The following is a 115,343-nucleotide window of genomic DNA, read 5'->3' as shown; positions in this document are numbered from 1 at the left end:
CGACCGCTACACACCGGAGCCGATACTCGCCGAGCTGGCCGGACGCGGCGCAGTCCCGGTAGAGAGGGTGCGGATGATGACGTTGGCGGGGTGGACACCGTGGCTGCTCGACAGCACCGACCCCGCCGACTGCGACTTCGACACCTACGTCCACCAATTCTCGATCCTGCTACCGGCCGACCTCGCGAGGGAGGATCGACGACGTCGCACACCCACGAGCGAGGCATGGTTGCCGTGGGCGAGCGCTCCGCGCAGTCGGGCATGCCCGGCATGTCTCGACAGCCTCGAATCCACTGCTGATATCAACATGACTCTGCTGCAGCAATATCCGGTGCTGAGCAGCTGCCTCGACCACCGTTGTCGACTCGAACCCTGCTCTGCTTTCCCTGGTCATGCAATCTTCTGGGATCAGGTCCGGTTCGGTTCGGACGAACGGGTCTCGCCCGTTCCGGTTCCCTCAGCGGTCACGGACCTCGATCGGCGCAGCACCGAGGCTCTGACGACGGGATGGGTGGAACTCGGCCCAGGCCGGGTACATGCCGCAGTCTGGTTTCGGCTTCTGCGCACCGTCGTCGACGAAGTGTCCTCGCCACTGGTTCGCACCGGACGGTGGGCGACGAGGCTCGTTGCGATCTGGAGGGCCGCCGGTCGTTCTCGCCCGTTGCGGACAGCGTGGGTTCCGTTCGAGGACCTGCACTGGGACGAGCAGGCGACAGTCCTCGAGGCCGCAGCGATCGGCATTGCGATGGTCGAGAGCGGTGAGATCGATGCCGGCGGTGCGCACGCATCTCTGCTGAGCCCACGACCGTATGAGCCGGTCGATCCTGGGACCGCTCCGACGCGCTCGTCTTATCCCGCACCCGAGCGCGATTTATGGGCTGACGCGCACGCTGCGGCCGAGGCCGCCATCGCGGCAGCGCGCGTCGATCCCGCATCCGCCAGTTCGTTGTACAACTTTCTGCGCTGGGGGTGCCGCACCGCGGCGGAGCTCGATGAGACGGTGCAACTGTTCCTCGACCACGGGATCCCGTTGCACCATCCGGCGACATAACTATCGCCCGATGGAGCGGGGTCGTCCGCGATGCACGCGCGGCGACAGCCGAGGAGCTCGTTTTCGCGCCGGGGTCATAGTCACCAACGGTATGTGTGCGGTGACCGACGAGAATTTTCCTTCCCGCACCGTCTCCGCGGAAACGCCTGCTCAGCGTGCTTTCGGCCTGAGAAGTCTGTCGGGAGGGCCCGCTACAGTCCAGCCATGACAGATCGCCAGCTCGTAGACGGCCCGACCACGATCCCGGCTGTCGTGCCGGGTGCCGCGGCGGTGTTTCCAGACCTACCGCCCGAGGTTGCTGCTCGGATCGAGCGTTCCATGGCCGCGTCCCGCTCGACCGGTACCCGCCGGGCCTACACCTCGGCGTGGCGACGCTTCGAGACCTGGTGCACCGTCGCCGGGCACCACGCGTTGCCGGCGCATCCCGCGACAGTGGCGGCCTACCTCGTCGCCGCGGCCGACACGCTCACCGTCGACGGGACGCGGGCGTACGCGGCCGCGACGTTCGGCAAGTGGATTGCGGCGATCGCCGACCGCCACCGCGCTACCGGACACGACAACCCGTGCGGGCACGAGATGGTGCGCGCCACCCTCGCCGGTATCCGGCGGGACTACGCGTCGGCGGGGGAGCGGCCCCGCAACCCGCGCGCACCGCTGCTGACCTCCGACATCACCACGATCGTCGACCACGCCCGACGCACTACAGCGGGGTGGGCGTCGGAGGTGCTCGAACGCCGCGACACCGCGCTGCTGCTGATGGGATACACCGGCGCATTTCGACGCAGCGAACTCGTAGCGCTGGAATGCCGCGATGTGCGCCGCGACCGTCTCGACGGTGCGCACGTACGGATCCGAAGATCGAAGACCGACCAGGACGGAACCGGCATCGGAACGGTGAAAGCGCTTCCGTTCACCGACTGCCACGAATCCTGCCCGGTCTGCGCGTGGGTGCGATGGCTGCAGATCGTCGCCGCGTTCGACACCGGGGGCAGAGCCGCCGTCATTCGACTGCTTTCTCGCGCAGCACAATTCGACTCCCATCTCTGCCGCGGCACCCTGCCGACCGCCGAGAAACGGTCGCCGCTGTTCCGGTCTGTCCGCAAGAACGGCAACCTCTCCGACACTGTGTTGTCCGGGGCAGCGGTCCATGCGGCGATCCGCCGCCGCGCAGCTCACGCCGGGTACGACCCCGAGACTGTCATGCAGCTCGGCGGCCATTCCCTGCGGGCAGGATTCGTCACCCAAGCCTTCCGTAACGGTGCCGATGCACATGCGATCATGCGCCAGACCGGGCACACCACACCCGCAATGGTCGAGACATATGCCCGCGAGCACGCCCCTCTGGTCGGCAACGCGGTCACCGAACTCGGTCTATGACCGGGCGTGTGACTTCACCCGTGAACGCCGATAGGGCGACCGGGGTAGATGCTGACCACGACGACTGCACCGGTTCGATTCGACCAGCGGATATCACGAACGTGGCGGTGCCGAAGCGGGATCGGCACACGTGGTCACTGTTCGAGGACTGGTGCACCGCCCATGACGAAACACCACTGGCGGCCTCCCCGGATTCACTTGCTCGGTTCCTCTCGGCGCACCCCGCGGCGTCCACGACCCAGCGCCGCCGGATCGCGGTGATCGACGCCGCCCATTCCCGGCACCTGTTACCCCAGCCGGGCCGTGCGGAGGTCGTCCGGGCTGCGCTGGACGTGGCGCGTACGGCGCGCCTGCACGAGCTGGCAGCCGTGATCGGCGGCGTCATCGCGCGCCTCCCCGAATCCGGTTGGCCGTCCGAACTGTTCGCGCGGCGAGACGCCCTCGTCCTGGTCTTTGCCTCGACCGGTCTGCCGTACACCCAGATCGCGGCCCTGCGGCCCTGCGACGTCACCGCCGATCCGAGGATCGATGCCCTTCGTATCGACACAGGCCGCGGCGTTCGCACCGTCACTCCTCTCGCACTGATGGAGACGGGTATCTCGCCGCGGACGGTGTTCCAGCGCTGGTTGGAGGTGCTGGGCCATCACACGCGGTACCCGAACACTCGAATGCTCGCCGACGCTCTCGATGCCGTGGGCGGTACCGGGCTCAGCGGATTCGACCGGTACGTCGATCCGGCCGGTCGACAGCCGCTGTCGACCGCAATCGACCGGTGGGGTCACACCCCGCTGACTGCGACTGCACTTACCGCCCATGCGGTCGCCGACATCGTTCGAGCGCACCTGGACGGACGAGCACCTGTGCACCGACACCATTCGGTGCAGGCACGGCAGCCGAGCACAGATCTCGTACCCAAGCCCGCCTCGGCTTCGCTACTCGACCCCGGCTACTACGAACACGGGACTCGGGCACGCCGAGACGCACACCAGCTACTCGGTGGCGTCGATTCGACGCTCGACGACGTCGAAGAGCGTGCGGATTCACTGTTGAAGCGGCTTCTCGAATTCGTCGAGGCAGAAGTGCCGCCGTGAGGTCGGCCGTTCGTGCCGCGAAGATGGTCCCTGCACCCGTTCAGGCCGCTTCTGTGGCGTGGAGACGCTCGACGAGACCGGGGTGAACCGATCGATCAGATCTCCGCTTGCGTGAACTCGACTGTGTCGCCCTCCGGTGCACCGACATTCCGGGAGCAATCGCCGGAGGGAACTTCGGTTCGGGTGAACCCCTCAGGCTCGGTGTGCGTACACCACAGTGAAGCCCACCGCTGGCGTGGGCACGAGGACAGGACACGTGATGAGCACTTCAAGGTTCCGTATGGCAACGTCGCTGCTCGCGTCGGCGGCGGTGATCGCCCTCGCCGGGTGCGGTTCCACCGAACCCACCGGTTCGGTGGCGGTGTCGAGCACTCCGGTGTCCACGTCGGCGGACGCGAAGGCTGCGACACCCGATGTGGCACCGTCCGAACCCGGACTGGTGGTGTACGCCAGTAACTACTCTGTGAGTGACACGGTCTCTCGGGTACAGCGCGCGCTGGAGACGGCGGGAGCTGTGGCAGCCACTGTGGATTTCGAGAAGTTGGCACAGGGAGCAGGTGAGACGATCCGCCCGACCACCGTGGTGATCGGGGGGAATCCGAAAGCGGCGTCGCCGTTGATCGCCGCGGACCAACGGGCCGCGATCGACCTTCCACAGAAGTACCTGGTCTGGCAGGCCGCCAACGGAACGGTGTTTCTGGCATACAACTCCGCCGAGTACATCGCGACGCTCGCAGGCATCCCGGTCTCGTCCGACGCCCTCGACGGACTCCGGGCCGGCTCGGCATCGACCGCGTCCGATGCGACGGGATCCTCGGCGGCCGCCGCAGAGGGCACCGATGTGTCCGCAGCGCCGGGATACCTGGTCGAGAAGACCAGTGATGCATCGGTTGCAGCGTCCATTGCCCGATACGAGGCAGCGTTCGCGGCCAAGAATCAGCCCACAGTCGCAACCGTCGATCTCGCGTCCGCCGCTGCCGAGACACCTCTGAGGCCCACCATGGTCACCTACGTCGGTAATCCTGCGGTCTCGACTGCGCTGGTCGGAGCGCAGCAGACCATGGGGATCGACCTCCCCGCCCGATACGTGGCGTGGCAGGATGCCGAAGGGATCGTTCACGTGGCTCACCCCGATATCCGTGTACTCGCCGCTCGGCATTCGATCTCGCCGACCAATCCTGTTCTCGACATGGTCGCCGCCGCCACGACCGGTTTCACCGATGCCGCTTCCGGCTCGGGCAGTTAGGTGGACGGTGTCGAATCCGGCTCACAGCACAACCACCAGCTCGTCGATGCGTCCGAAGTCGCCATGTCGGCGCTCTTCCGCGAGCACCAGCACGCAGTGACTCGATTCGTCAGCCGCTACACCCAGACCCGCGAGCAGTGTGAGGACATCGTCCAGGAGACGATGTTGCGCGCGTGGCGCGGGATCGACCGCATCGATGTGACGGCAGCATCGACGCGGTCCTATCTCATGACCATCGCGCGAAACGTACTCACCGATCAGTGGCGGGCGAGCACGAGCAGGCCGACTCTCGTCCACGATCAGATCGCACTCGCCGCCGAGTGCATCGACGACGAATTGGGCGGGGTCCTCGACGGGTGGCTCATAGACGAGTCGCTGCGTCGGTTGTCCGAGGAGCATCGAGCAGTCATCGTGCTCATCTACTACGAGGGTCGAACCGTCTCCGAAGTGGCCGCGCACCTCGATATCGCGGTCGGCACGGTCAAGTCCCGCTCCTATTACGCTGTGCGTGCCCTACGCCGGATCTTCGACGAGTTGGGATTGATTCCATGAGCTCAGCGCACGACGAGATCCGACCACTGCTCGGGGCGTACGTACTCGACGGACTCGAGCGCGACGACCGAGCAGCGGTACGACGACACCTCGACGACTGCCTTGCCTGCCGAACCGAAATCGACGTCCTGGCACCCGTCGCAGGAGTGCTTCGACGTCGCAGGCAGCCAGCAGATCTCTCACCGGTGCACTCGACGGCCGGTGCAGACCAGCGACTCGACCACCTGCTGAGCGCGATGAGGCATCAACGGACCTCCGAGAAGAGGCGGCGGCGAGTGTGGACTGCGGTGTCGGCGACCCTCGTTCTGGGAGTCGCTGCGGCGATCGTCCCGCTCAGTACCCTCGCCCGCTCCGACGATTCGACAACGGTGAACGATGCGGGTGCCCGCCCGCTCGTTCTGTCGAGCACCGTCGGGGCCACAGGTGACCTCGAGCTCACCACGAAAGCCTGGGGCACATCGATCGACGTCGACGTTCAACAACTCCCCGGCGCAGGCATCCTCACTCTGCAAGTGGTCGGCAACGACGGGACTCGACAACAAGCAGCTCAATGGTCGGTCACCGCGAGCCGAGCAGCAGCGGTGACCGGCGCAACGTCCCTTTCTGTCGAGGACATCCACTCGATCGTGATCGACGATCCGGCGGGCAACACGATCGCGCGGGCCTCTCGCTGAGACCGAGTCGTCACGGACACGGGCAGGTTTCGATGCGGTGCCTCGGACAGCGTGTCGGTCGCGTGGCCGCCCGAACGGCTGGACCGCGGTCGAGTGAGATCGGGACGCTGACGACGTACCCCGGATCGACATCCGAGTCCGAACGCGCTGGCTCTGCGTTCGCCGCACCGCATCGGTCCGTCGCTCGTTTTCCGGACTCATTCCAGAAAAGTCGTGCATACTTTCGGTCGGTTCGGTACCCACTGTGGCATATACCAAGGGGGGTATGTAAGTACCCTAGGGGGTATCCGACCTGATCTGGAATCGAAGTCGATGAGAAGACGGGTGCAATAGGCACCACACGGCCTGTCGTGGTTATCTCATAGGTGTGTTCAGGCAGCGGAGTCGTCAAACGCTCAGCAGTGGTCGTCGAGGCGAGCCACCGAGAGCTGGCGTCTACGGCTCACGGTGCGTTTCCCCATGGCCAGCAGTACGTGTGGCGTGGGTCAGCAGTGAGTGCGGCGTATGACAGATGATGACGTGTGGTCCGGAAAGCACGCCCGAGCGCACGATGCCCCGGTCCGCTCACTCAATGCGTCGGTGTTGCGATGGAGGATCGACACTGCACGGTCCATTCCACTGTTCGATCCCGACGACGGCGGCGACGCGGCTCGCTGTCTGGTGCTGTTGGAGTCTCCGGGGCCGAAAACGATACGTCCGGGCGGGACCAACATGTGTTCGTTCGACAATCCAGATCGAACGAACCCCGTGCTGAAATCGGTGTTCGCCGACGCGGGTATCGACCGGGTGCAGTGCGTCAAGTGGAATATTGTGCCGTGGGCAGTGCTCGATGACGCCGGTCATCCGGTATCGCCGACGGCATCCGTTCTCGGTGAGGCGGGCCCATATGTCGGCGAGCTTATGGCCTTGCTGCCGAAACTGGAGGTGGTTTTCGTTCTTGGTGCGAAGGCTCTCGATGGCTACATGCGCGTCATCACTGCATCTGCTCCCACCCGCCTCCTCCCGGTGATAGCGGCACCGCACCCCTCGGCTCGCAACGCACACGCACCGGCGGCTGCTCGCCAGCGGTTGATCAACGCAGCACTGTCGGTCGCAACGCACCTGGAGAAGGCACCTGAACCCCGCACTGTGCTGAGGTAGGGCGGATCGTGCTGCTGCTGCCTCCGACCGGTCAGTCCTGGTGGGGCTGGCGTTCGCCGGTGTCGGTGTCGATGTCGATCACCTCGTCCGGGCTGTCGGGGTGGTACTGGATGATGTGTGGTTCGGCGGCACCCCGGCGTGCACCGTCTCGATATGAGAACCAACATCCCGCGAACAGCACCACTGTCACGATCGCTGCGACGACGGTCCAGCCCTCGAACCCGCCGGCGAGGGCCGTGAGAAAGGCCCCCGCAGCAGCTGTTCCCGCCATCAGCAACAGCCAGGTCAGATAATTTTCGGTGACTCGTGCCCAGACGCGTCCGCGGCTGCCCCGTCTCGGGGTATCGGAAGTCGGTGTGTCTGCATTCGGTGTGTTCATCGTGATCGTGAGTCCTTTCCGGGGTCAGTGGTCGATTGGATCAACGCTGTTCGTTCGGTATCAGCGTTCCGAGTGGGTACTACCCGGCGGTCGGTTCAGCTGGGTTGAAAAAGTTTTCCTTGCACGCTGCCGCGGAGAGTGTGGGCGGCGACTGTGCCCCAGGCTGCGAGCAAGGCCGCATACAGTCCGATTGCAAGGGCCTCGACCGCGGCCGACCCCAGAGCGCCGCCGAGGGCAGTGGCACCGGTGACGCAGGTGCCGATGGGGAAGGTGAACGACCACCAGGTCAGTGAGAATGTCAGTCCCTTCTGGGCGGCATGGATGGTGAGGGCGGTTGCGAGGGTGAACATCAAGACGCCGAAGCCGCCCATCGTCAGTCCGTACAGAATGCCGAACACGTGCAGGCCGGTTGCGACGGAGGCGGTCTCGCCGGTGAACACCAAGGGTGCATCGTTGCCGAGCAGGTTCGCGGCGGTGATCGATTGACCGATCATGCCGAGGGTGATCCACACCGTCGGTGCTGCCTGGACCGGCGGGATTCCGCCGTGGACGAGCCGTCCGTAGATGAGCGTCATGGTCAGCATTCCGATGATCAGTGACAGCCCGAACATCGCGTAGCAACCGGACAGCATGGCCAGGCGCCATTGCCCATCCGCGATATGAGGGAGCAGCAGCGCACCGGTGGAGGCGGACACCATCGGCGGTACGACGGGCATCAACCACGCCGGGAGTGCGACGGCGGTCTGGTGATCGTGGGCGGTGATCATCAGGTAGGGCACGAGAATGCTGGTGATCAGCCCGAGGGCTGTGCCAGCGGTCCACAGGACGGCAAAAATCACGGTTGCGGGCGCCGCTCCGATGACGTCTTTGCCCAGCAGCATCGTCCCGGCACCGACGGTCAGCAGCGCCATGGGGGGTGCGCCGTAGAACTGCACCATCACCGGATGCGCGGCGTGCTCACGCGCATACTGCCGGTGTCGGATCCAGTGCACTGCGAAGGCACCGGAGAGTGTGATCAAGGCGACCGACGCTGCGATCCACACGATCGTTGCGAACACGTGCAGTCCGGGGATGTGGGCGGGCAGGGTGGCGGCGGCGTTGGCGACGATACCGGTGCCCATGACCGAGGCGAACCAGTTGGGGGTGATGTGTTCGAAGATCTGGCTCGGGTGGTCGAGGTCGGAGAGCACCGGCCACTTGCGCGGCCGCTCGGTATCGTCGCCGCGCCGAGACGTGATGGAGGAGCGGTGCAGAGCTGTCGTGGTCATGACTTCCAGCGTCCTCGCACACAGTCGTCACCGGTAGACACCGATTACCTGGCCGGTCCCAACCTCAGGTTATGACTGCGGGGATTTGAGGGCGACGACGAGCAGGTCGCTCGACGGTCCTCGCAGTTCACGGCCCGCGGGCCACACGGCACGCAGGAACCGGCGCAGGTCGAGCCCCTCTGTGTGAACGCGGGCCAGCGTTCCGGCGGCGATCTCGGCGGATACCGCGAGGGAGCTGAGTACGGCCGGTGCGAGGCCGCCGATGACGGCAGCTTTGATGGCAGTGGTGGAGGACACCTCGAGCAGTGGCGCGGCGAGTGGGCCCGCAGTCCGGAGCGCACGTTCGAGCGCGAGACGTGTGCCGGACCCGGGTTCGCGGGTGACCAGCGGTGTCGCGGCCAGTTCGCTCGCCGTGATCGTTCGTCGAGCCCATTGATGATCGGGGGCGACGACGACGACGAGTTCGTCGCGGGCAACGTCCTTCGAGTGGAGTCCGCTGGGCAGATCGGGGCTTTCGACGAATCCGATGTCGGCGCGGCCGTCGAGCACCGATGCGGCTACGTCGACAGAGTTTCCGGAGGTGAGAGTCGGTGTGATGGAAGTGTCGTGGGAGCGCAGTGTGATGAGCCATCGCGGTATGAGGTATTCGGCGATGGTGAGGCTTGCGGCGATACGAATGTGGCTGTGGCGGTCGGTGCGCAGCATTGCGATGCTCGTGGCGAGCTCGGCGGCTTCGGCGATGACGCGCTCGGCCCAGCCGGCGACCAGTTCGCCGGTTGCGGTGAGGGTGGCACCTCGCTGCCCGCGATGCAGGAGTGCTACCCCGATGCGGCTTTCGAGTGCTTTCAGGCGTGCGCTCGCCGCTGGCTGCGACATGTCATGCGCCTCCCCTGCGCGTCCGATGCTTCCCAGCTCGGCGACGGACAGCAATAATTCGTAGCTGATCAGGTCGGTCACATGGGTCGGCAGGGGCACGGTGCCAGCGTAGAGACTGCAGTCGTAGCGGGCGCGGAGCCCACAGGCGCGTTTGCCGGAAAAGTCCCCATTCGATGCTCAATGCTCGCGGGAAGTGGAACGGGGTCGCGGCACTGGATCCCGTGGTTCGTTCACCCTCACTGACGCCACCTGCTTTTATCCAGTTCTCGTCACCCAGGATTGCCTTGGTTCGTGCGAGTTGTTTCGAACTTCACCGGTGCTCTCGCAGCGTGAGCTGGGACAAGGCAGGGGATGAGTCGGACGTAGGCGACCATTCCGATCAGCTCCACCAGTGTCTGCGTCACCACGACCACGGCAGCAAGAGACAGTGCTGGTGGCAGCGCGAGCGCCAGCGGCAGAACGACCAACGAATTTCGGGTGGCACCGGAGAAGATCAAGGCCCGAGCGTCCGGGACGTCCAGGCGGGTCACTCTGGCCGTCGCCCATCCGACAACCGCCATGATGACCAGGAACGCGACGAAGATCGGCACCGCGGCAAACAGCTGGGAGCCTTCGGAGCGGACTGCGTCGATCTGCGACGCCACGACGACGGCAAGAGTGGCCATCATGACCGGCACCATCGCCGCGGCCATCACATCCATGATCTGGGTGCCGATACGCCGACGACGCGCAAGTGCTTGCGTCAGGGCCGCCAACACCAGAGGAACAACGATCAACAGCACGAACGCTTCGACGAACGGTGCAATGTCGATGATCTCCACCAGCTCGGACCCGACGAACAACCACAGGTAGAGCGGCAGGAACGCGATCTGCAACAACATCAACAGCGGCGCGCTCGCGAGGAGCCGTTCCGACGCTGCACCGGCCAACCCACTGAAGACGATGACGTAGTCGATGCAGGGAGCCAACAACACCAACAGCACACCGACGAGTACCGCCTGATCAGCAGCAACGAACCGGGTCAGAGCGAATACGACGATTGGAACGAGCACGAAATTCAGTACTACGACGCTGAGCAAGAATGTGCCGTCGCGCAGCGATGCGCCGATGGCGGAGAACGGAACCGCGAGGAACGTAGCGTAGAGCAACACGATCAGTACCGGATTGATAGCAATCTCGAACGCATGCGCCGACGACGGCGCACCCAAACCGACACCGCCACCGATGAGCAGGGCCAGCAGGTAGAGCGGGATCTGGAACTTCTCCAGCCACGCCACCACCGAGGTGGTGCTCGATATGTTCATGCGGTGCCCACCGCGGTGTTCGCTGAGATCAGCCAGGTGCAGTCCGGATTGCATGGCGTCGGCGCGTCGGGTGTGTCCCCGAGCCGGGCCAGCGCGTCGGTCAAACTCTCACGCAGAGCGGTCAATTGAGCGATCGATTCGTTGGCGTGCGCGATGTGGGACTCGATGGCGGGGCCGAGTTCGGCTTTGACTGCTGCGCAGGAGTCTTTCTCCCAGACACGAAGGAGAAGTTTGATCTCCGGCAGCGACAGGTTCAGGCTCTTGGCGGCGGTGATGAACGCCAAGCGTTGCCGAGCGCGGTCGTCGTAAACGCGGTAACCGTTCGCCGAACGGTCCGCCGGGAGCAGGCCCTCGCTTTCGTAGAACCGTAGCGTGGTCGCCGGGACGCCGGTCGCCGATGACAGCTGTGAAATGCGCAGAGCGGACATGCGCACGAGGATAAACCTTCGAGTCGGGTGGAAGGTCAAATCCTTGACCTTCCACGCAGGTGCTGGGGCTAACGTCGGGCCATGTTCCCAGCGAGACCGCGCCCGGACGTCCGGGCGCTCATCCGTCTAGACCTGACGCCTCTCAGCGAGATGAAGGCCCCGTCGGCGTGCACGCTCTCAACGGCTGACCAACCTGAGGGTATCGAGTTGTGGGCAACGATCCTCACCTGCGCTACCAGCCGCGGACGGTCGACGGCGGACTTGTATTCACCTTCCCGTCACGTAGTGCTCGGAGTCGGAGTGGGTCCGCGATCAGTCGGGTGAGGCTGCCTGAGGGGTCGGTCCGAGCCGGACATTGACCCAGTGTCGGACCGGAGGGATCGACCACATGGTCCACAGTGCGAGGAGCGCAGTGCTGGCGGCAAGAATGCTCGCGGCGACGTCGAGCGGGAAATGTACGCCGAGGTACAGCCGGGAGGCAGCGACGGCGAGCGCGAACAGCACTGATGTCGTGCGGGCCAACCGCCGGACAATTACGTGCGCCCGAGCGGTGAGCAGGACCACAAGCCCGATCATGGCCGCAGCCACCGCTGTATGTCCAGACGGGAACGACCACACGGTGTCGGGAGGAATCAGCCAGAACCGTTGCGGGGGACGGGGTTCGCGGATGCTGTATTTCGCGATTGTCGACACGACGAGGGTAGATGCCATCACTGCCAGGGCCCATGCCGCGTCGACCCGTCGGCCTCTCCACGTGAGCCATGCGGCGATACCGATCGCCACCACGATTCCGACGACCGGTTGTGCGCAGTCCGTGACAAATTCGGCGAGGGCAGTGGCCCAGCCGGCGCGATGAAGGGCGATACGGTCGTGGAACCGCAGACCCGCCTCTGTCACAGCAGTGGTGGAGGCGAGAGTGCCGGCGGCGAGCAGTGCGGCAAATGCGAGCAGAGCGGCGGCAAACGGCCGAATCCACGGACGAGCAGGAAACATAGGTGACTTTCCTTGGTTGGGTTGCGTGGGATGGACGGTGGGGTGCCAGGTGCGGCGACGACCGGTGGCGAGTAGGGCGGCCACTGCGATGACCTGGATTGCGGGAACGACGGTGAGCGACGCGGGAATCGAATGTCGTAGAGCAGATCGGTTTTCGGCTGGGGAACGGATGGCTTTGCCGCTCCGTTCGTCGATCACGAGAACGCAGACGCGCCAGTGCGCCGGCGATCCAGAGGAAGTGCACGGCGATGACGGGGTGGGCGTAACCGGAAACGTCGACGCCCAGAAGCGGCGGCTTGGTGTATGCCACCGGGCCGGAGACCGAGCGCACCATCAGCGCTGCGACCTCGTCGGATGCGGTGACCACACCCCGACGACGAAGGCGGTAGCCCCCCGCGAGGCGAGGGGGCCGGTGATCGAGCGGGCACCTTCGTAGACGAAGTCCGCGAGCATGCTGACCGTCCCGAACGCGACAACGAACCGACACGCCCCCCATCGATGGTCGTGGCGGTTCGGTGGATTTCTTTCTGGAAGCGCGCGGCGGGAACCCGGTGCGGCGGATGGGTCACCGGCGTGTTTGGGCTGCGTCACTATGCTGCCTATCGGTAGCGGGGACGAGGAGGACCGGGCGGTGGGCGTGGCGGGCGAGTGTCGCGGACACCGATTCGCCGACGGCCCTCTCCACCAGTGACATCATCCCGCCGCGGGTGGTACCGATGATGATCATCAGGGCGTCGTTGGCGTCGGCGATCGTGGTCAACAGTCGAGCCGGGTTGCCCCGCCTCGAGTAGAACGCCCAGTTCCCGGGGATGGCGGCCAGCATCGCGCATGCCTCGCGGCGCTCTTGTTCGACAGCGTCGGCGATGCGTTGTTCCCAGTCGTCGCTGTCCGGGTCGATCGGCAGGTCATCGGTGTCGACGATGTGCGCTACATGCAGGAACGCGTTCAGTCGACCGGCAAGGTCCATCGCGTAGGTCAAGGCAGCGTGGCTTGCTGGGTGCCGGTCGAACCCCACGACCAGGTGGCACACCGGTTCTACCGAGGCGGCGGGGCCGTCCACCTGTAGCGGAGCGCGCCAGTCCCCTAGGTCGTCGCAGGAGGCGTGGCTGGGATCGTCCTCGGTCATTGTTTTCTCCTCATATTGTTTTCTCCTCATACGGAAGCCAGGACGAGACCGGCACCGCCGGCGACGACAGTCACCAGCAGGGTGCCGACCGCGTTCAACACGCCAGCGATGTACTTCTGACGTTGGATCAGCCGCACCGTCTCGAAACTGGCGGTGCTGAAGGTGGTGTACCCGCCGCAGAAACCGATGCCCACGATCAGCTGAAGTTCCTGGGGTAGTCCGTGGAAAAGGATCAGTCCGGTGACGAATCCGAGGAGCAGTGATCCGGTCACGTTGATGATCGCTGTCGCCCAGGGAAAATCCGACGCCCGGCGGTGCCTGATGGCCCCGTCGAGCACAAAACGGACGATCGCCCCTGCACTGCCCGCGCAGGCGATCCAGAGTGTCGTCATTGTGTTGCCTCCGCGGGCCGTGTCCGCAGTCGCGCGGCGATCGCGATTCCGGCGGTGGTGGCGACCAGACCCACCAGTACGGTGCCGGCCGCGTAGCTGCCGGCGGCCCACCACTGATGGCTGCGCAGAAACAGATCGGTATCGACGGCCAGTGTGCTGTAGGTAGTGAACGAACCGAGCATCCCGGTGCCCACCAACAGCCGGACCCGCTGCCGCCACCCTGTGTCCGGGCCCAGGCGAGCCAATCCCTCCAGCAGCATTCCGAGCAGGAACGCCCCGACGATGTTGATAGCGAAGGTCGTCACCGGCCAGCCACTCGCGGCAGAGGAACACCACAGTCCGAGTTGGTATCGGAGCGGGGCCCCGACCAATCCACCGACACCGACGGCGGCGATCGCGGACGCTCGCGCATGCAGCGGGCTTGGGGGCGCACTGTCGGGATCGACCGGTAGGGTCGGATTCGGGTCGTGATGGCCGTTCATGGACAGACTCCTTCCACTCAGGGAAAGGAGCCATCAGCCCCAGGGTTGGGGCGGTTCAGACAACCCCCTACGGGGCGGTCTCGGCGGAGATCCATCGCCGGACACCACTATAGCCTGACCAGGGATCGACCCAAGCAGATCCGATGTACGTTCGAGATTCTCGGTCAGCAGGCCGAGGTGTCTATGTGCCAGCGCTGCAGCTCAACAACCGAACCCGGTTGTTGAGCTCGACTAACGGCCACGACGGCACCGGCCACGACGGCACCGGCCGTGCAACGGGTCGGATTGGACACCTGTGTTCGCGTATCAAGCCCGGTATTCCCGATCCGCCGACCACCGCGATCTTCTCAACACGGGTACGTGGCACACGGCGTCACCAAGACGCTGAACATTTCGCCGAACACAGCATTGTCGTCGAACTCAGAGCGGGCACCAGGCTCGGAACCGAGGTTCATTGCCACGCCGCATCGACACGCAGTCGACTAGACCACACTCGAACATGAACTGCGCCACCCAATTTAACCCCACTGCAGTAGGTCGAGAGTGAATCGGGATACTTCGAATCGAACGCATAGAACGTCTGGCGCACAAGCGCACTCAACATACCGGTGACGAGCTACGTCAAAGTCAAAGACTCCAAGGGAACACACACGACGTGTCGAGGGCAATCATGTTCACTGGTAGATCGAGGACTTTTCGATCACAGAAGCTGTTCTATATGGTGGTTGTACGCGTAGCTCGGCGGGATGAATGCTAATGACCGGCGCTCCCGTGTGGTGGGTAAGTGCAGTCGTCTTCTGAACTAGTGCAGTCGTCTTCTGAAACTGACAATCAGCCGATCCGTCGACCAGCCGTTGAGTAGTGCCAAAAACGTACGCGAAACCCGCGCATGTCAAAACATTGAAACCGATGAGTTGTGGCACAGTGAACCATCGTGGGCCACAAATACGGATACGCCAGGGTCTCAACCGCCGAACAGAACCTCGACCTACAGAGCGACGCCCTGAGCGCCTTCGGCTGCGAACGCATCTTCACCGACACCGCGAGCGGATCCACCACCACCCGGCCGGCACTGACCGAACTCCTCGACGTCCTTCTGCCCGGCGACGTGCTCGCCGTCTGGCGACTCGACCGACTCGGCCGCAACCTCCCACATCTCATCGAACTCATCGCAGACCTGAAAACCAGGGGAGTGGCGTTCGCGTCGGTCACCGAACAGATCGACACCACCACCGCCGGCGGAGAACTCACCTTCCACATCTTCGGGGCCCTCGCCAGCTTCGAGCGCCAACTACTCCGCGAACGCACCCACGCCGGCCTCGCAGCAGCCCGCGAACGAGGAAAGGTCGGCGGCCGCCCACCTGCACTCACGGTTACGAAGAAGCGGGAGGCAACGCGAATGCGGAACCAAGGCAACACAATCGGTGACATCGCCGACGCACTCGGGGTCAGCAAACGCACCCTCTATCGCCACTTCGAGAAAGCCGCACACCAAAGCCGGACTGGAGTTTCCAATGACGCCCACTGAGATTGCAGTGTGTTCCCTGATAGTTGCTGTCATCTCACTGGTGGCAACAGTCAGCTTTCAAGTGCACAACGTCCGCAAATCGCGGAGAGAAGTACGCGAAAGAATGCAGCGACACGTCGAAGCTGTGACCGTCTCACCGACGCACATCCAGAGCGCGGGCGAAGGCGTCGTGCGAGCCCAGAGCAGCGTCACAAACCACGGGGACAGACCTATCACGGCCGTAACCTTGTGGGTCGATAGTCAGTACGTCAAGCCTGGTCAAACGCCTTTCACTGGCGCACACACCGTCGAACCCGGAGCGACTCTGAACTACGACGAACTCCTTCTCGCGGAGCCCGATCCCTACCCGGTCGACGGTAACGACAAACTCAGAGCGAACGTCGGCTTCACCGACTCGGACGGCTACGCATGGCAGAAGTGGGCCGATGGGCACTTCCAAAGCCCACTCTGGGTTGGACCGTATCGAGGTCGACTACCCGAACGGCTTATGCGTGTTCCGCTCGTGGCGAAGGCCGAACTCAGGTGGCGGCGACGCCGGCACCGACCACCGACCCGGCAGCAGAGGCCTCCGCATCGGCCGACGGGAACGTGAGCGGTCGACGCTGACGTTACCGCCCACCAGAAAGAGGCTGCCCCTCCACTCGCTATCGAACGAATGCGCGAGAAGTGTTGTGTAGAGGCACATATGGAGTGCGTACTTGATGTGGGACGGTGCGTCTGAGAGGCGTTGCGTCCCCGGCATGCCGGGTACCCGTAGCGGTCAGTCCAGTCTTCCGAAATCCACCCCATTGTCGTCTTCCGACTTGGGCTTCTCGTCGAACGAGTACGCGGCTGGGCCGCGAGATCCCGAACGAAACGGCGAGATTTTGTGGGTATGAGACCCCGCTGTGACGATGATGGTCTTCGGGGTGCTCACCCATTCGATGACCGTCACCGGACCCATTCTCAGCACCGCGAGCTCCTCGCCGTCGACGGCATGCGCTTTCACCCCGACTGCGGGCGGCAAAGAAGTGATCAGAACCCACCAGGTAGGTCCAGGTGCGTCACCGGGCCACACCTGCTGTTTCAGCTCGAAGGGAAACGACTCCGGGTCGGTCGTCGAAAGGTCGGTCGTAGAGCCCCAATCCAGGTCACTGTCGACGGCAGCGGCCGGCACCACGCGCATCGTGTCGTCGTCACTGCGGTACTGCGCGACGAGTCCGGACGCAGGGAGGAGCAACGTGTAGTCGGCCATCTGAACCAGTTCTCCATCCGAAGGTCATGCACAGGTGTGGGATGCGACCACGATCTTGTCGCATCCCACACCTGATTGCTAGAACGAGTGGTCCCCACCGAGTGAGTCGCCGGACAAATGGTCCGCCGGCCGGAACCGGTAGATCGTCGCCTGGCCGGCGGGCGGGCCGTCCCGGTGCGCGACGGGGCTACGCACGTAGAAGTACCAGAAGCCCTGCTGGCCTTGGATGCTCACGCTGACTTCGGCGCGAGCATTGTGGTCGTAGTTGTCGTTGTCGCGCAGAACCGCGCGGCTGGCGCACGAGCAGGACCGCAATCCACCCGGGGCAACCGAACTCTGGTTGCTGTAGATCTTGAAGTCGAGCTCGCTGCCGGCGTCGACGACTCCCTCTGCGCCATTCCACAACGACACCAGGAAGAACGCCGACGTCGTCCTCACCGACGGCCTGATCTGGAACTTCGCCGACGCACACGCGATCATGCGTCAAACCGGACACGCCACCCCGGGCCTGGTCGAAATCTATGCCCGCGAGAACGCTCCGCTCGTCGGCAACGCCGTCACCGAACTCGGTCCGTGACGGCCGAGCGCAACTCCATCCGATGCAACTAACGGCATCGCTGACGCGTGGCATCGAGATCAGGACCAAGTGAGAAATGATGTGTATCGAGCCGAGCATCCTCTCCACACGTCCGAACCGATCGGTTCACGTTGCGCCAGTGTTACGTCGGTCGAGTCCGGGCGGGTTCAACCGGTTCGAGCAGAACAGTCTCGGGAGTGCGGACCCGTAGATTTTCGCCGGACGGGAAGAGGGCCTATCCCCACAGGGATCGTCGCTCGGTGTGGGTGAAGGTGAAGATGGTTGCCAGCAGGCTGATGGCTGCGGTAACCAGGAGTACTTGAGGTCCGGTGATCACGACACCGATCAGAGCCCCGGCTGCACCTCCGGCTGCGAAGGAGCCGAGAAGCATTGCGTAGCAAAGCCAGTCGAGGTAGGTACCGCCTCCCAGTAGGTGTCTCTCGATCCCTTGGCCCAGTTTGACGACGGTGCCGGTGACGTAGCTCAGGGGAATGTAGGTTTCTTCTCGTTTCGTGAATGCAGTGTTCAGCGCGCCGAGGGCGAACGCAACCAACAAAATGGGATAAAAATCTACGCCGTCGGACGACCAGCCGGAAACTCCGATGTCGATGAGTCCTGCCACGGCGAGCGCGATGGTCGTGACAACCGTTGCTCCGTGCGGGTGATTTGACCAGTATCGGCGGCGGCAGATCGACGCGATCACCACTCCCGCCAGAAAGGCACCCATCAACGCCAGTGCGGCCCACGGCGATGCGCCGGGTGCAACGGGCTTTCCTTCCGGACTGCCGAAATGGCCGATGACGGCGCGTTCGGTGTTGCCGGTCATGAACGTCACGAAATACCCCGCCGAATGCAGAAATGCGACAGCACCCACCATTCCGGCCAGCGCGGACAGTATCCACGACAGTCGAGCCTCCGCGCCGATGGCTGTTTCGCGGCTGAGCGCCACAAAAGATGTCATGTTTCGAGTCTCCGGGCTGTGGACGGTGCCGCAAGTCGATGAGGTGCAGCTCACTCGGTGGCTCTTCGGTCTTCGTATTCACTTCGGGAGCAATCGAACTGCCGCCTGGCCCTCGCCTGCCGACGACAGTGACAAGCCCACCCAGGGGTGTGATTTGCGTGCTCACGCAACACGAACTCGCCGCCCAACCGCGCGTGGTCAGTTCCATCCCTGGGCATGTTCGGCGGTTCAATATTGCGCCAGACCGGCGCAGCACCCCCGGGGATGGTCGGAATCTGCTCTGGCGGGAAACGAGTTTTGAGTGTTTCGACTCAGCGGTGTCGGTGCAGGTGGGTAGCGTCATTGACCGTGTCGCCCGAACGCAGCGCTACTCCGCCGAGCGGTTACCGCTACGAGTGGTCACTGTTTGCCGACTGGTGCGCCGCAACCGACGTCGAGCCACTCCCTGCCTCGGCTATGACGTTGGCGCAGTTCCTGACCGGTAATCCAGCCAGTGATCCTGTGCAGCTCCGCAGGGTCGCCGCGATCAACCGCCGACATCTCGATGCCGGTCACACCCCGCCCGGGCGTGCGGCAGCGCTGCGTATGGCGCTCGACTCCGGACGGACCGCACGCGTGGCACGTCGCGCCGAACACTACCGGGAACTGGCCACAGCGCTGCCCTTCCTGGGATCGACGCAGGCGCTGTTCGGCCGCAGGGACGCAGTTCTACTTCTGCTGTCCGGAGCTGGCCTGTCGCACAGAGCTATTGCGTCGCTCGATCGCTCGGACATCGCAGTCGACGGCGATGGTGTGTGGATCGATGGGCGGCACAGTATCTGGATCGCAGCCGATGAGTCGGAAGGCTTCAACCCCGCCGAGATCTGGGAACGCTGGCGTACTGTCCTGCGGTTCTCGGATCGCTACCCCTCGACGGCACTACTCACAGAGCACGTACAGGGGGACACTTTTCCCGATATGTCCAGGTGGCCGGTGCGTCCAGGCCCCGTCGCCGTTCCGATCGACCGGTGGGGTCACATGCCGTTCCCCGCCGACCCGATGACCCCGGCAGCGGTCGGGGCGGTCATCGCTGCTCACCGCTCCGGGCGACCGCCCCGGCACGACCCGCGCCCGCCCCTGTCGTGGCGACGCGGTCGTGGCGAGCGGGAAACGGACGTGACCGTCCCACCACCGCACCCGGTGTCAGCTGCACCAGGCTCGGACTACTACCGAATCGGTGTCGAAGCCCGCGGCCGTGCCCACGCCGCTCTGGCTGATGTGCCTGACCTCGTCGACGATCTCGAGTATCGAATCGAGGCTCTGATGCACCGCACCCTGGAACTACTAGACATCGAGCCGGACGCCGAAGCACCCATCGAGTGGGTTGGCGAACAGTGACCGACACGGACGATCCGCCAACGCCAACGCCAACGCCAACGCCGAAGTCCGTACGCCGACGTCACGGTTTGTCGGTGCCGGGTCGTCCCGCCGCGGGGCCTCGTTTCTTGATCGAGCGCGTGCGATCGACTGCTTCGATGTCCGCATTGATGGTTCGGCGAAGCTTCCTCAGGGTCAGTGCCGACAGCGGCAGGCTTGCTGCAAGTGCGCCAAGAAGAACCAACACGAAGGAAATGTCAAGGCTCGTCAGCGCGTCGACGGCCAAAAGTACTCCTGCGGCGACACACACGAAGAGCAGGCGTGCACCGTTGTACGCCAGTACATGAAGGGCAAGCTGCCCGCGAGCAGTTGAGGGTGCGCGGAACACCGGCATGGGCCGTCCTGTCGTGCGTAGGGACTTTCTTGGACCTTCCATCAAATACTATGGTGCATAGTATTTGACGGAGGAGCAATATGAACAGCAGCAGAAACCCCGCCCGAGGCCGACGGAGCTCGACTCGGCGATCACGCCCAGCCGGAGTGCCCGGGGGCGTACGCGCTCCCTGGACGGTGATCGGCGCGGGTGTCGTCATCGTCGTGCTCGTCGGTGCGATCGGATACAACCTGGCCCCCCGCGTCCTCGAACGCAATCAGGCCGAGCGGTTCGCGCCGACCGCCGACGACCCGGACCCCTCGCGCGGCATCGACGGCGTCGTCGAGGTCGAGTATCCGGCAGCGCGGCACGTCGAACCAGCTCAGAGAGTTGCCTACGATCGGAGTCCGCCGTTCGGCGGCCCTCACGACCAGACCTGGGCGACGTGTACCGGAGTGGTGTACCCCGTCCCGCTACGCAGCGAGAACGCGGTTCATTCGCTCGAACACGGGGCGGTGTGGGTGACGTACGACCCGAACCGGGTCTCCTCCGACGAGGTCGGTTCACTCGCCGGGCGGGTCGAGGGCGAGCCCTACACGATGATGTCGCCCTACCCGGGCCTGACGGCACCGATCACGCTGCAGTCGTGGGGTCATCGACTCGAGCTCGACAATGCCTCCGACCGGCGCATCACTCAGTTCGTCGCTGCTCTGCGACAGAACCCCTCGACCCACCCCGAGAGCGGAGCCAGTTGCTCGACCATTCCCGGCGCGTTCGATCCCGACAACCCGCCGCCGTTCGACGCCAGCGAGCCAGGACCGGACGCGGTGCCCCTCGAGGAAGACCCGGCCCTCGACAGTGCGCCAGCGCCGATGGGGGAGGGGAGTCGATGACCGTGCACGGCCGGACCGACGATGCCCAGATCGACGATGCACAGAATGACGCCGCGGAAACGGGACCCAGATCCAGGCCCAGGGCACTGCTCATCGGCTTGGCGGTGACAGCCCTCGTCCTGTCCGGCGTCCTCATCGGCGTACTGCTCACACCGGACGGCGCACGAGTGGCCGTACCCGCATCGGATTCGGTGGATGTGGGTTTCGCGCAGGACATGTCGCTCCATCACAACCAGGCGATCGAGATGTCGGCGATGGCGTTGGGACGCTCGACGGATCCGGTCATCCGGACCCTCGCCTTCGACGTGTTGACCTCGCAGCAGAGCCAAGTCGGCACTATGCAAGGCTGGTTGACACTGTGGGACAGGCCATATCTGCCAGACGGCCCGCCGATGACGTGGATGACCGAGGCCAGCTCGACAGAGGGTCACCCGATGGACATGAGCGCGTCCGCGAACGACAGCGGACAGGACGCGAGGTCGATGCCCGGCATGGCCAGTACCGCCGAGCTGACGGCACTTCGCCGGATGAACGCCGAAGAATTCGACGGCCGGTATCTGCAACTGCTCCGCCGCCACCATCGTGGGGGAATCCCGATGGCAGAGCAGGGAGCGGCGAACGCGACAGTTCCCGCTGTCGCCGCGCTCGCAGGCTCGATCGCCTCGACCCAAACCGCCGAGGTCGGTCAGATCGATGCCCTACTGAGCGCACACGGGGTCTCACCGTTGCCGGAGAGCTGACGCCCATATCGAAATACTATGTTGCATAGTAATAACGATTGGGATGACCCCCATGACCGGCACCGGCACGCATGGAACGGCGTCGAATCGTCGAGTTACTGTGCAATGCACTCACTTTCGACGCCGACGCGATAGGCGAAACAGCGATGAATTCAGTCGAGCGTGTGACAGAAGGGGCTTGTGGTGTCGATGGGACCACGCAACACTGACCCACGGCCGACACGGCATCCACTGCGGTCGCGACCGGCATTCAACGAGAAGGGTGACCACGTGAACAACGCGGGAAAGACGACGCCGAGCGGCGGTCGACGTCGCGCATGCCGAGGTGCGCGGACATACGTGATCGTCGGTGTCGCACTCGGTGCGGTGTTCCTGCACGCCCCGGTAGCCGGAGCGAATCCGGGTCAACCGGCCGCGAAGTCCGGGGACGAGGTCGAAGGTCAGCAGACCGCCGACGCCGTCAGCCGGTTGATCCGCCTGGCCGATCGGGCCGCGACAATCGGTACCGATCCGATCGCGGTGGCAGATCTCGCAGCTTTCGCATCCTCGTCGTGGGCCGCCGCCCAGGCCGGCGGTGTCATCGCGGACACCGCCGGCCCCGTGTCCGCGTCGGCAGGATGCATCGTCGACGCCATCGCCCGAGGAGTGTCGAATGCCCCGGCGCAGTCCCTGTCCTGCCTGGCCCCGTTGGCTACTCTCGACCCACTCCTGGCCCTTCGTATCGCCACATCGCTCCAGGTCGACGCCCTCGACCCCGCGGTCCCGCACGACGGCGACCGAGGGGGGGAACAGGATCCGGTGACGGGCAACACCGGCCGCGATTCGCCCGTGCCAGACACCACTGCGCCTGAGACGAGTGTGCCTGAGACGACTGCGCCCGAAGATTCTGTTCCTGATGCAGCACAGCAGCGAGGTTCCACGTCCGGTGGCTCGGCCACCTCCCGAGGTACTGCGTCTGCTGTCGCACCCAGCGGTGGACTGGTCACCTCGAACTTCGGCACCCGGAGCGGGACACAACACGGCGGTGTCGACATCGCCGACTCACTGGGCTCGCCGATCGTCGCCGCGGCCGACGGGACTGTCATCAGCGCCGGGCCCGCGCAGGGCTTCGGGCTGTGGGTTCGGATCAGACACGACGATGGATCGATCACCACCTACGGGCACAACAACGGAAATTCGGTCACGGTGGGTCAGCGCGTCCGTAAGGGCGATCGGATTGCAGAGGTCGGGAACCGCGGTAATTCGACGGGTCCGCACCTGCATTTCGAGACCACATCTCCCGCGGGGCAGAAGGTCGATCCGCAAGCCTGGCTCGGTGAGCGGGGAGCCAGAATCGGGGCGGGCACACGTGCGCGATGAATGCGCCCGATCGTGCCCTTGCCAGTAAGCGCGATCAGGCGATGAGGTCGCGGCAGTCCCCGAGCGCAGGACGGCCGCGACAGCTCAGGTGCGTTGACTGGTCTCGCTACCGATCTTTTTCAGGAAATCGTTGTAGGCGTTGAGTTCGCTGTACCCGTCCTCTTCGGCGTGCCGGTCCGCGGCAGCCGATTCCTCTTTTTCGTCCCGGTTCCACCGAATACAGAAGATGAGCACGACCAGCAATGCCACCGGCTCACCGTAGGACCACGCCAACGCTCCGGCGAGCTTCTGATCGGATACCGGATCTATGCCCCATTCCGGGGGTGGGAAGGCGAATGTGGCCAGCATGGGGGTGCTCGACATCATCAAGATGACACCGAAGAACACGTGCAGCGGCATCTCGACGAACAGGTCGAACAACCGGCCCAGATTGCTCTGCCGAACGGGGAGGGGGCCGACGGCGAGCACAGGGATGATGAACAGCAGCCCGCTGGCGAAGAAGAAGATCTCCATCGACACGTGGCCGATGACTGTGACCGCGAGAACATCGAAGATCGACGACAGATACAGGCCGTAGTAACTGAAGAGGAACAGCGGGATCGTCAGACCTGGATGTAGTGCGATGCGCCCGGCGCGGCTCCGCAAACCTGTCAAGGCGGCGATGAGTACCCATCGGCCGACGCCGTAGTGGGAGGTGGCCCGCAGCAGTAGCCGTCCAGGGGAGCCGACCACCAGCAAGGGTGGAACAAGCATCGACAACGTCAGATGCTGGAACATGAACACGCTGAACAGGCTGTAGCCGTAGCGTTCGATCTGCAGTCCGGTCACCAGGACCAGCGCCGCGCAGCCGATGAGGAAGCTGAAACTGCGCCCGCGCGACCATTCGATACCGCGGCGTTGGATCCGAATCAGTCCCCAGCAGTACAGCCCGGCCATCACGATGCCGGCGATCGGCAGGATCGGGAGCGGTGGAAGATCCCAGCTCAGTAGCGCTGCCAGCGTCGGGGGAGCCTGTGGGGGATCGACGGCAGCGATGTTCATCGGCACCCTGTCATTGTTTGTTCTTGCCTCGGATCACCAGGGTCAGGGCGATAGCGGCGAGCGCGATAACCGTGATGCCCACGATGGAGAGCAGCATCATGGTGTTCTGTTTCGGTGGCCGGTCTTCGCTGGCGGAGGGATTGTTGGGATCGTAGGGCTGCGTCGCCGTGGTAAAAGGAGTCGGCGAGGTCGAGGTCGCACCGCTCTGCGACTGCTGTGCAGCGGCGTCCTGAGGGGTGGCGGTCGCCGCAACGTCGACGGAGAAACCGTACGACCCGGTGATCGGGTGCCCGTCCGCGGAGGTGACACGGTAGCCGACGGTGTACTCCCCGTTGGGGAGTCCGTCCTGGAGCAGGACCGATACGTCGGGGCCCTCGACCGTGGCCGTTCCCTGTGCCCACTGAGTGTCGCCAGGACCCACGACGCTGATGGTCGCGAACGATTCGTTGATGTCCTGGTTGAACACCAGACCGACACCGATCGGCGCGAACTCGAGTGTGGCATCGGCGGGCGGGTCGGAGCTGACCAGCTCACTGTGCGCCGACGCCGGCGCTGCAGCGAACAATGCTGTCCCGCAGATCATCACAGCGATCAGCATCAGACGTTTCACGTGGGGTACTCCTCTGTATCGAGCCCGACCCAACAACTACGGGACATAGTAGTAGGGAGGGCGGTTTAGCGGTGGGTCACTTCTGCGGCGATGGTTATTTCACCGGGTCCGGCGGATCGGATCGTTCACGGCCGGCGATGGCTTCGGTGATCACTTCCGAGGGCGCGATCGAATCCGAGTGCGGGCCACCGACGTGCTGCTCGGCGCGGATGCGTTCGACCATGTGCGGATAGTGAAGCTCGAACGCCGGCCGCTCGGAGCGGATTCGGGGCATCTCGGTGAAGTTGTGCCGCGGTGGTGGGCAACTGGTCGCCCACTCGAGGGAGTTACCGAATCCCCAGGGGTCGTCGACGGTGACCACTTCGCCGTAGCGGTAGCTCTTGAAGACGTTCCAGATGAACGGCAGCGTCGAGGCTCCGAGAACGAACGATCCCACGGTCGAGACCTGGTTGAGGGTGGTGAACCCGTCGGACGGGAGATAGTCGGCGTAGCGGCGCGGCATTCCTTGCGCTCCGAGCCAGTGCTGGACGAGGAAGGTGGCGTGGAATCCGAGGAACGTCATCCAGAAGTGCCACTTGCCCAGTCGTTCGTCGAGCATGCGGCCGGTCATCTTCGGGAACCAGAAGTAGATGCCCGCATAGGTCGCGAACACGACCGTTCCGAACACGACGTAGTGGAAGTGCGCGACGACGAAATAGGTGTCGGTGACGTTGAAATCGATGGGCGGGCTCGCCAGGAGCACTCCGGACAACCCGCCGAAGACGAACGTGATCAGGAATCCGATGGAGAAGAGCATGGGGGATTCGAGGGTGACCTGGCCGCGCCACATGGTGCCGATCCAGTTGAAGATCTTCACCCCGGTCGGCACGGCGATGAGGAAGGTCATGAACGAGAAGAACGGCAGCAGCACGGCGCCGGTGGCATACATGTGGTGCGCCCACACCGCGATGGACAGAGCTGCGATGCCGACGGTGGCGTAGATCAGACCCTTGTACCCGAAGATGGGTTTGCGGGAGAAGACCGGGAAGATCTCCGAGACGATTCCGAAGAACGGTAGCGCGATGATGTAGACCTCGGGGTGACCGAAGAACCAGAACAGGTGCTGCCAGAGCAACGCCCCGCCGTTGGCGGGATCGAAGATGTGGGTGCCGAGTTTACGGTCGGCGAGCAGGCCCATCAGCGCTGCGGTCAGCAGTGGGAACGCCAGCAGGATCAGGATCGAGGTCACCAGGATGTTCCAGGTGAAGATCGGCATGCGGAACATCGTCATTCCCGGTGCGCGCAGGCACACCACGGTGGTGACCATGTTGACCCCGCCCAGGATGGTGCCCAGGCCTGCGATGAGCAGGCCCACGATCCACAGGTCGGATCCGATACCGGGGGAGTAGACGGCGCTGCTCAACGGGGTGTACGCGGTCCAGCCGAAGTCGGCGGCACCGCCGGGGCTGATGAACCCGGCGGTGGTGACCAGTGCGCCGAACAGGTAGAGCCAGTAGGAGAAGGCATTGAGCCGGGGGAAGGCGACATCGGGTGCGCCGATCTGCAGCGGCAGGATGTAGTTGCCGAAGCCGAAGACGATCGGGGTGGCGTAGAGCAGCAGCATGATCGTGCCGTGCATGGTGAAGAGCTGGTTGTACTGCTCGTTGGAGAGGAACTGCATTCCCGGGACGGCGAGTTCGGAGCGCATGATCAAGGCCATGAGGCCGCCGACGAGGAAGAATCCGAACGAGGTCACCAGATACATCAGTCCGATGACCTTCGGATCGGTGGTGGTGACCATCGTGTGCAGGAACGACCCCTTGCGTGCCCCGCGGGGTGGATAGGGGCGAACCGCCGGCGCAGCCGGAGGAGATGTCAGCGCCGTCATGGAACCACCTTCGAATCGCACGCGAATTACAGGACGCGTCCGACAGCCTAGCTCAAATACTATGCACCATAGTATTTAGGGGTGGTTCAAGTCAGCAGGACCGCGCACGCTGCGGCGGAGACCGCACTGAGGGTGAGGATTGCAATGGCGGCCGGCACCACGAGCGGCAGCACGGCGGCGGCAGCGTAAGCGCCTGCTCCGGTTCGGCTCGGTGTTTGCGCGCTCGTGTCGAGGTGATGCAACCGCGCGGCGGTCGAGTCCCCGATCAGGCCCAACGCCCACAGTGGCCGCGCTGAATGCGCCTGCGAGACCGTCGACAAGGCCGAACGCACAGTGTCGGCGCTGGTGACCGCGGCCGCGGTCCGGTCCGCGGCGACCTCGACCAGAACCCGCACCGCTGCAGGTGCTGCGGCGAACAGGGGAACGCGAGGAAGTGCTTTGGCCAGGATCTCGCAGATGTTGACGATGCGGTGGTGTCGCCCGCGCAGGTGGGCACGTTCGTGTGCGATCACAGCTCGCTGCTGATCGGGATCGAGATGGGCGAGCAGGCCTTCGGTGGCCACGACGTAGCCCGGGCGACCGTCGATGCTGTAGGCCAGCGGGAGCGGGTGGTCGAGCCACATGATCGGTTCGGGTCCGGGGTCCGTGCGCGCGACGACGGCGATGACATCGCGGTGATAGTCGCGGACTTTGGACCGGGCTCGAAGCTGACGGCGAGTCGAGCGCAGGACGCGCGCCGACGCCGACGCCGCGAGGACGACCGATGCCCCGGCTACAGCTTCCCCGATCCACGGCTGGGCCGCGTGTTGCAGCGATCCCAGACAGCGGACGGCAAGTTCGACCATGCCCTCGGCGGGCGCATGGCCGGGCCAGAGCAACACGGTCACCGCGGATCCCACGAGAAACAGCACCCCGGCGATGCTGCCGATCCATGCGGTCAAGGCGAGAGTGGGGCTCACGGTGCGGGTGAGAGAGGTCAACGGCTGCGGCAGGGCGACGGCCGCGATGATCGCCGCGAGGAGCAACACCAGCGCGACGATCACCGGTTCACGTCCGGCAGGTTCCCCCGCAGAGCGTCGAGCTCGTCGTCGGTGACGGTTTTCGCGAAATGCATCAGCACCGCGGCCGAATCGGTACTGGTGTCGAGGATTTCGCGCAGCGCCTGCGAGGTGGCCTCCGCGCGCGACTGCACCGGGGAGTACAGGTACGCGCGTGACTGCTTGGTCCGCTCGACCCACCCCTTCTCGTGGAGATGGGTCACGACGGTCAGGATCGTGGTGTAGGCGGGGTTTCTGTCGGCCATGAGTTCACGCAGGTCGTGGACCGACTGCGGTCCATCGCATTCCCAGAGCACGTTCATCACCTCCGCTTCGAGATCACCGAGCCTTTTCATCGCCAGTTCTTCTTTCCTCGTCGTGTCAGCTGATATCGACTCCGCGTGCCGACAGCCACGCCGTCGGGTCGGACTTGGCACCGTCGGGTTGCCACACTTCGTAATGCAGGTGGGGTCCGGTGGATTGGCCTCGGTTGCCTACCGTAGCAATGAGCTCGCCGGCTTTCACGCGTTGACCGGCGGTGACGAGCGCCTGGTCTATGTGCCCGTACACCCCGATCGTGCCGTCGTCCTGACGAATACGCACCCACAGGCCGAACCCTTGCGCCGGCCCTGATTCGATGACCTCACCGTCGGTCACCGATACGATCGGCGTCCCGATCGTATTGGCGATGTCGAGTCCGTAATGCGTTGTCCCCCAACGTGGCCCAGAACTGGAGGTCAATGTGCCCGACACCGGCACCACCGAGAGCGGGCGGCGCGCCTCGGCGTCGCGTGCTGCGCGCTCCGCCGCCCGAACTCCCCCCTCGGCGAGTTGCTCGGTCATGCGCTGCGCGAGTCGGCCGACGTCGAGATCGGGCAACTGCAACACCTGCGGGGGTGAGGCAACGACCGGGCTCGGCGGCAGGACGCCGGCGGGAGGTCGATCGATACTCGCAGCGCTCAGTGCCACACTGTCCTGCGACCCGGTGTTCGGAGACGTCGCTGCCGCGGAAAGGAAGGCACCGACCGCGACCGACGCAGCGATGGCGCGGCCACCCGGCTTCGGCACCCGGCGGCGATGAAGTCCGCGGCGAGCACTTCGCGACACGGGCTGGACTACATCGCGGTCACCCTCGTTGTGCGTCGTCTCGTCCGGACCGGCCACGTGCGCCGCCCACATCGACGCGGTAGCGCCCGCGCCCGCGGTGTCCCAGGCGTCGCTGACCGCGTGAACGGTTCCATCCGGTGCGGGCGTCTGCGCCGCGGGCGTGTGCTCGTCCTCCGACAGAGTGTCGGAGTACCCGGCATCGGCGGGCGACTCGGTCACGAAACGTGAGGGTGCGAAGTCGGCCCGTCGATGACGGGGGCGATCGGTGAGCGCCGTCGGCCTGTGGCCGACGGGCATCGAGATCACGCCGGCGCGCGCCGGCGCTGCGCAGTCGTCGTCGATCGGATCGGGTGTGCGGTGTCGGGCCAAGATCACAATCCTTGGTGGCTACGAGGCCGAGGCCTCGCTCGAGATAACGAAATGGTGACGGTCAGGCCACAGGTTACTACTATCGACCATAGTTTTTCCATCCCACTCGACCCGGATTCGCCCATACCGCTGGTCACGGTCCTCGGAGGACATCCCCCGCACTGCGGCGACTCTGACCGTGAACGGATTCTGCGGGTATCAGGGGTGATCCCGCCGAGAGGACAGGCCACCGAGCATGGTGTTGTACGCCTCGAGTTCGGTATCACCTTGATCGTCGATTCGGCGATCTCGTTGCCGTGCCGCGCTCTCGTCGGCCGCCGACCACCGGACCGCGGCGAGAACCGCGGCAGCGAGCAACGGCAACTCGCCGATGCCCCACGCAAGAGTGCCGCCGCGCCGCTGGTCGGCCAGCAGGTCTGCGTTCCAATCCAGACGCAGTCCGCTGTAGAAGCTCGCTCCGAGCGCGGTCTCGAGATCGATCGTCACGACGAGGAAGAATGCGAACCCGGCCAACGCGGTGATACTCGCGAGCAACTTCGTCAGTCCCGCGATCGGTCTCGGTACCGGGTCTTCGCCGACCGTGCCCCAGAACATCACCATCCCGACGGTCAGGAACCAGCCCTTCATCACCATGTGTGCCACATGCGAGTCGGCGACGGTGTCGAACACTCCGCCGGGGTAGAGCAGGTAGAAGCTGCTCAGGAACACCGTGGTGCTGACCCACGGGTGGATCGCGATCCGGGCTGCTCGGCTGTGCCATGCAGCCCGGAGCCATTCGCGCGAGCCCGGTGCGTCGGCTGCCGGCGCGGTCGGCAGGACCGAGGCGAACAAGGTGGCCGGTCGGCCGAGGACCAACAGCAACGGCACGGCGATGGCGACCGCGGTCAGTCCCGCCATGTGCACGCTGAACATCGCCGGGCTGTAGAGCCCGACCCCGGACGAGGTCGCCACGAGCAGCACCGCAGTGCCCGTCAACCAGCTCGCTGTCCACCGCCTCTGCCATGGCAGGCCTACCCGCCGGCGGCGCCGCACGGCCACCAGGTACAGGACGGCCGCGATCACCGCAGCGGAGCCGAACACCAGGTCGAAACGCCACTCGAACGCCAACCGCGCAGCGGTGGGCGGGCCGTCCAACACGTAGCCCAAGGCTTCTTCGTGCGCCTGAGGTAGCGAGGCGTCCTGCGGCGGGGGCGGGGGAGTGCGACCGAGTGCAACCGCCAGGCCCACTGTGGTGACGAGAACGAGGGTCTCGATCATCGACAACGTGATCAGGGATCTGCGGTTCTCGGGATCGTGGGCCAGAGCGCCGACCGTTCGTCGTCGCTGTATCCACCCGAGGGTCCCCACGATCGCCAGGGCTGCGATCTTCGCCAGTATCAGAGCGCCGTACGTCGAATCCCACAGCGACGTCACGGGTACTCGCACGGCAGCGTTGACCACTCCGGAGACCGCCATGATCACGAACGCAACCAGAGCGAGCGTCGAGTAGCGGCGGGTCGCGACGGCAAGGTGTCCACCCCCGCGCAGCGCATGAGCGAGAAGTGCGAGGAGTCCGCCAACCCACAGAGCGGCGGCGAGGATGTGCAGGATCAACGAGTTCGTCGCGATGTCGTGATTGCCGCCGGTCGAGGAGTGGCCGGTGACCGCGCGCGGGATCAACGCGAGCATCGACAGGGCGAACAAGGCGGGGGTCCACCGATGCCGCAACACTGCCGCGCATGCTGCGGCGGTGATCGCCGCGACCGCAGAGGTGATGGCCCATGCAGTGGAGGCCTCGACATCGCCGATCGCACCGAGGAACTGCACCGGTTGCGCCGCAACGGATCCGACAGGTTGACCCGACGCGTCCGAGAGTGTCAGCGGCACCAACGCCGCCGCGCACACCGCCCACACAGCGGAGGCCTTCGCCGCGGTGCGGACGGCGATGTACCCGTCGATGGCGAGCACACCCGACATTTGGGGAGGAACGAGGAACGCTGCGAGAAGCAACGACCCCACCGCCACGACCGCGGCTACCTCTCCGAGCGCGGTCAGCGCCGGAATACCGTAGGTCGTGATCGGTCCCGGATCGGGAAGCCCGAGCAGAATCAGCGCCTGCGACGTCGACAACGCCGCGAGCGCAGCGGCCACCACTGCCGCGATCGCGGCCCACAGCAGCATCACCTGCGAACCGGAGCGTCGATTCACCGGACCGCGGGTCGAGAGTGCGGCTTCGGTGGCCATGTCGTCGGTGGCCATGACGCGGCACCCCTTACGTGGATGATGTGTGGCGGGAAAACTGTCGGCCGGCAATATCGGCACGGCTGCGCGACCAAGTCGCGCAACCGAGATCGAACTACTACGAATCATAGTTCTGCGCCGACGCAGTGCGGCCGCGCGGGCAGCAGCTTCCAGCGAACACGACACTTGCATATATGCGCATATCGCAATATGTTGTGTTCCTGCTATCGAACCACGCCGAGAAGGGGTACCCACGATGGGACACGGACATGGCCACGGGATAGAGCCGGGATCGCCGGCGAGCGCATCCGGTAAGCACCTCGGGCGACTGTGGATCGCTGTCGGTCTCGGGGCGGTTACGTTGGTGACGCAGGTGGTAGTGGGTCTGTCCACCTCGTCGCTGGCGTTGTTGTCCGATTCCGCACACGTGTTCACCGACGTGTTCGGGGTCTTGATGGCGATCGTGGCGATCACACTCGCACAGCGGCAGTCTCGCAAGACCGGCCGCACGTTCGGACTGTATCGAGCCGAAGTGTTCGCGGCTCTGTTCAATGCAGTGCTGCTCTTCGGTGTCGCTGGGTGGATTCTCTACGAAGCCGCGCAACGCATCACGAACCCACCGGAGGTGCCCGGGATTCCGGTCATGTTGGTGGCACTGCTCGGTCTGGCCATGAACCTCATCGCGTTCCTCCTTCTGCGTAGTGGTGCGAAAGAGAGCCTCAATGTTCGGGGTGCGTATCTGGAGGTGATGGCGGACATGCTCGGCTCGATCGGAGTGCTCGTCAGCGGACTGGTCACCGTCGTGTTCGGGTGGCGGTACGCCGACCCGGTCATCGCGGTCGCCATCGGGTTGTTCGTTTTGCCGCGTGCATTCACTCTGGGGCGTCATGCCGTACGAATTCTGCTGCAACACGCTCCGTCGGGCATCGATGTCGCCGCCGTGGAAAAGGCCCTGACCGGTGTCGACGATGTCGAAGAGGTACACGATCTGCACATCTGGACACTGACGTCGGGGATGGAGGTCGCTTCGGCGCATCTGACGGTCGCCCCGGAGGCCGAGACACCCCGGGTGCTCGCTGCAGCGCAGCAGGTTCTCCGCGACGAGTTCGGTCTCGAACACGCCACTGTGCAGGTCGAACCCCAGGAAGGCGAAGGCCGTTGCCGAGAGGTCAATTGGTAGGCAGGTCTCGACCCGGTGCGAGATCGGCACGCCGTGCTGTCGTCGACACGGCAGCGATGTACCGGAACCGGCACCAGTCGGGTGGGGGCACAGAGTGGGTCCTCGATTGCCGCACATCGGCCCGGTCGACACCGTTCACCCCGAACCCGTCCACCTCGCATGTTCGGCCGCCCGGTGATGGATCAGTCGACTGTGAGGGTATCTACGGTTCTGGTCACGGCGCGGTTCGGCAGTGGCTCGGTAGCGGGGCTGCGCACGACCACCCCGTCGGTGATCGAGAAGGCACTGTTGTGGCAGGGGCACTCGATCGTGCCGTTGCGGACTCGGTTCACTGTGCACCCTTGGTGAGAACAGATAGCCGAGAAGGCCCGGAAGGTACCGGGTTCCGGTTGGGTGACGACGACCTGCCGGTCGGCGAGCACGATTCCACCGCCGACAGGAACATCGTTCACCGACAAGGTGATGGGACCGTCGGAAGCGGTGTCCTCACCGGACGGGGCTTCGCCGACGCTGCATCCGGCGGCAGCCAGGCACGCTGTAGCGCAGCTCGTAGCGAGAAAAATACGGCGCGGTAGCGCCGGGATGTTGTCGCTCATGCAGCAGGTTCCCCTCGGTGCGCCTCGGTGCGCCTCGGCGAGCGAGAGGCGACGATCGCTTGTCGGTGGTTGTGGTCGAATATGTTTCGAGCCGTTCCGGTGTCGATCACTCTCACTGTTCGAGCGAATCAGCAAGATTGTCCTGTCGCGAATGTGTCTGCACTGCAGGGCATTCGATTCGAGCACCGAGGTATCTCATGCAAGTTCACGATTCGGCGCTGTCGGGCACTGCGGGCCGAGGGGTAATCTTTGTGGCCTCTCGCGTGAACAGTGCCGCCCCGATCATCAGCACCACCCCGCAGGTGATGTAGATGTCGGCGAGGTTGAATGTCGGCCACCAACCGGTGTGAAAGTAATCGGTGACCGCGCCGTCGAGGAGCCGGTCGAGGACATTCGAGAGTGCACCGGCGAGGACCAACGACAGCGCTGCCGTGGTGACCGGACCCGCGTGAGGCGCGGTACGCCACCCGTAGATCGCCAACCCGGTGGTGATCGACGCCGTCACGGCGACGACGACCCACACGGGCAGAGAATCACCCAGGCTGAACGCCATTCCGCGATTGAAGGCCAGTCGCAGCTCGAGTATCCGCAGCGGAATCGTCGAGCCGGACAACGCCGCCTGCGCCCAGTAGTCGACCAGTAGAGCGGCAGCGACCAGAGCCAGGACAAGGGCGGTTGCGGCGGCGCGGAGCCGAGCGGCTGCGATGGGGGAGCGGGTCACTGGTCCTCGTTCTCGGGTGTACACCGTGCGTACGTCCGGGTGCACCGCAGACGGTGCAGGTGACCCCGGATTTGCCAACACTTGAAATACTATGCACCATAGTAGTTGATGAATACCGTCGATTTCTCCGCCACCCGATGCGTCGTGTCGCCGTGAGGGCGGCGGCACCCTCGTCATGAGGGCGATGCCCGATGCCGAACCCGGGCCCGGACCGTCCTGCGTCGACCGAGGTCGAGTGTGGCGGCTGTATCGGACAAGTCGAGGTGAAGGGCCCCGAACCTGGGCACGTCTGACCGCAGCGGCAACTTCGGGGCTGGCGATGTACGCCACGTTCCCGCCCCTAGATCTGTGGTTTCTCGCTCCGGTAGCAATTGCAATGCTGCTGTTGGCTGTGCGCGGGCGAGGGGCGCGTGCGGGGGCCGGCTACGGCTTCGTTGCCGGCTCGGCGTTCTTCGTGCCTCTGCTGCCGTGGGTGGGGGAGTACGTCGGATCGGTGCCGTGGCTGGCGCTGGCCGTCGTTCAAGCCCTCTTCGTGGCGATGTTCGGCGCAGTAGCGGATCGGATGTCGCGACTGCCGTGGGGGCCGGTCTGGGTGGCGAGCGCCTGGGTGGCGATGGAAGCGGCACGATCTAGGATCCCGTTCGGCGGATTCCCCTGGGGCCGCATCGCATTCGGTCAATCCGACGGGCCGCTGCTGCCTCTGGCTGCGTTGATCGGCGCACCGGGGTTGTCGTTCGTCGTGGTGCTGATCGGGTCCGCTCTGGCCGGCGCTGTTGCCTCCGATCGCATCACCCGCAGAACTGCAGCAGCGTCGTGCATCGGTGCGGCCACTGCTGTAGGGGCGCTCACGATGGTGGCCCCACTGTTCGCTCCGCCGCAGCAGGACACGGTCACCGTCGCCTTGGTGCAAGGCAACGTCCCGCGGCTCGGTCTCGACTTCAACGCCCAACGACGAGCGGTGCTCGACAACCACGTTCAGCGCACCATCGAGCTCGCCGACGACATCGACTCCGGCCGCGTACGCGCACCCGATCTGGTCATCTGGCCGGAGAACTCCTCCGACATCGACCCCCTGCGCAACCCCGATGCCGCCGCACGAATCGACGCCGCGGCCCGCGCCGTCGGTGTGCCCATTCTCGTCGGCACGGTACTACGCCAGGGCGACGGCACCACCACGAACACCTCGATCGTGTGGGATCCGGTCACCGGCCCAGGGCAGAGGCACGACAAACGGCAACTGGTGCCGTTCGGCGAATACCTGCCGCTCCGCACGATCGTCACCGCACTCTCTCCCTACGCCGCCCAAGCAGGACGCTTCGTTCCGGGTCAGGGCAACGGCGTCGTCGACCTCGCCGGAGTGCCCGTCGCGGTGGCCACCTGCTACGAGGTCGCCTTCGACGCATTGCTCACCGACTCCGTCCGCGCCGGTGCCCAGCTGATCGCAGTGCCGACCAACAACGCCACCTTCGGTCGGACGAACATGACCTATCAACAACTCGCCATGTCACGGGTACGAGCGGTCGAACACGGGCGCAGCGTCGTCGTTTCGGCCACCAGCGGCGTCAGCGCCGTCATCGATGCACGCGGGGAGGTCGTCGAGCGCACGGAGCTGTTCACCCCCGCAGCTGTCGTCACCGAGGTGTCACTGAGCACCACGCTCACCCCGGCGACGATCACCGGCAACGTTCCGGAATGGATTGCCGCCACCGGCGCTGTTGCGGCACTGGCGTTCTCGCTGCTGCGCCGACCACGCTCCACCACACCGAACCCGCAAACTACTATGTCGCGTAGTATTTAGATGGTGGTCGGTGAAGGGCGTGCGGAGATGACGATCGACGAACACCCCAGTGCGCACTCGCCGAGACTGGTGCGCAGAACGGTGGCGATGCTGCGCAACCGGTGGCGACAACTGACGTCGATGCGTACAGCGTTGGTGCTGCTGTTTCTTCTCGCCGCCGCAGCAATCCCCGGCGCACTGCTGCCGCAGCGCAATCTCAATACCCAGGCCGTCGATGCCTACATCGCCGCGCGCCCGGCTCTCGGGCCGGTGATGGACACACTGGAATTGTTCGACGTGTTTGCAAGTTCCTGGTTCACCGCGATCTACGTCCTGCTGTTCGTGTCGCTGATCGGCTGTCTGACTCCGCGGTTGATCGAGCACGGTAAAGCTCTTCGCGCACAACCTGTTCGAGTACCCCGAAATCTCACTCGACTACCGTTGCATCATTCGGGCACCCTCGCCGGTGACCCCGAGAAGGTGATTGCCGACATCGCGCCGCACTTGAAAGGGTGGCGTACCGTCGTTCGGCCCGAGCCCGATGGGGCACTGACTCTCTCGGCCGAGAAGGGCTATACCCGCGAGGCCGGGAACTTGCTCTTCCACTTCTCGCTGATCGGTCTGCTCGCCGCTATCGCCATCGGCAAACTGTTCGGCTACGAAGGCTCGGTCATCGTCATCGCCGACAACGGACCCGGTTTCTGCAACACCTCTCCCGCCGTCTACGACTCCTTCCGTGCTGGCAACAGCACTGACGGCACCGGACTCGAGCCGTTCTGTATCCGGGTCAAGGACTTCACCGCCGACTACCTCGACAATGGTCAGGCCGAGATGTTCACCTCGAACATCTCCTACCAGAGCGCCGACGACATCGCCGCCGACACCTGGCGCGATTACCAACTCAAAGTCAACGAACCCCTCCGGCTCGGCGACGAACGCATCTACCTCACCGGACACGGCTATGCCCCCGAGTTCACCGTCACCTTCCCCGACGGCCAGACCCGCACCGAAGCCATGCAGTTCCGCCCCGACGACGCCACCACGTTCCTCAGCAGCGGCGCGCTGCGATTCGACCCACCCGGGGGGACCTACGCCACCGCCGACGAACGCCGCCGAGGCCAGATCGCCATCGAAGGACTCTTCGCGCCCACCGCGCAATTCAACGGGAATCTGCTCTCCTCTCGCTTCCCGGAATTGGTCGATCCCGCTGTGGCAGTGGACATCTACAAGGGCGACACCGGTCTCGACACCGGCATCCCGCAGTCGATCTTCTCCCTGGACCAGGAGATGATCAACCAGGGTCGGCTGGTCAAGCAGGACCGGGTCAACCTGCGGCCCGGAGAATCGACAACCCTCTCCGACGGCACTCTCGTCCGGTTCGACGGTGCCAAGGAATTCGCGAATCTCCAGGTCGGATACGACCCCGCGCAGAGGTGGGTCCTCGTGTTCGCGGTCACGATGATGACCGGACTACTGGTGTCCCTGGTCATCACACGCCGTCGCATCTGGTTCCGGGCCCACCTTGGCGAACACGGACTCTCGCGAGTGGACATGGGCGGCCTGGCTCGCACCGATCACGCCGGCTGGGGACCCGAATTCCAGACCCTCCGGTCACAGATCTGGCCGCAGGCAACCCCGAGCGACTCCGAGACCCACGACAGAGAAACGGTGTAACACCATGCCGATCGACGACACCCTCGCTCGTTGGAGCGACATCAGCTTCGAGACCGCCTTCGTGGTCTATCTCCTCGCAGCAATCGCATTCCTCGGTCAGCTCGCGTCGACCCGTAGCGCGGAGCTGCACAATATGGAGCGACTGCGCACGCGGGTGATCGCAGTGACATCGTCGACGCCCGGTCGCATTCCCGACGCACCCCGGCGGGTTCCGTCCGAACGCATGGGCCGTACCGGACTCGGGCTGGTGATGGTGGCGCTGACGTTGCATGTCGGGTCGATCGTTCTTCGCGGGATCGCCGCCAGCAGGCCGCCGTGGGGCAACATGTACGAATTCGTCTCGGTCACCTGCGCGGCCGGTGTACTGGCTGCACTGGTGGTGCTGCGCTCGAAGCAGCTGCGCACCCTGTGGTTGTTCGTTCTGGTGCCGACGTTGATCCTCCTGTTCGTCGCCGGTACCGTGCTGTACGCCAACGCAGCACCGGTGGTACCGGCACTGCAGTCGTACTGGCTGCCGGTGCACGTCTCGATCGTCTCGCTCGGCAGCGGGGTGTTCTTGATCTCCGGGGTTGCGAGCGCGCTGTTCCTGATCCGGATGAAGCATCCCGAGGCCTCGGGGAGCAGAATGAGCCGAATCGTCGCCCGTCTGCCCTCCGCGCAGACTCTGGACATCCTGGCGTACAAGACCACGATCTTCGCATTTCCACTCTTCGGCGTCGGCGTCATCCTCGGCGCCATTTGGGCCGAAGCCGCATGGGGCCGATTCTGGGGCTGGGACCCGAAAGAAACGGTCTCCTTCATCACCTGGATCGTCTACGCCTCCTACCTGCACGCCCGCGCCACCAGCGGATGGCGCAACACCCGCGCAGCATGGATCAACATCGCTGGATTCGTGGCGATGCTGTTCAACCTGTTCATCATCAACATGGTCGTCTCAGGCCTACACTCCTACGCAGGCCTGAACTGATGACTCCCGCTACGTGCCCCCCAGCGCGTCCGCAAGGTCCTTCGGAATGGGCATCGGCGACATCAGTCCCGCCTCGACCCGGCCGGTGTTACCGGCCGGGTATCGCCCCGACCACGATCCTGGAGCAGCGACCACGATCCGAATCAACTGGCCCCAGGATTCGCGCCGATCATGTTCTGTCACCGCAGCTTTCAACATCGCGGCGTGGTTGCGAGTATGCAACCACGGATAGGGCTGCGAGAGGATGTGTGCTCGTTCGAGGTGGTACCAGCGCACCTCTGTTGTCGATGCCCCTGCTGCTGCGGTCATTTCGATCCCGTAGAGCCTGCGCGCAGTCCGATCACCTCTCACAGGTCTCTACCTCTTTCCGCGGAAGAGTTCGCCGTACGCGGGGGTCGATGTGCAGCAGGTACATCCATCCGAGCACCCGGAGCTGCCATCGTCTGCTCCGATCGCCGACGGTGACGTTGCGGTGGTGGAGGCCAGTAGGTTCCCAGATGCGAGAGGTGAGATGTTCCTCGGCGTCGGAGCCGGAGCACAGCAGGCATCCTCGAAGGCCGCTGCGGGCGCGATCGTGACGTTGAGGGCACCGGACGCCGCGGGCGGTGGCACGAACCCGTCCAAGGGCGTGGTGCGGGCGGCGCGAATCGCATTGGCAATGACCAGGACTTCGGCGAGTTCGTGGACGAGCACCACAGTGGCCAAGCCCAGGACACCGGTAGCAGCCAGTGGGACGAGCACGCCGATGATGGCAATCGACAAGGCGATGTTCTCGATCATGATGCGCCGGGCGCGTCGAGCGTGGGCCAGCACCTGCGGTAGATGCCGGAGGTCTTCCCCCATGAGGGCAACATCGGCGGTCTCGATGGCAACGTCAGTTCCCATCGCGCCCATGGCGATACCGACATCTGCGGTCGCCAAGGCGGGAGCGTCGTTGATGCCGTCGCCGACCATCGCAATCTTGCGTCCGGCCGCGATGTCGGTCAGCAGGGCCGCTTTGTCCTCGGGCAGTAGTTCGGCGTGGACGGCGGTGATGCCCGCCTGGGTCGCCAGCGCCTGCGCAGTGAGCGCGTTGTCGCCGGTGAGCATCGCAGTGTCGATACCGAGCGCGGTGAGTTGGCGGACAGCCTCGGCGGCCTCGGGCCGCAGTTCGTCGCGGACGGCGATCGCAGCGATCAGAACTCCGGCGCGTTCGACGAGAACGACTGTGGCACCGCTGCTCTGGAGACGAGCGACGTCGGCGTGGAACTCCTCGGAGCTGGGGTGTGTGTCGAACCAGCTCGGTTTCCCGAGCCTGATCGCGGAGCCGTCGAGGGTGCCGGTCAGGCCGTGCCCGGCGATGGCAGTGACATCATCGGCTGCCGCGACGGTCGATACGGAGGCCAGTACGGCGCGGGCGAGTGGATGCTCGCTGCGCGCTTCGAGCGCAGCAGCAACGGCCAGCGCGGCGTTGCGGCTGATTCCCGCAGCGGTGACGACGTCGACGACCTCCGGTCGTCCTGCGGTGAGGGTGCCGGTCTTGTCCAAGGCGACGACGCGAATGCGGCCCAGCTCTTCCACTGCTGCACCGCCTTTGATCAATGCCCCGTTGCGGCTCGCAGCCCCGATCGCCGCCACCACCGACAGCGGCACCGAGATGGCCAACGCGCACGGTGATGCCGCGACCAGGACCACCAGTGCGCGTTCGAGCCACAACATGGGGTCACCGAGCACCGCACCGACGCCGGCGACGAGTACGGCGAGAATCATGATCGAGGGCACGAGCGGACGTGCGATACGGTCCGCGAGCCGTTGGCCGGCCCCTTTGCGGTCCTGGGCCTGTTCGACGATGCGGACGATGCGAGCAAGCGAACTCTCCGATGCCGGCGCGGTGACGGTGACCTCGATGGCCCCGCCGCCGTTGATGGCACCGGCATGCACCTCGTCACCGACACCGGCTTCGATGGGCACGGACTCGCCGGTGATCGCAGACACGTCCAGATTCGTCGAACCGCGAGCGATGGTGCCGTCCGTGGCAGCTCGCTCACCCGGCAGCAGCACCATGATGTCCCCGATCACGACATCGTCGGGGGACAGGGCCTGCTCGGTTCCACCGCGCAGGACAGATACCGTCGGCGGCACCAAGGACAGGAGTGCGCGCAGTCCGCGGCGGGTCTTGGTGACCGCGTATTCCTCGAGCCCCTCGGCGACGGAGAACAAGATACCGAGCATCGCGGCCTCGGGGATCTGGCCCAATGCGATGGCACCGAGGAGCGCGATCGTCATCAGCGTGCCGACACCGATGCGTCCGTGTCGCAGATTTCTCACCGTCGCGGGAACGAAGGTGACGGCGGCGATCGCGGCAGCGATCAGAGCGCCGACGGTCGCAACCGCATCGGCACCCGTTCGACCGAGCAACCACGATGCGCCCAGGATGATCGCGGCGGCCGAGGCGAGTTGCAGCTCGCGGACCTGCCACAACCTCGGGAGTGCATCGGTTGGAGCTGGACCTCCCGTGCCCGCACCGTCAGCAGTGGATTCGGTGGTCGGCGCTGCCTGGGTAGGTCCGCAGCACGCGTCAGCCATGATCGACCCCGGTGACTTCAGCGACGATCGAGGTGGTGGGCAGTACCTCGGTCAGTGTCGCGAGCAGTCGGGTGCCGCGGTCGGTGAGCGCATACATGACCAACTTTCCGTCTCTGTTCGATGTGACGGCGTCCGCGGCTTTGAGTTTGCGGAGATGGTGGGAGACCAGCTTCTGGCTCTGTCCCACGATCCACGCGATGTCGCAGCCACACATCTGCCCGCCGGCGTTCAACGCGAGCGCGATGGTCAGTCGGGTGGGGTCGCCGAATGCTCGGGCAGCGTCGGCGACCGGTTCGATATCGCCGAGCGCGGGCAGAGTAGCGCGAACCCTCTCGGCGTGAGGGAGGTCCATACACAACAGATCGCACGAGTCCAGAGGTTCCAAGGCCATGGGCACAATCTAACAATCATGCGATCGTTAGGGAAGGACCATTAGTCAACGTTCGTACGATTGTCAGTGTCATAGCGAGTCGAAACGCCCATATCGGGCCCATTGATCAGTCCGAACGAATCGAGAAGGTAGTTGTATGAGCCGAGCGTTGAAGATTTCCTTGTCCCTGGTGATCGTGTTCGCCGCCGCGTTGGCTGTATTTCTGGTGGTGGATCGATCGGGGTCTCCGGATGCTGCCGCCGCCGAGCAGGCCGCGACCGACCCTGCCTCGATTGCGGTGCGCGAGAACAGTCATCGGTTGAACTCGGTGCCCGACGGCCGGGTCACGTTCGTGGAGTTCCTCGACTTCGAGTGCGAGGCCTGCCGATCGGCCTACCCGGCGATCGAGCAATTGCGTGAAGAGTACGGCGACCGGGTGAGCTTCGTGGCCCGCTACTTTCCGATCGCCTCCCACTTCAATGCCGAACGAGCCGCACGCGCAGTCGAGGCCGCGGCCCAGCAGGGCGGATTCGAGGCCATGTATCAGCGCATGTACGAAACGCAGGCGCAGTGGGGCGAACAGCAGGTTCCGCAGGACGAGTTGTTCCGCAGCTTCGCCGTCGAGCAAGGGCTCGACATGAGCGCCTTCGATGCCGCCTACACCGACCCTGCGACGCTCGCGCGCATCGAGGCCGACGTCGCGGACGGGATCGCGCTCGGCGTGCAGGGCACCCCGACGTTCTTCCTCAACGGCACCAAGATCGAACCCACCACCTACGGAGACCTCGCCGATGCCCTCGACGCTGCACTCGGCTGACCTTCCAGCGGCCGAGACCCGACCCGGTGGTTCGTTCGGCCGGAGCCTGCCCTGGCTGCTGTTGGTGGGCGGCCTGATCGGCCTGACTGCCGCGTTCGTGCTCACGGTAGAAAAGTTCGCTCTGGCGCTCGATCCCGCCTACGCCCCGACCTGCAGCATCAACCCGGTGCTCAACTGCGGATCGGTGATGGACACCCCGCAGGCGTCTGCGTTCGGATTTCCCAATTCCCTTCTCGGGATCGCAGGCTTCGCCGTCGTGGCGGCAGTGGGTGCCGCCCTTCTCGCCGGTGCGATGTTCGCGCAGTGGTTCTGGGGCGCAGTGCAGGTCGGTGTCACTGCTGCCGCAGTCTTCGTGCACTGGCTGATCGCGCAGAGCCTGTACGAGATCGGCGCCCTGTGCCCGTACTGCATGGCGGTGTGGGCGGTCACCGTACCGGTCTTCTGGTACGTCACGCTGCGCAACCTCGACCGCGCCAGGTCGAAATCCGCTCTTGGGCAATGGTTTCGGCTACGGCTTGACTCGCTGATTCGCAATCACTCGATTCCGCTGACCGTGTGGTTTCTCGTCCTCATCGCCCTGATCGCGCAGCGTTTCTGGTCGTACTGGTCCACGCTCCTATGATCCGCGACGTACCGTTCGCCCCTCTGCCGCTCTCTCGAGAAAGAAGGTCACGGCGATGACGCGCGGCTGGTCGATCGTCATGCTCGTCGTTGTCGTTGCATCGATCGTCGCACTGTGGCCCCGCTCCGGTGGCGTCGAGGGCGGCCCGTCCGAGGCCATCGCCAACAATGTCGCGCCGGTCGGACCCGAACCCACACTGTCCCGCCCGCCGGATGACGCGGCACGAGCAGCAGCGCTACCGCTGTGTCCGCCGCCGGTACCGCGCGAAGGCGGTCCGCTGGCGGGAGTGATAGCGCGCTGCATCGGCAGCGCCGACGATGTCGATCTCGCCGACGTTCTCGGCAGTGAGGTGACGTTGATCAACCTGTGGGCATCCTGGTGCGGCCCGTGCCGGACCGAGATGCCGGTACTCGATGCCTACGCCGCAGAACCCGACGCGATCCCAGTTATCGGAATCGACGTCGAGGACCGGCCCGCGGCCGCGGCCGCGCTGCTCACGCAACTGGGCGTCCGCTATCCGAACTACATCGACGGCGGCAGCGTCCTGGACGCGCTCTCGGCACCGCCGGTCCTTCCCTTGAGCTTTCTCCTCCACCCGGACGGAACGATCGAGCGCATCACCGACCCGACAGTGTTCGAGACGACAGACCAGATCCGCACTGCAGTAAAGGATTTCACCTCATGACACGTTTTTTCCCTGCGTGGGTCGGTGCGCGCCGTCAGGGCAGCACGGCCACCGCGGCAATGGGATCGATTCTTGCCCTCGTACTACTGATCTCCGGATGCTCCGACGGCGCACAGGCTGCGCCCCCGGGAGGCAGCTTCGACTTCGTCGCCCCCGGCGGTCGAACCGACATCGTCTACGATCCCCCCGAAACACGCGGAACCATAGGCGAACTCGCCGGCCCCGATCTGATGGAGGAAGGCAAGACGACCGCTCTGTCGGACTACGACGGCAAGGTCGTCGTGATCAATCTCTGGGGCCAGTGGTGTGGCCCCTGCCGCGGCGAAGCCGACGACCTTGAAGAGGTCTACGAGACCACCCGCGAGCGTGGCGTGCAGTTCCTCGGTCTCAACGTCAGAGATCCACAGAAGGACAAAGCGCAGGACTTCGTCGTCGACAACGACGTCTCCTACCCCTCGATCTACGACCCCTCGATGCGGACACTGGTCGCCCTCGGCGGAAACTACCCGACCAGCGTGATCCCCTCGACGCTGGTACTCGATCGTCAGCACCGCGTGGCCGCGGTCTTCATGCGCGCCCTGCTCACCGACGACCTCCTTCCCGTCGTCGAACGGATAGCCGCGGAATGACGACTCTTCTCGCCCAAGACATCGGCTCGGCCTTCCAGAACGCGGCATCGAGCGGGCCCCTGCTGCTCGCGGTCGCGGCATGCATGCTCGCCGGGTTGGTCTCGTTCGCCTCCCCGTGTGTGGTGCCGCTGGTGCCGGGATACCTGTCCTACCTGGCAGGAATCGCCGGTGCCGACGCCCAATCAGCCGAGACCCGATCGCCCCGCACCTCGACCACCGACACGTCGTCGCCGGAGCTGGCGAATCGCTGGCGTGTCGCCGGCGCAGCGTCGTTGTTCGTCGCCGGATTCACGATCGTCTTCGTCCTCGCCACAGCCTCGATCTTCGGAGTCATCGGCACCTTGCGCATCAACGAGCAAGTACTTCAACGAGTCGGCGGCGTCATCACGATCATCATGGGTGCAGCGTTCATCGGATTGATACCCGTTCTGCAACGCGACACCCGATTCGCACCTCAGCAGATCTCGTCCCTCGCTGGAGCGCCGCTGCTCGGCGGTGTGTTCGCGCTCGGCTGGACACCGTGTCTGGGCCCCACCCTCGCCGGCGTTCTGTCTGTTGCAGCAGGAACCGAAGGTGCAACCGCAGCCCGCGGGGTCACTCTCATCGTCGCGTACTGCATGGGACTCGGCCTACCGTTCGTCGTCCTCGCGTTCGGCTCGAGTTCGGCGATGCGCGGGGTGGGGTGGCTTCGAAGGAACTCACAGAAGATCAAGGTCGCCGGCGGTGTCATCATGATCGCCGTCGGCATCGCGCTGCTGACCGGAGTGTGGGGGTTGTTCATCGCCTGGATCCGCAACGAATTCGTCAGTGCAGTGGTCCTGCCCATCTGATCGAGATGTCGCCGAACCACCACGCCGCATTGCATTGTTCGGGTGGCCGAACTATATTTTCAGGGTCCTGACATACTGTTGGTGCTGGAGGGTGTGGTCATGTCTGTGCTGCAGCGCCGATCGTCTCGGCCGCCCTCGAGGTTTCGGTCGGGCCTGGTTCTGCTCGGCCCGGCTTTCGTCGCAGCGATCGCCTACGTCGACCCCGGCAACGTCGCCTCCAACGTCAGTGCCGGTGCGCAGTTCGGATACCTGCTGGTCTGGGTGATCGTTGCCGCGAACGTGATGGCCGGTCTCGTCCAGTTCCTCTCCGCCAAACTCGGCATCGTCACCGGAATGACACTGCCCGAAGTAGTCCGCGAGAAGTCGAGCAGGACTGTGCGACTGGCATATTGGGGGCAAGCGGAGGTGGTCGCCATGGCGACCGACCTCGCCGAAATCGTCGGCGGTGCAATTGCCCTCTACCTGCTCTTCGACCTGCCGCTCCTGATCGGCGGCCTCATCACCGGGGCCGTATCGATGATCTTGTTGATGGTCCAGGATCGGCGGGGCCAACGGCCCTTCGAGTTCGTGATTCTCGGGCTACTCGGTGTCATCGCCGTCGGATTTCTTGCCAGCGTCGTCGTGGAACCGCCATCGTTCACCGAGGCCGCGGCCGGTCTGATTCCGCGGTTCGACGGCGCGGAAAGCGTGTTGATCGCCGCCGCGATGCTCGGTGCGACGATCATGCCGCACGCGGTGTACCTGCACTCCGGCCTTGCTCGTGACCGGCACGGACACCCCGAGGCAGGGCCTGTCCGTCAGCGGTTGTTGCGGATCACCCGGATCGATGTCGGGTTGGCGATGCTGCTGGCCGGGGCAGTGAACATGTCGATGCTGCTGTTGGCGGCATCGACGTTGGGGGGCCGCGAGGGCGTCGATTCCATCGAAGGAGCCCACGCAGCGGTAGGGGACACCCTGGGGCCGGTCGTAGCGCTGCTGTTCGCGGTGGGCCTGCTGGCCTCGGGCCTTGCATCGACATCGGTCGGGGCCTACGCCGGCGCGATGATCATGGACGGCCTACTACGTAAGCGCATTCCGATTCTGGTGCGACGACTGGTGACCCTTGTTCCCGCAATGGCAATTCTGGCAGCAGGAGTCGACCCCAGTCGGGCACTGGTCGTCTCGCAGGTCGTGCTGTCGTTCGGTATCCCGTTCGCGTTGATTCCCTTGGTGCGGTTCACATCGGACCGCATCCTGATGGGCGGCGATGTCAATCACCGGATCACGGCATACGCGGCATGGCTCATCGCGGGAATCGTCGTCGCACTCAACATTGCATTGATCTATCTGACCGTGGCCTGACTGCGCGCGGGTAAACGTGTCCTGCACGCCTGTATTTCAGGACGATCACCGCTCGTGTGGTGATGGTGTTGTGCACGGTGAATCAGCATGAGTGGGTTCTGCCGCCGAAGTCGGGGTCTAGCAGGACGAACCGCCGCACACCGATTGCCCCGCCGTAGAAGCAGTCGACCGGACGTTGCTCGACACACGCCTTGTCCATGACATCGATGCTCGCTCGGCGCGTGTGATGACGTCCCTCACTGCGTCGACTGTCCTGTCGCGGCGGTGGTCTCGCCCGGCACCAGACGCGGCACGTAGCGGACGTAGAGCACCATTCCGATCAACTCCACGAGGGTTTGCGTCACGACCACCACGGCGGCCAGGCTCAACGCCGGTGGTAGCGCCAGGGCGAGTGGCAGCACGACCAGCGAGTTACGGGTGGCGCCGGAGAACACCAGCGCCCGCGTCGCCGGCACGTCCTGACCGAACACCTTCCCGGCACCGACACCGACGAACGCCATCACGATCAGAAACACCACGAAGATGGCTGCAGCAGCGGCGAGTTGGTCGATACGGCTGCGGATCGAGTCGATCTGGGAGGCGACGACGACCGCGAGTGTCACCATCATCACCGGCACCATCGCTGCTGCCATCGCCTCGATGATTTGCTCGCCCAGACGTCGACGTCGCGCCCACAGCTGCGTCGCCGCAGCCAGCGCCAGCGGGATCACGATGAGTAGAACGAACGCCTCGGCAAAGGGGGCGATGTCGATGATCGAGACAGTCTCGGCCCCGACGAACAACCACAGCCACAACGGCAGCAGGGCGATCTGCAGCAACATCAGCAGCGGTGCCCCGGCGAGAAGGCGTTCCGACGCCGCGCCGGCCAGTCCGCTGAAGACGATGACGTAGTCGATGCAGGGGGCGAGCAGCACCAGCACCACACCGACGAGGACAGCTTCGTTCCCGGCGATGATGCGGGTCAGTGCGAACACCACGATGGGGACGGCTGCGAAGTTCAGAACGACCACCGCGGTGGTGAACCGGGCATCACGTAGGGACCGGCCGATCGCGGCGAACGGCACTGCGAGGAACGTCGCGTAGAGCAGAACGATCAGCACCGGATTGATGGCGTGCTCGAACGTCGGTGCTGCGGAGGGGAAGGACAACCCCACCCCTGCGCCGGCGACGAGTGCGAGTAGATACAGGCCGATCTGGTGGGTGTCCCACCATTGCACCGCCGACGTTCGAGCTGTTTCGGTCATGACGCGCTCACGGGTGCGGTCAAAGTCGACGCCAACCAGCTGCATTGCGGGTCGCACGGTGTCGACGCGTCGGGGGTCTCGTCGAGACGAACCAGCGCGGCGGTCAGCGCGTCCCGCAGCACGGTCAGCTGCGCGATCGACTCCTCTGCTCGGGCGATGTGTTCACGCAGTGCCGGTCGCAGCCCGGACTTCACCGCGGCGCACGAATCGTTCTCCCACACACGCAGCATCGACTTGATCTGCGGCAGAGTGAGATTCAGGCTCTTCGCGGCGGTGATGAACGCCAATCGCTGCTGTGCTCGTTCGTCGTAGACACGGTAGCCGTTCGGGGCTCGGTCCGCCGGAAGTAGGCCCTCGCTCTCGTAGAAGCGCAGCGTTGTCGCTGGCACCCCGGTTGCCGAGGACAGTTGCGAGATCAACAGAGCAGACATGACCGCAGACTAAAGGTTCGAGTCGGCTCGAAGGCAAACCGGCCGAGTCCGGCCCGCCATCGAGTCCGCGGCAGCACGAGGGACGTCGGGCTCGTTGCTCCCCGAGGGGGGTGGGGTCAGGGTACGCCGTCGCCTGGAGTGTTGGGCTCGTGTTGCCTCTTCTCGGTATGGAACGTGATCAGATTGCCGTCGATGTCGACAGTTGCGAACTCCGTCGTTCCCCAGCCTGTCGAGACGGGACGGCCTACGTCTGCGGGGTGAAGCACCCCGGCGCGGGACATCTCGGCGTAAAGGTCGTTGATCTCGTCCACGGCGATGCGGCAGCTGGCGGTGCCGGCAAGGAACGTCTCGGCTCCGCTGCACACCGGCCATGCCGCGTGGTCTGAACGGGTATCCCAGCTGTCGTCGTCGGCGGCCCACAAGTGGATCTCGACGTCGTCGCGGGTGAGCCTCGCGAAAGTCGGGTCGGTGTACCGGGTCGTGAAGCCGAACGATCGGACGTATATCTCGGCAGCGGTGTCGATGTCTCGTACCGGCAGCGCAGGTACCACTTTCGACATGCCCATAGGCAACACTAACGCCGACGAGCCGGAGGGCGAGCCGACCCCGCCTCATATTGCTGGCGCTCAGTGCATTCGACTTCTGACACAGTGAACGCGACTCCTGAAACTGACAACCTCGGTTTCGAGACCGTTACCGCGGCGCGGGCCGGTCGTTGGCCGCCGTGGGCACCGATCGTCGCGCGGTCACCAGGTGGAGGATGACGCTGGCATCGCAGTCCACCTAGCGCATCATCACCGCAGCGTGGCCGAGGCCGTCATGGGTCCGAGAAGTCGCGGTCACTTGGTCTCGGGTGAGCTTAGATTCTCGTGCTGTGAGGCCTCATCGTTTGCATCATCCGCGTCTGACGATTCTTCGATGTCTTGAGCTAGAGCCCAGAGTTCACGGTCCTGGGCTTCGTATCCGGGTCGACCGACGTTGTCGAAGGGGTTTGCCGGCAGGACAAATGCGTAGCTGGCGTTGCGCAGGTCAACTCCTTTCGCGCCCACACTCATTGATTCAACGACCTGCTCGACAATGCTCGGATCGACGTCCCGCATAAGTCGTCGTGTCTGTTCAATCTCGTCTTCGGAGGCGGGATATACGTCCTCTTGCTGATCGCGCTGGCGCTTGCCCTCGATATGTTCGCCGAGACGTAGCTGCCAGCCGATCTGATGCACATGGCCCACAACGGCCCGGACCGCCCCGGCATCGGCAGCTTCCTGCGGCGAGATCGGATCACCATACGGTGAGACGTCTACGTAGAACCCACGTTGCTTGAGTTGGTTCTGGTTGCGCTTCCAGTCCTCGATGGTGCCCAGGACCTCGGCGTTCCTCTCCGGGTCCGATGGCTCGGCTCCGAACCAATAATCTTCGCGCACCAGGAAGTCGTGCACTAGTTCGAGCTTGAGCTTGTGTAACCCCCACAGATCCCGCAGTCGTTGATCCACGAAAGGTTCGCCTTCGGCGGAGTGGACGATCTGCACACGTCTTTCGTGGAGGGCAATTGCCTTGCCCGACTCCTCCACGCCGAGGATCGCGAGAGACCGAGCAAGTGACACGTCGCCACGGTCCAGTAAGGCAATAGCTGCTTGCAGTAGACGATCCGCATTCGCGAGCAGCGCATCTTGCAGCGCCACGACCTGGTCGGACGTGAGGTTCGCAGGAAGGTGTTGTTTGCCGGCCATTCCCCGAGTCTCCCCGGTCCTGGGATGTGTGGACGTCCTCGGGCCCTGTCGACGTGTCCCCGGACATGATCGAGCTGACCATTCAGACTCTGTGTCAGACCGCGTTCAGTCACGACTTCGACTCGTTCAGCAGCGCCGAGCAGCACCCGTTCACACCCGCGATGGTCGAGGTGGCTACTGCGACCATGGCTGCGCTGCCAACTCGGCGTGGCGGTCGGAGCCGGAGCACCTGTAGCCGAGCATTTCCGCCGAAGTCGGAGGTGGAACCTGCGTGACGAGGGTCCGTAGCGATGTTGTGCGTGCACCGAGCAGGTTGATTCCGAGGGACCGGATGCGGTCCTCCATCGTGTTGGCGTGCAGATGGCGGCCTGTGCGGACGCTGGGTACAGCCAGCCGCGGTGTCGGTGCCAGTGAGTTGCACTGAGCGTGAGGCGATGTGGCGTACGGAATGGGGTCGTGCGCGCGACTCGGGGACCTCGGTGTTCTCGCGGAGGCCGTCGTGAGCGGCAATTCGGCTGTGTGTATAGGGGCCTCGATGTTAGGGGCGAGATCGTCGTGGGGCGATGTTTTGGTCACTTCTCGCGGCGTTGGACCCTTCTGGTGTTCGGAGCACTTTGGTGGATCCACCTGGAGCAATCGGTATTCGAGCGTGCCGCGAGCGTGTCACTACTCGGTGCAACTGGGGGTGGATTCGCGTGAACCGGTATGGATGAGAAGGCCTGCTCAGAGGCTATGCGGTGGGTCCGGGTGGGACCATCGAAGTATGGTCGATCTAGCTGGGGGTCAAGGGGTCGCAGGTTCAATTCCTGTCAGCCCGACAGAGTGCAGGTAAAAGGCGGCTCCGAAGAAATTCGGAGCCGCCTTTTTGCTTGCGTGTGGCGCGACTGTCACCGGTCGATCTGGATGATGTCTCCTGAACTCGACGGTGTGAGTGCCTCGAGACGCTGAGGTTCGAGCGCGAGAATCTTTTCCTGTCGGTGCTCCGTGCGACTCTGCACGCATGGCGATCTGCATGGCGTGTGAACTGGAAATGCTCGATTCGGTGGGTTGCACTTGGCGGCCCAGTCGAATACCCAACGGCAGGAGTAAATGTCACGACTGCGGCACTCCACCGAGAGCGCTTCACCACCCGGGGTGTGACGGCGAACGGTGCAGATGCGGGCAGATGCTGTCATGTGGTAGCGGATGCGCGGTGGATGAGTGCGAACGTGAAGACGGACACGACTACGTCGATGCGAGCTGCCGGTGGTGCAATGCACCGTTCGGACAGCTCAGCGTGGTGGATGATCGATGGGTCTGAGACAAAAAGGTTGTGGCGCAGGCGGAATCACGGATAGCGCAGCGCGACAGTATCTGGGTGAGCTTATTTGCCCGTTGCGGCACGCTGAACGGGACGTCGGCGTGGGCGTCATGACCGAAAGCGACGAGGCGTAGCGAATGCCGCCACTCCGGTGACCCGCGGGTGTAGAACTGAAGCATGACCGAGCGGTGACATTTCGCTGCGAGGTTTGTCATGCGGACCGTCCGCTACGCGTCGACCATGGCCCCGATGTAGTGCGCGGATACGACACCTGCGACTCGAAGGAACACGATGTCCGAACTGGCACAGACCCGCCCAGGAATCGACGTACCCGCTCCGCCGGTGTTCGAGTCGGTCGACGACGAACGACAGCACCGAAAGCAACGACTTGCGGCCGCTTTCCGGCTCTTCAGTCAGTGCGGCTTCGACGAAGGAGTGGCGGGGCATATCACCGCTCGCGACCCGGAGAAGACCGACCATTTCTGGGTCAACCCGTTCGGTATGCATTTCAGCATGATCAAAGCGAGCGATCTGATCTTGGTCGATCACGAGGGCAACATCGTCGAAGGCAATCGTCCGGTCAACCGTGCTGCTTTCGTTATCCACTCCCAGGTGCACGCCGCTCGACCGGACGTTGTCGCGGCCGCACACGCACACTCGTTGTATGGCAAAGCCCTCTCGAGTTTACGGATGGGGCTTGCCCCTCTGACTCAGGATGCCTGCGCGTTCTACGATGATCACGCCGTGTTCGACGACTACACGGGTGTTGTTGCGGAGTTGGAGGAGGGTAGGAAGATCGGTGCAGCACTCGGTCAGCGCAAGGCGATTGTGCTGTCGAACCACGGTCTGCTCACGGTCGGTCGGACCGTGGACTCCGCGGCGTGGTGGTTCATCACCATGGAGCGATCCAGCCAGGCGCAGCTCATCGCCATGGCGGCGGGTGAACCTAAACCGCTGGACGACGTGACGGCGAAGCTGACGTACAACCAGGTGGGTCTGGAGTACGCAGGGTGGTTCCAGTTTCAGCCGATGTTCGACCGAATCGTCGCGCAGCACCCGGAGTTGATGGACTGAACGACATCGGGGACGTCGCGTCAGCCCTATGCTTGCGTGGTCGATAGAAGTCGGTAGCCTTGCTTACGATGAGTACGACGAGGAAAATCTGGCCTGTATTACATTTTGCATCCGGGGCCGTGATCGCTGGGTGCGCCGGGCAGCAATCTGCTGCTCCGCCGCCCGTAGAAGAACCATCCACGTCCGCGATGACGACCCATCCGGACACGTCCGAAGCTGCGCCGAGCAGCGCCGATGCGCCCGCAACCGAGTCGACGCCGTCCATCGACGACACTGCGCCGAACACCTCGAACTGCGTCGCGGCGGAGCTGTCGGTATCCCTCGGTGCGGTCCAAGGCGCTGCCGGTTCCACTGCGCTCCCGATCGAGTTCTCGAACACCGGCAACCGAACATGCACGCTCGACGGTTATCCCGGGGTTTCCTACGTATCCAGCCCGGGCGGCACGCAAGTGGGGCAGGCAGCGGTCCGATCGGGATCCGAGGCGAACCCTGTGGTGCTGGCCCCCGGTGCGTCGGCCGAGTCCTTGGTGAAAGCAACCGTGGTGCAGAACTACTCGACCGACACGTGTGAGCCCAGTTCGGTGTCCGGACTCGACGTGTACTCGCCAAACACAGCGAAGGTCGTGTACCTGGCGTATCCCACGACAGGATGCCGCACAACCGACCCGTCGATCACCCAGTTGGAGGTCCAGCCGGTTCGGTCCGAGTGAGTGCGGTGCGAACGGGATGGTTGAGGAGTCGAGACAGTGGGCACCCAGTAGGCATGACAGAGAATTCCAAGGTCACAGTCGAACGCACCATCGAGGCACCTGTCGACGCAGTATTCGACGTCCTGTCCAATCCCGAGCGGCATCAGGCGCTCGATGGGTCAGGCTTCGTACGCAGTGTCGACCACGCCGACCGGATTCAGAAGGTCGGTGAGAAGTTCACCATGAACATGCAGGGCGATCACATGGGCGGCGAGTACCAGACCGACAACGTGGTGAGCGGTTACATCAAGGACAAGCTGCTCGCGTGGAAAACAGCACCCGCCGGCTACGAGCCTCCCGGCTGGGAGTGGTTGTGGGAGTTGGAGTCCCAGGGTCCGAACGAGACCTTGGTGCGCCACACCTACGACTGGTCCAAAGTCACGGACAAGAAGCTTCTCGAGCAGATCAAGTTCCCGCTCGTCACCGAGGATCAGCTCAACGACACCCTCGCTCGCCTCGCCGTGGAAGCGACGTCCTGATTCACTGACACACAGATCGACCACGAAGGCCGGCCCCGTGGGGCCGGCCTTCTGCATGTGCCGCTCAGGCCTGTTCTTGCGAGCACCACCAGGTAGTACGTCCGCCCACCGTTCCGCGAGTCATGGGAGCACCACACCGAGGGCATGCCGCATCCGCCTTGCGGAACGGAATGATCTCGCCTGTGTGAACGCCACCCTTCTTGATTGCCGATCTGATTGCGCGACGCAGAACAACGCGAAGTTCGTCGAGCTCCTCCGTAGTGAGCGTTTTGGCTCGCCGGGACGGGGATTGCTCGCTCTGCCACAGCACTTCGTCGGCCAGCAGATTTCCGACCCCGGCAATTGCCGCCTGGTCCAGCAGGCGCGCCTTCAAAGGTGCTGCGCTGGAACCGATTCGGTGTCTGAACTCGTCGCGTGTGATCTCCGCGGCATCCGGGCCGAGCGCATCGATATCGGGCTCGAGTCGAACTCGGCCCAGGCGTCGCTTGTCGAAGAGCCGAAGTTGACCCCCGTCTTCGAACGTCATGGCAAAGCGCGTCCACTCGGGCTTGTCGGTATCGCGCTCGCCCACGTGTGGATCACCGCCACCGTAACGAGACGACTGCTCACCGTCCGGCGCGGTGACGATGACCCGGCCGCCCATCCCGAGATGGATTCCCAGCGTCGGACCACTGGATCCGTCGGCGGTGACAGTTTCGCACCACATAGCCTTGCCGCGCCGACAGGCCTCGGTGAGTTTGCCGCCGGTCAGGGCATGCGCGATGTCGCCCGGCATGTGCGGACGGCACTCGAACGTGTCGGTGTCGTCGATATCGACGATGACGCGACCGAGGGCTTTTTCGACGACCTGTCGAGCGTTTTCGACTTCGGGGAGTTCGGGCATGGATCCGGTGTACCCGATCGACGAACATTAATCGGTTCTCGGGAACTGAACATCGGAATCCGCATGCGCCACTTACCGGGTGGAGTCCGATTCCGCAACGAGCGGACCGAGTTCGGCGTCGAGCACTTTCTGCACAACGCGCATTGCCGCCCGCGCGGCCGGCGCACCGCAGTATCCCGCAGTGTGGATGACGGTTTCGGTGACCTCAGTTCTGGTGAGGCCGTTGCGAAGCGCCCCCCGGACGTGGCCTGCGAGTTCTTCGTGTGCGCGCAACGTTATGAGGATTCCGAGATTGAGCAGACTGCGGCTACGGTGGTCGAGTCCGGGGCGGGTCCACACTCCTCCCCACACGGTGTCGGTGACGAAGTCTTGCAGCGCGGCAGAGTCGGTGTGCTCAGCATCGGCAAATGCCCGCTCCACGAATTCTTCGCCCATCACGTCTTTTCGAACCCCTAGTCCGTCCAGAAACCGCGGGCCTCTGTCCTCGGTGAATTCATTGTCGATCATGCTTTGCCCTCTCGTCCGGTAGATGTCGTCAGATCATGTCAGGCCCACATCGGCGAGGTCTCGATTCGGCCGCGGCCCTTGTTCTATCGACGAAGGGAGTGGAGTATCGAACACGCTTGCTTACTCGAGCTACGGAGGCAGATTTCATGAAACATGTTCGTACACTTGTTGTTTGCGCATCGATTGTTCTCGGATCGGCTTTGGCGTCGGTGGGTACTGCGTCCGCTGCGACAGCAGTACCGTTTCAGATCAACCCGGCACCGTTCGGAAATCCCAACGGTAGCTTCGATGCTCCCTCTGTTCGATGTGTCGCTGTCGTCGGAGAGCAGGCCGGCACGGTCAGAGTCACCGGCGGCAAAGAGGGCGGGTGGGGATGCCTGATCTCGTCCCAGGTGTACTGGGTGAACCTGTCGAGCGGGGCGGTGGGTACGGCCGTTACCTCGGCGGGCGTGCAAGGCTTCGTGCCAGAAGCCATTCTTGCGACCGGGCCCGGTCAGGTTGCAATCACGATCGTCGCGAGCGGCGGCATTATCACTCCGGGCCTGGCGACTGTGTCCGTTCCGTAGGAGTTGCTCGCATCGGCGACGTCTCGCGTCCACCTGTGTCCGAGCGCGGATCGCCGTGATCGGGTGGAGTAATTCCTGGCGAGCGTGTCGCTCCCATGAATGCCGTACCGCCGACAGAGCTTTCGATTCCGTGAAAACGTCCGGCACGCATTCTGGCGCGCAGAAAGTGCGCCGACACCAAGAAGAACAGAAGAACCGCGACCACGGCGACGAGAGCTAATGCAGTGTCCACGGGCATCTCCCTGTTTGTCCTTACTCCCCACCGTCGACCATGATCGAGCCGCTGTCAATCGACTGCGGATCTGTAAGGGACGAGAACGCTGCCGGTCCGATCAGAGAAGGCCAGTCGATACGTTGTCGCCGGGCGGTTCTTCGTCACGTGTCGCTTCGAGGAACAGTTGGAGAAAGGACGAATGCTCGCGGCGTTCTCGAGTCGATTTCTCCGCGTGAGGTTCTTCGGATTGCTGAGGCATGGCGATTCGCGTCCCTCCCGTATCGGCTGCGCGGAGAACTCACGTTATTGCTGACTCCGGCGAACAGTCTCAGATTCTGAATAGTCAAACAACTGAGATAGTACCCAAAGCGCAGAGGAGAAACGATCGACTACCGGTGTTCGATGGCGACGAATTCGACCAGGCGGTGCAACGCGAGTGCGTCGACCTCGTGATGAGCACGAAAAGTGGTACCGCCCGCTTACGGATCAGCGTCTTGGCGCGTCGACAATCGTCGAACGTTCGTGCGCCGGTACAGCCAGAAGGCCCACCGCCGGCCGGCACCTTGCCGAGCGCCGACTCCGCCGTCCCGTGTGCACTCGATTTCGACGCAGCTGTCCGCTCATGGACGTCGCAGTGCGGGGTGCCGTACGAGATACGAGGCCAGGTTCACATTCCAGCGGCGGTCGGGGGTTCGATCAGCATTCTCTTGATGACCTTGCCGGTTGCGGTTCGGGGGAGTTCGTCGAGGAACGTGATGTCTCGGGGAACACAGAAGCGACTCAGTCGGTTTCGGATGTAGGCGCGCACCATGTCTGCGTCCAGACCTGCGGCACCGCGGCCGACGACGAACGCTGCAAGACGTTGCCCGTACTCACTGTCGGGCACACCGACAACTGCAACTTCGCCGACCTGCGGGAGATTGGCGATTGCATCCTCGACCGGTCCCGGAAATACGTTCTCGCCACCGGAAATGATCATCTCGTCGTCCCTGCCACATACGAACAGTCGCCCGTTGCAGTCGATGTACCCGAGATCTCCGGTGTCCATCAACGCGGCTCCACGTGCAGACGCGGTGGGCGGAGGTTCGGCGTTGGTGTAGCCGTCGAACAGCATGTCGTTACCGACGAAAATGCGACCGAGGCTTCCCACCGGCACAGGAGAGCCTTCGGCATCGAGAACCGCGATCGTCGTGCCGAGCGGTGGACGTCCTGCGGTGCCAGGTGACGCGCGCAGGTCGTCGGGCGTGGCGATCGTGGCCCACGAGACCTCGGTGGAACCGTAGAAGTTGTAGAGAATATCGCCGAAGACGTTCATGAAGCGGCTGACTGTCGACCCGGTCAGCGCGGAACCGCTACAGGCGACGACCCGCAGACTGGAGGTGTCGTAGCGGGATCGCACCGACTCGGGCAGATCGAGGATTCGTTGCAGCATGATGGGTACGGCAATCAACGAGGTGCACCGATTCTCCTCGACTGCACGCAGGCAGTCTTCTGCATCGAATCGATCCTGGAGCACCACTGTGGCTCGCAACGACGTGCTGATTTGCAGGGCAGCGAGCCCCCAGCTGTGGAACATGGGTGCTGCGATGAGCATCCGCTCGTTCGTCTTGAGGGGCATCCGAGACAACATTGCGGCGATGGTTCCGAAGCCCCTCGGGGTGGGGCGGAGCGCGCCCTTGGGTGATCCGCTGGTCCCTGATGTCAACACGACGACCGACCCTGGGCGATCCGGTCGTACGAATGTTGCAGACGGGGGTGCGACGAAATGCTCCAAGGTGCGCCGACGCGGAATGGCGGTATGAGAAGAGAGACTGACTCGGGTGACGTCCTCCGGCAGGTAGCGAACCATCGTGTCGAATTCGTCGTCGACGAACAGCATTCGGAGCTGGTGGCGGGCGGCAATCGCTTCGATCTGACGCGCCGCGAGGCCGGTGTTGAGAAGCACGACCTCGACTCCGAGCATCCCGCACGCGACAGTGCACTCGATCATGGCGGAGTGATTGCGGGCCAGAATTCCGACCGTGCTGCCGGGACGAATCCCTGATGCATCGAGACCTGCTGCGATGCGGTGAGATCGGTGATGAACCTCCGCGAACGTACGGGTCCCCCGATCGTCCACAACGGCTATCTCGTCGGGTGACTTCGCCGTCGCGGCCGCGAATCCTCCTCCCAACGTGAAACCCCACTTCGCCAGCGAGTTCAGTTGCCGGTACGCGCGGTCGGGGCGTGCGGCACGCACGACGCCTGTTCCCACCATCGTCTTCAGGATCGCCAATTGCAGCGATCGGGAGTCGCCGCTGTTCGAGACAACGGAGTCAGCTGTGCCGGAAAGAGAATTCTCCAGTCTGCGAAGACCACCCATGACCCACTCGACCACCGCACGGTTGTTTTCGGGCTGGGGTGCATAGGCTCCGCCGAGACCTGCCCTGAACACGGTGACATCTATCTTCGTCTCGCCGGCCGCGCGTCTGGTCAGGGTAAATCTGATGAAGCCGCCGGACTCGGTGTGCTCGATGGTGATGATCGGTTGATTACGCCGGTTCACCACGAGCTCGAGATTGTGCTCTACGCCGCCGACGCCGCATCGATACCCGGTGGCAGTTTCGCGGAGCGAGCAGTACTCGAGACCGGGGAAGTAACGTGGGAACAACTCGACCGCGCTCAAGACCTCGCATACCTGCTCGACGTCGTGCGCGAACACAACCTTGCAGTCGATGACGTCCGAAACCATTCCCCACCCCTGTACCCGCCGAGGCGGACAACAACGTCGCATCAGCACCGACCAGGGGATGGCGGCGAGCACTTGGAACGGGTCATCCGCCTGGATGAAATCGTTATGGTAATCCCCACGTACGTTTCGTGGGCGAAATCGGCCGAACTCGCGTCCCGACGGCAGGCTTCAGGGTGCACACGACCCGTCTTGCCCGCTCGGTGCACGACATCTCACGTGTCCGACAGCGTCCAGATGTCGCTGAACGGAACGGTACGGCCCAGGATTCGTTCTGCAGCGCGATGTCCCGACCTCATGGCAGCGGTGACCGTGGCCGGGTCGTCGGTCCAGGTGGCCTCACCCGCAAGATGCAGCACACCGCCGATCGGCGTGGCGAGATCGTCGTGATCGCGCGTCTGCGAACCGACCGTCATGTAGGAGTACGAACCATACGAGAACGGATCGTCCTGCCACCGTGTGACATACACACTGTCCGGCGGGACGACGCGGTCGCCGTAGAGGCCACGCAACGCGTGGACGATCGAGTCGCCGATACGTTCGTCCGACCAGTGTCGGGTCTCCTGTGCACACGGTCCCGCGGCGAACGTCAGAAGAGTGGGCCTGCCGTTCGGCCGAGTCACGTCATACCACGAATGCCACCAGCGCCCGGCTTCGCCCTGCTGCCGTATGGCGTAGACGTTCTCGTCCCAGAATTTCACCGGAAACTGGAGGAAGACTTTCTCGAAGGCGTTCATTTCGAGCCGGTGGAGAGCACCCGAAACAGGTTCTGGCAGCGGCGGTTCGACGGTGAAACTCGGTGACTTCAGTACCCCGATCGGTACTGTCACCACCGCACTGTCAGCCGTGAACGAGCCTTCCGAGGTCGTCACTTCCACTCCCGTGTCGCCCCAACGGACCTGCGTGACCTCGTGCTCGAGTCGAACGTCCAGTCCCTCGGTGATACGGAGTGCAAGCTCGTCGTAGCCGTCGGGAAACACCACTTCGTCGCCGTCGATGGCGTCGTCGTCCAAACCGTGTGCGTCGAGATCACCCTGGGCTACCCCCAGCTGTTCCTCGGCTCGGTGGCCGAGGAATTCACGCACTCGGTCCAATCGATCGTTGTCCCAATTCAATTGCGCAAGAGTCGCTTCCACCGCGCCTCCGAACGATGTAAGGGGAGCGGACTCGGCAACGGTCCTGGCGAACCGTTCGTCGAAGTCGTGAACGTCGGCGGCGAACCTCGCGGCCGCGGACTCGCTCAACCTGGCACCGGTGGGGGAGTAGTACGCGATCGGTCGACCATCCGGTTGGTAGCTGCCCACGGTGAACTCGGCTGTTTTGATGCCGAAAGCGCGTGCGGCGTCGGCAAGGGGGTTGTTGTCGATCCCGTGAATCCAGGAAGCACCGACGTCGAGAACGTTGCCGTCGCCGCGCACCGTCCAGACACGACCGCCCACACGATCGCGAGCCTCGAGGACGACAACTCGCCGACCTGCACGGTGCAGAATCCGGGCTGCAGTGGCACCGGATATTCCTGCTCCCACCACGATCGTGTCGAAATGGGTCATAGCTGCTCCGATCACGTAGTGGGCCCGGTCAGTTTCCTCTACCAGGGTTTCCCGGTCCCGAATTGCCGTTTCCGGAGTTACCGGGGCCTGAATTGCCGTTTCCGGAGTTCCCGGGACCTGAGTTGCCGTTGCCCCTGCCCGAATTGCCGTTGCCGGGATTATCGTTCTGCTGCGGTGCGGCGGGTGCTGCCGGTGCTGCAGGTTGGATCAGCACCGGATTCGATGATGGCGTCACCTCGGCGATGGTCGGGTTCGGCAAGGTGGTCGGCGAAGGCTGCGGCACCTGCGTCGTGGGTACGGCGATCGGCGACTCGTTCGGTGTCGGTGTCGTCGGTGATGCAGGCACCTGACCCGGGTCGTCGCTTGCGCTGGACGCCAGCCAGATGATTCCCGCTCCGAGCGCGAGGACGAGCGCGGCCGCCACCGGAACGATCCAACGTCGACGCACTGGATTGTGCGCGGTGCCTACGAGATCAGCAGCCGCAACTACGTTCGTGCGCTCGACAGGTATCACTGCGGTCGGCGGCAGTGGGGTTGTGCTTCCGACGATCCTGCGCAGGCGGTGCGCGACGGCAGCTGCGTCGGGGCGATCCTCCGGCTGCCGAGACGTCATAGCCGTCAGCAGCGAATGCCACTCCGGCCCGACATTCTCGGGGACGGCGGGATCACGGTGCAGTCGCGCTACCGCGGCGGCCACCGCGCTGCCCTCGAATACCATTGTGCCGGTGAGGCACTCGATGAGGACGAGGCCGAGTGTGTAGATGTCGGACGGCGGTCCCGCAGACGTACCCGTCGCCTGTTCCGGGCTGAGATAGTGCGCGGTGCCGACTGTGGTGCCGTGCTCGGTGAGTCGCTCGGAGTCGACGATGCGGGCGATACCGAAATCGGCCAGTTTGACGCACTGACCCGCACCCGAGTCCGGGGCGTGAGCGATCAGGATGTTGGCTGGTTTGATGTCCCGGTGCACCACGCCCCGGTCGTGGATGTACGCGAGCGCTTCCGCCATCTCGTTTCCGATCCGCGCAACATGGACGGCGGGCATCGATCTGTTCCGGCGAAAGCTGTTGAGCGTCGGTCCGTCGATCAATTCCATCACCAGAAAGGGCGTGGCCAATCCTGCGGCGTCCTCGGCAGTTCCTGCGTCGTACAACGTGACCAGGCCTGGGTGCGACAGCGACGCCAGGGTTCGAATCTCTGCGTCGATCCGTTGGGCTGTGTCCACCGGTTCGCCGTGGCGGAATATCTTCACTGCCACCGGTCGGCCGAGGACTTGGTCCTCCGCGTGCACGACGTCGGCCATGGCACCGCGGCCCAGAACTGGGCCCAGTCGATATCGACCCCGCGAACAGACGGTCCTGAGTAGGGCGAGAACGAACATCCTCGTCCATCGTGATTTCACCGCCGTTCGTCGACTACTCCGAGCACCCTATAGCCAACGAACACTCGTTCGGAGTGCAGTCCGTTCTCGACTCTGTAAGTCCGTCGGGCATGATGATCAACCGGGTGGGGAGAGATCGAGCAGGCGTCGAGAAAGGTCCTACCCATGCGTCCCCAATCGACGAATGCGCAGATCCAGCCGATGTCGATCGACATCACGTCGGTCTACCAGCCGATAGTCTCCCTGGACGACCGCGCCGTGGTGGGGTACGAGGCCCTGGTGCGGACCAGCGGCGACGGTCCGTCCATTGCTCCGCCGGAGCTACTGCGCGCTGCACGCGAGCAGGGCGTGATCAGCGACTTCGACTGGCGGTGCCGAGCGAGCGCACTGCACGGGGCCGTCGAGGCGGGTTATCCCAATGAGCTGGAGCTGTTCGTCAATGCAGAGCCGACCGCACTCGACACGCTCCCACCTCGAGACAGCCGGCCGCTGATTGCCGACGCCGCACGCCTGTCGATCACTGTCGAAATTACCGAGCGAGATCTGATGGGAGATCCAGCAGGATTGCTGAGGGCGGCCGAGCATGCCCGAAGCATGGGTTGGCGGGTCGCCATCGACGACGTGGGAGCAGACTCGTCCAGTCTGGCGCTGATCCCGTTGTTGCGTCCCGACGTGATCAAGCTCGACATGACGCTCGTGCAGGAACGTTCGACCGACCAGACCGCCGCCATAATTGCTGCTGTCGCCGCCGAGGTCGAACGTACCGGTGCCCTCGTGTTGGCCGAGGGAATCGAAACCGACGTACACGAACGCTATGCACGCGACATGGGTGCCGTTCTGGGACAGGGCTTCTTCTATGGTGCTCCGGGGCCACTCCCGGACTTCGGTTATGTGCGGGAACGAGTTGGATCTCTGAAGTTGGATGCGACAGTCACCGTCCGCGCTCCGGTGGCGGTGACACCCTTCGGTCTCATCCATCAGCTCGGTGCCCGCAGACATGCCGAGACAGCTTTTCTCGAGGCCATCGAGAAAAGCTTGCTGACCGGTGCGTTCGGCACCGGACCGTCGACAGTCGTGTTGGCTACGGCAAATGTGTCGAATCGGCTGACGCCAGCACGTGCCGCAGTCTTAGACGACCTGGCCGCGCGCACCGCTCTCGTGGCAGTGTTCGGCTTCGATCCAGCGCTGCCGCCGCACCGCTATCGGTCGGTGCCGGTGGGGGAGAACGAGCCGTTGGCCAGGGAGCGCTCGACTGTGATCGTGGCACCGATGTCGAGCGTGGCGCTGATCGCTGTCGAGTGTGGTGTCACGCCCGATGGCACGACACTCTACGACTACCGCCTGACCTACGACCGCGACGTCGTACTCGATGCAGCCACGGTGCTTCTCAGGCGAATTCCTGCGCGACCTTCGTCATGATCGGCCGATCCAAGCGGTCAAATTCAGGTAAACACTCGCTGTAGATTCGGTAAAGGGCTTCGACTGCACTCTTTGTGCTGTTCACTCGTAGGCATGAGCTCTCACCCCCTTGCCACCGATCATCTGGCCGCGGATGGAGGCACACTCAGCTCCATCGAGACGGCGATCAACAACGCGTTCGATCCGATCTCCGCCGCGGTGTCGAACTTCGTGTTCTTCACCGTGAACATCGGCGGTGCCGCTGTTCCTCTGATCGTGCTGTGGCTGATCCTCGGTGCCGTCATCTTCACGGTGACCTTCAAATTCATCCAGTTCCGCGGGATCAAGAGATCGCTGATCCTGGTGAGCGGCAAGGAAGACGAGGCCGATGCCCCGGGCGAGGTGAGTCATTTTCGCGCGCTCACGGCGGCCGTGTCCGGAACTGTCGGACTCGGCAATATCGCAGGTGTCGCGGTAGCGGTGACGCTCGGCGGCCCCGGCGCCACGCTGTGGATGATCCTCGCGGGCGTTCTCGGCATGGCTTCGAAATTCGTCGAGTGCACACTCGGTGTGAAGTACCGAGACATCAACGAGGACGGCACAGTATCCGGCGGACCGATGAAGTACCTCACCAAAGGTCTTGCCGAGCGAGGTCTTGCCAAGGTGGGCAAGGTGATGGCCGTCTTCTACGCCATCATCATCACGTTCTTCGCCATCAGTGGCGGCAACATGTTCCAGGCCAACCAGACTTACGCGCAGGTTCGCTCGGTCACCGGCGGCGAGGACGGATTCCTCGGCTCCGACGGGGCAAAGGCCGTGTTCGGTATCGTCGTCGCGTTGATCATCGGACTGGTCATCATCGGTGGCATGAAGTCGATCTCCGCGGTGACCGCGAAGCTCGTGCCGACCATGGCCCTGATCTACATCGTCGCGTGTGGTGTGGTGATCGCCGTCAACTTCCGTTCCGTTCCCACCGCGTTCACGGCAATCTTCGAGGGTGCGTTCTCGCCCGAGGGCGTGGCAGGTGGTGTGCTGGGTGTCATGATCATCGGATTCCAGCGGGCCGCGTTCTCCAACGAGGCGGGGCTGGGATCAGCGGCGATCGCGCACTCCGCCGTCAAGACCAGGCACCCGGTCACGGAGGGATTCGTGGCCATGCTCGAACCCTTCATCGACACGGTCGTCATCTGTACTGCAACCGCTTTGACCATCGTGATCGCCAATACCGTCTCCTGGCAGGACCAGCGTGCCATCGTCGCCGAGACCGGCGAACTACCGGCAGGCGGAGTGACGCTCACCTCGGACGCCTTCGAGACCGTGCTGCCGTGGTTCCCGTACGTACTCACGCTGGCGGTGGCGCTGTTCGCACTGTCGACGGCGATCACGTGGGCCTACTACGGGCTACAGGCCTGGACCTCGTTGTTCGGCCGCAGCCGACTCTCGCGGAGCTTCTTCAACATCATGTTCTGCGTGTTCACGGTCATCGGAACGGTGCTCTCGCTCGGCTCGGTTCTCGACTTCGCCGATGCAACGCTCTTCCTGCTGGCGCTGGTCAACATCACCGGTCTGTACCTGCTGTTGCCGGTCGTCAAGCGTGAACTGGCCGACTACATGGCAATGCGCCGGGGTGAGCCGAACAAGGTCGACGCCGAGGTCTGAGATCCCAGCTCGACGGGTCAGCTGCCGAGGCCGACACGGCCTTGGCGGCGGGCCTGTTCGAGAAACACTGCCGTGGCGATCCCAGGGAACCGAGGGGAGCCCGCCGGCAGTGGACCGAGAACGTCGAACAGCCTGTCGAGCCGTTGGTAGAGCGTCTGCCGTTGTATCAGAAGGCTTTTCGCGGTCTCGGTCTTGCTGCCCCAATGGGTGATGTACGCCAGCAGGGTCGTGAACAGCTCGCTGTGCCGCTCGCGATCGTGCGCGAGCAACGCCCCGATCTGATTCTGGATGAACTTGTCGATAGTGGATTCTCCCGACATCGACTCCACCAGCAGAGCGACGGCGAAATCGCGGGCGTCGCGGATTCGGCACTGAGGGTCTGGGTCCAATGCGAGCACCGCAGTGGCCGTGCTGAAACACCGGCGCAGACCATGGCGGTCGTTGGCTCCCGGACCGACGACCGCTCGTCGAATCCGCAACTCGCCGGCCTGCAACATCGACATCACGACCGGGCGTCGGCTGTCGAGTAGTTCCCAACTGTCGAAGCCGAGAACCGCGACGTGGTGGTCGCCGATCCGGTGATGCCAGTTCCGTACTGTGACCGCATCGGCGAGACGGCGCAGGGTTCCCGCAGGCGGGTCGACGTCGAATTCGACGGACAGCGTCAGGTAGGAATCGTGTTCGGACAGACCCATGCGCTCGGCGACGCCGTCGAGGTGGTCGGTGACATCGGAGGCAGGGTGTGCCGTTGCCGACAACAGTGAGAAGAAGCGTGTGCGCAGCCGGTCCTCCATCGTGGCCGGGTGCCCGCTCAGCAACGCGATCGACAAGATCTCCGGAGCCCTCTCCAACCCGGCGTTGATCGTGTAGATGTCGGCGTCAGGGCCGGGTGTCACGGTCAATGTAGCGACATCCGTTCCGCCGCTCGTCACCGGCACGTCGAAACCGGTGAACTCCGAGTGCGGGCTGGCGACGCCGGCCTGCCCGATCAAATCTCCCGACACCGAGTGCAGCGTCACCGACGAGCGAGTCTCGACGGCGAGTACGTCGAGAACTGCACCCACGGCCCCGTCTGTCTCGATCGAGGCCGACAACAACCGCGATATGCGGTCTGCCATGTGCAGCCTGCGCAGAGCGGAGTCGGCCAGTTGGCTGTTGATGCTCTCGCACACCTGCACGAACGGAACCCGGCGACGGAGTTGTACCACCGGAAAACCGACTCGGTCAGCGTGCTCGAGCAGAAACCGCGGAATGACGTCGAGGTGTCCGTTCGTCTCCACTGCGATCCCGACTACCCCTGCCGCCTTCATCGAATCGACATACGCCATCAGCCCGGCATCGGAACACGTTCCGAAGTTCGCGCCCTCCATCAAGATCAGCTCCCCACCGCGCAACAGCGGTGCGATGTCGAGTTGCTCACTGGCATGAACCCACCGCAGCGCCCGCGTTGCGGAACGCCCGGCCGCGACGAGTTCGGGACGCGCTGCGGACAGATAGACGTCGTCGAAGGCGTCGAGCAGATTCATAGGTGACATTTTGTCCACCCGCTGTTACGAGTGGCTTACATTACGTAAGGGTTCGGGAAACACACGTGAACCAGGCTGTGTGACAGGCCAACCGAACCGCCGGTCCGCCGAATTCCTGAGGAGCTCACGGTGACCACACATTCCCACGACATCGAGGAATCGCTGCAACCGATTCCCGAAAGCCAGAGAACTACAGCGCTGTCCGGTCAGTTCTGGATATGGGCAGGCGCGAACATTGCACCGATCAATTGGGTGCTCGGCGCGCTCGGCATCAGCATGGGCCTCGGGCTGACCGACACATTGACGGTGCTCGTCCTCGGAAACGTGATCGGAATGTCGATCTTCGGGTTCTTCGTCCTACTCGGACAGCGAACGGGAACCACCGGAATGCTGTTGGGACGCTCGGTCTTCGGGCGTCGAGGCAACTATGTTCCGTCTGCCGTCCAAGCCGTGGTGGTAGTCGGCTGGTGCGCGGTGAACACCTGGATCGTCCTGGACCTGGTGATGGCTTTGCTCGGCGAACTCGGCTGGGTCGATCCGGATGCCGCTAACGTCGGATGGAAGGTCCTCGTGGCTGCAGCCATCATGGCAATTCAGGTCGGTATCTCCATGGCCGGGTACCGGGCTATCGCTGCGTTCGAGCGCTGGACGGTTCCGCCCACCGTCGCCGTCCTGGTTCTGATGTCCATCGTGGCCTGGTTCTACCTCGACATCGACTGGAGCTACTCAGGTCCCAACGGTGTTGCCCTGGCAGGCTCCGAGCGCATCGTCGCCATGTCAGCCGTGATGACGGCCATCGGAATCGGATGGGGCCTGACGTGGCTGACCTATGCGGCGGACTACTCCCGGTTCGTGAGTACCAGCGTTCCACGACGCAAGCTGTACCTGGTCAGTGCGTTGGGGCAGTTCATTCCCGTCGTCTGGCTCGGTGTGCTCGGCGCGACGCTGGCCACCACCAACGGCTCCGTCGATCCGGGCAAGCTCATCGTCGAGAACTTCGGTGCACTCGCTGTACCGGTGTTGCTGTTGGTTCTGCACGGCCCCATCGCTACGAACGTCCTCAACGTCTACAGCTTCGGTGTCACGGCGCAGGCCCTCGACATCAGACTGAGTCGGCGGACGCTGAACTTGTGCGTCGGTGTTCTCGCCTTGGCCGCCAGCGTGTTCTTCGTGTTCCAGGAGGATGCGGCCGAGACTCTCGACGCCTGGCTGGTCGGAGTGGTGGGCTGGGTAGCGACGTGGGGTGCCATCATGCTGGTGCACTACTACGTCTTCGAGCGCGCCAGCACCCGCTACGACCATCTGTTCGACGAAGTGGGTTCGAGGAGGATCCAGGACGTCAACTGGCGTGCGCTCGTGGCGTTCGCGGTGGGAATTGTCGGAACCTGGATGTTCCTCAACGGCCTGGTCCCGGCGCTGCAGGGATTCGGCTCGCAGGCACTCGGCGGTCTCGACATCTCGTGGCTGGTCGGCGGGAGCGCCGCAGCGCTCACCTACTACCTACTCGCACGAAAAACGCATCGGCAGTGGAATGTTCGGCAACAGCTACCGGACGGGCAGGCACCGGCTCCGCAACCGGTCGAATAGCGTCCGTTCCGACTTCAGACCGCGCAGTCAAGGAAAGAGACATGGGAATCCTCATCAGAAACGCGCACGTCATCACCATGGACAGCCGCACCGGATCCGAGCCGATCGTTCGCAGCATCCGAATCGAGAACGACGTAGTTACCGCAGTCGCCGGTGATCTCGAACCCCGTGAAGGCGACACCATCATCGACGGGCGTGACCGGCTGGTGACGCCGGGTTTCGTCAACGCGCACACGCATTCTTGGGAGACGTTCTACAAGGGCCGATACGACAACATGCCCCTCGAGATGTGGATGGCCATGTCGTATCCCATTCTCGGCGACAGTCGCGTCGAACCCGATCTGGTTCGTCTGCGCAGCACGTTGTTCGCAATCGAATCTCTCGAGGCGGGCGTCACCACGATCGTCGACGACGTGCTGGAGAACCCGACTCAGGATTGGGCGCAACTGTCGGCGGTGTTCGACGCGTACGAACAGATCGGCATCAGAGCCAACATTTCCGGACACGTGATCAGCAAGCCGTTCGTCGACACCGTGCCGTTCGTCGTCGACTACCTACCGCAGGAGATCACAGCCGAGATCTTGTCCCATCCCGTCCCCACGACGGGGGAGTATCTAGCCTTCAGCAGGCAGGCATTCGAGCAGTATCACGGTCGAGGGAACGGACGTCTGCGGTACATGGTCGCCCCCTCGGCACCACAACGGTGCGACGAGGATCTTCTGGTCGGCGCTACGCGGTTGGCTCAGGAATTCGACGCCGAATGCCACATCCACGTGCTCGAGACCAAGACTCAACTGGTTACGGGAACCGAGATGTACGGCGGCTCACTGGTGGCGTACATGGACAGGATCGGTGCCCTGTCGCCGAATACCACACTGGCGCATGGCATTTGGCTGACCGAAGATGACATGTCGATGATCGCTTCGGCGGGCACATCGATCTCGCACAATCCGATCTCCAATCTCAAGCTCGGGTCTGGGATCGCCCCGTGGCGCGCACTGCGTAACGCCGGCGTGAACCTCGGGCTCGGAACCGACGGGTGCTCGAGCAGCGATTCTCCACGGATGCTCGACGTCGTGAAATCCGCTGCGCTGCTGCACAAGGTCACCAGTCCAGACTTCGCCACCTGGCCGAGAGTGGACGAGGTGCTGCATGCGGCCACGGTCGGCGGTGCCCGCAGTGCACTCCTTCAGGACACCGTCGGTTCGGTCGAGGTCGGGATGCAAGCAGATCTGGTGATCTTCGACCTCGAGACCATGGCGTTCACCCCTCGGCAGAAGCTCGATCGGCAACTGGTGTATTCCGAGAACGGATCGTCGATCGACACGGTGATCGTGGCCGGACGCATCGTGGTCGAGGGCGGACGGGTCAACACGATCGATCGTTCGGCAGTACTGGCCGAACTCGCCGAGCGCCTCGACGAGATCGTGACGCGCCAGAACGAACTGGATTCGCAGAACAGGCCCCTGCTCGACGCGTTGGCCGCGATGTACGACAGGGCGATGTCGACCCGCGGAACAGTCAACCGATTCAGTGACGACGAACGGGCGTGGCTGGTGTGACGGGCCGTGTTCGGTTCGGTGTAGGGCCGGGCTAACTGCTGCCGAACGGCGTGGGAGCAACCTGCACGGGGTAGGCCGCGACGTTCATCACCACGTCTCCCGCGCACGGTCCGCTGTCGATGACGGTGCGCCATACACCGGAGAACGTGCCATCGGGCTGAGGCGTGTACGTCGCAACGGAGTGCGCCGGAGCCAACGGGCGTGGGACATCAGGGCCCTGGTAGCAGTCCCACATCCAGTCGTACACGTGGACCCAGCTCGTTCCGTCCCAGGTGTACTGAGGAGGCTGGGGGAGAGTGGGATTCTTCGGGGGAGGGCCGCCGACCACGGTTGCCACGCAAGGACCACCCATGCACGTGGAAACGAACATGTAGTCGTCGGAGAAATCCGGCTCCGGCTGGCGGGCAGCCAGGCTGGAACCGGATTTGGTCGCTGCGAATCGTTCCAGCGTGTACAGGCCGTTCCAGGATGCATCGCTCGTCGTCGGTGCTGCCGTCGCAGGCATGATCACTGTCGTCGACCACGCAGCAACCAGAACGACGGCCAAGATCACTTTTCGCATTCGGCGATACTACCGGCCGGTCGGACTGTTCTGAGGGGAAACGTTCAACGCTCTACTTGCACGAACGGTCTCCATCGTTACGCTGAATCCGTGGTCGAAACGGATCGGGTGCCATGAAGATCGATTTCAAGAAGACGCTCGACTCGTATTCGGCCCAGCGCAATGTCTTTCGGACTCTCGCCGTGCCGCCGTTGCAGTATCTGATGATCGACGGACGCGGTGATCCGAATACCGCGCCCGAGTATGCGGACGCACTCGCCGCTCTCTACCCGGTGGCGTACGCGCTGAAATTCGCCAGCAAGAAGGACCTCGACCGCGACTACGTCGTCCCGCCGCTGGAAGCTCTGTGGTGGGCCGACGACATGGCGTCGTTCACCACTGCTCGCAACAAGGCCGAGTGGAACTGGACCGTCATGATCATGGTGCCCGACTGGATCGACTCAACAATGTTCGAGGCGGCGATGGCGTCAGCCGGTGCGAAACGCAGGTCCGAGGCGTCGACCAAAGTTCGGTTGGAGACCCTGAGCGAGGGACTCTGCGTGCAGACACTGCACATCGGGTCCTACGACGACGAGACGCCGGTGCTGGCCGAACTTCACGATCGGTGCATCCCCGATTCCGGATTGACGATGACCGGCAGACACCACGAGATCTACCTGAGCGATCCGCGCCGGGTCGAGCCCGCGAAACTCCGGACTGTTCTCCGTCAACCGGTTGTGCGTTCAGCGGGGTAGTCGACGCTCTGACACGATGGCCGACATGACCAACGCGGTGCGTCCGGCTTCGTTCACAGCCGGAACCCTCACCTTGCTCGGGGCTCTCTATTTTGCGCAGGGGCTACCATTCGGATTTTTCACCCAGGCACTCCCGGTTGTACTGCGCGAGTCGGGATTCTCGCTGGTGAAGATCAGTGCCACCGGTGTGCTGTTTCTGCCCTGGGCGCTGAAATTTCTCTGGGCACCGTACGTCGATCGCTACGGATCCAGACGACGGTGGCTGCTGTCGCTGCAGTGTTCGGCTGCGGTGGTGGCTCTGGCGTTGTCGTTCCTCGACCTGTCGTCGACGTTGCGCTGGTTGTTCGTCGGCATCTTCGTCATGAATGCGCTCTCGGCCACGCAAGACATCGCGACCGACGGAATTGCGGTCAGAACGCTGACCGCGGCGCAGCGCGGGTTGGGCAACGGCCTCCAAGTCGGTGCCTATCGAATCGGAATGGTGTGTGGCGGTGGACTGCTGTTGTGGCTGTTCACCTTTGCCGGGTGGCGAGTATTGTTCGTCGCGATGGCGTTGCTCATCGTATTGACGACTGTCCCGGTGTGGTGGATGCGCAGGCAACTCGACGCGGCGGATGCCGCTTCCGATCGGCGCGGAGAGTCGGAATCGCCGGCTCGGCTTGCGGTTGTCTGGTGGTCCAGGCTTCGCAGGCCCGGCATGGTCGCGTTCATACTGCTGATCATCGGGTTCAAGTTCGGAAACTCGATGGGATCGGCATTGGTGGGGCCGTTTCTGTCGGACAGTGGACTGTCGTTGCCACAGATCGCGTTGGTCGAGGGCGGCCTCTCTTCGGTGGCAGCGCTAGGGGGTGCTGCCCTCGGGGCGTGGATGACCTTCCGGCACGGACGTCGCCGGGCGCTGTTGGTGGGCGGAGTGAGCCAGACCCTGAGCCTCGCGTTGTACGTCATCGCGTCCTTCGGCATCGGTGGATTTCCACTATTGATCACGGCGAACATCACCGAGCACGTGCTCGGCGGGGCGGCTACGGTCGCGGTGTTCGCGCTGATGATGGACGCATCGGAGAAGCGTTTCGCAGGAAGCGACTACACGTTGATGGCCTGTGCGGTCGTGTTCGCGCAAGGGGCGGCAGGAATCGCAGCCGGTGTGGTGGGAGACCTGTTCGGCTACACAGCAATGTTCGGTTCTGCCCTGGTGTTGTCCGGAATCGGCTGCGCGACATTGCTTGTCGCGCTCGACCGGGGTTGGGGCCCCGAAGGTCTTCGGCAGGTGATTCCTCCGAAGACCTTCGCCGGCTAGGTGTAATGAGCAGGGACGGTTGCGCCGGGGCTCAGCTACCGGCCGTGGATCCCGCGATGTTCACCATCCATTGCACACCGAACTTGTCGGTCAGCATGCCGAACGTATCGCCCCACGGAGCCTTGTCGAGGCCCATCGTGAATTGCGCGTCGACGGCGAGCTTGTTCCAGTACCCCGTCAATTCGTCCTCCTCGTCGCCGCTGAGAGAGACGCTGATCGCGCTACCGGGAGTGTGTTCCATCGAGGACGGTGTATCCGCACCCATCAAGGTGAATCCGTTGGAAGTGGTCAACTGGCCGTGCATGATCTTGTTCTCGTCGGCGGGATCCTCGCTTGCGTGTGCTTCGCCGAACGTGCTGACCGTCAGCTCGCCCCCGAACACGGACCGGTAGAACTCCATGGCCTCGCGGGCGTTGTCACGAAACGAAAGATACGGATTGAGAAGGGACATGGCAGGCTCCTTTTTCGCTGATGTGCATCCGTCGAAACGGTAGACCCGCACTACGACGAAAAGTCACCGGACGAGGTATCGGTATCTCCCGGCCTAGGTATTGCGGACTCCCATCGAGCCCGTCGCTCGTCTTCGGACTGCTCCCACCACGGTGTTCCCCGTTCACCGAGAGCGACCTTGGTTGCCTGCACACCCGCGCGAGACTCCGGGGCACCCGACGTACGTTTGACCTCCCTGCGCCAGGCCATGAGAATCGACCGCAGTTCTGCGTTTCGATCCTCGGGTATGTCGGGATCCGTTGCGCGCCAACGTCGCCCCTTTATGACAACGTAGTGGCCGTCTTCGGTGCGATCCGGTTCGTCAGCCATGAGTACACACTGCCATGGGTCAGCTGCTCAGGTACTTCGGAACCTCGATTGCGTCCAGTCCGAGGGCCACAGCAGCGCGAGCGGTCACCGGCCCGACGAGATTGCCGGTTCCGTTGTAGCCGCCGAACGCGACCACTCCGTCATCGACGTAGCCGCACATCGGCCTCCCGTCCGCGGTGAACCCACCGACGCTGCCCAGCGGGCGTTCACGGAGACGTGTTCACCGGCAAACAACTCGGCGAGCGAGTCGAGGTAACTCTGCACTCGCGCCGTCGGTTCGGTGGAAAAGGTCCACTCTTCCTCGGCGAACAAGTCGCGGCCACCCCCGACGTACAGCCGTCCCGACGCATCCTGCTGCGCGTAGTCGTATCCCCATCGTCCGTACACGGGGCACGGCAACCGACACGCCGAGACAGGAGCGGTGGCGAGCATCTGGAGGCGGGCTGTCCGAACTCGACCGTCGAGCTGGGGGAGTACGCGTTCGAGGCGACCGTCCACGGCAACCAATACGAGATCACAGCGGATCACCCCGGTCGGCGTTGTCACCGCTCCGGGTTCGATGCCAACCGCGGGTGTGTACTCGTGGAGCCTGGCGCGACCGGCCAGCGCCGCCGCCATTCCGACTGCACGACGGGCAGGATTCATCACCGCATCATCGGGCAGGAAGATGCCGTTTCCCAGCTCGCCCGAATACTCTTCGACGGCGATGTTGTTCTCGCGCAGACACTTCTGTAAATCCGCGCAGTCCTGCGCATCGGCGGGGTCGGCCTCCGTGTCCGGGACGCCCGCAAGTCTGATCGACCCGGTGCGGCGGACAACGGACGATCCGAGGAGTGCTTCCAGCGAATCGATCTCGTCGAGGGTTGCTCGGTACAGATCGACGGCGCACGGCCCCCACATCGACTGTGCGGTATGCAGAAACGATGCGGGCCGCCCAACAAGAAGCCGCCGTTTCGGCCCGCCGCACCGGCTGCGACTCGCCCGGCATCGATTCCGACGACATCGAGGCCGCGGCCGAGCAGATCAGCGACAGCGGCCAGGCCCGATCCGCCGAGGCCGACGACGCAGACGTCGGCAGCGCAGTCGCCGTCCAACGTGGGCAAGCCCTGCCAGCCGGACACGACAGTGTCGTCGTCCCACGTCGGCCGGGACATGTCGATGCTGACGGTGCCGATCATGCCGACGATGGTATTCGTCGACCGATCCCGATGGTCTACGATTCCGGCACCCGACATTTTCGACTGTGAGGACCGCCGATGCGCACTCTGATCGTCACCGCGTTCGTTTCGCTCGACGGCGTGATGGAAGGACCCGGCGGCGAGGCCGGCTATCGCAACTCCGGGTGGACGTTCAAGGACATCGAGTTCGACCCGGCGGCGTACGAAATAAAGGGACGCGAGCAGGAAGAAGCGTCGGCGCTGCTACTCGGCCGCACCTCGTACGAGGCATTCGCGCCGATCTGGCCGACGATGGACGATTTCGCCGAATACAATGCGATGCCCAGATATGTGGTCTCGACCACGCTGGAGCAGGACGATTCACGTTGGCCGGCAACCATTTTGCGCAGTATCGACGACGTCGCCGAGCTCAAGAACACCGACGGTGGCCCGATCTCCGTACACGGCAGCGCCACCCTGGGACGAAGTCTCGCCGACGCCGGACTCGTCGATCGGTACCACCTGCTCGTCTTTCCGCTGCTGCTCGGGTCGGGAAAACGATTGTTCAGTGAGGCCGACAAGGACACAACGCATCTCGACTTGGTCGAACACGAGGTCTACGGCAACGGAATTCAGAAGCAGGTGTTCGACGTACGTCGATGACCCGCCGGGGTGGGCCTCAGACGTCGTCGCTCCGGATGGTCCGTCGCCGAACGGAGACGAGTTGCAGCTCGGGGCGTGACGCCGCCACGCGCTCGATTCGGTCGAGAACGTCGGTGACGTGGTCGCGATCGCCTGCTACGACGGACGCGCCGATACCTGCTCGTCGGTGCAATTCGCGATGATCGGTCTCTGCGACCGATACTGCAAATTTGCGGTGCATCTCGGAGATCACCGGCCGGATCACGGAGCGCTTCTCTTTGAGTGAGTGAACATCGCCGAGAAGGAAGTCGAATTCTATCCATCCAATCCACATAGGCACGCCAGTCTAATGCCGGCGGCACCCGAGTAGTCCCGACTCGAGGTGGCGATGGCCGTCGATACACGCAATTCGACCCTCGGGTTCGTACACTGACGTCATGGCTGCGCCGGAGGGACATGGATCCTTGCCGCCGAGCCTTGTCGAAATGGCGACCCGCCAGGTGCGATCCGAGGTGCTCAGCGGTGAGCTCGAACCCGGATCACGAGTAGTCGAGGAGACGTTGTGCGCGCGCCTCGGAATCAGCCGGGCACCGGTGCGCGAGGCGCTTCGTCTGTTGGCTCAGCAAGGCCTCGTCGAACACCTTCCGCGTCGAGGGTTTCGGGTGACAGTGTGGTCGGCGGAGGACATTCTCGAACTCTTCGAGCTTCGTCAAGTTCTCGAACAGCATGCGCTCAGGCGTGCACTCCCGGTTGCGTCCTCGACGTCCCGCGATTCTTTCGCTCCGGTCCGAGCAGCTCTCGACGAGATGCGTGACGCCGACTCCCGCGGAGACACGCTGGGGAAGGACGACGCACATCGTCGCTTTCACGAAGCCATCGTCTCGCTGGCCGGTAGCCGTCAGCTCGACGTGGCGTACGCGCCGATATTGCTGAAATTGCAGCTACCCATGGCTCGCAACCTGAGAGAGGAAGCTCGGGTCGCGAATCCGGTCGACGGGATCAGGCGTCACGAGTGGTTGCTCGACGCGATCGAATCCAACGATGTCTCGGTTGCGCTTGCTGCGCTGAAGCAACACGGCGAACTCACGTACCTGCACCTCGAGAGTATTTCCTAACAGACTCGAAACACGTCGACAACCTGCAGAAACACAAAACTGTCGACAATCGACGGTATGAATCCAGGCACGGGCCCCACGTTCGGCCCCACCGTTGCAGAGATGCTCCAGGCGTACCGGACCGGGGCAAAGACTCCATCGAGTGTTGTCGAAGCATTCTCGGACGCCGCGGAGTCGCGCGGCGACGACGGCACCTGGATCACCGTCGTCGGGCGCGCGGAACTCTCCGCGGCGGCCGCAGCGCTGGAAGCTCGGACCGACCCGCTGTCGCTTCCGCTGTTCGGCATTCCTTTCGGAGTGAAAGACAGCATCGACGTGGCCGGGTACCCCACCACCCTCGCCTGCCCGGACTATGCGTACACACCGGATTCGACGGCACCTGCGGTTCAGGCACTGCTCGACGCCGGAGCCATCTTTGTCGGCAAGACCAGTCTCGATCAGTTCGCAACAGGGCTGAACGGCACTCGCACACCACACACCGTTCCGCGAAGTGTCTACGGCAACGACATGATCTCGGGCGGATCGAGCTCCGGATCTGCCTTGGCCGTCGCACTTGGGCAGGTGCCGTTCTGCGTGGCCACCGACACCGCCGGATCCGGTCGAGTACCGGCCGCGCTCAACGGAATCGTCGGATGGAAACCATCACGTGGCCTGATCAGCACCATCGGACTCGTCCCCGCCTGCAAGTCACTGGACTGCATCACGCTGATGGCATCGTCCGTCGAGGACCTAGACCTCGTGTTCGACGTGATGTGTCGTGAAGACCCGGAAGACGGGTGGTCACGCCCACGTGGAGGCAGATACGACGGTCGCGAGATCACCGTCGGACTACCGGACCCGACCCAACTGGATTTCTTCGGCGACGTGGCCATGGCCGACGCGCATTCGGCTGCGCGGGAGTTGTTGCCCACGTACGGACTGCACACGGCAACAGTCGATCTGATGCCGTTTCTCGATGCCGGCTCGTTGCTGTACCAAGGACCGTGGGTTGCCGAGCGGCTGGTCGAGTTCGACGAATTCCTCACCGAAAAGCCGGATTCCATCGTCCCCGTCGTCCGCGAGATCTTCCTGGGAGGGCGTCGGTACAGCGCAGTCGATGCTTTTCGCGCCCTGCAGACACTCCAGCAGCTTCGTGCTCGCGTCGCACAACTCTGGAGCTCGATGGACGTGATGATCGTGCCGACCATCGGCACCACTTTCACCGTTCCGGAGGTGCTCGCAGACCCCATCGCGTGCAATACGAAGCTCGGTCACTACACCCACTTCGGGAACCTTCTCGACCTGACGGCCGTGGCAGTCCCCGCGGGGTTCACCGAAGACGGTCGACCGGCCAGTCTCATGGTGATCGGGCCCGCGCTCGCCGACGACACGGTGCTGGCGGTCGCAGCCAGGATCATCGGCGAACGACGCATCGTCTCGGCTCCCACTCCAACCGAAGAATCGCCTGTCGACATCGTCGTGGCGGGGCACCATCTGTCAGGCGAGCGGGCCAATTCGCAACTGCTCGAGCTGGGCGGAACCATGGTGGAGGCGACGACTACCGCACCGACGTACACACTGCTTCGGATCGGAACCACCGATCCCACACCTGGCCTGCTGCGAGTTCCATTCGGCGGCAGCGCAATACACGTGGAGAGGTGGCGACTGCCCGCCGCCTCTCTTGCTGTACTCGCGGGCAGACTGCCGGCGGTGCTCGCTCTGGGACGAGTGCTGCTGGCCGACGGTTCCGACGTTCTCGGCTACGTCTGCGACGCGACTGTCCAGACCGGAGCGGAGGGCCACGACGTCGACGACATCAGCGAGTTCGGTGGCTGGCGGGCATACTCCCGGGCGCTTTCATCCGAGTACGACACTTCGACTGCAGCACAGGAGATCTCATGACATCGGAATATCCACCGGAATCGGTGGTTCCGTCGGCCTCACCCTCGGAATTCACCATCGGCACCGCGACGACGGCGCTACTCGTCATAGACATGCAACGGGACTTTCTGTTGCCCGGGGGATTCGGCGAAAGCCTCGGCAACGACGTCGGCCTTCTTCGGAGCGTGATCGAACCGCTCGCACGCCTCATCTCGGTGGCACGAGAAACCGGCATCCCGGTGATCCACACCAGGGAGGGTCATCTACCGGATCTGTCCGATTGTCCGCCGGCAAAGCTGCGCCGCGGCACCCCGTCACAACGCATCGGAGATCCAGGAGCGTTCGGCCGCATCCTGATTCGCGGTGAGTACGGTCACGACATCGTCGACGAACTGGCACCGATCGCTGGCGAGACCGTCATCGACAAGCCCGGGAAGGGAGCGTTCTACGCAACCGAACTCGCCGAAATTCTGATCGCCGCAGGAATCACCACACTGCTCGTCACCGGGGTGACGACCGAGGTATGCGTGCACACGACAGTGCGTGAAGCCAACGATCGCGGATACGAGTGCCTCGTGGTGACGGACTGCGTAGGTTCGTATTTTCCGGAATTCCAGCGAGTGGGCCTCGAGATGATCTCGGCTCAAGGCGGAATTTTCGGGTGGACCGCGCCGTCGGAGGACGTAGTCGCTGCGTTGTCTGCTTTCGTCCCCACCTCGGCGAGTCGATAGGACCTCGGACATGACCATGGACGTGAAAGATCAACCCGCTGCCGGCCCGTCGTCTCCGTTCGTTCTCTCGTGGTGGACGAAGGGAGACACCAACGCGTTCTTCGGACTCGGCTTCAACATCCTCGTCAACGTGCTCACGCTGACGACACTCAGTATCGCAGTGGTCGGGATTCCGTCGAGTGACGTCCTCGGGACTCTGCTTCCCGCCCTCGGTATCGCACTGATTCTGGGAAACCTCTACTACATGGTTCTTGCGCGTCGATTGGCCAAGCGCGAGAGACGAACCGACGTGACAGCGCTGCCGTACGGGCCGAGCGTTCCGCATATGTTCATCGTGGTGTTCGTAGTCATGTTGCCGGTGTACCTGGCATCTGGAGACGCGCTGCAGGCGTGGGCAGCGGGGTTGGCCTGGGCGTTCATGATCGGCATCATCGTCATGATCGGCGCATTCGTGGGGCCGTACATTCGGAGGATCACCCCGCGCGCTGCCATGCTCGGCACCCTTGCCGGCATCTCGATCACGTTCATCGCAATGCGTCCGGCCGCTCAGATGTGGGAGGCAGCCTGGATCGGGTTGCCCGTTCTGGCCATCATTCTGATCGGCTTCTTCACGGATGTGAAGCTGCCGGGCAACATCCCGGTCGGTCTCGCAGCGCTCCTGTTAGGTACGGCGATCGGTTGGATCGGCGGATACATGTCGGTCCCGGACGTGTCAGAAGCGGCGAGCAACATCGCACTCGGCCTACCCGATCTTCGCCTCGATCTCCTACTCGACGGTCTCGGTAATCTGGCTCCGCTGCTCGCTACCGCAATTCCGTTGGGGGTGTACAACTTCACCGAGGCGATGAGCAACGTCGAAAGTGCATCCGCCGCGGGAGACAATTACAACCTCCGCAGCGTGTTGCTCGCGGACGGATTCGGTGCGATCGTCGGCTCGGCCTTCGGCTCGCCGTTTCCCCCTGCGGTCTACATCGGCCACCCGGGCTGGAAAGACGCGGGCGGCCGAACCGGGTATTCGCTCGCGTCGGGTGTCGCGATCGGAATCATGTGTTTTCTCGGGCTCTTCGGATTACTGGCCACGCTCCTTCCGATTCCAGCTATCGTCCCGATTCTGCTGTACATCGGATTGCTGATCGGTGCTCAGGCATTCCAGTCGGTGCCGAAGCTCCACGCCATCGCGGTGGTCGTGGCACTGCTCCCCAACCTCGCGGAGTGGGCAGTGGGCCTGATCGACAATGCGCTCAGTGCTGCCGGCACATCGGCGACGGAAGTGGGGAGCGAGGCGCTGGGCCAGGCAGGTGTCGTGTACGACGGGCTGAAGACGTTCGGGTCCGGAGCGGTACTCGCCGGACTGATGCTCGGTACCATCGTCACGTTCGTTCTCGACAAACGATTTATTGCCGCCGCTGCAGCAGGTGGGGTTGCTGCAGCGTTGTCGTGGGTCGGCTTGATCCACTCGCACCAGGTGGGATGGGCCGCCAATCCCCAAGTGGCCCTGGGGTACCTGTTCTTCGGACTGGTGTGTCTGGCGTACTCGCGGCTGGTTCCCCGCACGACGCGGACGGACGAGCCGGAACCGGTCGGCGAGTCAGGGGAGTAGCTTTCCCGATGCGGGCCGATAGGCCCGCACCGGGAGATGCTTCAGCGCTTGACGACGAGTCCGAGGACCTCGAGGTCGGACAGATACTTCTCGATCAGTCCACGCCCGAGGTGCGGAATCTCCCCGACGGCCGCAGCGAACTCGTCCGCCGGCAACATCGCACCCGACGACGGTTGCTGCGGTTGCGCGTACGACTGAATCAAGGGAAGCAGCGAATGCGAACGCTGCTTTTCCGGAAGAGCCTCGACTGCAGCGCTGAAGCGCTCGAACCATTCGTCGTAGTTCGCGACGATTTCGATGTCGCGACCCGCCTCGCGGATCCAATCGACGAACGTGTCCAGCGAGATGCTGTCGTCGTGCGGGTTGAGAATGTCGAAGGTTCGGTAGCCCGATACGTCGGCACCGGCAATCGACGTGATGGCTTCGGCGCTGAAATCGGCAGGGAGCCCGTCGTAATGGGCCAGGGGGCGCCCACTGTCGTCTGTGGGTGCACCGGTGCCCGTGGCGTAGAACGTCCTGGGAGCCAGGCCGGTGGCCACGACCGAGAGGATCAGACGCGTGAACACATCCGGTACGTTGAGCTGACCCGACCACGTGCTGTGCGCGAGGATCATGTCGGAGCGAAAGACCGACACCGGCAGGCCGAATTCGTCGAATGCGTTGCGCAACAACACTTCGCCGGCCCACTTGGAGTTGCCGTAGCCGTTGGCGTAGGAATCGTCGACAGCTCGCGAGGGGCTGTCGATGCGAATGTCGCCGTTCTCCCGGAAATTGTCGACGCCCACAGCGACGGCGACCGTCGACAGGTAGGTCACCGGCTTGACATGGTCGGTCAGCGCGAGCCGAATCACCTCCGCCGTACCGACGACATTGGGACCGAACAGGTGCTCGTACGGAAGAGCGTGGTTGACCAGCGCAGCGGGGTGAACGATGCGATCGACCCGCTCGGCCAGAGCCGCGAACTCGTCGTCGTCCAAGCCGAATCGAGGCGTGCCCAGATCTCCTGCCACAACCTCGAGCGTGGAGTCTGCCAGAGCCCGGTAGTGAGCGGACAGCTTTTCGTCACCACTGTCGAACGCTGCATCGAGTCGAGAACGCGCGTCGGAATCGGAGCGCCCGCGAACCAAGCACACCACCGTCCCGCCTACCTCGGCCATACGCTCGAGCCATTCCAGGCAGAGGAAGCGGCCGAGGTATCCGTTGGCACCGGTCAACAACACTGTCTCGGTTCGGGTGCGAGGGCCAGCAACGTGATGAGCGGTATCGAGGAGTGTCTCGTCCAGGAATGCAGCCAAGCGCAGGTCGGAGGCGTGCGCGACGGTGGCGTCGCGTCCGTGTACCGAGGCGAATGTTGCTGTGTCGGAATCGTTGTCCCGGGCCGAGGTGATGTAGTCGGCCAAGGCGGACAGATCCATGGCCGGCCCCGTGATCACTCCCACCGGCACGTCCACTCCGTAGATGTCTCGCAGGAGCGTCGAGAACGTCAACGCCGACAACGAGTCTCCACCGAGGTCGCTGAAATGTGCGTCGGGTCGGACATCGGATCCGTCGCATCCCAGCAGTGCCTGTGCTGCATCGCCGACGGTGGTCAGAACCGGGGCGTCGGCACCATGGCGTCGAAGCTCGCGGATGCGTTCGTTCTGACCCGACTCGAGATCTACGTAGCGACGCTCGAGATCGGCACCGTAGCGTTCGACGAGCTTCGGCCGTAGTTGCTTCCCGGCGCCCGAGAGGAGCCCGTTCTCCTGAGTGAACGGCTGGTGCTCGATCGTCACGTCACGCGGAATTTCGTACGAGTTCAGCGATTCCGTACGAGCGATTTCTTGCAGCGACTCGATGATCGAGGCTGTGGTCGTATCCGGGTGAGACGGGACGACGACGGCAAGCAGATATGCGCGTTGGCTGTTGCCGTAGAGGAATATCTGGTCCACCAGATCGCTGGTACCGAACACTGCCTCGAGACGGGCAAGGGCCACGAACTCACCCTGGGCCAGCTTGAGAACGTTCTTGCGGCGGTCGACGTAGGCGAGTCGGTCCGGCTCGATCTCGGCGACAACGTCTCCGGTGCGATAGAAGCCCTCGGAATCGAACACGTCCGCGGTGACGTCCGGGCGCTTGTAGTACCCGGGAATGATGGACGACGTCTTGAGTAGGAGTTCGCCGCGTGGATGCGGGGTGTCGGTGGAGAAGTAGCCGAGCTCGGGTACGTCGTCGAGTTTGTACTCGATCACCGGCGGACGCGCGATGACGCCGTCGTGCAGCACCATTCCGGCTTCGGTGGAGCCGTAGTTGTCGCGGACCTGGATGTCGAGCAGCTCGGTAACGAAGTCCTTGACCTCCGTCGCGATCGGCGCGGTGCCGACCATCGCCGCCAGGATGCGTCCGCCGAATCGGTCGTTCCTGTGGCGCTCCAGAACGTCTCGACGGACACTGTCTTCGTCTCCGCCACTGGACCGGTCGACCTCTCGGTCGATCTCGGCAAGAACGTTGTGCCGAATCATCTCGCACACTCGGGGAATCAACAGTGCCATCGTGGGCCGAGCGAGTGCGAAGTCCTCGAACAGGGTGGACAGGTCGCTGGCTCCGGCGAAGTGCACCGTCCCGCCGGCAGCGAGCGCCGAGAACACGAGGCCACGGCCGGCCAGGTGACTCATCGGAAGATAGTCGAGAGTGATCACGGGGAAAGCAGGCCGGTCCACGGATTCGGAGGAAGCTCCGGTGTGGTGCCAGGCTCCGGTCCAGGCTCCGCAGACGATTCGTTCGGTGTGCATCGCTCCTTTGGGAGTTCCGGTGCTGCCGGAGGTGTAGATCAGTGTCGCGAGTCGGTCGGGATCTTCGGCATCGGGTAGTGGAATCTCCGGTAGTTGCTCGCCGTCGCGAATCAGCTCGGTCAGGGGCCGGATGACGACCCCGGCCTGTTCGGCATCGTCGCGCGCGGACTTCATGATCCGTGTGTGCACGTCGACTTCAGCGTCGTAATCGAGGACGACAATTCGCCGAATGGACCTGCACTGGCCGGCAACCTGGACCGCAACGGACAGATTGTCGACGTCGGCTGCGAGGACGACGGGTTCGACCTCGTCCGCGATGGCCGACAGCTGGCCCGCGGAGGTACCGGCCTGCAACGGAACGGCGACTGCGCCGAGCCGGATCGTGGCCAACTCCGCGATGACATAGTCGGCGCTCGCGAATCCCAGCGTTGCGAAGAAATCACCGGGCGCGATTCCGACCGAGTCGTGCGTGAGAGCCGAGGCCAGTGCACCGGCACTCTTCCAGACTTCCCCGTAGGTGACGGTGTCGAAGCGCGGGAGTAGGTGAAGGACGTTTGCGTCGTCCACGCGAGTGATTTGTCGAGCCCGGCTGCCGAGGGCCGGGCGGTCGGAGTAGCGCGTCATGATCTCGGCAACCACGCGTGCGAGGTTGGGTGCCAGCTCCTGGGCGGCGTCCGCTACGGAGCTGTCCGGTTCGGCGGCGCGAAATTCCTGGTCGGACTCGTGCAGCTCCTGAAACCGACTGCGTTGCCTGGTCTCTCGATCCTGTCGGCTGTCGACGGCCAGCGTGTGCGTCATGCTCGACTCCCTCCGACGATGCGCGCCCGGTGGGCCGGGACGCCTCGCGATTGTCCGATTCATATCGTTATCAAAGGTAAGTATATGCCGCCGGGGGCTGTGCCAATCGTGACGCTCCTCATAGCCCGATAAGTCGTAAAAGTCTGCCTGGCTGGGTTTTTGAACGCCGGACGACGAACGTAGGTCTGCGTCGACAGCTCACTCTGGTGCTCGGTGAAAGCCGGAGATCAAGACTTGTATGGTGAATCCACAGTCATGTGCGTCACAGTGCTCGTCACCATCGTGCGCACGTGTCACCCCTCGCGATCGGAGAAGTGAATGTCGGACGTCCTCTCGCGCCGCGACCTGGATTTTCTGCTGTACGAGTGGCTGGACGTAGCAGGCCTGACCACTCGCCCCCGCTTCGCCGAACACTCGCGCGAGACCTTCGACGCAGTACTCGACCTCAGCGCGGATATTGCCCGCAAGCACTTCGCGCCGCACAACAAGAAGGCCGACACGCACGAACCGACCATGAATCCGGATGGCTCGGTCGAGCTGATTCCGGAGGTGAAGGAAGCGCTCGATGTGTACGCGGCGGCAGGTCTGATCGCCGGGCAGTTCGACGAGTCGATCGGCGGGATGCAGCTTCCTGCGACCGTCTCTCGGGCGGCGATGGCATTCTTCCAGGCGGCGAACGCAGGCACGTCGTCGTACCCGTTCCTGACCATGGCCAACGCCAACTTGATCGCGACGTACGGGACGCCGGATCAGGTGCGTGATTACGTCGGGCCCATGCTGGACGGACGATGGTTCGGAACCATGTGCCTGTCGGAGCCGCAGGCCGGATCGTCACTGGCGGACATCACGACCAAAGCGATACCGCAGGACGACGGCAGCTTTCGTATCACCGGTACCAAGATGTGGATCTCCGGCGGCGATCACGAACTGACCGAGAACATCGTCCACCTGGTGCTCGCGAAGACACCGGGAGGTCCTCCAGGTGTCAAGGGGATCTCGTTGTTCATCGTTCCCAAATTCCTCCCGAACGGCGACGGCGGTGCGGGAGAGCGGAACGACATCGTGTTGACCGGCCTCAATCACAAGATGGGCAACCGCGGGACCACCAACACTCTGCTGGCGTTCGGCGACGGAACCCATTCTCCCGCAGGACAGCCCGGGGCGATCGGCTTCCTGGTCGCCGAGGAGAATCGTGGACTGTCCTACATGTTCCACATGATGAACGAGGCCCGTATCGGTGTCGGGTTCCTGGCCATCGCCCTCGGCTACGTCGGGTACCTCAAATCGGTCGAGTACGCGAAGACACGCACCCAGGGACGGCCGCTCGGCGCGAAGGATCCTGCATCACCTCCGGTAGCACTGATCGAACATGCCGACGTCCGACGAATGTTGTTGGCGCAGAAGTCCTACGTCGAAGGTGCGCTGGCACTCGGTCTGTACTGCTCGCATCTGGTCGACCTCCAGGACTCGGCGTCCGACGATGCCGAATCGGCGCGCTCGACACTGTTGCTCGACGTCCTGACTCCCATCGCCAAGAGCTGGCCGTCACAGTGGTGCCTCGAGGCCAACAGCTTGGCCATCCAGGTGCACGGCGGCTACGGATACACCCGCGACTACGACGTCGAACAGCACTACCGGGACAACCGGCTCAATCCGATTCACGAAGGTACGCACGGTATTCAGGGGTTGGACCTGCTGGGCCGCAAGGTTGTTATGCAGGGCGGCGCTGGTTTGACACTGCTCAGCGAAGAGATCTCGAAGACGGTCGCGCAGGCGGACGCTGCCGGCGGTGACGCTGGCACTTTCGGCGCGGAACTGCAGGACCGATTCGCGAGAATCGTCGAGGTCACCGCGACACTGTGGGGGACCGGTGACGCAGCTGTGGCCTTGGCGAACTCCACTGCCTACCTCGAAGCCATGGGGCACATCGTCATTGCCTGGATGTGGCTCGAACAGCTACTGGCCGTCGGCGCGAAGTCCGGCGACTTCTACGACGGAAAGCGTTCTGCAGCGCAATTCTTCTACGTCTACGAGTTGCCCAAGGTGACGGCTCAACTGGACCTGCTCGCGCGACTGGACCGCACCACCCTCGATATGTCACCCGCCTGGTTCTGACCGCGACCTACAAGGAGATTCACGTACATGTCGATCTTGGACAAATTCCGCCTCGACGGCCGAGTTGTCGTCGTTACCGGCGCATCCTCGGGTCTGGGTGTCGCCTTCGCCAAAGCAGCTGCCGAGGCCGGGGCCGACGTCGTGCTCGCCGCGCGAAGGGTGGACAAATTGGCGCAGACCGCGAAGCTGATCGACAGTGTCGGAGGACGTTCGATCTCCGTCGGGACCGATGTGGTCGATCCTGACCAGTGCTCCGCGATGGTCGACGCCGCAGTGGCAGAGTTCGGGAAGGTAGACGTGCTGATCAACAACGCCGGCATCGGCACAGCCTTCCCGGCGACCCGCGAGACCCCCGAGCAGTTTCGCTCGGTGATCGACATCAATCTGAACGGGTCGTATTGGGCGGCCCAGGCGTGCGGACGGGTGATGGCGCCCGGCAGTTCGATCGTGAACATCTCGAGCGTGCTCGGTCTGACCACTGCAGGCCTGCCTCAGGCCGCCTACAGCGCAAGCAAGGCAGCCATCGTCGGGCTCACCCGCGACCTTGCGCAGCAGTGGGGTGCGCGAAAAGGGATCAGGGTCAATGCCATTGCCCCGGGCTTCTTCCAGAGTGAGATGACCGACAGCTATCAGCCCGGGTACCTCGAGTCGATGGCTCCACGCATGATCCTCGGCCGCAAGGGCGATCCCGAGGAACTGGCCGCCACCGCGATCTGGCTCGCCTCCGACGCCGGGGGATACGTGACGGGTCAGACCATTGCGGTCGACGGTGGGGTCACGATCACCTGACGGCGGCTACGGCGCTGCCGTCACCGCTATCCCCTCGCGAATGAGTCTGCGCGCGACCACCAGTGCGTCGCCGGGGTCGAGGCCCGGCATCGAATCGAGGCGGCACGGAGAGCCCTTCATCAGGCTCTCGATCGCGTCGGTGCACTGAGGCGGCAGCGTGACGGTTTTGTTCCGAAGCACCATCGACACTCCGTCCTTGTCGTGCGCGATCCGCGCGAACATGCCGGGCCGCAATCGAATCGAATCCTCGCCCCGCAACGCACCCATCGCGGCGACACTGGCCAGTGGGCGCACCGGTTCCGGTCGGACGAGGGCGTCGTGACGGTCTGCGAGGCGTTCGGCGAGTCGACGTACCGCAGCGGGGTCTCGGTCGATGTCGTCGAGCGCGGCACGCATGGCGTCCACAACTCGATGCACGTGCGGGACGATGGACTCCGGGTCGGAGTGGTCGAGGCCGGCGGGAAGAGGAGCACGCAGACTCTCGACGTCGCCGAGCGACTTCAGTACGTGGTGCGCGAGGTCGTAGTCGTTGTACGACGCGACGCCGATGGTCAGGTGCACTGTGGTGTCACCGAGCGCTTGCGCCGAGTGGATCCACCCGCGCGGCAGGTAGAGCACATCGCCGGGCTCGAGGACGATGTCCAGTTCGGGAGTATTCGATGCGTGGTCTTCGACGGCCGACCGCCGGTCCGACCACGGTTGATTGTTGAGCGGATGCACGTGCACCGGTGAGTGAATGCTCCACCGCTTGGTTCCCGCGATCTGTACGACGAACACATCGTGCACGTCGTAGTGCGGTGAAAAACCTTGCGACGCAGCCGGTGTGACATACGAATTGACCTGCACTGGATGGCCCAGCTCGCGAACGAGATCACCGACGAAATGAATCAACGGGGGCCACAGTCTGTGCAGGCCCTGAAGTACCAGCGTATTTCCGGCCGCAAAGGCTGCCAGCACCGCTGCGGAGTCGACCTGGTCCGTGACCTCGGCACCGAACCCGCCGGACGCGGTGAACTGCGACTTGTCCAGCAGCCGACCGTCTTTGGCCATTCGCACGAACGGAGTGCGTACTCCGCGTTCGGCGATCAGTTCGTCTACCGCGGCGAGCGTCATCAGATCGTCGAACGAGTCCGAGAGATCAGCGGATCTGCTCAGCTTGGGCGCGACGCCCCAGAACCGATCGGCGAACGTCGCGAGGTCTACACCGGTGAGACGACGGAGCGCGGACCGGTTATCCGATCCGCGCTCGTCGCTCGACTCAGTGATCAAGCGGTACCGTCCGCACCGCCGTCGTGTCCATTGGGGTTGGAGCCGCCGTCGGCGGGGCCTTCGCCGGCTCCGGCGGGACCGTCTGCTCCGCCGTCGTGACCGTCAGGGTTCGATCCGCCGTCGGCGGGGCCTTCGCCGGCTCCGGCGGGGCCGTCTGCTCCGCCGTCATGGCCACCCGGGTTCGATCCGCCGTCAGCCGGGCCTTCGCCTGCGGCTCCGCCCGTGGTGGTGATGTCGTCGTCGTTGATGCTCATCGAGATCCTTCCGGTCGTGGAGGTTCGTGTGCCCGCGTCGCGCGAGAACATCGGGGGTATTGACGCGAACTATATTTTTCAAACAGCCGTGGTGTGGAACTTTCAGGCAGAGCCGTCTGCGATCTCCGGCGCATTCTCACGTGTCGCCATCCCGCCGCCGCCTCCGCCGTCCACCGGTCCTGGGCGGCCGCCCTTCGGTGAATCGGGCGTAGTCGAATTCTCGCTGTCGGTCGGTGTCTCGTCGTCTGCGTTCGTTTCACGTCCCATGGTTCGACAGTAGACCGACGGATCGGCCGTGGGACCATGGAACTATGGATCGATCTCCGGCGCAGCACGTGGTGCTGCTCGACGACGAAGGCCGCGCTGTCGGCACACAGGACAAGACGACCGTGCACACGCTGCAGACACCGCTGCATCTGGCGTTCTCCAGCTATGTGGTCGGATCGGACGGTGCGGTACTGCTCACGCGACGAGCGTCGAGCAAGACGACCTGGCCGGGCGTACTGACCAACACGTGTTGTGGTCACCCCGCTCCCGGTGAAGAGCTCTCCGATGCGGTGCTGCGCCGGATCGGTGAAGAGTTGGGACTGCACGCAAGCTCGGCCGAACTGGTTCTCCCGCACTTCCGGTACCGGGCCGTCATGGACAACGGCATCGTGGAGAACGAGATCTGTCCCGTGTACCGCGTGCGGGTGGACGAGAGCGCGACGCTCGACCCCGACCCACTCGAGGTGGACGAGATCCGGTGGGTGTCGTGGGCGGAATTCTCTGCCGGCGTGCTCGACGGAACCGTCGACGTATCACCGTGGTGCCGTACACAAGTGGAACAACTGTCGGTTCTGGCCGACGACCCTCGCAGCTGGCCGGTTGCCGCCGACGACCTGCTTCCGCCCGCCGCCCGTCTCCCGTCGACATCGCCGGGGCTCTAGTGTTCGTGCTGTGAGTGACGATACTTCCGCCGAGTCGGCCGAGGACCTGCTCGATCGGAGTTCCGTCGCGCGCGAACTCGCACGTTTCACATGCCGCACCGCCGATGCCGAGGGCCTGCGCGCCGCTGCGGTGGCCGTCGCACTCGGCGGAGCGCCGGGGGACCGGCGGATGCTGCTGACGAAGCGGCCGAGTCGATTGCGCGCACATCCGGGCCAGTACGCGCTTCCGGGCGGCGGCGTGGATCCAGGTGAATCTTCGATGCAGGCGTGCTTACGGGAATTGCACGAGGAGCTGGGCATTCGTGCTGGGACGGTCGACGTGCTCGGCAGGCTGGACGACTACGTCACCCGATCCGGTTACGTCATCACCCCGTTCGTCGTGTGGGTAGGTGACTACTCGTCCACGTTGCGTCCCAACGAGGACGAGGTATCTCAGGTGTTCGAGGTGACGGCGGCCGAACTCGACGTCGACGCGCAGTTCGTATCGATTCCCGAATCGACCCGCCCGGTCATTCGATGGCCGTACCGAACCGGAGCCATCCATGCTCCGACCGGGGCGATCGTGCATCAATTTCGTGAAGTGGCGATGCACGGTCGACACACGAGAGTCGCGGACTTCGAGCAGCCCGTGTTCGCGTGGCGCTAACGTGGCCGCAGACTCGGCTCGAATGCACGACGAGCAGAATGGACAGGAGGTGATCGTCGGTGACCGACAACCGTGAGCTCGACGTATCCGATCGCATTGCGACCGTTCCGAACCTGCTCAGTGCCATCCGGCTCGCCGGCGTTCCGCTGTTTCTGTATCTCCTGCTCGGGCCCGCGGCTGATGGGTGGGCACTGGTCATTCTGCTGGTCAGCGGCGGAACCGATTGGCTGGACGGCAAACTCGCTCGCATGCTCGGACAGGCATCGAAGTTGGGTGCCGTACTCGATCCATTGGTCGATCGGCTCTACGTAGTCAGTACTCTCGTCGCCTTCGTCCTGCGCGGCATCATTCCGTGGTGGGTGGCGGCGATACTGATCGGGCGAGATGCTGTGCTCGGATTGACGATGTTCGTCTACCGACGTCGATCGCTTCCGCCTCCGGACGTCATCTACCTCGGCAAGGCCGCCACCTTCGTCGTCATGATCGCGTTGCCCGTGTTGCTGGTCTCCGCAGGCACCAGTTCGGTGGCCGACGCCGCAGGACCGCTCGGGTACGCCCTGCTCATCTGGGGCACCGTTCTGTACTCCTGGACGGGACTGCTGTACCTCGGCAAGGCCATTGCAGTGGCCAGGGCGGTCGACCCGGCAGCGGCCGGCACCTGACGGTGGAGCCTGCGGAACGACCGGGGGCAGGAGTGGAGCCTGCGGAACGACCGGGGGCAGGAGTGGAGCCTGCGGAACGACCGGGGGACAGGGTCAGGGTCAGGCGAAATCCTGTCCCGTCGCTGCTGACCTCGTTGCTGACCGACCACCTCGATCCGGGATACGCCGCCGCGGCGGCCGAACGCACAGCGCAGCACACCCGTAGGCCGCGAGTGCCTGCGGCCTTGTGGTTGACGACAGGTGCCGTTGTGGTCGGTCTGATATGCGGAGTCGCTCTTTCCCAGTCGGCATCCGGTGCTGCCGCGGTCGAGCGTGCAGGTGCCGATGCGTCCGCAGCCGTCCGAGCCGCTCAGGCTCGAAGCGCCGACCTGGAATCGACGAGAGACGAACTTGCCCAGCAGGTGTCGACCGAGCGTGATCGAGCCCTGCAGTCCGACGCTGCGGGCAGTGCACTGCTGGACCGATTGAGTGCCGTCGAATCCGCGGCGGGTATCGACACGGTCTCGGGTCCGGGACTGTCCATCGTCGTCACGGAGCCGACAGGCGGGAGCGGTCCGGGGGCTCGTACCGGCTCGGGCGCCGCAGTGCTGGATCGAGATATCGCCGCAATCGTCAACTCGCTGTGGGCCAGCGGTGCAGAGGCGGTATCGGTGGACGGCGTTCGAGTCGGTCCGAACGTCACCATCCGGCAGGCCGGCGGGGCCATGTTGCTGGACAACCGCCCGATCGACTCGCCGTACGACATTCAGGCGATCGGCCCCCCGCAACGTATCCAAGTCCAATTCGTCGTCAGCGACGCGTATCTCCGAATGAGCACCGTGGCGCAGCTGTACGGTGTCGGGTTCTCGGTGCGCCCGGCCGACGATCTCGAATTGGGTCCTGCCGCTGTGAGAGAGTCGTTCCAGGCACAGGAGGTAGCTCCACGATGACCGAGCACGACCCGACGAAGGCCGTACCGGCCGAGGACGACGGCGAGGCAACAGTTGCCGACACAGCCCTGGAATCGCCGATCACCACCGGTCACGGCGCATACGCCCTCGCCGCGCTCGTAGCCCTGATCGTCGGAGTGGTCATCGGCACGGTTGCCGGACCGCAGGTGCCCGCAGTCGTCGCGCCCTATCTACCGATCGCCGTCGTCGCTGCGATCGATGCGGTATTCGGTGGTCTGCGTGCGTTTCTCGACGGAATCTTCGACGCCAAGGTATTCGTCGTCTCGTTCGTGTTCAACGTCCTCGTCGCGGCCCTGATCGTGTGGCTCGGTGACCAGCTCGGGGTGGGAACGCAGCTGTCCACTGCCATCGTCGTCGTGCTGGGAATTCGCATCTTCGGCAACGCGGCGGCTCTGCGCCGCCGTCTGTTCGGTGCCTAGGAGATGACGGCACGGACCGGGCGGCACGGTTGGCGCGCGCGAGCTCTGGATGCAGATCGACGTAGGCGCGGAAGAGCGTTCGGCATTCTTGCGCTCGCCCTGTTGTGCGTACTGGGAATCGGTATCGCCACCCAGGTGCGAGAGACGAGTACCTCCGACAATGTGGAGAGTTCCCGGCCGGAGGATCTGTTGGTCGTGCTGGACACCCTGACGCGGCGCGAGGCGTCGATTCGCGACGAGATCAGCGCACTGCAAGCCACGTTGGCGACTCTGCGCCAGTCGGGCTCCGGATCGGAGGCAGCAGTGGCAGAAGCACAGGAGCGATTGTCCGCGTTGTCGATTCAAGTCGGTACGGTCGCCGCACAGGGCCCCGGCGTGACCCTGGTCATCGATGACCCGAGTTCGGGCGTCGGGTCCGAAGTGTTGCTCGACGCGATGCAGGAGTTGCGTGCCGCCGGTGCCGAGGCACTCCAGATCGAAGGCGGCGGTAGTGCCGTCCGGATCGGCGTCGATACGTGGATCGCGGGGCCTGCCGGTCGGGTGGTGGTCGACGGCCGCGAACTGCGAGCCCCGTACACGTTCACCGCAATCGGAGACCCGCCCACGCTGGAGTCGGCGCTGAACATCCCCGGGGGCGTGGTGGACACCGTCACTCGCAACGGGGCGTCCTCGAATATCGCGCAGTCGGACCAGGTCACGGTCTCCGCCTTGCGGGATCCGCGCCTGCGTCAATACGCTCAGCCCGGTAACTGACCGCCCGACCGCCCGGGCCATGATCGAAGGGAATGCCGCGTTGAGCGACATCGACACACCAGCTGATCTGTACTACACGCCCGAGCACGAGTGGGTGCAGCGCACGGGTCCGGCGGCGGTGCGAATCGGTATCACCGATTTCGCGCAGTCCCAGCTGGGGGACGTGGTGTTCGTTCAGCTTCCTGCTGTCGGCGACACCGTCACTGCGGGTGAGTCTCTCGGAGAAGTCGAATCGACCAAGAGTGTGTCCGACGTGTTCAGCCCACTGACTGCGAAAGTGATTGGCGTGAACCAGGATTTGGACGGCGAACCGGAGAAGGTGAACTCGGGACCGTACACCGGGGGCTGGCTGATCGACCTGGAGGTTTCATCGCCCGAGGAGTTGGACGCGGCACTGGCGCAGATGCTCGATGCTGCCGGATATGCTCTCATCACGGTCGAGTGATCGGCCGGCTGTCGACACCTGCCAACCGGCCACGCGGTCCACACTGCGCAGGGTACGGTCGACACCGAGCGAATACCCTGTCGGGGCGGAAGTCCAGCAAGCTGTACAGACGTAAATAGAACCAGGCGCAACGCAATACCAGATGTGAAGACCATGTACTGCGTTACCCGCGGCGTCCATTGCCCGGGTGAACGGACTGAGAAGGAGTAACGGTGAGCCAGAACGACAACGACAGCAACTACGGGGAGTCGCCGGCCGAGACCACCTCGGTCTTCCGCGCAGATTTCCTCCAGGAGCTGGACAACTCCGCGGCCGCCCAGAGCACCGAAGCTCCGGTCTCGGGTGTCGAGGGGTTGCCTGTCGGTGCCGCTCTGCTCGTCGTCAAGCGCGGCCCCAACGCCGGATCGCGCTTTCTGCTCGACCAGCCGACCACCTCGGCCGGACGGCATCCCGACAGCGACATCTTCCTGGACGACGTCACCGTCAGTCGTCGGCACGCCGAGTTCCGGCAGGACGAGGACGACTTCCAGGTCGTCGACGTCGGCAGCCTCAACGGCACCTACGTCAATCGGGAGCCGGTCGACTCCGCAGTTCTGGCCAACGGCGACGAGGTACAGATCGGCAAGTTCCGGTTGGTGTTCCTGACCGGACCGCGGGGCGGCAACGGATCTCAGGTCGGCGACACGTCTGCGGGTGCAGGAAGCCAGTGACCGCCGTCGGGCAGCAGTCCAACGGGGGGATGTCGATTGGCTCCGTCCTCGATCGACTTCGGCCCGACTTTCCGGATGTGACGATCTCGAAGATCAGATTCCTCGAAGCCGAGGGTCTGATCTCTCCGGAACGCACTCCGTCGGGGTACCGACGGTTCTCCATCGCAGACTGCGAACGGCTCCGATTCGTACTGACTGCTCAGCGTGATCAGTACCTGCCGCTGAAGGTGATCAAGGAGCAGCTCGAAGCTATCGATCACGGCGTAGCGACTGTCGAGCGGGCCGACGCGTCGGTCAAGCGACCGCGTTCTCTGACCCTCGCCGCGGGCGAGGTATCGCCCGAGGAGTTCTTGCCGGACCGCGAGGTGCGGATCAGCAAGGCCGATCTTCTGGCGCAGGCCGGTATCGACGATGCGTTCCTGACCGAGTTGTTGCGGAGCGGGTTGATCACACCCGGGCAGGCCGGTTTCTACGACGACGGTGCCGTGACGCTCGCACGCACAGCACACGCGATGTTGCAGTTCGGTCTCGAAGTGCGACACCTGCGTGCCTTCAAACTAGCGGCGGACCGCGAGGCCGGTCTGGTTGCACAGATAGCCGGACCGGTGGCCAAGGGTCGCGACGCCGGTGCGCGTGATCGCGCCGAGGAAATGATTCGAGAGCTCGCGGCGTTGTCGTTGACGCTGCACACCTGTTTGGTCAAAGCGGCCGTGCGCGGTGCACTCGACCGGTGACGCTCGCTCGCGTCCGTTCGACTTCCAATAGACTCGGCTGCGACGAGCTGAACGAACGAAGTGCAGCCCGGATTTTTCGAGGTGAGAGGCAGACACGATGAGTGAGATGCGCGTGGTCGGTATTCGTGTCGAACAGCCGCAGAATCAGCCCGTGCTGCTGCTGCGCGAGGCCGACGGTGACAGGTACCTGCCGATCTGGATCGGTCAAACCGAGGCTGCTGCAATCGCTTTGGAGCAACAAGGCGTCCAGCCCGCCCGGCCGCTCACCCACGATCTCGTCAAGAATTTGATCTCGGCACTCGGCCGGGAGCTCAAGGAAGTGCGCATCGTGGACCTTCAGGAGGGCACCTTCTACGCCGATCTCGTGTTCGACAAAGACGTCCGGGTTTCTGCTCGGCCGTCGGACTCCGTCGCCATCGCACTGCGAGCCGGGGTGCCGATCTTCGCCGAGGAACCGGTGCTGGCCGAGGCCGGCTTGATCATGCCCGACGAGCGTGAGGACGAGGTCGAGAAGTTCAAGGAGTTCCTCGAATCGGTGTCGCCGGACGACTTCAAGGCCACCGACGGGTAACAGAAGAGTCTCAACCTCAACTTTAGGTTCAGGTTTACGGCGCGTTGCGTTGAATCTGCGCGATTGCCCCCATAACGTTCGTGCCAGTGAAGTTCATCGCCGCCGCTGGTCGGATTCGGTGCAGTTTCGCGCCTCTCGCAGGCCTGGTGAGGCGTACTCTGGCCTGGTACACGGTATGACTTCACGCGAGTACACCGAGGCGCTCAGGTGCCCCGGACGGATCGCAGTACTGACTCGATCCGAACGCAGTGAGACATCCGAGAGGGAGCAGTCAGTGGGAGATCAGCCGCAGCAGCATCACGGCAGTCGAGAGTCCGACGCCGCAGGCCGGACCGAGGACGCGTCCGCTTCCGATGCTCGGGTCGACACCCCCGACCAGGCGTCGAACGTCCGGGTCGACACACCTCAGGACATTCAGCCGGGATTGTTTCCCGACGATTCGGTGCCGGACGAACTCGTGGGTTACCGAGTGCCCAGTGCCTGCCAGATTGCCGGCATCACCTACCGCCAGCTCGATTACTGGGCGCGTACCGGACTGGTCGTCCCGTCCATCCGCGGCGCAGCGGGCTCGGGCAGTCAGCGGCTGTACTCCTTCAAGGACATGTTGGTTCTGAAGATCGTCAAGCGCCTGCTCGATACCGGTATCTCGTTGCAGAACATCCGTGTCGCCGTCGATCACCTACGCCAGCGCGGGGTGGGCGATCTCGCCAATATCACCCTGTTCTCGGATGGAACGACCGTGTACGAGTGCACGTCCGCCGAAGAGGTGGTCGACCTGCTGCAGGGCGGTCAGGGCGTGTTCGGTATTGCCGTGAACGGCGCGATGCGTGAGCTCACAGGCACCATCGCGGACTTTCCGGCCGAACGAGCCGATGGTGGTGAAAGCCAGCCGAGTCCCGAAGACGAGCTGGCCTCGCGTCGCAAGAATCGCGCGAGTCGCAAGACCGGCTAGACTGAGTCTCGTCGCGCCCGTGCGGGAGAGTTCCGAGGCATCCAGTCTCGGACGCCGAAGGAGCAATACCTCCCCGTCAATCTCTCAGGCACACGGACCGTGTGGGCTTCGACAACTCTGGAAAGTGGTGGGAGTACCCACCCGCCCAAGGGGAAAGGTGCCGGTGCCGTCGACATGACGCGCCGTGTTCGACCGAATCTCTCAGGCGCACGCGTCAGCGAGCACACGACAGAGGGGGAGGAGCGGCCGGCGCGTATGCCTCGGTCGTCCGACGCCTCGTCTTTCCGGCACCTGGGAGAACATCGTGACCGACCGAACTGTCTCGTCCGCGCATACTTTCGTCGATCGGCACATCGGGCCCGACTCCGCCGAACTGGTTCGTATCCTCCACACCATCGGTGTCGACAACCTCGATGAGCTGGCCCGTAAAGCAGTGCCGTCCTCGATCCTCGACACCGTGGTCGACGGCGTGCCCGACGGATTGGCGACCCTCCCGCCGGCGCTGAGTGAGCACGAGGTGTTGGCTGCGTTGGCGGACCTCGCCGGGCAGAACACCGTCGCGACGTCGATGATCGGTCTCGGCTACTACGACACACTCACTCCGCCGGTGCTGACCCGAGGGATCTTGGAGAACCCGGCCTGGTACACCGCGTACACGCCGTACCAACCCGAAATCAGCCAGGGCCGGCTCGAGGCGTTGCTGAACTTCCAGACCATGGTCTCCGATCTCACGGGCATGGATGTGGCCAATGCGTCGATGCTCGACGAGTCCACTGCGGCAGCCGAATCCATGACACTGATGCGACGCGCGAACAGAGCGTCGAAGTCGCCTCGGCTGCTCGTCGATTCCGACATCTTCCCGCAGACGGCTGCTGTTCTCGCCACTCGCGCCGAGCCGCTGGGCATCGAGCTGGTGTACGCCGATCTCGCCGACGGCCTGCCGGACGGAGAGTTCTTCGGGGTGTTGACGCAGCTGCCCGGTGCGTCCGGCCGACTGGTCGACCACACGGCCACCATCGAGGCGGCGCACGAGCGGGGTGCGTTGGTTGCCGTCGGCGTCGACTTGCTGGCGGCCACCGTGGTGACTCCGCCCGGTGAGATCGGCGCAGACGTCTGCTTCGGCACCACCCAGAGGTTCGGGGTTCCGATGGGATACGGCGGTCCGCACGCCGGGTACCTGGCGGTGCGTTCCGGTCATTCTCGTCAGCTCCCCGGGCGACTCGTCGGTGTGTCGCTCGACGCGGACGGCCACCGGGCCTACCGATTGGCGCTGCAGACCCGTGAGCAACACATCCGCCGCGAGAAGGCGACGTCGAACATCTGTACCGCTCAGGTTCTGCTGGCCATCGTCGCCGCAATGTACGCCAGTTACCACGGCGCAGACGGATTGCGCGCCATAGCAACTCGGGTCAACGGGCACGCTCGAGCCCTGGCTGCCGGCCTGCAGCAGGCTGGCATTCAGGTGGTGCACACCGACTTTTTCGATACCGTCCTCGCGGCGATTCCAGGTCGAGCGCAGGCCGTCACCGACGATGCCAAGCAGCGCGGGATCAATGTGCGACTGGTCGATGCCGATCACGTTGCCGTCGCGTGCGACGAAGCGACATCGCCCGACACGATCGTGGGCGTGCTCGCTGCGTTCGGTGCCGAGCCCGCCGGCACGGCGGCTGAATCGGTGCCGGCGAGCATGGCTCGCACGTCGGACTACCTCACGCATCCCGCCTTCACTCGGTACCGCACCGAGACGGCAATGCTTCGATACCTGCGCGCATTGTCCGACAAGGACATTGCCCTCGACCGAAGCATGATCCCGCTGGGCTCGTGCACGATGAAGCTGAACGCCACCGCGGAGATGGAATCGATCACCTGGCCGCAGTTCGCCCGCCAGCACCCCTTCGCTCCGTCTTCGGACGTGCCCGGACTGTTGCGCGTGATCGACGACCTCGAACGGTGGCTCGTCGACATCACCGGCTACGACGCCGTGAGTCTGCAGCCGAATGCGGGAAGTCAGGGCGAGTACGCGGGGCTGCTCGCCATTCGTCGGTACCACCTCGCCAACGGCGACGCCGAGCGTGTCGTGTGTCTGATCCCGTCGAGCGCCCACGGCACCAACGCGGCGTCGGCCGTGATGGTGGGCATGCGCGTAGTGGTCGTTGCCTGCCGCCCCAACGGCGATGTCGATGTCGACGACCTGCGCGCCAAGATCACCGAGCACGCCGACACGCTCGCCGCAATCATGATCACCTACCCGTCCACGCACGGCGTCTACGAGCACGAGATCTCCGAGATCTGTGCGGCGGTGCACGACGCCGGCGGTCAGGTGTACGTCGACGGTGCCAATCTCAACGCACTTGTCGGACTCGCGCGTCCCGGCCGATTCGGTGGCGACGTCAGCCATCTGAACCTGCACAAGACGTTCTGCATCCCGCACGGTGGCGGCGGTCCGGGAGTCGGACCCATCGGTGTTCGATCGCACCTGCAGCCCCACTTGCCGGGCCACCCGTTGGCCCCGCAGCTCGGTTCGGGACCGACGGTGTCCGGAGCCCCGTACGGCAGCGCGTCGATCCTGACGATCACATGGGCGTACATCGCCATGATGGGCGCGACTGGACTCCGGCAGGCAACGCTGACGGCGATCGCCTCGGCCAACTACATCGCTCGCCGCCTCGACGAGTACTTCCCGGTTCTGTACACCGGTGACAACGGGATGGTTGCCCACGAGTGCATTCTCGATCTTCGAGGTCTGACGAAGGACACAGGCGTCACCGTCGACGATGTTGCGAAGAGACTGGCCGACTACGGATTCCACGCACCGACGATGAGCTTCCCGGTTCCGGGAACCCTGATGGTGGAACCCACCGAGAGCGAAAACCTCCTGGAGATCGACGCGTTCTGCGATGCGATGATCGCGATCCGAGGCGAGATCGATCGCGTCGGATCCGGGGAATGGACCGTGGACGACAACCCGCTTCGAGGAGCGCCCCACACTGCGCAGTGTCTGGTCGCAGACTGGGACCACCCGTATTCACGGGAGTTGGCGGTCTACCCGGCGGGGTACGACCGTCCGAAGGTGTGGCCGGCGGTGCGACGCATCGACGGCGCGCACGGCGACCGCAATCTGGTGTGCTCGTGCCCGCCGATCGAGGCGTTCGCCTGAGCCGAATGCAGAGCCCGCCGCATCGACGTGGCGGGCTCTGTCGAATTCGCGTCGGAGGCCTCAGCCCCGCGTGAGCTCCAGCATCGCGATCTCGGGCGGGGCGGCCACCCGCACCGGTGGACCCCACGCGCCCGCACCGCGGGTGGTATACAGCGTGGTGTTTCCGATCGTGTCCAGCCCTTCGACACTGGGCTGCTGTAGCGGCACCAGATAGCGGATCGGCCATATCTGGCCACCGTGCGTGTGCCCGGACACCTGCATGTCGACTCCGAAGTCCGATGCCTCCACCGCTTGCTTCGGCTGATGTGCCATCAGTAGAACGAATCGATCGGGATCGATCCCGTCCAATGCCGCGGCGAGGTCGGGTTCGTACGGAGCCGGTGCCGTGGCGTCGTTGATCCCGGCGATATCGAGTGCCGCGTCGCCCCGAGTGATGGTCGTGCGTTCGTTTCGCAGCACGTCGATACCGAGCGTGTACCAGAAGTCGAGCCATTCGCCGCCGTCTCCCGCGTAGAATTCGTGATTGCCACTGACGGCGAACACGCCCAACGGCGCGTCGAGGTCGCGTAGCGGCTCGAGATCCTCTCCTACCAGAGCAACTGTTCCGTCGATGAGATCGCCGTCGAGCAGCACGACATCAGGATTCTGGGCATTGACCGAATCGACGACCTTGCGCACGAAATCCGCGCCGCGGGAGGGACCGGCATGAAGGTCCGACACCAATGCCACTCGGACGCCCTCGAATTCGATCGGTAGCCGGTCGAGTGCGACGTCGGTGTTCGTCACTCGGGGAGTTGCCGCCTCGACGAGTCCGTACCCCACTGTGACCACGCTGACGAGTGCCACCGCCGCCGAGCCGATCCTCGATACACGCAGTCGAGCAGCGGACGAATCACGATGCCTCGCGGCGAACACCACTCTCATGATCGTGCAGACCACGGCCACCAGCACCGTTCCCAGGAACAGGTACAGCACGACGGCGAGCCAACTGAGGCCGACGAACGCGGGGCCCCGTGCCCAGGACGGATCGAATGCGACGCCGCTGCCGAAGCCGACCACCGCACAGAGCCACAAGAGCAGCAGCACGGCATCGACAGCCAGTTTGGGACGTGTCGGCATCCTGGTGACGGAGAGAAATCGCCAGTGCAGAAACAGAGTGACGAGTAGTAAGAAGACGCCGACAAAAATTACGCGAGACATGTTCTAGTACAGCAACTTTCCGAGTCGATCGATAAGGTCTGGTGAATCCGATGCCGGTACCGCTTCCACGGTGCCGCCGGTCCGGGCTGCGATGTCGTCGAACGCGGAGGCATCGGGGTTGTCTCCGATGCGCACGATGTTCACCGCCACCGGACGCGCCGGGTCGGCCGCCGTGGTCAGGTCGGTGAGCAACTCTTCCAGGGACAAGGTCGAGTCGTCTTCACCGTCGGTGATCAGTACGACGGAGTTGACGCGGCCAGGAACGTACCCGGCCACGGCATCGAGATATGCGACCAGTACGGACGCATACGTGAACGACCCGGTAGACGGAGTCGATGCCGCCGCGGCGGCCTCGAGTGCAGCGCGTCTGGGAGTCGTCCCGACCGTAATCGTCATCGGTCCGGTCGGAACATCCACTCGGAAGGGCAGCGAGTTGTTCAAATTCTCGCTGAAGCTCCACAATCCCAGCTCGGTGGAGTCGGGAACGCGCTCGAACTGCTCACCCAGAGCGCGAACGGTGTTCTGCAGTCTCGTCGCCCCGCCTTCGGTGGTGCCCATCGACTCGGACACGTCGAGCAGAACGGTGGCGCGTCGCGGCAGGACCGGATTGCGCAACACGGCGAGCAATGCGTCGGCGACCGGTCCCGATGGTGGGGCGACGACCCCTGCGTCCTCTGCCTCGTCGACGTCGAACCCGGCGTCTCGAAGTGTCTGCGCGCCTTCCGCCTGCCGCATGAACTCGACGAACGTCGCAGCCGCTCGAGTGGACGTCTCGTCACCGGTGAGGACGACGGCCGGATGATCGGCGACGGGCGTCGGACCTTGCGGTCGTACCGCGGTCAGTGTGGACGAATCGGTCGACGCCAGTTGCTGTTCCGTCACCGGAACCGCATGAACAGGGGCCTGAGGGCCTGCTTCGTTCTCAAGGCTCGCCAGGGCGTCGTACGTCGTGGACGTGGACAGCGCGGCGGCGTTCGTATCGGTGAACGCCAGCTCCGACATCGCCGACACCAGCTCTCTCGACGAGGCCTGCTCGACGGTCAGCGGCGTGGTCGGGTCGCCCAGGACACCGGCTGCGATCGCAGCTACCGCGAGAGTGGTGGCACCGGTGTCGGAACCCGTCGGGACAGCGAGACGGAGCCCGCCCCATTCACCCAATCCGAGAGCTTGTGGGTCACGTTGCAGCCGGACCAGGTCGGCCCAGCTCGAGCCCGCAGCAGTGACGGCGTCGGCTATGGCGGTCGGGGCCGCGAGTACCACCGGGCTCGACGCCAGCGACCGTGGAGTGCCGTCGATGGATCCGCGCGCGGTCACGGCCTCGACGTCGGCCGTGGACTGAGGTATCCACAGGCCCGGTCGGTCGCCGAGTGCACCGGCATCCCAGGAGTCGATACCGACATTCAGAGCCGACCGCACCACGTCCGAAGCCGTGGCTCGAACCTGCACTGTCACACAGTGATCCCGTACCACCGGAGCGGTGGCGTCGAACCGCTCGGCCAACTGTTCGACGGGCCCGGATATGTCGGGATCGGCGGCCACAGTGAGCACCGCCGATCCCTCCACACACTGGCTCGCAGCTTCGACACCTTGATCGGAAATCCGATCTCGCAGCTGAAACCATCCGAACACGGCCGCGACGACCACCGCGATCGTGATCACGACGATCACGGGTCCCGCGGCTATGGACCGACCGCGCCCTGCGTTCCGATGTTCACCCACGAGGTCGACAAGTCCGTCAGGCGTTGACGGCCTTGTACTCCCGTCGGCGGCGGTGCAGGATCGGCTCGGTGTAGCCGTTGGGCTGGCTGGTGCCCTGGAAGATCAGGTCACTGGCAGCCTGGAAGGCGATGTTGGTGTCGAAGTCGGGAGCCAACGGCTGGTACGTCGGATCCGATTCGTTCTGACGGTCCACCACCGGGGCCATCCGCTTCAACGACTCGCGCACCTGGTCTTCGGTGACGACGCCGTGGCGCAGCCAGTTCGCGATGAACTGGCTCGAAATACGAAGCGTCGCACGGTCTTCCATGAGTGCGATGTCGTTGATGTCGGGAACCTTGGAGCACCCGACGCCGTGGTCGATCCACCGCACGACGTAGCCCAGAATCGACTGCGAGTTGTTGTCGAGTTCGTTCTGCTTCTCTTCGTCGGTCCAGTCCGTGGACGGAGCCAGAGGAATTTCGAGAATGTCGTCGACCGTGGCGCGCTTGGCCTGAGCGATCTCGTGCTGGCGGGCGAACACATCGACCTTGTGATAGTGCAAGGCGTGCAGCGTCGCGGCCGTGGGTGAGGGAACCCACGCGGTGTTGGCCCCGGCTTTGGGGTGACCGATCTTCTGCTCGAGCATGTCGTGCATCAGATCCGGCATGGCCCACATGCCCTTACCGATCTGCGCCTTGCCTTCGAGGCCCGCGGCCAGCCCGGTGTCGACATTGAAGTCCTCGTACGCGGCGATCCACTTCTCGCCCTTCATCGCACCCTTGCGGACGACAGGCCCTGCCTCCATCGAGGTGTGGATCTCGTCGCCGGTGCGGTCGAGGAATCCGGTGTTGATGAACACGACGCGCTCGGACGCTGCCTGGATGCATGCCTTCAGGTTGACCGTCGTGCGGCGTTCCTCGTCCATGATTCCGACCTTGAGCGTGTTGGTCGGGAGCCCCAGCACCTGCTCGACGCGGCCGAACAGTTCGGCGGTGAAGGCGACCTCGTCCGGTCCGTGCATCTTCGGCTTGACGATATAGAGCGAACCGGTCCGCGAGTTGGACAGGACGTTGTCCGCGGTCAACGAATGCAGACCTGCGAGCGAGGTGAAGAGGGCATCGAGAATGCCCTCGGGGACCTCGTTACCGTCGGCGTCGAGGATCGCGTCGGACGTCATCAGATGACCGACGTTGCGGACGAACAACAGCGAGCGACCGTGCAGCGTCAGTTCGGAACCGTCGACCGAGGTGTAGGTACGGTCCTTGTTCAGCGCGCGAGTGAATGTCTTGCCGCCCTTGGAGACCTCTTCGGTGAGATCGCCCTTCATCAGACCGAGCCAGTTGCGGTAACCGAGAACCTTGTCGTCCGCATCGACTGCCGCGACCGAATCCTCGAAGTCCATGATGGTGGTGACAGCCGACTCGAGCAGGACGTCCTTGACGCCTGCGCCGTCGGTCTTGCCGATCGGGCTCTCGGCATCGATCTGGATCTCGAAATGCAAACCGTTGTGCACGAACAGGATTGCCGTCGGCGCGTCCGGTGCGCCCTGGTACCCCAGCAGCTGTGCTGGCTCCTTCAGGCCCACCGTGCTGCCGTCGGCCAGTGTGACCGTCAACGATGCGGCGTCGACTACATAGCCGGTGGTGCCGACGTGCGAGCCGGAGCTCAAGGGCAGCGCCTCGTCCAGGAAGTCACGAGCAAACGCGATCACCTTGTCGCCGCGGACCTTGTTGTAGCTCGATCCCTTCTCGGCGCCGTCGGCCTCGGGGATGGCATCGGTTCCGTAGAGGGCGTCGTACAGCGAGCCCCACCGTGCGTTGGACGCGTTGATCGCGAACCGGGCATTGAGCACCGGCACCACGAGCTGCGGACCGGCTGTGGTCGTGATCTCGGTGTCCACACCTGCCGTGGTGATCTGGAAGTCGGCCGGCTCGTCCAGCAGGTAGCCGATCTCTTTCAGGAAGGCCTTGTATGCGGCACGGTCGTAGTTCGGACCCGCGTGCTCGCCGTGCCAGGCGTCGACCTTGCCCTGGATCTCGTCGCGGACGGCCAGCAGAGACTTGTTCTTGGGAGCGAGATCGGCGATCAACGACGCGGCACCGGCCCAGAAGGCGTCGGAATCTACGTCGGTACCTGGCAGCGCCTCCTTCTCGACGAAATCGAATAGGACTTTGGCGACCTGAAGTCCACCAGCCTGCACACGATCGGTCATGAATTCCTCACTCTTTCCGGTCTCGGACACCGATGACGGTGTCCCCACGACAACGATGTCGATGTTACTCGGCAGTAAGTCCGTCACCGAACTCGCCGCCGATCAGTAAATTCTGGCACCGAGCCATCAACGCCGAGCGCAGTGGTGCCGCTTCGGTCGACAGTTCCCCCTGCGCGCGCACATATTCTGCTCGCCCGGCCGCGGTCTCGATCCGAATGGGTTCGAGGTCGTAGTCGCTCAGGTCGTAGGGGCTGGCCCGCATATCGATCGTGCGCGCGTGCAGCGCCAGCTCGAAACAGTCGGTCAGAAACTCCGAATCGATCAATGGCCCCAGCTTGTAGCACCACTTGTACAAATCCATGGAGGCATGAATGCACCCGGGCTGCTCGGACCCCAGGCGCGATTCCGGGGAAAGCGTCACAGCGTTGCGCGGTGTGGCGTCGGGGGTGAAGAACCGGAAGGCGTCGTAGTGGGTGCACCGTAACGACATCGAATCGACCACAGCATCGGTCCCGTCACGGCCGAGGCGCAGTGGCACCTGCTCGTGCCGCTGCGCCGAGATTCCTCCGCGGTAGACCATCGCCCACTCGTGCAGGCCGAAGCAGCCGAGCATGGGTGCTCGCTCGGCGGTGGCGGTCAGCAGTCCCAGGATGAATTCGATACTGGCGCGGCGGCGCTCGACGAGATCGGACCGCACCCGGTAACCGACGCCCCGATCGGTCTGCACCTGTTCGTAGGACGCGAACTCGGCGTACTCGCATGCACGTTCGCCGGTCAGCGCGATGCCGTGACCCGGATTCCACCGGCGCAGTTGACCAGGTCGGTGACTGTAATACGTGAACAGGAAATCCAGCACCGGATGGGTGTTGCCATGTCCTCGGTCGGTCAGATAATCACCGACGAGGTGCTCGACCCGCGCCGTGTGCGCAGCCCGTCGGGTGGTCCACTCCGCTTCGGTCAGCGACGCCGGGCCGGACATCTACGCGTTCCGCGGGGGAGTGCTCGATGCAGATTGACCCGGCCGAGGACCGGCCACGCGGTGCGTGCCGTCTCGAACGGTACCGACGAACTCCTCGACCAAGTCTTCCAGTGCGACGATCCCGACAGTGGCCCCCGTCGCGTCGTGCACGGCTCCGAGGTGGCTGCTGGCGCGTCGCAACTTGGTCAGTGCATCGTCGAGCACCGTGTCGATGGAGACGACGGGCAGTGCCCGAACGTCGCTTCGCGGGATGACCGTGTCCGGTCCGGCCGATTCGTCGGCCATGTCGTCGAGAACGTCCTTGAGGTGCAGGTAGCCGACCAGCGCGCCGGCCGCATCGCGGACCGGGTAACGCGAGAAGCCGGTCTCGATGACGGCGCGTTCGACAGAGCCCAGTGTCGGTCCGAGGGTGTGATCGGGCCCGGACAACTCGATGCTGCGAACCTGGTGAGAAGGGATCAACACCTCGCCGACCGTCCGACCGGACGTCTCCAGTGCCTGCCGCAGTCTGCGGTGCTCCTCGGCGTCTATCAATCCCTCGGAACGTGATTCGCCGATCATCTGCGACAACTCCACCGCCGAGACCGAAGAACTCAGCTCGTCCTTGGGCTCGATACGCAGCATCCGGAGCGTCAGGTTGGCGCACAGGTTGTAGAACGAGATCAGCGGCAGCGCGACCTTGATGAACACCAGGTGGATCGGCACCAGAATCATGGCGGTGCTCTCCGGACCCGCGATCGCGATGTTCTTGGGAACCATCTCGCCGACCAGGATGTGCAATACGACCACCAGCGTCAACGCGATGGCAAAGGCGATCGGGTGCAGGAACGACTCGGGGATTCCGACGGCATCGAGGGGGACCTCGATCAGGTGCGCCACCGCCGGCTCGGCCACCCGGCCCAGGAGAATCGAGCAGATCGTGATGCCGAGCTGAGCAGCGGCGAGCATCTGCGACAGATTCTGACCGGCCTCGATGACGCTCTGTGCGCGCTTCTTTCCCTGCGCGAGCAGTGCTTCGAGTCGATCGCGCCGAGCGGAGATCAACGCGAACTCGGCTCCGACGAAGAATGCATTGCCGGCCAGCAAAAGAACGGCGAGACCGACTCCGAACAGGTCACCCATCGATCTCTCCCGCCGATCTCATTCGAGCCACCGTTGCGGCGTCGACGGGCATGAGCAACACCCGATCGATCCGACGACCGTCCATGCGGATCACCCGTGCCACCCAGCCGCCGTCTCCGTCGAGCGGATCTTCGCTCGACGGCGGGGGCAGAAGCACTGCGTCCCCCTCGGTCGGGATACGGGCCAACTCGGACAGAACCAGACCACCGATGGTTTCGTACTCGCCCTCCGGCGCGGAATAGCCCGTAGCCGACGCGACTTCGTCGATGCGTAGTAGGCCGGCGCAGTCCCAGCCCTCGCCGGAACGCGAGACATCGAGTTCAGGCTCGTCGTGTTCGTCGCGCACGTCACCGACGATCTCCTCGATCAGATCTTCCATCGTCACCATGCCTGCGGTACCGCCGTACTCGTCGACGACGAGAGCCACCTGCATACCGTCGGCCCGCACCCGTTCCATCACCGCGTCGCCGTCCAGGCTCGACGGTACGACGGGAACATCACGTGCCAGGGACTCGACGGTCGTCGAACGACGGAGCGACGCCGCGACGGTGAACGCGTGCTTGATGTGGACGACGCCGACGGTGTCGTCCAGATCGCCATCGACCACCGGGAAACGGGAAAAGCCGGTGCGCGAAGCAGTTTCGATCAAATCGGCCACGGTGGAGTCGGTGGCGAGCGTCTCGATCTTGACTCGCGGTGTCATCAGCTCCTCGGCCGTTCGATCGCCGAACTGCAACGACCGATCGACCAATCGAGCCGTGTTCTCGTCGATCGAACCCTGTTGTGCGGACGTGCGTACGAGCGAACCCAGTTCCTGTGGCGATCGCGCCGATCTGAGTTCCTCGGCCGGCTCGATGCCGAGCCGTCGAACGAGCCAGTTGGCAGAGCCGTTGAGCCCGTTGATCGCCCACTTGAAGATCAGTGAGAACCCGGCCATCGCACCTGCGGTGACGCGGGCCGTCGACATCGGTTTCGCGATGGCAATGTTCTTCGGGACGAGCTCACCGAAGATCATGGAGAACGAGGTGGCCAGAATCAGCGCCACGGCGAGTGAGATGCCCGACGCGAGCGTCTCGGACGCGCCCAGGGCATCGGCCAGCGGCCGGATGAAGCCTGCCAGCACGGGTTCTGCGAGATATCCGGTGATCAGAGTGGTGATGGTGATGCCCAGCTGGGCACCGGATAGCTGGAAGGACAAAGTCTTGTGCGCGTGCAGAACCTGACGCGAGCGCATGTCGCCGTTCTCGGCCTGAGACTCGACCGCACTGCGTTCCAACGCAGTGAGGGAGAACTCGGCCGCAACGAACAACGCGGTTCCCGCCGTCAAGGCAACGAAGCCGAGAAGGCTGACGATGGTGAGAAGGGTCGCCACGTCTCAACCCCGTCCGAGCCGGGGCCGCCGAAGCTGGGACAAGAGCATTGCGCCGCCGGACTGCGCGCGGATGCCGAAATCGGTGTCGCCGGGTTTCTCTCCCGGCTCGATAGAGGATCCCTCCGAAGTGGAACTCTCGTCGTGCTGCTCTGCAGTTGCCGGACCGGCAACCGAAATAGTGGGTGCCTCGGGCACCTGATTCCCTTCTGTATGGTCCGCGCTGTGACCCCACCCGTGCGGGATCTACGTTCGGCGGCACCCCAAGCACGAATGATCGGCCTCGGGCGCGCAGCGAGCGCGGACAACTCTGTTTGCTGTTGGTGAGTCTAACCGTGAACGACGGTCACCATCCGGACGGCAGGGGGCGCCCCTCGGCGAATCCGGCCGCGGACTGAACTCCCAGGACTGCGCGCTGCGCCAACTCCGGCAGACTGCGGGCCCCTGCATAGGTGCAGGTGCTCCGAACTCCGGCACAGATGTGATCTATCAGATCTTCGACGCCGGGGCTGTCGGGATCCAGGCGCATCCGAGAACTGGAAATGCCCTCCTCGAACAAGGTCTTGCGGGCCCGATCGAATGCGCCGTCAGTGGCGGTACGTGCGGCAACCGCCCGCTTGGAGGCCATGCCGAAGCTCTCCTTGTAGCGGTTGCCCGCCGCGTCCACTCGGAGGTCGCCGGGGGACTCGTAGGTTCCGGCGAACCACGAGCCGATCATGACGTTCGCGGCACCTGCGGCCAAGGCGAGGGCAACGTCACGCGGGTGGCGCACGCCGCCGTCGGCCCACACCGAGGCACCGAGTTCGGCTGCCGCGGCGGAACAGTCGGCCACAGCGGAGAACTGGGGGCGTCCGACACCGGTCATCATGCGTGTCGTACACATTGCGCCGGGACCGACGCCCACCTTGACGATGTCCGCACCGGCCCGAACCAGGTCGCGAGTGCCTTGCGCAGACACGACATTGCCGGCAGCGAGGGGCACTCCGAGATCGAGAGCGCGTACAGCAGCAAGAGCGTCGAGCATCTTCTCCTGGTGTCCGTGAGCCGTGTCCATCACCAGAACATCGGCACCGGCCTCGACCAAGGCGGTCGCTTTCTCCGCGACATTGCCGTTGATGCCGACCGCCGCGGCGATCCGCAGGCGCCCCGACGTGTCCACGGCAGGGGCATAGATGCCCGTCCGAACCGCGCCGGTTCTCGTCACGACACCCGCCAGCGAACCGTCGTCCTCCACGACGACCGCGAGGTGTGCATGGGCCGCCTCGATCTTCTCGAACACTTCCTGGGGCGACGCGTGGCGGGGAACGCGAACGAAGTCGGCAGACGCCACGGAACTGAGCCGGGCGAATCGGTCGACGTCGGCGCACGCGCTCTCGGTGACTACTCCGATGGGCTTGCCGTGTTCGACGATCACGACCGATCCGTGAGCTCGTTTGTGTACCAGCGCCAACGCGTCGGACACGGACGCGTTGGGCCCGAGTACGACCGGTGTATCGGCGATCAGGTCACGGCTCTTGACGAATGCGACGGTGTCGGCGACGGCCTCGGTCGGCAAGTCCTGCGGGATGACGGCGATGGCACCGCGGCGGGCAACGGTCTCGGCCATCCGCCGACCCGATACCGCCGTCATGTTCGACACCACGATCGGGATGGTCGTTCCCGAGCCGTCCACCGTGCTCAGGTCGACGTCGAAACGCGAGGTGACATCGGTTCGATTGGGGACGAGGAAGACATCGTCGTAGGTGAGATCGTAGGGCGGCTGGTGACCATCGAGGAACTGCACGTTGATCGAGACTACCGGTCGGATGATCTTCCTGTGTTCGACGCCCGGTCCGGAACCGTCGAATCGGCAGTGTTCGCAGCCTGAGTGCGCGACAGGAGCACCGTGGTGACGACCATGACGGCGACCGCCACCACGATCGTCGCCAGGGCTGCGCCCTCGGTTCTGATTCTCTCGTCCAGGACCGTCACTCCGACGAACGCTGCACCGAGTGGTTCGCAGATCGTGACGGCCGGCATGGACGCAGACAGCGGACCCACCTGGAACGCGCGCTGCTGGAGGTAGAAGCCGAGAATGCCCGATCCGATCAAGGTGTAGGTCTGCCAGGCCGTCAGTGCTGCAAGTGGATCGGCGTCGACGAGATCGGTCACGAACTTGGTGAGGGCCGCAGCGAGTCCGAACAACAGACCTCCCGCAGCTCCGAGAAGCAGGGCCCGCAGGCCGGGGGAGGCCAGCACCAGACCGCCGACTGCCGCGCCGCCGATCACGACAGCGGCGACGATCAGAGGCACGATCCACGCTGCGAGTGGAGCGTCGGCAGTTCCCTCGCTCGGGTCTCCCACCACGATGAAGACCGCGAGCGCGGCGGCGAGCAGAAGCGCGAGTGCCCAGGTCGACCCAGGCAGCGAGCGGCGCGCGAATTTCGCCGACATCGGTAATGCGAACAGCAGGGCAGTGACGAGCAGCGGCTGCACGACCAGGACCGAACCGACCCAGAGGGCCGCAATCTGTACCGCATAACCACCCCCGTCTCCGACGACACCCATCCACCATCGGGGGCTACGGACGAGGGCCGATACCAGCGATGTTCCCTCGGGAACGGACGCAGCGGCGCTCTGCTGCGCCACCGCAGCGCACGCGAACAGGAATGCCGAAATCAGAGCGAGTGCGACCGACAACCAGGGCGAGGTCACCCGCGTCGTCCTCGCCCGGTGCCCCGACTGCCACCGGTTCGGCCCCGTCGTTCGTGCCGCGAGGGTGCAGCGCCCCGCCGTGCCCCTCGCTCCGGCAGATCGCCACGGGCGGATGCCGAGGTGTCGGCCGGATTCGGCAGTGGTCTGCCGATGGGGGCTCGGGCACCGGTCATTCGCCGCCACGAGACGGGATCCGCCTCGGTATCGACGACGGTGGCGGATACCCCCGCTTCGTCCGCCATGGCTCGTACCCCCGCCAACTGATCGCCGGTCGCCAAGGTCACGACGGTTCCGCTGGCCCCGGCTCGGGCGGTTCGGCCTGCACGGTGCACGTAGTCCTTGGAATCCATCGGCGGATCGACGTGCACCACCAGTGTGACGTCGTCGACGTGAACACCGCGAGCGGCGACGTCGGTTGCGATCAGCGCACCCGAGCTGCCGTCCGCGAAGGCGGCGAGCGAACGCGTGCGATGCGCCTGAGTCTTGTTGCCGTGCAACGACGATACGGGTACGCCGAGTCGGCGACACTCGTCGGTGAGTCGATCGACCGCGTGGGTGGTGCGGACGAACAGCAGCGTTCGTCCGTCTCTGTTGGCAAGCGCGGCAGCTACTTCTGTCTTGCGCGTGGCATCGACCTCGAACACGTAGTGCGCAATGTCGGGCACGCTCACCGATTCGGCGGTCGAGTGCTTTGCCGGATCGTGCATGAACCTCTCGACCAGGCGGTCGGTGTCCTGGTCGAGGGTGGCCGAGAACAACAACCGCTGGCCGTCGGGCGGCGTCGCGGCCAGAAGTGATTCGATCTGGGGCAGAAACCCCATGTCCACCATGCGGTCCGCTTCGTCGATCACGGTCGTCTCGACGCGATTCAGCGCGATGGAACGTCGCTCCAGCAGGTCGTTGAGACGACCGGGGGTGGCAACCACTATGTCGACACCGCGCTGTATCTCGCGAACATTTCGTTCGAGTGGGACACCGCCCACGACACCGACGGTGCGCAGTCCGAACGTGGCACCGTGAAGGTCGAGAACTTCGTGGATCTGGAGCGCCAGTTCGCGGGTCGGAGCGAGCACGAGCCCGCGCGGTGCGGCCGGCTCGCTTCGACGACCTGCCAGCCGCACGAGAAGTGGAAGTCCGAACGCCAGCGTCTTTCCCGACCCGGTAGGGGCACGGCCCAGTACGTCCCGGCCGGCAAGGGCGTCGGGGACGGTAGCAATCTGGATCGGAAAGGGGTTGGACACGCCCGCATTCTGCAGTGAATGAACAAGAACCACCGGGAGCCCCAGGTCTGCGAACGATGAAGCGGATTGACCTGGCATGGGTGTGACCTTACCGCCGCGTCGATCGCGCAGGAATCTTCTTGTCGGTCCCCAGCGCAATAATCGGAATGGAACGCACGTTCGAAGGCGTTCGAGACCGCGATCGCCGAGGGGGCGATTGCATGCCGAGTTGGGGGAGCTATGTGCAAGATGTGCCAGGGGCTGAGTCTCGACGAGTACATCCGGGATCTGAAGCGCACCATCGACACATTCGGGTGGGCATTGCAGTACGTCGAATCGGAAGTCGATCGGGACGGTATCCATCCGGCGTTCTGTTATACCGTCGGGCTCACCGGTTTCGGTAGTCCTGAGATCGTCATGACAGGGCGTGGGCCAGGCGAATCCTCCAGAATTCTCAACGCGCTCGGCACTTCGGTCGCCACGGGGATGCTGGAGCTCGAATCCGGAATCGGCTGCACTGCAGCAGGGTTCGAGCTGTTCACCATCGATGTACCGGATTGTGCCGACATTCTGTATTCGGCCTCGGATGTGTACGGCAAGGGGTGCTTCGGCGCCGTTCAAGCAGTGTGGAAGGACCTCGACGGTTTTCTGCCCTGGGAGGGCATTCCGTCGACGGTGGTGCAGCCGGTCTTCGGGCCCGTCCCACTCTGACCGGACCCCGGAAAGACGCCGGTGGCGCTGCGTGATCCACGCAGCGCCACCGGCGTGGACGAGATTGCTGTCAGGCCTCGATCTCGGAGCGGTCGCCACTCCACAGGGTGTGGAACTTTCCTTCCGAGTCGGTTCGCTCGTAGGTGTGCGCTCCGAAGAAGTCTCGCTGCCCTTGAGTCAATGCCGCGGGCAGACGCTCTGCCCGCAGAGCGTCGTAGTACGAGAGCGAGGACGCGAATGCAGGGACTGGAATGCCCAACGAGGCCGCGGTGATGACAACGCGACGCCAGCTGTCGATAGCGTTCTCGATGGCGTCACGGAAATACGGTGCCAGGATCAAACTCGGCAGTTCGGCGTTGTCGTCGTATGCGTCCTTGATGCGGTTGAGGAACCGCGCGCGAATGATGCATCCGCCTCGCCAGATCGTGGCCAGGTCGCCGGGATGCAGATTCCAGTCGTATTCGGCGCTGCCCGCAGCAATCTGGTCGAAGCCCTGTGCGTACGCAACAATCTTCGACGCGTACAGCGCCCGGCTGATGTCGTGGGTGAACTGCTCCGCGTCGGTGGGCTTGTCGGCAAGCGCACCCGAGGCCAGGCCAACGGCCGCCTTGCGCTGCGCCCGCGATCCCGACAGCGCCCGGGCGAAGACTGCTTCGGCGATACCGGTAACGGGAACACCCAGATCGAGTGCAGCCTTGACAGTCCAGCGGCCGGTGCCCTTCTGCTCTGCGGCGTCGACGATCACGTCCACCAACGGCTGACCTGTCTTGGCGTCGACCTGGCGCAGCACCTCGGCGGTGATCTCCACCAGATAGCTCTCCAAATCGCCGTCGTTCCACTCGGTGAAGACGTCGGCGACCTGCGCCGGGGTGTAACCGAGGGCGTCGCGGAACAGGTTGTACGCCTCGCCGATGAGCTGCATATCGGCGTATTCGATTCCGTTGTGCACCATTTTCACGAAGTGGCCGGAGCCGTCGGGTCCGATGTGAGTGCAGCACGGCGTGCCGTCCACCTGTGCCGCAATGGACTCGAGCAGCGGACCGAGCGCCTTGTAGGACTCGGCCGGGCCGCCCGGCATGATCGACGGGCCGTTGAGAGCGCCCTCCTCGCCTCCGGAAATTCCGGCACCGACGAAGAGCAGGCCGCGCTCCTTCATGGCAGCTTCACGACGGATGGTGTCGGTGTAGAGCGCGTTGCCGCCATCGATGATGATGTCGCCCTCTTCCATCGCGCCCGCGAGTTCCTCGATCACAGCGTCCGTCGGGTCGCCCGCCTTGACCATGATGAGGACCCGGCGCGGCTTCGCGAGCGCAGCGACGAACTCCTCGATGGTCTCGGTACGGATGAAGTTTCCCTCGCTGCCGTGCTCGGCGATCAACGCATCGGTCTTGGCGACACTGCGGTTGTGCAACGCGACGGTGTGCCCGTGATGAGCGAAGTTGCGTGCGATGTTGGAGCCCATGACGGCGAGTCCGGTGACTCCGATCTGAGCCAGTTCTTTCGGTTCTGCTGCTGAGGTCATACAGACAGCTTTCCCTGCCGAGCGGCGTCGCGCGAGCCAACCCCCCAGCAGAACTCAAACCTGGCCGTAGACAACGACAAAAGGTGCCGCATTCGCGAAGAATGCGACACCTCGTGTCGTCGAAATATGCTCCGGTCGATTCACGACCGCACGGTTACGAACCGATCAGTGGCAGCGATTCGATCAGTGGCTGCGAATTGATCAGTGGCTGCGAGCCGGACCATCGAAACCGTCGTACGAACGACGTTCTGTGCGGCTGCGGAAGCCACCCGAACGGTGCTCGTCCTGGCGGGGAGCGGATGCCGGGCGACGGTTGTCCGAGCCCCGGTTGTCGGAGCCGCGTCCTTCGTAGCCCCGGCTCTCGGCGCCGCGGTACGAGCTCGAGTCGGTGCGACGCGGGCGGTCACCCTGGTAGCCGCCCTCGCTGCGCGGGTTGGAGCCCTGGTATCCGCCGCTCGAGCGCGGGTTCGAGCCCTGGTATCCGGTGCGGGGGCGGTCACCCTGGTAGCCGCCTTCGCTGCGCGGGTTGGAGCCCTGGTATCCGCCGCTGGAGCGCGGGTTGGAGCCCTGGTATCCGCCGCTGCTGCGGGGATTGGAGCCCTGGTATCCGCCGCCGCTGCGGGGGTTCGATCCCTGGTATCCGGGACGGCTGTTGCGATCGCGGGGCGAGGATTCGGCGCGCAACGGCTCACCGGTGGGCTTCTTTGCGCCGGTGATGCTGTTGAGCTCGGCCGAACCGGGAGAGACGTTGACAGCAGTGGCCTTGACGCCGGCCATACCGGTCAGACGCAGAACCTGACGACGCTGGTTGGGGAGCACGATCGCGACGACGGTGCCCTTCTCGCCGGCGCGTGCCGTACGTCCTGCGCGGTGCAGGTAGTCCTTGTGGTCTGCGGGCGGATCGACGTGAACGACCAGGTCGATGCCGTCGACATGGATCCCGCGAGCGGCAACGTCGGTGGCGACGAGCACGGGGGTGCGACCGTTCTTGAAGCGCTCGAGAACGCGGGTGCGCTGATTCTGTGCCTTGCCGCCGTGCAGTGACTCGGCGGCGATGCCGAGCGCGCGCAGGCGATCGGTGATTCCATCGCAACCCAGCTTGGTACGCGCGAACATGATGGTGCGGCCGCCTTCGCGAGCACCGATCTCGGAGAGAACGAGATCCTTCTGACCCCGGTCGACCATGAGGACGTAGTGGTCCATGGTCCGGACGCTGGCCTTGCCGTCCTGGGTGGAGTGCTCGACGTGGTCGGGCAGGAACTGGCGGACCAGTGACTGAACCTCACGGTCGAGGGTTGCCGAGAACAGCATGCGCTGTCCGTCTGCGGGAGTGTCGGCGAGGACGGCACGCACCTCCGGCAGGAAGCCCATGTCGGCCATCTGATCGGCTTCGTCGAGTGCGGTGATCTCGATGGAATCGAGGATGCAGGTGCCCTGACGGAGGTGATCGGCGAGGCGGCCGGGCGTGGCGACGAGTACGTCCACTCCACGGCGGAGCTGCTCGACCTGCTTGTTGAACGGGGTGCCGCCGACGGCAGGCATGACCCGGAGACCCTGCGCGTTGGCGTAGGGGGCGAGAGATTCGACGACCTGGAAGGCGAGTTCGCGGGTCGGAACCAATACGAGCGAACGCGGGCGCTTGGCGGCCGGTCGGTCGGTGTGCAGCGACAGGCGCTGCAGGATCGGCAAGCCGAACGCGAGGGTCTTGCCCGAACCGGTCTGCGCGCGACCGAGAACGTTCTTGCCGGCGATAGCGTCGGGAAGGGCCTTCTCCTGGATGGGGGAGGGCACGGTGATCGAGTTGCGCGCCAAAGCGGCGACGACGGCCTCGGGCAGTCCGAGCTCAGCGAAGGTGAACGCCGGTGCCGCTGCGGGCGTCGGGACAGCCGTCGCGTCGGACGTGGTGGAAACGGGTGTGTTGGAAACAGCGTGGGTCACGCAGTAAAGCCTCTCCGGATTACGGGCACGCCAATAAGCCCGAAGCTGAGAGCACCCGAACGAGATGGGAAACACGAAGAACAGCCAGAACACATTGATACGAGCCAGGGCACTGTCACCTGGCCATCGATATGCGGATACCGCATAAAGTGGGGCTGTTTGTGCCATTTCGATTGCATGGTCGCGATGGCGACCGAGGTCCACTGTACTCGACGCACCGCTGATTGTTCACCTGGAATCGATGTGACCT

Annotated in this window: 107 protein-coding genes, 1 pseudogene and 1 riboswitch (1 of these 109 only partly in view); of the genes and pseudogenes, 52 read left to right on the top strand and 56 right to left on the bottom strand. The window is 64.3% G+C overall.

Annotated elements, in window-relative coordinates; translation table 11 throughout:
- From ASG84_RS23960 to ASG84_RS23930, 7 genes are all read left to right on the top strand, one after another.
- Positions 1-1,051, top strand: the 3' portion of a protein-coding gene (locus ASG84_RS23960) for a TniQ family protein (RefSeq protein WP_057479452.1). It extends 161 nt beyond the left edge of the window; only the last 1,051 of its 1,212 coding nucleotides appear in the window; its start codon lies off the left edge, out of view; the stop codon is at positions 1,049-1,051.
- Positions 1,052-1,255: 204 nt separating this feature from the next.
- Positions 1,256-2,428, top strand: a complete 1,173-nt coding sequence (locus ASG84_RS23955; RefSeq protein WP_027494235.1) for a site-specific integrase — start codon at positions 1,256-1,258, stop codon at positions 2,426-2,428.
- A gap of 101 nt (positions 2,429-2,529) precedes the next feature.
- A complete protein-coding gene (locus ASG84_RS23950; RefSeq protein WP_052059180.1) occupies positions 2,530-3,519 on the top strand; it encodes a hypothetical protein in 990 nt (329 codons plus the stop codon).
- Positions 3,520-3,778: 259 nt separating this feature from the next.
- On the top strand, positions 3,779-4,765 hold the full coding sequence (locus ASG84_RS23945; RefSeq protein ID WP_080729192.1) for a DUF302 domain-containing protein: 987 nt from the start codon (positions 3,779-3,781) through the stop codon (positions 4,763-4,765).
- Positions 4,766-5,317 (top strand): sigma-70 family RNA polymerase sigma factor, encoded by a 552-nt coding sequence (locus tag ASG84_RS23940; RefSeq protein WP_027494238.1) that lies wholly within the window; start codon positions 4,766-4,768, stop codon positions 5,315-5,317.
- Entirely contained in the window at positions 5,314-5,991 is a 678-nt protein-coding gene (locus tag ASG84_RS23935; protein WP_027494239.1) for a zf-HC2 domain-containing protein, read from the top strand. The genes ASG84_RS23940 and ASG84_RS23935 overlap by 4 nt, the downstream gene beginning before the upstream one ends.
- 504 nt (positions 5,992-6,495) lie before the next feature.
- Entirely contained in the window at positions 6,496-7,131 is a 636-nt protein-coding gene (locus tag ASG84_RS23930; RefSeq protein WP_051364861.1) for a uracil-DNA glycosylase, read from the top strand.
- A 31-nt stretch (positions 7,132-7,162) separates the two neighbouring features.
- Here the strand turns inward: ASG84_RS23930 and ASG84_RS23925 are convergent, their stop codons facing one another.
- The 9 genes from ASG84_RS23925 to ASG84_RS23885 all read right to left on the bottom strand — a co-directional run bounded on the left by ASG84_RS23925 (position 7,163) and on the right by ASG84_RS23885 (position 14,379).
- A complete protein-coding gene (locus tag ASG84_RS23925; protein WP_051364864.1) occupies positions 7,163-7,510 on the bottom strand; it encodes a hypothetical protein in 348 nt (115 codons plus the stop codon).
- A 95-nt stretch (positions 7,511-7,605) separates the two neighbouring features.
- Entirely contained in the window at positions 7,606-8,778 is a 1,173-nt protein-coding gene (locus ASG84_RS23920; RefSeq protein ID WP_080729195.1) for a TDT family transporter, read from the bottom strand.
- 69 nt (positions 8,779-8,847) lie between these two features.
- Positions 8,848-9,753 (bottom strand): LysR family transcriptional regulator, encoded by a 906-nt coding sequence (locus ASG84_RS23915; protein WP_230074817.1) that lies wholly within the window; start codon positions 9,751-9,753, stop codon positions 8,848-8,850.
- A gap of 170 nt (positions 9,754-9,923) precedes the next feature.
- Positions 9,924-10,958: an arsenic resistance protein gene (locus ASG84_RS23910; RefSeq protein ID WP_051364866.1), complete on the bottom strand. Its 1,035-nt coding sequence runs from the start codon at positions 10,956-10,958 to the stop codon at positions 9,924-9,926.
- Positions 10,955-11,386 carry a MerR family transcriptional regulator gene (locus ASG84_RS23905; protein ID WP_027494242.1) on the bottom strand — a complete coding sequence of 144 codons (432 nt, stop codon included), beginning with the start codon at positions 11,384-11,386 and terminating at the stop codon, positions 10,955-10,957. Before ASG84_RS23905 ends, ASG84_RS23910 begins: the two co-directional genes overlap by 4 nt.
- Positions 11,387-11,698: 312 nt before the next feature.
- Positions 11,699-12,577 carry a phosphatase PAP2 family protein gene (locus ASG84_RS23900; protein WP_051364869.1) on the bottom strand — a complete coding sequence of 293 codons (879 nt, stop codon included), beginning with the start codon at positions 12,575-12,577 and terminating at the stop codon, positions 11,699-11,701.
- 367 nt (positions 12,578-12,944) lie between these two features.
- Positions 12,945-13,505 (bottom strand): universal stress protein, encoded by a 561-nt coding sequence (locus ASG84_RS23895; protein ID WP_027494243.1) that lies wholly within the window; start codon positions 13,503-13,505, stop codon positions 12,945-12,947.
- Positions 13,506-13,531: 26 nt separating this feature from the next.
- Positions 13,532-13,897, bottom strand: a complete 366-nt coding sequence (crcB, locus tag ASG84_RS23890; RefSeq protein WP_027494244.1) for a fluoride efflux transporter CrcB — start codon at positions 13,895-13,897, stop codon at positions 13,532-13,534.
- On the bottom strand, positions 13,894-14,379 hold the full coding sequence (locus tag ASG84_RS23885; protein ID WP_027494245.1) for a fluoride efflux transporter FluC: 486 nt from the start codon (positions 14,377-14,379) through the stop codon (positions 13,894-13,896). The genes crcB and ASG84_RS23885 overlap by 4 nt, the downstream gene beginning before the upstream one ends.
- 934 nt (positions 14,380-15,313) lie before the next feature.
- Between ASG84_RS23885 and ASG84_RS23875 the strand changes: the two genes are divergently transcribed.
- Complete coding sequence (locus tag ASG84_RS23875; RefSeq protein ID WP_057479451.1) at positions 15,314-15,907, top strand: recombinase family protein; 594 nt, start codon at positions 15,314-15,316, stop codon at positions 15,905-15,907.
- Positions 15,908-16,667: 760 nt separating this feature from the next.
- Here ASG84_RS23875 and ASG84_RS23865 read toward each other — a convergent pair.
- From ASG84_RS23865 to ASG84_RS23855, 3 genes are all read right to left on the bottom strand, one after another.
- The gene (locus ASG84_RS23865) at positions 16,668-17,141 is read right to left on the bottom strand and encodes a hypothetical protein (RefSeq protein ID WP_032382580.1); all 474 of its coding nucleotides are present in this window, start codon (positions 17,139-17,141) and stop codon (positions 16,668-16,670) included.
- Positions 17,142-17,219: 78 nt separating this feature from the next.
- Complete coding sequence (locus ASG84_RS27855; protein ID WP_057479449.1) at positions 17,220-17,621, bottom strand: hypothetical protein; 402 nt, start codon at positions 17,619-17,621, stop codon at positions 17,220-17,222.
- A 332-nt stretch (positions 17,622-17,953) separates the two neighbouring features.
- The gene (locus ASG84_RS23855) at positions 17,954-18,679 is read right to left on the bottom strand and encodes a YoaK family protein (protein ID WP_048320416.1); all 726 of its coding nucleotides are present in this window, start codon (positions 18,677-18,679) and stop codon (positions 17,954-17,956) included.
- 348 nt (positions 18,680-19,027) lie between these two features.
- Between ASG84_RS23855 and ASG84_RS23850 the strand changes: the two genes are divergently transcribed.
- On the top strand, positions 19,028-20,056 hold the full coding sequence (locus ASG84_RS23850; RefSeq protein WP_053068873.1) for a hypothetical protein: 1,029 nt from the start codon (positions 19,028-19,030) through the stop codon (positions 20,054-20,056).
- A gap of 61 nt (positions 20,057-20,117) precedes the next feature.
- Here the strand turns inward: ASG84_RS23850 and ASG84_RS23845 are convergent, their stop codons facing one another.
- Complete coding sequence (locus tag ASG84_RS23845) at positions 20,118-20,429, bottom strand: DUF4229 domain-containing protein (protein WP_008720486.1); 312 nt, start codon at positions 20,427-20,429, stop codon at positions 20,118-20,120.
- Positions 20,430-20,509: 80 nt separating this feature from the next.
- On the opposite strand from ASG84_RS23845, the gene ASG84_RS23840 reads away from it, so the two are divergent.
- The 3 genes from ASG84_RS23840 (at position 20,510) to ASG84_RS23830 (ending at position 23,400) form a co-directional block, all read left to right on the top strand.
- Positions 20,510-21,301 (top strand): DUF3105 domain-containing protein, encoded by a 792-nt coding sequence (locus tag ASG84_RS23840; protein WP_057479448.1) that lies wholly within the window; start codon positions 20,510-20,512, stop codon positions 21,299-21,301.
- Positions 21,298-22,041 carry a DUF305 domain-containing protein gene (locus ASG84_RS23835; protein WP_057479447.1) on the top strand — a complete coding sequence of 248 codons (744 nt, stop codon included), beginning with the start codon at positions 21,298-21,300 and terminating at the stop codon, positions 22,039-22,041. The genes ASG84_RS23840 and ASG84_RS23835 overlap by 4 nt, the downstream gene beginning before the upstream one ends.
- A 270-nt stretch (positions 22,042-22,311) precedes the next feature.
- Positions 22,312-23,400, top strand: coding sequence for a M23 family metallopeptidase (locus tag ASG84_RS23830; RefSeq protein WP_235581815.1), 1,089 nt, complete (start codon positions 22,312-22,314; stop codon positions 23,398-23,400).
- Between the two features lie 84 nt (positions 23,401-23,484).
- Here ASG84_RS23830 and ASG84_RS23825 read toward each other — a convergent pair whose 3' ends face one another.
- The 7 genes from ASG84_RS23825 to ASG84_RS23795 form a co-directional block, all read right to left on the bottom strand.
- Positions 23,485-24,441 (bottom strand): cytochrome c oxidase assembly protein, encoded by a 957-nt coding sequence (locus tag ASG84_RS23825; protein WP_057479445.1) that lies wholly within the window; start codon positions 24,439-24,441, stop codon positions 23,485-23,487.
- Between the two features lie 10 nt (positions 24,442-24,451).
- The gene (locus ASG84_RS23820; RefSeq protein WP_057479444.1) at positions 24,452-25,051 is read right to left on the bottom strand and encodes a copper resistance CopC family protein; all 600 of its coding nucleotides are present in this window, start codon (positions 25,049-25,051) and stop codon (positions 24,452-24,454) included.
- A gap of 94 nt (positions 25,052-25,145) precedes the next feature.
- Entirely contained in the window at positions 25,146-26,918 is a 1,773-nt protein-coding gene (gene ctaD, locus ASG84_RS23815) for an aa3-type cytochrome oxidase subunit I (protein WP_057479443.1), read from the bottom strand.
- An 86-nt stretch (positions 26,919-27,004) separates the two neighbouring features.
- Positions 27,005-27,961, bottom strand: a complete 957-nt coding sequence (locus ASG84_RS23810; protein WP_057479442.1) for a M56 family metallopeptidase — start codon at positions 27,959-27,961, stop codon at positions 27,005-27,007.
- Positions 27,958-28,311 (bottom strand): BlaI/MecI/CopY family transcriptional regulator, encoded by a 354-nt coding sequence (locus ASG84_RS23805; protein WP_057479441.1) that lies wholly within the window; start codon positions 28,309-28,311, stop codon positions 27,958-27,960. Before ASG84_RS23805 ends, ASG84_RS23810 begins: the two co-directional genes overlap by 4 nt.
- A gap of 25 nt (positions 28,312-28,336) precedes the next feature.
- Complete coding sequence (locus ASG84_RS23800; RefSeq protein ID WP_082521196.1) at positions 28,337-29,134, bottom strand: M23 family metallopeptidase; 798 nt, start codon at positions 29,132-29,134, stop codon at positions 28,337-28,339.
- A gap of 495 nt (positions 29,135-29,629) precedes the next feature.
- Positions 29,630-31,669, bottom strand: coding sequence for a cytochrome c oxidase assembly protein (locus tag ASG84_RS23795; RefSeq protein ID WP_057479440.1), 2,040 nt, complete (start codon positions 31,667-31,669; stop codon positions 29,630-29,632).
- 238 nt (positions 31,670-31,907) lie between these two features.
- Here ASG84_RS23795 and ASG84_RS23790 point away from each other — a divergent pair, with 238 nt between their 5' ends.
- Positions 31,908-32,831: a cation diffusion facilitator family transporter gene (locus ASG84_RS23790; RefSeq protein WP_032370892.1), complete on the top strand. Its 924-nt coding sequence runs from the start codon at positions 31,908-31,910 to the stop codon at positions 32,829-32,831.
- Between the two features lie 182 nt (positions 32,832-33,013).
- Here the strand turns inward: ASG84_RS23790 and ASG84_RS23785 are convergent, their stop codons facing one another.
- Positions 33,014-33,427 (bottom strand): Rieske (2Fe-2S) protein, encoded by a 414-nt coding sequence (locus ASG84_RS23785; RefSeq protein WP_057479439.1) that lies wholly within the window; start codon positions 33,425-33,427, stop codon positions 33,014-33,016.
- Positions 33,428-33,632: 205 nt separating this feature from the next.
- Positions 33,633-34,148, bottom strand: a complete 516-nt coding sequence (gene lspA, locus ASG84_RS23780) for a signal peptidase II (protein WP_052057172.1) — start codon at positions 34,146-34,148, stop codon at positions 33,633-33,635.
- Positions 34,149-34,467: 319 nt separating this feature from the next.
- Here lspA and lnt point away from each other — a divergent pair, with 319 nt between their 5' ends.
- From lnt to ccsB, 3 genes are read left to right on the top strand one after another with little or no spacing between them, the layout of a single operon-like run.
- Positions 34,468-35,946 carry an apolipoprotein N-acyltransferase gene (lnt, locus tag ASG84_RS23775; RefSeq protein WP_235581827.1) on the top strand — a complete coding sequence of 493 codons (1,479 nt, stop codon included), beginning with the start codon at positions 34,468-34,470 and terminating at the stop codon, positions 35,944-35,946.
- 27 nt (positions 35,947-35,973) lie between these two features.
- Positions 35,974-37,599, top strand: a complete 1,626-nt coding sequence (gene resB, locus ASG84_RS23770) for a cytochrome c biogenesis protein ResB (protein ID WP_057479544.1) — start codon at positions 35,974-35,976, stop codon at positions 37,597-37,599.
- Between the two features lie 4 nt (positions 37,600-37,603).
- Positions 37,604-38,566 (top strand): c-type cytochrome biogenesis protein CcsB, encoded by a 963-nt coding sequence (gene ccsB / locus ASG84_RS23765; RefSeq protein WP_032386878.1) that lies wholly within the window; start codon positions 37,604-37,606, stop codon positions 38,564-38,566.
- Positions 38,567-38,575: 9 nt separating this feature from the next.
- Here ccsB and ASG84_RS23760 read toward each other — a convergent pair whose 3' ends face one another.
- From ASG84_RS23760 to ASG84_RS23750, 3 genes are read right to left on the bottom strand one after another with little or no spacing between them, the layout of a single operon-like run.
- On the bottom strand, positions 38,576-38,917 hold the full coding sequence (locus ASG84_RS23760; protein WP_268793505.1) for a DUF3703 domain-containing protein: 342 nt from the start codon (positions 38,915-38,917) through the stop codon (positions 38,576-38,578).
- Between the two features lie 6 nt (positions 38,918-38,923).
- Positions 38,924-41,131, bottom strand: a complete 2,208-nt coding sequence (locus tag ASG84_RS23755; protein WP_057479437.1) for a heavy metal translocating P-type ATPase — start codon at positions 41,129-41,131, stop codon at positions 38,924-38,926.
- Positions 41,124-41,522: an ArsR/SmtB family transcription factor gene (locus tag ASG84_RS23750; protein WP_032370896.1), complete on the bottom strand. Its 399-nt coding sequence runs from the start codon at positions 41,520-41,522 to the stop codon at positions 41,124-41,126. The genes ASG84_RS23755 and ASG84_RS23750 overlap by 8 nt, the downstream gene beginning before the upstream one ends.
- Positions 41,523-41,658: 136 nt before the next feature.
- Between ASG84_RS23750 and ASG84_RS23745 the strand changes: the two genes are divergently transcribed.
- The 6 genes from ASG84_RS23745 to ASG84_RS23720 all read left to right on the top strand — a co-directional run bounded on the left by ASG84_RS23745 (position 41,659) and on the right by ASG84_RS23720 (position 46,425).
- Positions 41,659-42,318, top strand: a complete 660-nt coding sequence (locus ASG84_RS23745) for a DsbA family protein (RefSeq protein WP_032370897.1) — start codon at positions 41,659-41,661, stop codon at positions 42,316-42,318.
- Positions 42,293-42,940, top strand: coding sequence for a vitamin K epoxide reductase family protein (locus ASG84_RS23740; RefSeq protein WP_057479436.1), 648 nt, complete (start codon positions 42,293-42,295; stop codon positions 42,938-42,940). The genes ASG84_RS23745 and ASG84_RS23740 overlap by 26 nt, the downstream gene beginning before the upstream one ends.
- Positions 42,941-42,995: 55 nt before the next feature.
- Positions 42,996-43,625 carry a TlpA family protein disulfide reductase gene (locus ASG84_RS23735; RefSeq protein ID WP_057479435.1) on the top strand — a complete coding sequence of 210 codons (630 nt, stop codon included), beginning with the start codon at positions 42,996-42,998 and terminating at the stop codon, positions 43,623-43,625.
- A 59-nt stretch (positions 43,626-43,684) separates the two neighbouring features.
- On the top strand, positions 43,685-44,254 hold the full coding sequence (locus ASG84_RS23730; RefSeq protein ID WP_027494230.1) for a TlpA disulfide reductase family protein: 570 nt from the start codon (positions 43,685-43,687) through the stop codon (positions 44,252-44,254).
- Positions 44,251-45,084: a cytochrome c biogenesis CcdA family protein gene (locus ASG84_RS23725; RefSeq protein ID WP_057479434.1), complete on the top strand. Its 834-nt coding sequence runs from the start codon at positions 44,251-44,253 to the stop codon at positions 45,082-45,084. The genes ASG84_RS23730 and ASG84_RS23725 overlap by 4 nt, the downstream gene beginning before the upstream one ends.
- Before the next feature lie 99 nt (positions 45,085-45,183).
- Positions 45,184-46,425 carry an Nramp family divalent metal transporter gene (locus ASG84_RS23720; RefSeq protein ID WP_057479543.1) on the top strand — a complete coding sequence of 414 codons (1,242 nt, stop codon included), beginning with the start codon at positions 45,184-45,186 and terminating at the stop codon, positions 46,423-46,425.
- 236 nt (positions 46,426-46,661) lie between these two features.
- Here the strand turns inward: ASG84_RS23720 and ASG84_RS23715 are convergent, their stop codons facing one another.
- The 4 genes from ASG84_RS23715 to ASG84_RS23700 form a co-directional block, all read right to left on the bottom strand.
- On the bottom strand, positions 46,662-47,669 hold the full coding sequence (locus ASG84_RS23715; protein ID WP_057479433.1) for an arsenic resistance protein: 1,008 nt from the start codon (positions 47,667-47,669) through the stop codon (positions 46,662-46,664).
- Positions 47,666-48,100: a MerR family transcriptional regulator gene (locus tag ASG84_RS23710; protein ID WP_051364851.1), complete on the bottom strand. Its 435-nt coding sequence runs from the start codon at positions 48,098-48,100 to the stop codon at positions 47,666-47,668. Before ASG84_RS23710 ends, ASG84_RS23715 begins: the two co-directional genes overlap by 4 nt.
- 116 nt (positions 48,101-48,216) lie before the next feature.
- Positions 48,217-48,660, bottom strand: coding sequence for a bleomycin resistance protein (locus ASG84_RS23705; RefSeq protein WP_235581814.1), 444 nt, complete (start codon positions 48,658-48,660; stop codon positions 48,217-48,219).
- Between the two features lie 279 nt (positions 48,661-48,939).
- A complete protein-coding gene (locus ASG84_RS23700; RefSeq protein ID WP_057479431.1) occupies positions 48,940-49,827 on the bottom strand; it encodes an AbiV family abortive infection protein in 888 nt (295 codons plus the stop codon).
- Positions 49,828-51,418: 1,591 nt separating this feature from the next.
- Between ASG84_RS23700 and ASG84_RS23690 the strand changes: the two genes are divergently transcribed.
- The 3 genes from ASG84_RS23690 to ASG84_RS23680 all read left to right on the top strand — a co-directional run bounded on the left by ASG84_RS23690 (position 51,419) and on the right by ASG84_RS23680 (position 53,429).
- Positions 51,419-52,201, top strand: a complete 783-nt coding sequence (locus tag ASG84_RS23690) for a class II aldolase/adducin family protein (protein WP_057479429.1) — start codon at positions 51,419-51,421, stop codon at positions 52,199-52,201.
- Positions 52,202-52,389: 188 nt separating this feature from the next.
- The gene (locus tag ASG84_RS23685; protein WP_162248369.1) at positions 52,390-52,911 is read left to right on the top strand and encodes a DUF4232 domain-containing protein; all 522 of its coding nucleotides are present in this window, start codon (positions 52,390-52,392) and stop codon (positions 52,909-52,911) included.
- Positions 52,912-52,964: 53 nt separating this feature from the next.
- Entirely contained in the window at positions 52,965-53,429 is a 465-nt protein-coding gene (locus ASG84_RS23680; protein WP_057479427.1) for an SRPBCC family protein, read from the top strand.
- 64 nt (positions 53,430-53,493) lie between these two features.
- Here the strand turns inward: ASG84_RS23680 and ASG84_RS23675 are convergent, their stop codons facing one another.
- The gene (locus tag ASG84_RS23675; RefSeq protein ID WP_057479426.1) at positions 53,494-54,312 is read right to left on the bottom strand and encodes an Fpg/Nei family DNA glycosylase; all 819 of its coding nucleotides are present in this window, start codon (positions 54,310-54,312) and stop codon (positions 53,494-53,496) included.
- A gap of 72 nt (positions 54,313-54,384) precedes the next feature.
- A complete protein-coding gene (locus ASG84_RS23670) occupies positions 54,385-54,819 on the bottom strand; it encodes a carboxymuconolactone decarboxylase family protein (RefSeq protein WP_057479425.1) in 435 nt (144 codons plus the stop codon).
- 146 nt (positions 54,820-54,965) lie between these two features.
- Between ASG84_RS23670 and ASG84_RS23665 the strand changes: the two genes are divergently transcribed.
- Positions 54,966-55,385, top strand: a complete 420-nt coding sequence (locus ASG84_RS23665; protein WP_057479424.1) for a hypothetical protein — start codon at positions 54,966-54,968, stop codon at positions 55,383-55,385.
- An 881-nt stretch (positions 55,386-56,266) separates the two neighbouring features.
- Here ASG84_RS23665 and ASG84_RS23660 read toward each other — a convergent pair.
- The 3 genes from ASG84_RS23660 to ASG84_RS23650 form a co-directional block, all read right to left on the bottom strand.
- Complete coding sequence (locus ASG84_RS23660; protein ID WP_057479423.1) at positions 56,267-58,330, bottom strand: AMP-binding protein; 2,064 nt, start codon at positions 58,328-58,330, stop codon at positions 56,267-56,269.
- Positions 58,331-58,542: 212 nt separating this feature from the next.
- Positions 58,543-59,877 (bottom strand): flavin monoamine oxidase family protein, encoded by a 1,335-nt coding sequence (locus ASG84_RS23655; protein ID WP_057479422.1) that lies wholly within the window; start codon positions 59,875-59,877, stop codon positions 58,543-58,545.
- Between the two features lie 28 nt (positions 59,878-59,905).
- The gene (locus tag ASG84_RS23650) at positions 59,906-61,255 is read right to left on the bottom strand and encodes a serine/threonine-protein kinase (RefSeq protein ID WP_235581813.1); all 1,350 of its coding nucleotides are present in this window, start codon (positions 61,253-61,255) and stop codon (positions 59,906-59,908) included.
- 165 nt (positions 61,256-61,420) lie between these two features.
- Here ASG84_RS23650 and ASG84_RS23645 point away from each other — a divergent pair, with 165 nt between their 5' ends.
- Both ASG84_RS23645 and ASG84_RS23640 read left to right on the top strand, forming a co-directional pair.
- Positions 61,421-62,674 carry an EAL domain-containing protein gene (locus ASG84_RS23645; RefSeq protein WP_082521176.1) on the top strand — a complete coding sequence of 418 codons (1,254 nt, stop codon included), beginning with the start codon at positions 61,421-61,423 and terminating at the stop codon, positions 62,672-62,674.
- Between the two features lie 93 nt (positions 62,675-62,767).
- On the top strand, positions 62,768-64,312 hold the full coding sequence (locus ASG84_RS23640; RefSeq protein ID WP_057479421.1) for an alanine/glycine:cation symporter family protein: 1,545 nt from the start codon (positions 62,768-62,770) through the stop codon (positions 64,310-64,312).
- A gap of 17 nt (positions 64,313-64,329) precedes the next feature.
- Here ASG84_RS23640 and ASG84_RS23635 read toward each other — a convergent pair whose 3' ends face one another.
- Positions 64,330-65,838, bottom strand: a complete 1,509-nt coding sequence (locus ASG84_RS23635) for a PucR family transcriptional regulator (protein WP_057479420.1) — start codon at positions 65,836-65,838, stop codon at positions 64,330-64,332.
- Positions 65,839-65,967: 129 nt separating this feature from the next.
- On the opposite strand from ASG84_RS23635, the gene ASG84_RS23630 reads away from it, so the two are divergent.
- Entirely contained in the window at positions 65,968-67,425 is a 1,458-nt protein-coding gene (locus ASG84_RS23630; RefSeq protein WP_057479419.1) for a purine-cytosine permease family protein, read from the top strand.
- Positions 67,426-67,466: 41 nt separating this feature from the next.
- Positions 67,467-68,987, top strand: coding sequence for an amidohydrolase family protein (locus ASG84_RS23625; RefSeq protein ID WP_057479418.1), 1,521 nt, complete (start codon positions 67,467-67,469; stop codon positions 68,985-68,987).
- Positions 68,988-69,018: 31 nt separating this feature from the next.
- Here ASG84_RS23625 and ASG84_RS23620 read toward each other — a convergent pair whose 3' ends face one another.
- Positions 69,019-69,549 carry a hypothetical protein gene (locus tag ASG84_RS23620; RefSeq protein ID WP_057479417.1) on the bottom strand — a complete coding sequence of 177 codons (531 nt, stop codon included), beginning with the start codon at positions 69,547-69,549 and terminating at the stop codon, positions 69,019-69,021.
- Between the two features lie 113 nt (positions 69,550-69,662).
- Between ASG84_RS23620 and ASG84_RS23615 the strand changes: the two genes are divergently transcribed.
- Both ASG84_RS23615 and ASG84_RS23610 read left to right on the top strand, forming a co-directional pair.
- Positions 69,663-70,283 carry a GyrI-like domain-containing protein gene (locus tag ASG84_RS23615; RefSeq protein ID WP_057479416.1) on the top strand — a complete coding sequence of 207 codons (621 nt, stop codon included), beginning with the start codon at positions 69,663-69,665 and terminating at the stop codon, positions 70,281-70,283.
- A gap of 25 nt (positions 70,284-70,308) precedes the next feature.
- The gene (locus tag ASG84_RS23610; protein WP_057479542.1) at positions 70,309-71,580 is read left to right on the top strand and encodes an MFS transporter; all 1,272 of its coding nucleotides are present in this window, start codon (positions 70,309-70,311) and stop codon (positions 71,578-71,580) included.
- A 31-nt stretch (positions 71,581-71,611) separates the two neighbouring features.
- Here ASG84_RS23610 and ASG84_RS23605 read toward each other — a convergent pair whose 3' ends face one another.
- The 4 genes and pseudogenes from ASG84_RS23605 to ASG84_RS28650 form a co-directional block, all read right to left on the bottom strand.
- A complete protein-coding gene (locus tag ASG84_RS23605; RefSeq protein WP_057479415.1) occupies positions 71,612-72,031 on the bottom strand; it encodes a VOC family protein in 420 nt (139 codons plus the stop codon).
- A gap of 50 nt (positions 72,032-72,081) precedes the next feature.
- Entirely contained in the window at positions 72,082-72,399 is a 318-nt protein-coding gene (locus tag ASG84_RS27210; protein WP_082521173.1) for a hypothetical protein, read from the bottom strand.
- Between the two features lie 84 nt (positions 72,400-72,483).
- Entirely contained in the window at positions 72,484-73,299 is an 816-nt protein-coding gene (locus tag ASG84_RS23600; RefSeq protein WP_235581812.1) for an NAD(P)/FAD-dependent oxidoreductase, read from the bottom strand.
- Between the two features lie 110 nt (positions 73,300-73,409).
- Positions 73,410-73,553: pseudogene (locus tag ASG84_RS28650) on the bottom strand (NAD(P)/FAD-dependent oxidoreductase); the annotation flags it as partial.
- 102 nt (positions 73,554-73,655) lie between these two features.
- On the opposite strand from ASG84_RS28650, the gene ASG84_RS23595 reads away from it, so the two are divergent.
- Positions 73,656-74,219 (top strand): dihydrofolate reductase family protein, encoded by a 564-nt coding sequence (locus ASG84_RS23595; protein ID WP_057479414.1) that lies wholly within the window; start codon positions 73,656-73,658, stop codon positions 74,217-74,219.
- A 16-nt stretch (positions 74,220-74,235) separates the two neighbouring features.
- On the opposite strand, the gene ASG84_RS23590 is transcribed toward ASG84_RS23595, so the two are convergent.
- Positions 74,236-74,532 (bottom strand): DUF503 domain-containing protein, encoded by a 297-nt coding sequence (locus ASG84_RS23590; RefSeq protein ID WP_057479413.1) that lies wholly within the window; start codon positions 74,530-74,532, stop codon positions 74,236-74,238.
- Positions 74,533-74,635: 103 nt separating this feature from the next.
- On the opposite strand from ASG84_RS23590, the gene ASG84_RS23585 reads away from it, so the two are divergent.
- Genes ASG84_RS23585 through ASG84_RS23570 form a run of 4 tightly spaced genes read left to right on the top strand, consistent with a single transcriptional unit; the run spans position 74,636 to position 79,504 of the window.
- Entirely contained in the window at positions 74,636-75,313 is a 678-nt protein-coding gene (locus ASG84_RS23585; protein ID WP_057479412.1) for a GntR family transcriptional regulator, read from the top strand.
- A gap of 57 nt (positions 75,314-75,370) precedes the next feature.
- Positions 75,371-77,194, top strand: coding sequence for an allophanate hydrolase (gene atzF, locus ASG84_RS23580; protein WP_082521172.1), 1,824 nt, complete (start codon positions 75,371-75,373; stop codon positions 77,192-77,194).
- Positions 77,191-77,904 (top strand): cysteine hydrolase family protein, encoded by a 714-nt coding sequence (locus ASG84_RS23575; protein ID WP_057479411.1) that lies wholly within the window; start codon positions 77,191-77,193, stop codon positions 77,902-77,904. Before atzF ends, ASG84_RS23575 begins: the two co-directional genes overlap by 4 nt.
- A gap of 10 nt (positions 77,905-77,914) precedes the next feature.
- Positions 77,915-79,504, top strand: a complete 1,590-nt coding sequence (locus ASG84_RS23570; protein WP_057479410.1) for a hypothetical protein — start codon at positions 77,915-77,917, stop codon at positions 79,502-79,504.
- 41 nt (positions 79,505-79,545) lie between these two features.
- Here ASG84_RS23570 and car read toward each other — a convergent pair whose 3' ends face one another.
- Entirely contained in the window at positions 79,546-83,073 is a 3,528-nt protein-coding gene (gene car / locus ASG84_RS23565; protein ID WP_057479409.1) for a carboxylic acid reductase, read from the bottom strand.
- A 318-nt stretch (positions 83,074-83,391) separates the two neighbouring features.
- Here car and ASG84_RS23560 point away from each other — a divergent pair, with 318 nt between their 5' ends.
- Both ASG84_RS23560 and ASG84_RS23555 read left to right on the top strand, forming a co-directional pair.
- Positions 83,392-85,188, top strand: coding sequence for an acyl-CoA dehydrogenase (locus ASG84_RS23560; protein ID WP_057479408.1), 1,797 nt, complete (start codon positions 83,392-83,394; stop codon positions 85,186-85,188).
- Between the two features lie 27 nt (positions 85,189-85,215).
- The gene (locus ASG84_RS23555) at positions 85,216-85,977 is read left to right on the top strand and encodes an SDR family NAD(P)-dependent oxidoreductase (protein WP_057479407.1); all 762 of its coding nucleotides are present in this window, start codon (positions 85,216-85,218) and stop codon (positions 85,975-85,977) included.
- 6 nt (positions 85,978-85,983) lie between these two features.
- Here ASG84_RS23555 and ASG84_RS23550 read toward each other — a convergent pair whose 3' ends face one another.
- The 3 genes from ASG84_RS23550 to ASG84_RS28025 all read right to left on the bottom strand — a co-directional run bounded on the left by ASG84_RS23550 (position 85,984) and on the right by ASG84_RS28025 (position 87,767).
- Positions 85,984-87,246 (bottom strand): cupin domain-containing protein, encoded by a 1,263-nt coding sequence (locus ASG84_RS23550; RefSeq protein ID WP_057479406.1) that lies wholly within the window; start codon positions 87,244-87,246, stop codon positions 85,984-85,986.
- Positions 87,243-87,500, bottom strand: a complete 258-nt coding sequence (locus tag ASG84_RS23545) for a hypothetical protein (protein WP_032398144.1) — start codon at positions 87,498-87,500, stop codon at positions 87,243-87,245. The genes ASG84_RS23550 and ASG84_RS23545 overlap by 4 nt, the downstream gene beginning before the upstream one ends.
- Positions 87,501-87,602: 102 nt before the next feature.
- Entirely contained in the window at positions 87,603-87,767 is a 165-nt protein-coding gene (locus ASG84_RS28025; RefSeq protein ID WP_200936662.1) for a hypothetical protein, read from the bottom strand.
- A 44-nt stretch (positions 87,768-87,811) separates the two neighbouring features.
- Here ASG84_RS28025 and idi point away from each other — a divergent pair, with 44 nt between their 5' ends.
- The 12 genes from idi (at position 87,812) to gcvP (ending at position 98,428) form a co-directional block, all read left to right on the top strand.
- Positions 87,812-88,429 (top strand): isopentenyl-diphosphate Delta-isomerase, encoded by a 618-nt coding sequence (gene idi / locus ASG84_RS23540; protein WP_057479405.1) that lies wholly within the window; start codon positions 87,812-87,814, stop codon positions 88,427-88,429.
- 10 nt (positions 88,430-88,439) lie between these two features.
- Positions 88,440-89,075 (top strand): NUDIX hydrolase, encoded by a 636-nt coding sequence (locus ASG84_RS23535; RefSeq protein WP_057479404.1) that lies wholly within the window; start codon positions 88,440-88,442, stop codon positions 89,073-89,075.
- 59 nt (positions 89,076-89,134) lie between these two features.
- A complete protein-coding gene (locus tag ASG84_RS23530; protein ID WP_057479403.1) occupies positions 89,135-89,737 on the top strand; it encodes a CDP-alcohol phosphatidyltransferase family protein in 603 nt (200 codons plus the stop codon).
- 134 nt (positions 89,738-89,871) lie between these two features.
- Positions 89,872-90,666, top strand: a complete 795-nt coding sequence (locus ASG84_RS23525; protein WP_235581810.1) for a DUF881 domain-containing protein — start codon at positions 89,872-89,874, stop codon at positions 90,664-90,666.
- Entirely contained in the window at positions 90,663-91,106 is a 444-nt protein-coding gene (locus ASG84_RS23520) for a small basic family protein (RefSeq protein WP_235581809.1), read from the top strand. The genes ASG84_RS23525 and ASG84_RS23520 overlap by 4 nt, the downstream gene beginning before the upstream one ends.
- Before the next feature lie 3 nt (positions 91,107-91,109).
- Positions 91,110-91,859 carry a DUF881 domain-containing protein gene (locus tag ASG84_RS23515; RefSeq protein WP_057479401.1) on the top strand — a complete coding sequence of 250 codons (750 nt, stop codon included), beginning with the start codon at positions 91,110-91,112 and terminating at the stop codon, positions 91,857-91,859.
- Positions 91,860-91,899: 40 nt separating this feature from the next.
- A complete protein-coding gene (gene gcvH, locus ASG84_RS23510) occupies positions 91,900-92,304 on the top strand; it encodes a glycine cleavage system protein GcvH (RefSeq protein WP_057479540.1) in 405 nt (134 codons plus the stop codon).
- 212 nt (positions 92,305-92,516) lie between these two features.
- Positions 92,517-93,014, top strand: a complete 498-nt coding sequence (gene odhI, locus ASG84_RS23505; RefSeq protein WP_057479400.1) for an oxoglutarate dehydrogenase inhibitor Odhl — start codon at positions 92,517-92,519, stop codon at positions 93,012-93,014.
- Positions 93,011-93,748, top strand: a complete 738-nt coding sequence (ftsR, locus tag ASG84_RS23500) for a transcriptional regulator FtsR (RefSeq protein ID WP_032377954.1) — start codon at positions 93,011-93,013, stop codon at positions 93,746-93,748. Before odhI ends, ftsR begins: the two co-directional genes overlap by 4 nt.
- A gap of 97 nt (positions 93,749-93,845) precedes the next feature.
- On the top strand, positions 93,846-94,319 hold the full coding sequence (locus ASG84_RS23495) for a bifunctional nuclease family protein (protein WP_032377953.1): 474 nt from the start codon (positions 93,846-93,848) through the stop codon (positions 94,317-94,319).
- Between the two features lie 412 nt (positions 94,320-94,731).
- On the top strand, positions 94,732-95,271 hold the full coding sequence (locus ASG84_RS23490; protein WP_157226114.1) for a MerR family transcriptional regulator: 540 nt from the start codon (positions 94,732-94,734) through the stop codon (positions 95,269-95,271).
- A 12-nt stretch (positions 95,272-95,283) separates the two neighbouring features.
- Positions 95,284-95,381, top strand: a riboswitch (glycine riboswitch).
- Between the two features lie 194 nt (positions 95,382-95,575).
- Positions 95,576-98,428 (top strand): aminomethyl-transferring glycine dehydrogenase, encoded by a 2,853-nt coding sequence (gcvP, locus tag ASG84_RS23485; RefSeq protein WP_057479398.1) that lies wholly within the window; start codon positions 95,576-95,578, stop codon positions 98,426-98,428.
- A gap of 60 nt (positions 98,429-98,488) precedes the next feature.
- On the opposite strand, the gene ASG84_RS23480 is transcribed toward gcvP, so the two are convergent.
- The 9 genes from ASG84_RS23480 to ASG84_RS23440 all read right to left on the bottom strand — a co-directional run bounded on the left by ASG84_RS23480 (position 98,489) and on the right by ASG84_RS23440 (position 110,943).
- Entirely contained in the window at positions 98,489-99,628 is a 1,140-nt protein-coding gene (locus ASG84_RS23480) for a metallophosphoesterase (RefSeq protein ID WP_057479397.1), read from the bottom strand.
- 3 nt (positions 99,629-99,631) lie between these two features.
- The gene (locus tag ASG84_RS23475; RefSeq protein WP_057479396.1) at positions 99,632-101,296 is read right to left on the bottom strand and encodes a substrate-binding and VWA domain-containing protein; all 1,665 of its coding nucleotides are present in this window, start codon (positions 101,294-101,296) and stop codon (positions 99,632-99,634) included.
- Between the two features lie 67 nt (positions 101,297-101,363).
- Positions 101,364-103,538 carry a malate synthase G gene (locus ASG84_RS23470; protein ID WP_057479539.1) on the bottom strand — a complete coding sequence of 725 codons (2,175 nt, stop codon included), beginning with the start codon at positions 103,536-103,538 and terminating at the stop codon, positions 101,364-101,366.
- A 64-nt stretch (positions 103,539-103,602) separates the two neighbouring features.
- Complete coding sequence (locus tag ASG84_RS23465) at positions 103,603-104,517, bottom strand: hypothetical protein (protein WP_057479395.1); 915 nt, start codon at positions 104,515-104,517, stop codon at positions 103,603-103,605.
- A complete protein-coding gene (locus ASG84_RS23460) occupies positions 104,518-105,639 on the bottom strand; it encodes a hemolysin family protein (RefSeq protein WP_057479394.1) in 1,122 nt (373 codons plus the stop codon).
- A complete protein-coding gene (locus tag ASG84_RS23455) occupies positions 105,632-107,011 on the bottom strand; it encodes a hemolysin family protein (protein ID WP_057479393.1) in 1,380 nt (459 codons plus the stop codon). The genes ASG84_RS23460 and ASG84_RS23455 overlap by 8 nt, the downstream gene beginning before the upstream one ends.
- A 343-nt stretch (positions 107,012-107,354) precedes the next feature.
- Positions 107,355-108,791 (bottom strand): GuaB1 family IMP dehydrogenase-related protein, encoded by a 1,437-nt coding sequence (locus tag ASG84_RS23450; protein WP_057479390.1) that lies wholly within the window; start codon positions 108,789-108,791, stop codon positions 107,355-107,357.
- Positions 108,792-108,802: 11 nt separating this feature from the next.
- Positions 108,803-109,702, bottom strand: coding sequence for a DMT family transporter (locus ASG84_RS23445; RefSeq protein WP_057479389.1), 900 nt, complete (start codon positions 109,700-109,702; stop codon positions 108,803-108,805).
- Positions 109,699-110,943 (bottom strand): DEAD/DEAH box helicase, encoded by a 1,245-nt coding sequence (locus ASG84_RS23440; protein ID WP_235581808.1) that lies wholly within the window; start codon positions 110,941-110,943, stop codon positions 109,699-109,701. The genes ASG84_RS23445 and ASG84_RS23440 overlap by 4 nt, the downstream gene beginning before the upstream one ends.
- 228 nt (positions 110,944-111,171) lie before the next feature.
- On the opposite strand from ASG84_RS23440, the gene ASG84_RS23435 reads away from it, so the two are divergent.
- Positions 111,172-111,633, top strand: a complete 462-nt coding sequence (locus tag ASG84_RS23435) for a DUF4262 domain-containing protein (RefSeq protein ID WP_235581807.1) — start codon at positions 111,172-111,174, stop codon at positions 111,631-111,633.
- A gap of 70 nt (positions 111,634-111,703) precedes the next feature.
- Here the strand turns inward: ASG84_RS23435 and gndA are convergent, their stop codons facing one another.
- Together gndA and ASG84_RS23425 are read right to left on the bottom strand one after the other, a co-directional pair.
- Positions 111,704-113,155, bottom strand: coding sequence for an NADP-dependent phosphogluconate dehydrogenase (gene gndA, locus ASG84_RS23430; protein ID WP_057479385.1), 1,452 nt, complete (start codon positions 113,153-113,155; stop codon positions 111,704-111,706).
- 201 nt (positions 113,156-113,356) lie between these two features.
- Positions 113,357-115,093, bottom strand: a complete 1,737-nt coding sequence (locus ASG84_RS23425) for a DEAD/DEAH box helicase (protein WP_057479538.1) — start codon at positions 115,091-115,093, stop codon at positions 113,357-113,359.
- Positions 115,094-115,343: the final 250 nt, after the last annotated feature.

The sequence above is a fragment of the Rhodococcus sp. Leaf278 genome, assembly GCF_001426085.1.
Classification (GTDB): Bacteria; Actinomycetota; Actinomycetes; order Mycobacteriales; family Mycobacteriaceae; genus Rhodococcoides.
This window is presented reverse-complemented; position numbering and strand designations above follow the sequence as displayed.

Bases quoted from the DNA above. Each gene is read 5' to 3' on its own strand.
- ASG84_RS23955 (WP_027494235.1), top strand. From the start codon at position 1,256: ATGACAGATCGCCAGCTCGTAGACGGCCCGACCACGATCCCGGCTGTC.
- ASG84_RS23945 (WP_080729192.1), top strand. From the start codon at position 3,779: ATGAGCACTTCAAGGTTCCGTATGGCAACGTCGCTGCTCGCGTCGGCG.
- ASG84_RS23935 (WP_027494239.1), top strand. From the start codon at position 5,314: ATGAGCTCAGCGCACGACGAGATCCGACCACTGCTCGGGGCGTACGTA.
- ASG84_RS23930 (WP_051364861.1), top strand. From the start codon at position 6,496: ATGACAGATGATGACGTGTGGTCCGGAAAGCACGCCCGAGCGCACGAT.
- ASG84_RS23925 (WP_051364864.1), bottom strand. From the start codon at position 7,510: ATGAACACACCGAATGCAGACACACCGACTTCCGATACCCCGAGACGG.
- ASG84_RS23920 (WP_080729195.1), bottom strand. From the start codon at position 8,778: ATGACCACGACAGCTCTGCACCGCTCCTCCATCACGTCTCGGCGCGGC.
- ASG84_RS23910 (WP_051364866.1), bottom strand. From the start codon at position 10,958: ATGAACATATCGAGCACCACCTCGGTGGTGGCGTGGCTGGAGAAGTTC.
- ASG84_RS23905 (WP_027494242.1), bottom strand. From the start codon at position 11,386: ATGTCCGCTCTGCGCATTTCACAGCTGTCATCGGCGACCGGCGTCCCG.
- ASG84_RS23895 (WP_027494243.1), bottom strand. From the start codon at position 13,505: ATGACCGAGGACGATCCCAGCCACGCCTCCTGCGACGACCTAGGGGAC.
- crcB (WP_027494244.1), bottom strand. From the start codon at position 13,897: ATGACGACACTCTGGATCGCCTGCGCGGGCAGTGCAGGGGCGATCGTC.
- ASG84_RS23885 (WP_027494245.1), bottom strand. From the start codon at position 14,379: ATGAACGGCCATCACGACCCGAATCCGACCCTACCGGTCGATCCCGAC.
- ASG84_RS23865 (WP_032382580.1), bottom strand. From the start codon at position 17,141: ATGGCCGACTACACGTTGCTCCTCCCTGCGTCCGGACTCGTCGCGCAG.
- ASG84_RS27855 (WP_057479449.1), bottom strand. From the start codon at position 17,621: ATGATCGCGTGTGCGTCGGCGAAGTTCCAGATCAGGCCGTCGGTGAGG.
- ASG84_RS23855 (WP_048320416.1), bottom strand. From the start codon at position 18,679: ATGACATCTTTTGTGGCGCTCAGCCGCGAAACAGCCATCGGCGCGGAG.
- ASG84_RS23845 (WP_008720486.1), bottom strand. From the start codon at position 20,429: ATGCCGGTGTTCCGCGCACCCTCAACTGCTCGCGGGCAGCTTGCCCTT.
- ASG84_RS23840 (WP_057479448.1), top strand. From the start codon at position 20,510: ATGAACAGCAGCAGAAACCCCGCCCGAGGCCGACGGAGCTCGACTCGG.
- ASG84_RS23835 (WP_057479447.1), top strand. From the start codon at position 21,298: ATGACCGTGCACGGCCGGACCGACGATGCCCAGATCGACGATGCACAG.
- ASG84_RS23825 (WP_057479445.1), bottom strand. From the start codon at position 24,441: ATGAACATCGCTGCCGTCGATCCCCCACAGGCTCCCCCGACGCTGGCA.
- ctaD (WP_057479443.1), bottom strand. From the start codon at position 26,918: ATGACGGCGCTGACATCTCCTCCGGCTGCGCCGGCGGTTCGCCCCTAT.
- ASG84_RS23805 (WP_057479441.1), bottom strand. From the start codon at position 28,311: ATGAAAAGGCTCGGTGATCTCGAAGCGGAGGTGATGAACGTGCTCTGG.
- ASG84_RS23800 (WP_082521196.1), bottom strand. From the start codon at position 29,134: ATGTGGGCGGCGCACGTGGCCGGTCCGGACGAGACGACGCACAACGAG.
- ASG84_RS23795 (WP_057479440.1), bottom strand. From the start codon at position 31,669: ATGGCCACCGACGACATGGCCACCGAAGCCGCACTCTCGACCCGCGGT.
- ASG84_RS23790 (WP_032370892.1), top strand. From the start codon at position 31,908: ATGGGACACGGACATGGCCACGGGATAGAGCCGGGATCGCCGGCGAGC.
- ASG84_RS23785 (WP_057479439.1), bottom strand. From the start codon at position 33,427: ATGAGCGACAACATCCCGGCGCTACCGCGCCGTATTTTTCTCGCTACG.
- lnt (WP_235581827.1), top strand. From the start codon at position 34,468: ATGTACGCCACGTTCCCGCCCCTAGATCTGTGGTTTCTCGCTCCGGTA.
- resB (WP_057479544.1), top strand. From the start codon at position 35,974: ATGACGATCGACGAACACCCCAGTGCGCACTCGCCGAGACTGGTGCGC.
- ccsB (WP_032386878.1), top strand. From the start codon at position 37,604: ATGCCGATCGACGACACCCTCGCTCGTTGGAGCGACATCAGCTTCGAG.
- ASG84_RS23755 (WP_057479437.1), bottom strand. From the start codon at position 41,131: ATGGCTGACGCGTGCTGCGGACCTACCCAGGCAGCGCCGACCACCGAA.
- ASG84_RS23750 (WP_032370896.1), bottom strand. From the start codon at position 41,522: ATGGCCTTGGAACCTCTGGACTCGTGCGATCTGTTGTGTATGGACCTC.
- ASG84_RS23745 (WP_032370897.1), top strand. From the start codon at position 41,659: ATGAGCCGAGCGTTGAAGATTTCCTTGTCCCTGGTGATCGTGTTCGCC.
- ASG84_RS23740 (WP_057479436.1), top strand. From the start codon at position 42,293: ATGCCCTCGACGCTGCACTCGGCTGACCTTCCAGCGGCCGAGACCCGA.
- ASG84_RS23735 (WP_057479435.1), top strand. From the start codon at position 42,996: ATGACGCGCGGCTGGTCGATCGTCATGCTCGTCGTTGTCGTTGCATCG.
- ASG84_RS23730 (WP_027494230.1), top strand. From the start codon at position 43,685: ATGGGATCGATTCTTGCCCTCGTACTACTGATCTCCGGATGCTCCGAC.
- ASG84_RS23725 (WP_057479434.1), top strand. From the start codon at position 44,251: ATGACGACTCTTCTCGCCCAAGACATCGGCTCGGCCTTCCAGAACGCG.
- ASG84_RS23720 (WP_057479543.1), top strand. From the start codon at position 45,184: ATGTCTGTGCTGCAGCGCCGATCGTCTCGGCCGCCCTCGAGGTTTCGG.
- ASG84_RS23715 (WP_057479433.1), bottom strand. From the start codon at position 47,669: ATGACCGAAACAGCTCGAACGTCGGCGGTGCAATGGTGGGACACCCAC.
- ASG84_RS23710 (WP_051364851.1), bottom strand. From the start codon at position 48,100: ATGTCTGCTCTGTTGATCTCGCAACTGTCCTCGGCAACCGGGGTGCCA.
- ASG84_RS23705 (WP_235581814.1), bottom strand. From the start codon at position 48,660: ATGTCGAAAGTGGTACCTGCGCTGCCGGTACGAGACATCGACACCGCT.
- ASG84_RS23700 (WP_057479431.1), bottom strand. From the start codon at position 49,827: ATGGCCGGCAAACAACACCTTCCTGCGAACCTCACGTCCGACCAGGTC.
- ASG84_RS23690 (WP_057479429.1), top strand. From the start codon at position 51,419: ATGTCCGAACTGGCACAGACCCGCCCAGGAATCGACGTACCCGCTCCG.
- ASG84_RS23685 (WP_162248369.1), top strand. From the start codon at position 52,390: ATGACGACCCATCCGGACACGTCCGAAGCTGCGCCGAGCAGCGCCGAT.
- ASG84_RS23680 (WP_057479427.1), top strand. From the start codon at position 52,965: ATGACAGAGAATTCCAAGGTCACAGTCGAACGCACCATCGAGGCACCT.
- ASG84_RS23675 (WP_057479426.1), bottom strand. From the start codon at position 54,312: ATGCCCGAACTCCCCGAAGTCGAAAACGCTCGACAGGTCGTCGAAAAA.
- ASG84_RS23670 (WP_057479425.1), bottom strand. From the start codon at position 54,819: ATGATCGACAATGAATTCACCGAGGACAGAGGCCCGCGGTTTCTGGAC.
- ASG84_RS23665 (WP_057479424.1), top strand. From the start codon at position 54,966: ATGAAACATGTTCGTACACTTGTTGTTTGCGCATCGATTGTTCTCGGA.
- ASG84_RS23660 (WP_057479423.1), bottom strand. From the start codon at position 58,330: ATGGTTTCGGACGTCATCGACTGCAAGGTTGTGTTCGCGCACGACGTC.
- ASG84_RS23655 (WP_057479422.1), bottom strand. From the start codon at position 59,877: ATGACCCATTTCGACACGATCGTGGTGGGAGCAGGAATATCCGGTGCC.
- ASG84_RS23650 (WP_235581813.1), bottom strand. From the start codon at position 61,255: ATGTTCGTTCTCGCCCTACTCAGGACCGTCTGTTCGCGGGGTCGATAT.
- ASG84_RS23645 (WP_082521176.1), top strand. From the start codon at position 61,421: ATGCGTCCCCAATCGACGAATGCGCAGATCCAGCCGATGTCGATCGAC.
- ASG84_RS23640 (WP_057479421.1), top strand. From the start codon at position 62,768: ATGAGCTCTCACCCCCTTGCCACCGATCATCTGGCCGCGGATGGAGGC.
- ASG84_RS23635 (WP_057479420.1), bottom strand. From the start codon at position 65,838: ATGAATCTGCTCGACGCCTTCGACGACGTCTATCTGTCCGCAGCGCGT.
- ASG84_RS23625 (WP_057479418.1), top strand. From the start codon at position 67,467: ATGGGAATCCTCATCAGAAACGCGCACGTCATCACCATGGACAGCCGC.
- ASG84_RS23620 (WP_057479417.1), bottom strand. From the start codon at position 69,549: ATGCGAAAAGTGATCTTGGCCGTCGTTCTGGTTGCTGCGTGGTCGACG.
- ASG84_RS23615 (WP_057479416.1), top strand. From the start codon at position 69,663: ATGAAGATCGATTTCAAGAAGACGCTCGACTCGTATTCGGCCCAGCGC.
- ASG84_RS23610 (WP_057479542.1), top strand. From the start codon at position 70,309: ATGACCAACGCGGTGCGTCCGGCTTCGTTCACAGCCGGAACCCTCACC.
- ASG84_RS23605 (WP_057479415.1), bottom strand. From the start codon at position 72,031: ATGTCCCTTCTCAATCCGTATCTTTCGTTTCGTGACAACGCCCGCGAG.
- ASG84_RS27210 (WP_082521173.1), bottom strand. From the start codon at position 72,399: ATGGCTGACGAACCGGATCGCACCGAAGACGGCCACTACGTTGTCATA.
- ASG84_RS23600 (WP_235581812.1), bottom strand. From the start codon at position 73,299: ATGTGGGGGCCGTGCGCCGTCGATCTGTACCGAGCAACCCTCGACGAG.
- ASG84_RS23595 (WP_057479414.1), top strand. From the start codon at position 73,656: ATGCGCACTCTGATCGTCACCGCGTTCGTTTCGCTCGACGGCGTGATG.
- ASG84_RS23590 (WP_057479413.1), bottom strand. From the start codon at position 74,532: ATGTGGATTGGATGGATAGAATTCGACTTCCTTCTCGGCGATGTTCAC.
- ASG84_RS23585 (WP_057479412.1), top strand. From the start codon at position 74,636: ATGGCTGCGCCGGAGGGACATGGATCCTTGCCGCCGAGCCTTGTCGAA.
- atzF (WP_082521172.1), top strand. From the start codon at position 75,371: ATGAATCCAGGCACGGGCCCCACGTTCGGCCCCACCGTTGCAGAGATG.
- ASG84_RS23575 (WP_057479411.1), top strand. From the start codon at position 77,191: ATGACATCGGAATATCCACCGGAATCGGTGGTTCCGTCGGCCTCACCC.
- ASG84_RS23570 (WP_057479410.1), top strand. From the start codon at position 77,915: ATGACCATGGACGTGAAAGATCAACCCGCTGCCGGCCCGTCGTCTCCG.
- car (WP_057479409.1), bottom strand. From the start codon at position 83,073: ATGACGCACACGCTGGCCGTCGACAGCCGACAGGATCGAGAGACCAGG.
- ASG84_RS23560 (WP_057479408.1), top strand. From the start codon at position 83,392: ATGTCGGACGTCCTCTCGCGCCGCGACCTGGATTTTCTGCTGTACGAG.
- ASG84_RS23555 (WP_057479407.1), top strand. From the start codon at position 85,216: ATGTCGATCTTGGACAAATTCCGCCTCGACGGCCGAGTTGTCGTCGTT.
- ASG84_RS23545 (WP_032398144.1), bottom strand. From the start codon at position 87,500: ATGAGCATCAACGACGACGACATCACCACCACGGGCGGAGCCGCAGGC.
- ASG84_RS28025 (WP_200936662.1), bottom strand. From the start codon at position 87,767: ATGGGACGTGAAACGAACGCAGACGACGAGACACCGACCGACAGCGAG.
- idi (WP_057479405.1), top strand. From the start codon at position 87,812: ATGGATCGATCTCCGGCGCAGCACGTGGTGCTGCTCGACGACGAAGGC.
- ASG84_RS23520 (WP_235581809.1), top strand. From the start codon at position 90,663: ATGACCGAGCACGACCCGACGAAGGCCGTACCGGCCGAGGACGACGGC.
- ASG84_RS23515 (WP_057479401.1), top strand. From the start codon at position 91,110: ATGACGGCACGGACCGGGCGGCACGGTTGGCGCGCGCGAGCTCTGGAT.
- ASG84_RS23495 (WP_032377953.1), top strand. From the start codon at position 93,846: ATGAGTGAGATGCGCGTGGTCGGTATTCGTGTCGAACAGCCGCAGAAT.
- ASG84_RS23480 (WP_057479397.1), bottom strand. From the start codon at position 99,628: ATGTCTCGCGTAATTTTTGTCGGCGTCTTCTTACTACTCGTCACTCTG.
- ASG84_RS23470 (WP_057479539.1), bottom strand. From the start codon at position 103,538: ATGACCGATCGTGTGCAGGCTGGTGGACTTCAGGTCGCCAAAGTCCTA.
- ASG84_RS23465 (WP_057479395.1), bottom strand. From the start codon at position 104,517: ATGTCCGGCCCGGCGTCGCTGACCGAAGCGGAGTGGACCACCCGACGG.
- ASG84_RS23460 (WP_057479394.1), bottom strand. From the start codon at position 105,639: ATGGGTGACCTGTTCGGAGTCGGTCTCGCCGTTCTTTTGCTGGCCGGC.
- ASG84_RS23435 (WP_235581807.1), top strand. From the start codon at position 111,172: ATGTGCCAGGGGCTGAGTCTCGACGAGTACATCCGGGATCTGAAGCGC.
- gndA (WP_057479385.1), bottom strand. From the start codon at position 113,155: ATGACCTCAGCAGCAGAACCGAAAGAACTGGCTCAGATCGGAGTCACC.